The 115,343-nt window shown below is 43.8% G+C and carries 88 protein-coding genes and 1 pseudogene (2 of these 89 only partly in view); 39 read left to right on the forward strand and 50 right to left on the reverse strand.

The genetic code is table 11. The annotated features are described in order from the left end of the window. Window positions 1-149, reverse strand: partial view of a hypothetical protein gene (locus OCU50_RS07895; RefSeq protein WP_060467876.1) — the start only. It extends 190 nt beyond the left edge of the window; the window shows 149 of its 339 coding nt (coding positions 1-149); it begins with the start codon at window positions 147-149; its stop codon lies off the left edge, out of view. A gap of 316 nt (window positions 150-465) precedes the next feature. Between OCU50_RS07895 and OCU50_RS07900 the strand changes: the two genes are divergently transcribed. Further along, a complete protein-coding gene (locus OCU50_RS07900; RefSeq protein ID WP_017057489.1) occupies window positions 466-1,974 on the forward strand; it encodes a DUF3360 domain-containing protein in 1,509 nt (502 codons plus the stop codon). Window positions 1,975-2,079: 105 nt separating this feature from the next. Here OCU50_RS07900 and OCU50_RS07905 read toward each other — a convergent pair whose 3' ends face one another. Together OCU50_RS07905 and OCU50_RS07910 are read right to left on the reverse strand one after the other, a co-directional pair. Next, window positions 2,080-2,928 (reverse strand): hypothetical protein, encoded by an 849-nt coding sequence (locus OCU50_RS07905; protein ID WP_060467877.1) that lies wholly within the window; start codon window positions 2,926-2,928, stop codon window positions 2,080-2,082. 375 nt (window positions 2,929-3,303) lie between these two features. Further along, window positions 3,304-4,176 carry an alpha/beta fold hydrolase gene (locus tag OCU50_RS07910; protein ID WP_060467878.1) on the reverse strand — a complete coding sequence of 291 codons (873 nt, stop codon included), beginning with the start codon at window positions 4,174-4,176 and terminating at the stop codon, window positions 3,304-3,306. Window positions 4,177-4,445: 269 nt separating this feature from the next. Here OCU50_RS07910 and OCU50_RS07915 point away from each other — a divergent pair, with 269 nt between their 5' ends. Both OCU50_RS07915 and OCU50_RS07920 read left to right on the forward strand, forming a co-directional pair. Then, the gene (locus OCU50_RS07915; protein WP_060467879.1) at window positions 4,446-6,095 is read left to right on the forward strand and encodes an ATP-dependent nuclease; all 1,650 of its coding nucleotides are present in this window, start codon (window positions 4,446-4,448) and stop codon (window positions 6,093-6,095) included. Continuing rightward, on the forward strand, window positions 6,088-7,212 hold the full coding sequence (locus OCU50_RS07920; protein WP_060467880.1) for an AAA family ATPase: 1,125 nt from the start codon (window positions 6,088-6,090) through the stop codon (window positions 7,210-7,212). The genes OCU50_RS07915 and OCU50_RS07920 overlap by 8 nt, the downstream gene beginning before the upstream one ends. 434 nt (window positions 7,213-7,646) lie before the next feature. Here the strand turns inward: OCU50_RS07920 and OCU50_RS07925 are convergent, their stop codons facing one another. The 9 genes from OCU50_RS07925 to OCU50_RS07965 form a co-directional block, all read right to left on the reverse strand. Beyond that, window positions 7,647-8,378, reverse strand: coding sequence for a hypothetical protein (locus tag OCU50_RS07925; RefSeq protein ID WP_060467881.1), 732 nt, complete (start codon window positions 8,376-8,378; stop codon window positions 7,647-7,649). Between the two features lie 55 nt (window positions 8,379-8,433). Next, the gene (locus OCU50_RS07930) at window positions 8,434-9,120 is read right to left on the reverse strand and encodes a hypothetical protein (RefSeq protein WP_060467882.1); all 687 of its coding nucleotides are present in this window, start codon (window positions 9,118-9,120) and stop codon (window positions 8,434-8,436) included. Window positions 9,121-9,433: 313 nt separating this feature from the next. Beyond that, the gene (gene pheT, locus OCU50_RS07935; protein WP_060467883.1) at window positions 9,434-11,839 is read right to left on the reverse strand and encodes a phenylalanine--tRNA ligase subunit beta; all 2,406 of its coding nucleotides are present in this window, start codon (window positions 11,837-11,839) and stop codon (window positions 9,434-9,436) included. 18 nt (window positions 11,840-11,857) lie between these two features. Then, window positions 11,858-12,841, reverse strand: coding sequence for a phenylalanine--tRNA ligase subunit alpha (pheS, locus tag OCU50_RS07940; RefSeq protein WP_004734764.1), 984 nt, complete (start codon window positions 12,839-12,841; stop codon window positions 11,858-11,860). 217 nt (window positions 12,842-13,058) lie between these two features. Continuing rightward, a complete protein-coding gene (locus OCU50_RS07945; protein WP_060467884.1) occupies window positions 13,059-14,168 on the reverse strand; it encodes a GGDEF domain-containing protein in 1,110 nt (369 codons plus the stop codon). Between the two features lie 235 nt (window positions 14,169-14,403). Continuing rightward, the gene (locus tag OCU50_RS07950; protein WP_060467885.1) at window positions 14,404-15,636 is read right to left on the reverse strand and encodes a hypothetical protein; all 1,233 of its coding nucleotides are present in this window, start codon (window positions 15,634-15,636) and stop codon (window positions 14,404-14,406) included. Between the two features lie 9 nt (window positions 15,637-15,645). Further along, window positions 15,646-16,395 (reverse strand): outer membrane lipoprotein-sorting protein, encoded by a 750-nt coding sequence (locus tag OCU50_RS07955; RefSeq protein WP_370736482.1) that lies wholly within the window; start codon window positions 16,393-16,395, stop codon window positions 15,646-15,648. A 101-nt stretch (window positions 16,396-16,496) separates the two neighbouring features. Beyond that, window positions 16,497-18,980, reverse strand: coding sequence for an efflux RND transporter permease subunit (locus tag OCU50_RS07960; protein ID WP_082710331.1), 2,484 nt, complete (start codon window positions 18,978-18,980; stop codon window positions 16,497-16,499). Between the two features lie 170 nt (window positions 18,981-19,150). Continuing rightward, window positions 19,151-19,936, reverse strand: a complete 786-nt coding sequence (locus tag OCU50_RS07965; protein ID WP_060467888.1) for a TetR/AcrR family transcriptional regulator — start codon at window positions 19,934-19,936, stop codon at window positions 19,151-19,153. 543 nt (window positions 19,937-20,479) lie between these two features. On the opposite strand from OCU50_RS07965, the gene OCU50_RS07970 reads away from it, so the two are divergent. Together OCU50_RS07970 and OCU50_RS07975 are read left to right on the forward strand one after the other, a co-directional pair. Beyond that, window positions 20,480-21,280, forward strand: coding sequence for a hypothetical protein (locus OCU50_RS07970; RefSeq protein WP_060467889.1), 801 nt, complete (start codon window positions 20,480-20,482; stop codon window positions 21,278-21,280). Then, a complete protein-coding gene (locus OCU50_RS07975; protein ID WP_060467890.1) occupies window positions 21,201-21,977 on the forward strand; it encodes a hypothetical protein in 777 nt (258 codons plus the stop codon). Before OCU50_RS07970 ends, OCU50_RS07975 begins: the two co-directional genes overlap by 80 nt. A 194-nt stretch (window positions 21,978-22,171) precedes the next feature. Here OCU50_RS07975 and OCU50_RS07980 read toward each other — a convergent pair whose 3' ends face one another. The 3 genes from OCU50_RS07980 to OCU50_RS07990 all read right to left on the reverse strand — a co-directional run bounded on the left by OCU50_RS07980 (window position 22,172) and on the right by OCU50_RS07990 (window position 28,365). Next, window positions 22,172-22,666, reverse strand: a complete 495-nt coding sequence (locus OCU50_RS07980; protein WP_017057506.1) for an outer membrane beta-barrel protein — start codon at window positions 22,664-22,666, stop codon at window positions 22,172-22,174. 143 nt (window positions 22,667-22,809) lie between these two features. After that, complete coding sequence (gene hrpA / locus OCU50_RS07985) at window positions 22,810-26,676, reverse strand: ATP-dependent RNA helicase HrpA (protein ID WP_390903981.1); 3,867 nt, start codon at window positions 26,674-26,676, stop codon at window positions 22,810-22,812. Window positions 26,677-27,048: 372 nt separating this feature from the next. Beyond that, on the reverse strand, window positions 27,049-28,365 hold the full coding sequence (locus tag OCU50_RS07990; protein WP_060467892.1) for a MipA/OmpV family protein: 1,317 nt from the start codon (window positions 28,363-28,365) through the stop codon (window positions 27,049-27,051). Window positions 28,366-28,500: 135 nt separating this feature from the next. On the opposite strand from OCU50_RS07990, the gene OCU50_RS07995 reads away from it, so the two are divergent. From OCU50_RS07995 to OCU50_RS08005, 3 genes and pseudogenes are all read left to right on the forward strand, one after another. After that, window positions 28,501-28,989 carry a VC1380 family protein gene (locus tag OCU50_RS07995; protein ID WP_060467893.1) on the forward strand — a complete coding sequence of 163 codons (489 nt, stop codon included), beginning with the start codon at window positions 28,501-28,503 and terminating at the stop codon, window positions 28,987-28,989. A 146-nt stretch (window positions 28,990-29,135) separates the two neighbouring features. Continuing rightward, window positions 29,136-30,986: pseudogene (locus tag OCU50_RS08000) on the forward strand (metallophosphoesterase family protein); the annotation flags it as partial. 133 nt (window positions 30,987-31,119) lie between these two features. Next, the gene (locus tag OCU50_RS08005; protein ID WP_060467895.1) at window positions 31,120-31,569 is read left to right on the forward strand and encodes a tellurite resistance TerB family protein; all 450 of its coding nucleotides are present in this window, start codon (window positions 31,120-31,122) and stop codon (window positions 31,567-31,569) included. A gap of 114 nt (window positions 31,570-31,683) precedes the next feature. Here OCU50_RS08005 and OCU50_RS08010 read toward each other — a convergent pair whose 3' ends face one another. Both OCU50_RS08010 and OCU50_RS08015 read right to left on the reverse strand, forming a co-directional pair. Continuing rightward, window positions 31,684-32,214 (reverse strand): 3'-5' exonuclease, encoded by a 531-nt coding sequence (locus OCU50_RS08010; RefSeq protein WP_060467896.1) that lies wholly within the window; start codon window positions 32,212-32,214, stop codon window positions 31,684-31,686. Between the two features lie 87 nt (window positions 32,215-32,301). After that, window positions 32,302-33,840: a sensor domain-containing diguanylate cyclase gene (locus OCU50_RS08015; protein WP_060467897.1), complete on the reverse strand. Its 1,539-nt coding sequence runs from the start codon at window positions 33,838-33,840 to the stop codon at window positions 32,302-32,304. A gap of 347 nt (window positions 33,841-34,187) precedes the next feature. Here OCU50_RS08015 and OCU50_RS08020 point away from each other — a divergent pair, with 347 nt between their 5' ends. The 3 genes from OCU50_RS08020 (at window position 34,188) to OCU50_RS08030 (ending at window position 39,787) form a co-directional block, all read left to right on the forward strand. Next, window positions 34,188-34,820 carry a DUF2760 domain-containing protein gene (locus OCU50_RS08020; protein WP_060467898.1) on the forward strand — a complete coding sequence of 211 codons (633 nt, stop codon included), beginning with the start codon at window positions 34,188-34,190 and terminating at the stop codon, window positions 34,818-34,820. After that, on the forward strand, window positions 34,820-36,796 hold the full coding sequence (locus tag OCU50_RS08025; protein WP_060467899.1) for an Hsp70 family protein: 1,977 nt from the start codon (window positions 34,820-34,822) through the stop codon (window positions 36,794-36,796). The genes OCU50_RS08020 and OCU50_RS08025 overlap by 1 nt, the downstream gene beginning before the upstream one ends. Before the next feature lie 138 nt (window positions 36,797-36,934). Next, a complete protein-coding gene (locus OCU50_RS08030) occupies window positions 36,935-39,787 on the forward strand; it encodes an Hsp70 family protein (protein ID WP_060467900.1) in 2,853 nt (950 codons plus the stop codon). A gap of 195 nt (window positions 39,788-39,982) precedes the next feature. Here the strand turns inward: OCU50_RS08030 and OCU50_RS08035 are convergent, their stop codons facing one another. From OCU50_RS08035 to OCU50_RS08070, 8 genes are all read right to left on the reverse strand, one after another. Further along, complete coding sequence (locus tag OCU50_RS08035; RefSeq protein WP_060467901.1) at window positions 39,983-40,198, reverse strand: hypothetical protein; 216 nt, start codon at window positions 40,196-40,198, stop codon at window positions 39,983-39,985. Between the two features lie 255 nt (window positions 40,199-40,453). Then, complete coding sequence (locus tag OCU50_RS08040) at window positions 40,454-40,927, reverse strand: DUF2947 domain-containing protein (protein WP_060467902.1); 474 nt, start codon at window positions 40,925-40,927, stop codon at window positions 40,454-40,456. A 171-nt stretch (window positions 40,928-41,098) separates the two neighbouring features. Then, window positions 41,099-41,686, reverse strand: coding sequence for a ribosomal protein S5-alanine N-acetyltransferase (gene rimJ, locus OCU50_RS08045; RefSeq protein WP_060467903.1), 588 nt, complete (start codon window positions 41,684-41,686; stop codon window positions 41,099-41,101). Window positions 41,687-41,791: 105 nt separating this feature from the next. Then, window positions 41,792-43,336, reverse strand: coding sequence for a transcriptional regulator TyrR (gene tyrR, locus OCU50_RS08050; protein WP_060467904.1), 1,545 nt, complete (start codon window positions 43,334-43,336; stop codon window positions 41,792-41,794). A 144-nt stretch (window positions 43,337-43,480) separates the two neighbouring features. Further along, the gene (locus OCU50_RS08055) at window positions 43,481-44,533 is read right to left on the reverse strand and encodes a YcjF family protein (RefSeq protein WP_060467905.1); all 1,053 of its coding nucleotides are present in this window, start codon (window positions 44,531-44,533) and stop codon (window positions 43,481-43,483) included. 14 nt (window positions 44,534-44,547) lie between these two features. After that, window positions 44,548-45,921 (reverse strand): YcjX family GTP-binding protein, encoded by a 1,374-nt coding sequence (locus OCU50_RS08060; RefSeq protein ID WP_060467906.1) that lies wholly within the window; start codon window positions 45,919-45,921, stop codon window positions 44,548-44,550. Window positions 45,922-46,134: 213 nt separating this feature from the next. Next, a complete protein-coding gene (locus tag OCU50_RS08065; RefSeq protein ID WP_010441392.1) occupies window positions 46,135-46,320 on the reverse strand; it encodes a hypothetical protein in 186 nt (61 codons plus the stop codon). 164 nt (window positions 46,321-46,484) lie between these two features. Next, on the reverse strand, window positions 46,485-48,002 hold the full coding sequence (locus OCU50_RS08070) for a fumarate hydratase (RefSeq protein ID WP_060467907.1): 1,518 nt from the start codon (window positions 48,000-48,002) through the stop codon (window positions 46,485-46,487). A gap of 253 nt (window positions 48,003-48,255) precedes the next feature. Between OCU50_RS08070 and pabB the strand changes: the two genes are divergently transcribed. Next, entirely contained in the window at window positions 48,256-49,629 is a 1,374-nt protein-coding gene (gene pabB / locus OCU50_RS08075; protein WP_060467908.1) for an aminodeoxychorismate synthase component I, read from the forward strand. Window positions 49,630-49,815: 186 nt separating this feature from the next. Here pabB and OCU50_RS08080 read toward each other — a convergent pair whose 3' ends face one another. Then, complete coding sequence (locus OCU50_RS08080; RefSeq protein WP_060467909.1) at window positions 49,816-51,534, reverse strand: ATP-binding protein; 1,719 nt, start codon at window positions 51,532-51,534, stop codon at window positions 49,816-49,818. Window position 51,535: 1 nt separating this feature from the next. Next, window positions 51,536-52,078, reverse strand: a complete 543-nt coding sequence (locus OCU50_RS08085; protein WP_060467910.1) for a heme NO-binding domain-containing protein — start codon at window positions 52,076-52,078, stop codon at window positions 51,536-51,538. A 315-nt stretch (window positions 52,079-52,393) separates the two neighbouring features. On the opposite strand from OCU50_RS08085, the gene OCU50_RS08090 reads away from it, so the two are divergent. From OCU50_RS08090 to OCU50_RS08100, 3 genes are all read left to right on the forward strand, one after another. Beyond that, entirely contained in the window at window positions 52,394-52,984 is a 591-nt protein-coding gene (locus OCU50_RS08090; protein ID WP_060467911.1) for a CoA pyrophosphatase, read from the forward strand. A gap of 318 nt (window positions 52,985-53,302) precedes the next feature. Continuing rightward, entirely contained in the window at window positions 53,303-54,556 is a 1,254-nt protein-coding gene (locus OCU50_RS08095; RefSeq protein WP_017057530.1) for an aromatic amino acid transport family protein, read from the forward strand. Window positions 54,557-54,675: 119 nt separating this feature from the next. After that, complete coding sequence (locus tag OCU50_RS08100; RefSeq protein ID WP_060467912.1) at window positions 54,676-56,037, forward strand: L-serine ammonia-lyase; 1,362 nt, start codon at window positions 54,676-54,678, stop codon at window positions 56,035-56,037. 396 nt (window positions 56,038-56,433) lie between these two features. Here OCU50_RS08100 and OCU50_RS08105 read toward each other — a convergent pair whose 3' ends face one another. The 4 genes from OCU50_RS08105 to OCU50_RS08120 form a co-directional block, all read right to left on the reverse strand. Continuing rightward, the gene (locus tag OCU50_RS08105) at window positions 56,434-57,576 is read right to left on the reverse strand and encodes an amino acid permease (protein ID WP_099049812.1); all 1,143 of its coding nucleotides are present in this window, start codon (window positions 57,574-57,576) and stop codon (window positions 56,434-56,436) included. An 81-nt stretch (window positions 57,577-57,657) separates the two neighbouring features. Then, window positions 57,658-57,855, reverse strand: coding sequence for a hypothetical protein (locus OCU50_RS08110; protein ID WP_157769196.1), 198 nt, complete (start codon window positions 57,853-57,855; stop codon window positions 57,658-57,660). 260 nt (window positions 57,856-58,115) lie between these two features. Beyond that, window positions 58,116-58,946, reverse strand: a complete 831-nt coding sequence (gene fdhD, locus OCU50_RS08115) for a formate dehydrogenase accessory sulfurtransferase FdhD (RefSeq protein WP_060467914.1) — start codon at window positions 58,944-58,946, stop codon at window positions 58,116-58,118. 71 nt (window positions 58,947-59,017) lie between these two features. Then, window positions 59,018-59,902 (reverse strand): LysR family global transcriptional regulator AcsS, encoded by an 885-nt coding sequence (locus OCU50_RS08120; protein ID WP_060467915.1) that lies wholly within the window; start codon window positions 59,900-59,902, stop codon window positions 59,018-59,020. Window positions 59,903-60,501: 599 nt separating this feature from the next. Between OCU50_RS08120 and OCU50_RS08125 the strand changes: the two genes are divergently transcribed. Next, window positions 60,502-62,826, forward strand: a complete 2,325-nt coding sequence (locus OCU50_RS08125; protein WP_060467916.1) for an FdhF/YdeP family oxidoreductase — start codon at window positions 60,502-60,504, stop codon at window positions 62,824-62,826. 72 nt (window positions 62,827-62,898) lie between these two features. Here OCU50_RS08125 and queD read toward each other — a convergent pair whose 3' ends face one another. Continuing rightward, window positions 62,899-63,264, reverse strand: a complete 366-nt coding sequence (queD, locus tag OCU50_RS08130; RefSeq protein WP_060467917.1) for a 6-carboxytetrahydropterin synthase QueD — start codon at window positions 63,262-63,264, stop codon at window positions 62,899-62,901. Window positions 63,265-63,590: 326 nt separating this feature from the next. Between queD and OCU50_RS08135 the strand changes: the two genes are divergently transcribed. Both OCU50_RS08135 and asnS read left to right on the forward strand, forming a co-directional pair. Further along, window positions 63,591-65,225, forward strand: a complete 1,635-nt coding sequence (locus OCU50_RS08135; protein ID WP_060467976.1) for a methyl-accepting chemotaxis protein — start codon at window positions 63,591-63,593, stop codon at window positions 65,223-65,225. Window positions 65,226-65,671: 446 nt separating this feature from the next. Next, the gene (asnS, locus tag OCU50_RS08140; protein WP_060467918.1) at window positions 65,672-67,072 is read left to right on the forward strand and encodes an asparagine--tRNA ligase; all 1,401 of its coding nucleotides are present in this window, start codon (window positions 65,672-65,674) and stop codon (window positions 67,070-67,072) included. 134 nt (window positions 67,073-67,206) lie between these two features. Here the strand turns inward: asnS and OCU50_RS08145 are convergent, their stop codons facing one another. Then, complete coding sequence (locus OCU50_RS08145) at window positions 67,207-67,413, reverse strand: hypothetical protein (RefSeq protein WP_060467919.1); 207 nt, start codon at window positions 67,411-67,413, stop codon at window positions 67,207-67,209. Window positions 67,414-67,524: 111 nt separating this feature from the next. Continuing rightward, the gene (locus OCU50_RS08150) at window positions 67,525-68,925 is read right to left on the reverse strand and encodes an aminotransferase-like domain-containing protein (protein WP_060467920.1); all 1,401 of its coding nucleotides are present in this window, start codon (window positions 68,923-68,925) and stop codon (window positions 67,525-67,527) included. Between the two features lie 218 nt (window positions 68,926-69,143). Between OCU50_RS08150 and OCU50_RS08155 the strand changes: the two genes are divergently transcribed. Then, window positions 69,144-69,443 (forward strand): hypothetical protein, encoded by a 300-nt coding sequence (locus OCU50_RS08155; protein WP_060467921.1) that lies wholly within the window; start codon window positions 69,144-69,146, stop codon window positions 69,441-69,443. Window positions 69,444-69,644: 201 nt separating this feature from the next. Beyond that, entirely contained in the window at window positions 69,645-70,835 is a 1,191-nt protein-coding gene (locus OCU50_RS08160; RefSeq protein ID WP_060467922.1) for an amino acid aminotransferase, read from the forward strand. Between the two features lie 145 nt (window positions 70,836-70,980). Here OCU50_RS08160 and OCU50_RS08165 read toward each other — a convergent pair whose 3' ends face one another. Next, complete coding sequence (locus OCU50_RS08165) at window positions 70,981-71,625, reverse strand: outer membrane beta-barrel protein (RefSeq protein ID WP_060467923.1); 645 nt, start codon at window positions 71,623-71,625, stop codon at window positions 70,981-70,983. A gap of 150 nt (window positions 71,626-71,775) precedes the next feature. On the opposite strand from OCU50_RS08165, the gene OCU50_RS08170 reads away from it, so the two are divergent. Both OCU50_RS08170 and OCU50_RS08175 read left to right on the forward strand, forming a co-directional pair. Further along, window positions 71,776-73,665: a DUF294 nucleotidyltransferase-like domain-containing protein gene (locus tag OCU50_RS08170; protein WP_060467924.1), complete on the forward strand. Its 1,890-nt coding sequence runs from the start codon at window positions 71,776-71,778 to the stop codon at window positions 73,663-73,665. Between the two features lie 5 nt (window positions 73,666-73,670). Continuing rightward, window positions 73,671-74,387, forward strand: a complete 717-nt coding sequence (locus OCU50_RS08175; RefSeq protein ID WP_060467925.1) for a 3'-5' exonuclease — start codon at window positions 73,671-73,673, stop codon at window positions 74,385-74,387. A gap of 263 nt (window positions 74,388-74,650) precedes the next feature. Here the strand turns inward: OCU50_RS08175 and serC are convergent, their stop codons facing one another. Continuing rightward, window positions 74,651-75,745: a 3-phosphoserine/phosphohydroxythreonine transaminase gene (gene serC, locus OCU50_RS08180; RefSeq protein WP_060467927.1), complete on the reverse strand. Its 1,095-nt coding sequence runs from the start codon at window positions 75,743-75,745 to the stop codon at window positions 74,651-74,653. Window positions 75,746-75,906: 161 nt separating this feature from the next. After that, on the reverse strand, window positions 75,907-77,169 hold the full coding sequence (locus OCU50_RS08185) for a DUF945 family protein (RefSeq protein ID WP_060467928.1): 1,263 nt from the start codon (window positions 77,167-77,169) through the stop codon (window positions 75,907-75,909). Between the two features lie 183 nt (window positions 77,170-77,352). On the opposite strand from OCU50_RS08185, the gene OCU50_RS08190 reads away from it, so the two are divergent. From OCU50_RS08190 to OCU50_RS08200, 3 genes are all read left to right on the forward strand, one after another. After that, on the forward strand, window positions 77,353-79,296 hold the full coding sequence (locus OCU50_RS08190) for an ATP-binding protein (protein ID WP_060467929.1): 1,944 nt from the start codon (window positions 77,353-77,355) through the stop codon (window positions 79,294-79,296). Then, a complete protein-coding gene (locus OCU50_RS08195; RefSeq protein WP_060467930.1) occupies window positions 79,289-79,786 on the forward strand; it encodes a response regulator in 498 nt (165 codons plus the stop codon). Before OCU50_RS08190 ends, OCU50_RS08195 begins: the two co-directional genes overlap by 8 nt. Before the next feature lie 229 nt (window positions 79,787-80,015). Further along, window positions 80,016-80,558 carry a hypothetical protein gene (locus OCU50_RS08200; protein ID WP_060467931.1) on the forward strand — a complete coding sequence of 181 codons (543 nt, stop codon included), beginning with the start codon at window positions 80,016-80,018 and terminating at the stop codon, window positions 80,556-80,558. A gap of 131 nt (window positions 80,559-80,689) precedes the next feature. Here OCU50_RS08200 and OCU50_RS08205 read toward each other — a convergent pair whose 3' ends face one another. Continuing rightward, window positions 80,690-81,271, reverse strand: a complete 582-nt coding sequence (locus OCU50_RS08205) for a TfoX/Sxy family DNA transformation protein (protein ID WP_060467932.1) — start codon at window positions 81,269-81,271, stop codon at window positions 80,690-80,692. Between the two features lie 355 nt (window positions 81,272-81,626). On the opposite strand from OCU50_RS08205, the gene OCU50_RS08210 reads away from it, so the two are divergent. The 7 genes from OCU50_RS08210 (at window position 81,627) to OCU50_RS08240 (ending at window position 89,782) form a co-directional block, all read left to right on the forward strand. Then, the gene (locus tag OCU50_RS08210; RefSeq protein WP_060467977.1) at window positions 81,627-82,547 is read left to right on the forward strand and encodes an HDOD domain-containing protein; all 921 of its coding nucleotides are present in this window, start codon (window positions 81,627-81,629) and stop codon (window positions 82,545-82,547) included. 54 nt (window positions 82,548-82,601) lie between these two features. Continuing rightward, entirely contained in the window at window positions 82,602-83,507 is a 906-nt protein-coding gene (locus tag OCU50_RS08215; protein ID WP_060467933.1) for a LysO family transporter, read from the forward strand. Between the two features lie 174 nt (window positions 83,508-83,681). After that, window positions 83,682-84,209, forward strand: a complete 528-nt coding sequence (locus OCU50_RS08220; RefSeq protein ID WP_060467934.1) for a hypothetical protein — start codon at window positions 83,682-83,684, stop codon at window positions 84,207-84,209. Window positions 84,210-84,327: 118 nt separating this feature from the next. Beyond that, window positions 84,328-85,971 carry a pyridoxal-dependent aspartate 1-decarboxylase PanP gene (gene panP, locus OCU50_RS08225; protein ID WP_060467935.1) on the forward strand — a complete coding sequence of 548 codons (1,644 nt, stop codon included), beginning with the start codon at window positions 84,328-84,330 and terminating at the stop codon, window positions 85,969-85,971. Between the two features lie 359 nt (window positions 85,972-86,330). After that, window positions 86,331-87,185, forward strand: coding sequence for a MurR/RpiR family transcriptional regulator (locus tag OCU50_RS08230; RefSeq protein WP_017057557.1), 855 nt, complete (start codon window positions 86,331-86,333; stop codon window positions 87,183-87,185). Window positions 87,186-87,634: 449 nt separating this feature from the next. Further along, entirely contained in the window at window positions 87,635-87,898 is a 264-nt protein-coding gene (locus OCU50_RS08235) for a GrxA family glutaredoxin (RefSeq protein ID WP_009847069.1), read from the forward strand. A 201-nt stretch (window positions 87,899-88,099) separates the two neighbouring features. Then, window positions 88,100-89,782 carry an aspartate:alanine antiporter gene (locus tag OCU50_RS08240; protein WP_017057558.1) on the forward strand — a complete coding sequence of 561 codons (1,683 nt, stop codon included), beginning with the start codon at window positions 88,100-88,102 and terminating at the stop codon, window positions 89,780-89,782. Window positions 89,783-89,995: 213 nt separating this feature from the next. On the opposite strand, the gene fabV is transcribed toward OCU50_RS08240, so the two are convergent. From fabV to OCU50_RS08260, 4 genes are all read right to left on the reverse strand, one after another. Continuing rightward, window positions 89,996-91,198, reverse strand: a complete 1,203-nt coding sequence (fabV, locus tag OCU50_RS08245) for an enoyl-ACP reductase FabV (protein ID WP_017057559.1) — start codon at window positions 91,196-91,198, stop codon at window positions 89,996-89,998. Between the two features lie 209 nt (window positions 91,199-91,407). Next, window positions 91,408-93,690 (reverse strand): acyl-CoA dehydrogenase, encoded by a 2,283-nt coding sequence (locus OCU50_RS08250; RefSeq protein ID WP_060467936.1) that lies wholly within the window; start codon window positions 93,688-93,690, stop codon window positions 91,408-91,410. 55 nt (window positions 93,691-93,745) lie between these two features. Beyond that, a complete protein-coding gene (gene psrA, locus OCU50_RS08255) occupies window positions 93,746-94,375 on the reverse strand; it encodes a TetR family transcriptional repressor PsrA (RefSeq protein ID WP_060467937.1) in 630 nt (209 codons plus the stop codon). Window positions 94,376-94,812: 437 nt separating this feature from the next. After that, entirely contained in the window at window positions 94,813-97,635 is a 2,823-nt protein-coding gene (locus tag OCU50_RS08260; protein WP_060467938.1) for a VCBS domain-containing protein, read from the reverse strand. Window positions 97,636-97,936: 301 nt separating this feature from the next. On the opposite strand from OCU50_RS08260, the gene OCU50_RS08265 reads away from it, so the two are divergent. Both OCU50_RS08265 and OCU50_RS08270 read left to right on the forward strand, forming a co-directional pair. Further along, the gene (locus OCU50_RS08265; protein WP_060467939.1) at window positions 97,937-99,244 is read left to right on the forward strand and encodes a TolC family outer membrane protein; all 1,308 of its coding nucleotides are present in this window, start codon (window positions 97,937-97,939) and stop codon (window positions 99,242-99,244) included. Beyond that, entirely contained in the window at window positions 99,244-99,855 is a 612-nt protein-coding gene (locus OCU50_RS08270; protein ID WP_060467940.1) for an OmpA family protein, read from the forward strand. Before OCU50_RS08265 ends, OCU50_RS08270 begins: the two co-directional genes overlap by 1 nt. Before the next feature lie 205 nt (window positions 99,856-100,060). Here OCU50_RS08270 and nhaA read toward each other — a convergent pair whose 3' ends face one another. The 5 genes from nhaA to OCU50_RS08295 form a co-directional block, all read right to left on the reverse strand. Continuing rightward, window positions 100,061-101,224, reverse strand: a complete 1,164-nt coding sequence (gene nhaA / locus OCU50_RS08275; protein WP_060467941.1) for a Na+/H+ antiporter NhaA — start codon at window positions 101,222-101,224, stop codon at window positions 100,061-100,063. A gap of 274 nt (window positions 101,225-101,498) precedes the next feature. Then, a complete protein-coding gene (locus OCU50_RS08280; protein ID WP_060467942.1) occupies window positions 101,499-102,647 on the reverse strand; it encodes a lipocalin-like domain-containing protein in 1,149 nt (382 codons plus the stop codon). Further along, the gene (locus OCU50_RS08285) at window positions 102,637-105,090 is read right to left on the reverse strand and encodes an ABC transporter permease (RefSeq protein ID WP_060467943.1); all 2,454 of its coding nucleotides are present in this window, start codon (window positions 105,088-105,090) and stop codon (window positions 102,637-102,639) included. Before OCU50_RS08285 ends, OCU50_RS08280 begins: the two co-directional genes overlap by 11 nt. Continuing rightward, the gene (locus OCU50_RS08290; RefSeq protein WP_017057568.1) at window positions 105,071-105,742 is read right to left on the reverse strand and encodes an ABC transporter ATP-binding protein; all 672 of its coding nucleotides are present in this window, start codon (window positions 105,740-105,742) and stop codon (window positions 105,071-105,073) included. The genes OCU50_RS08285 and OCU50_RS08290 overlap by 20 nt, the downstream gene beginning before the upstream one ends. 122 nt (window positions 105,743-105,864) lie before the next feature. Beyond that, window positions 105,865-107,238, reverse strand: coding sequence for an MATE family efflux transporter (locus tag OCU50_RS08295; RefSeq protein WP_060467944.1), 1,374 nt, complete (start codon window positions 107,236-107,238; stop codon window positions 105,865-105,867). A 96-nt stretch (window positions 107,239-107,334) separates the two neighbouring features. On the opposite strand from OCU50_RS08295, the gene OCU50_RS08300 reads away from it, so the two are divergent. Next, window positions 107,335-108,765 (forward strand): DUF2867 domain-containing protein, encoded by a 1,431-nt coding sequence (locus OCU50_RS08300; RefSeq protein ID WP_060467945.1) that lies wholly within the window; start codon window positions 107,335-107,337, stop codon window positions 108,763-108,765. A gap of 168 nt (window positions 108,766-108,933) precedes the next feature. Here the strand turns inward: OCU50_RS08300 and OCU50_RS08305 are convergent, their stop codons facing one another. From OCU50_RS08305 to rsuA, 3 genes are all read right to left on the reverse strand, one after another. After that, window positions 108,934-109,593 (reverse strand): DUF2913 family protein, encoded by a 660-nt coding sequence (locus OCU50_RS08305; RefSeq protein WP_060467946.1) that lies wholly within the window; start codon window positions 109,591-109,593, stop codon window positions 108,934-108,936. Beyond that, window positions 109,593-110,810 carry a Bcr/CflA family multidrug efflux MFS transporter gene (locus tag OCU50_RS08310; protein WP_060467947.1) on the reverse strand — a complete coding sequence of 406 codons (1,218 nt, stop codon included), beginning with the start codon at window positions 110,808-110,810 and terminating at the stop codon, window positions 109,593-109,595. Before OCU50_RS08310 ends, OCU50_RS08305 begins: the two co-directional genes overlap by 1 nt. A gap of 163 nt (window positions 110,811-110,973) precedes the next feature. Next, window positions 110,974-111,669 carry a 16S rRNA pseudouridine(516) synthase RsuA gene (gene rsuA, locus OCU50_RS08315; RefSeq protein ID WP_060467948.1) on the reverse strand — a complete coding sequence of 232 codons (696 nt, stop codon included), beginning with the start codon at window positions 111,667-111,669 and terminating at the stop codon, window positions 110,974-110,976. Between the two features lie 97 nt (window positions 111,670-111,766). Here rsuA and radD point away from each other — a divergent pair, with 97 nt between their 5' ends. The 4 genes from radD to OCU50_RS08335 all read left to right on the forward strand — a co-directional run. Beyond that, window positions 111,767-113,509, forward strand: coding sequence for a DNA repair helicase RadD (gene radD / locus OCU50_RS08320; protein WP_060467949.1), 1,743 nt, complete (start codon window positions 111,767-111,769; stop codon window positions 113,507-113,509). A gap of 104 nt (window positions 113,510-113,613) precedes the next feature. Then, window positions 113,614-114,018 (forward strand): PepSY domain-containing protein, encoded by a 405-nt coding sequence (locus OCU50_RS08325; RefSeq protein ID WP_060467950.1) that lies wholly within the window; start codon window positions 113,614-113,616, stop codon window positions 114,016-114,018. 64 nt (window positions 114,019-114,082) lie between these two features. After that, window positions 114,083-114,742: a response regulator transcription factor gene (locus tag OCU50_RS08330; RefSeq protein ID WP_017057576.1), complete on the forward strand. Its 660-nt coding sequence runs from the start codon at window positions 114,083-114,085 to the stop codon at window positions 114,740-114,742. A gap of 71 nt (window positions 114,743-114,813) precedes the next feature. After that, window positions 114,814-115,343, forward strand: partial view of an ATP-binding protein gene (locus OCU50_RS08335; RefSeq protein ID WP_060467951.1) — the start only. Its footprint extends 820 nt past the window's final position; the window shows 530 of its 1,350 coding nt (coding positions 1-530); the start codon lies at window positions 114,814-114,816; its stop codon lies beyond the right edge, outside the window.

A 115,343-nucleotide genomic window follows, 5' to 3' on the forward strand; every position in this document is an offset into this window, starting at 1 on the left:
CTGCGCTTGGCTTGATCAATCAGGCTCAATTCACTGGTGGTAGAAAAGTAAGATGGAATTGGACCTGCATCTTCGATAAACATCGGTTTTAGTTCTTCAAAAGCTGTAATCACCAGCCAGTCGATGCCGTTAACATGATGGATAAACATTGTTTATAAATACCTAGTTTCTCGATAATTCAGATGCGGAGATTCTATCATTATCAATCACAGAACGTGGGAGAAATTAAGGAGCGACAAATAATCAGACACACGCTGTCTACAAAGCCTAATACTTGTCGACTTACTCTACGACTAATGTCTAACTGTCTGAGACTGTTTGTTTTTTTTGGTTTGATATAAGGTACTAACAACTAAATGTTAATGAATTTTTAATTATAAGTTGACGCATTGTTTGCGCTTCTGCGTGAGCCAATAACGTTTGTTGGAATAATACATCTTAGATGTGTGAGCGAAAGGAATCAGAATGAGCAGTACTTTAGAGTCCGTAAATATACGACCAGATAAGCCTCAAACCAATGAGGACGAACTCACTTATGAACAACAACACAAACCAAGATCGGAATTTGAATCCCGCGAACAATATTTAGAGCATGAGTTACAAATCATGGCGCCTAAACGCTGGCGTCCCAATTTGCCGTTTAAAGATTATCGATTTGAGATAGAAGACACCATCCCAGCTATGGCCGCTACCATTGGTAAAGTGGTTATGGTGGGAGCGATAGCAGCCACCTTTGCCGGGGCGCTCGGGCTAAATGAAGGCTTTATTTTAGAAAACGTTCGTTATGAACTACTCATCGCCTCTGTTTTCATCATTCTATTCTCTGGCTTTTTATTGCCGACTGCTAACCTCGCCGGTACACACGGTCCACTCATCCCTTTAATTCCAATTGTCGTTGCAGCAGGCGGACACCCTATGGCGTTTGGATTGCTGATTGGCGCTTTTGGCCTCATTCTAGCCATCAGTAAAGGTGGCAGTATGTTGGCTAACCTTACCAGTAAAGGCGTGTGTGGCGGCTTATTGCTCTACCTCGGTTTTGTTGGAACCGCCTCTCAAGTGAAAAAGCTGTTCGCTTGGGCTGAGGGAATCGGTATGAGCCATATCGCGTTTGTCGTGATCTTTTGCACCATCATTTTGTACGCTTTATTAGAACACTTCCGCAAACGTTGGTTAGCCGTCCCTCTTAGTTGCTTACTGGGTGGTACGATTGCGTTTGCCATGGGTGCGCCATTTGCTTTCCACACTGAGCCAGGCTTACCTAACATGAACCCTATGTATTGGTGGGGAGAAGATACAGGTTGGATGCTAGGCCTACCGACGATTGAACACTTCATGGTGGTATTGCCGTTTGCGATTTTAGCCGTCGCGATGTGGTCGCCAGATTTCTTAGGGCATCAAGTATTTCAAAAAATCAGCTATCCAGAACGTACCGAAAAAGTACACATGAACATTGACGATACCATGACCACGGCTTCGATTCGTCAAACGTTCGGTTCCCTGCTTGGCGGTACTAACTTTACGTCTTCATGGGGTACTTACATCGTACCGGCGGCGATTGCGAAACGCCCTATACCTGCTGGCGCTTTGCTGACGGCTCTGTTCTGTATCATCGCCGCAGTTTGGGGCTACCCAATGGATCTAGCGATATGGCAACCCGTACTTTGTGTTGCGCTCATTGTTGGGGTATTTGTGCCATTGCTAGAAGCTGGAATGGAAATGACGCGTGAAGGAAAAACCACGCAATCGGCAGCGATTGTTGTATTTTCTTCAGCGCTCGTTAACCCCGCGTTTGGCTGGTCTCTCACCATGCTGTTAGATAACTTAGGCCTGATAGGTTGTAAAGAACGTAGCGGTAAACTGAGTAAAATGAGCCGTTGGGTGTTGCCTGGCATTATGTTTATTGTGCTAAGTGGTGTGATGGCGTTGGTTGGTCTTCTACCAGGAGTACCAGCGATTATCCCAAGTTTCCGTTAACTTCTAAATAAGAGTTATTGAATATTTGGCCCTTGCTGTTATTAAGTTTTGGTCGGAATACAAAAGGCCTCGTAATCGCGAGGCCTTAGTTTAATAAAGATATATCTATTGCTGAATAACTGCGCACTTGGTTTCATCTAAACCAAGCCCTTTTGCAGTTAACTTACATTGCTCTTTAATGTCTGTTATCTGGTTCTCCCACTGCTGATCAAAAGATGGAAGTGAATTACTGTTGATAGTTGCGAAATACTGATCGCGCATTAATAAAAAGTTTGACCTAATAGTCTGTTGATCAGCATAAACCTTAACAGCCTTAGTGAGCAGCGTTGCGATATCTTTCGGGTCGTATGATATTGACTGTCGACCATCCTTATCAGCCCCACCGAGGGTAATTTGATACAAGATGTCATAATAATCACGCTGAATACGATGCACTTGTTTCTGATATCTATCGTAACTGGCTTCTTTTACGGCCTTGTTTAGCTTATCAATATTATCTTCCGTAAATTCATTAAGTATTTCAAAGGTATTGTTTTTTATTATTTCCGATTTGTCCTTCTGCGATTGCACAATAATTGAGTATGAAAGCTCATTGAGACGCAATGCCCTGCTCAATGCTAATTGTTTTGCTTGCGGTGAAATAACAAAGTTGATGATATCGTCCGCATTAGGCTTGGTGTTGGCGTACACTTCTTTAATATCAGTGACCTGTTTCACTTGAAAGTCGGACATAAGTGTTGAGTTAGTTAGTACGTCTCCTTGTACAAATTTAGGTAAAGGCCTTGGAGCACACCCGATAACGGTATCTAGGGCTCTCGCGCCTAACGTAAGTTCGTTGCTAAAAACTTCAGTAAGTTGGTCGTTGTAAGGTTGGCACCAAGATTTGTCTGCAACTTCGTTTGTAGACACACACCCAGCGAGTAATAAAACGATTAGTGTTAGATACTTATACATAAGAAATCTCTTTATCTGACGTTGAATTTAAAGCCTCCCCACATGATGAAAGGTGCTGTTAAAGTTATTTTTATCAGTAAATAGGTCATTACAGGTTAGATTAACCATTAACAGATAAATGTGATACCTGTTGTATATTTAGCAGTGAAGATATAAATATTTCGTATGTTCGATACCTAGTTTGTATGTGACGTACATACCCCTCGAATGGAGTGACCCGATCTCTTGAGGTATAAGAATGAGGGGGGAGGTTAGGAGGGGATTTTCAGTCGATTCTCACGTGTATCTACCACTTTGTTTTGCTCGCTCTACAGAACACAAAAGGCCTCGCAAACGCGAGGCCTTAGTTTTATCTAATCGAAGCTTTCGACCGCCCTACTTCACTGACTGAACCGCTTTCAGCAACGTTGTGTTGAACTGCTGTGGTTGCTCTAGCATTGGGAAGTGGCCTGAGCCTTCAATGTAGTAAATGCTGTAATCCTTAATGTGTTTCTTGTTCGCTTCTGAATCCGTTGGCCATAGGCGAGCGTTAACCAATATTACTGGCACATTCACGTTCTCATACACGCGGTGTGCTTCGCCTGTCACGTATTGGCCTAGATAATGACGGAATTGGTTTATCGCGATAGCTGGCGGTGCTGATGCCATGTCTTGCGTTACCCAGTAAAGTAAATCTGCGTCTACGTCTTTTGGTAGCGAGTCTTTCACGAACATAGTAATGCCAGCTTGGAAGTCTGCTTCAAAGGATTTGGTCATTGCATCTAATTCGCTTTGTGAAACCGCTAGTGCGACGTTTTGCGATGTATCGACACCAATAATGCCCTTCACTCTTTTCGGCATCAGTTTAGCGGCTTCGGCAATCACACCACCTGCCATTGAATGGCCGACTAAGATAACGGATTCAAGTTGCTCTTTCTCGATTACTGCTTTGATGTCTTCGGCGAACGCGACCATGCTGTACTCTTCGCGGTTGAACGATGAGTTACCGTGCCCCGCTAAGTCCATGGTGATCACTTGGTACTGCTTTGAAAACTCGCTCACTTGGTTTTGCCACAGCCTGCTGTCAAGGCTCCAGCCGTGAATGAAGATCAGCGCCGTATCCCCACTTCCACTTTTGCCATACGCAATTTGCTCACCATCGTGAGATATCGCGATACCATACTTAACCATTGAATCATGAGCCATGGCATTAAGACTACCAAGTGCCATGAATGCCAAGAGTGTGATATTTATAATTAAACGTTTCATAGTGTCTCTCTACTTACTTTGGAGGGCGCACAGAACGTGCCACTCTCAATCAATATAGTCACTATAAAGTATGAAGTTGTAGACGGGTCAAGTGTAGTTGAGATAGAGAACTCTTCTGTACACATTGCTTTTTTATTCTAATTCCCACCCAATGAAATTCTTGAACTAAACTCTGTAACTAACCCTAAATGCATGCTTTGCATCATCTTTTTTCAATTCTCATTAATGTATAGTTACTTTATAAGCATGTAATTTAGTATGGGAATATTGTGTACATAGAAAAATTAGCTATTAAGAACTTTAAGAAAATCGAATCAGGTACATACGAGTTTAATGAGAAAGTGAACATACTCGTTGGAGATAACAATTCAGGAAAAACCACAATTCTGGAAGCTTTAGAGCTTGTTTCAAGTTCTAACTACAGAGGCAAGTCGATAAGTTCCTCGCTATCACCACAGTTGTTCAATAATAAGTCGGTTAAAACATACCTTGATGGGAACTTATCCAAAGGCACGCTGCCTGAAATTCTAATCGAAGCATACTTATCTAACTGCCCTGAATACAGAGGTAAGAACAATTCACAAAACAAAGAATATGAGGGCTTATTTATAAAAATCTGCTTCGATGAAGATTTAACCAGCACATATGAAGAGTTTTGCAAAAATGCTAAAGTCGACAGCATCCCAACAGAATTCTATAAAGTCGAATGGTTTAGTTTTGCTTGGGAGCCAATTAAATTTCTGAGCAGAAAAGTAAAAGGGCTATTTATTGACCCCACGAGGCTTCATCCCACTTATGGTAAGTCCCAATATTTATCCAACATCATTAACTCATCCCTAACCAAAGAGCAGCAAGCTTTACTTCATCTCAACTATCGACAATTGAAAAACTCCTTTGAGGAGCAGCAGCAAATTCAAGAGCTCAACAATGACCTAGACTCTGAAAACCAAGTCACAGAGCAAAACCTCTCGATAATTGCTGACACTAACTCAGGTAACGTCGAAGCTGGACTCCAGCTAGCGGTAGACGAAGTATCGTTTAACCATATAGGTAAAGGGGAGCAAAATAAGATACAAGTTAAGCTAGCTCTCTTAAACAAAGGCGGCAATGACAACTTTGTTACTATAGAGGAACCAGAGAACCACCTATCTCATACAAACCTAAGTAGGTTGGTAAAATTCATTTCAGACAATACCAATAACCAAATATTTATTACCACCCACAGCTCTTATGTTCTTAATAAGCTCAGCCTTAACCATTTATGCTTAATTTCTGATGACTATCTAAGGCTAAAGGAAATTGATTCTGGCACAGCCAAAACCCTACAAAGATTACCGGGATATGACACATTGAGAATTGTTCTCTCTCAAAAAGTTATTCTAGTTGAAGGGCCTTCTGATGAGTTGATTCTGAAAAAGATATATTTACAAGGGAACAAAAGGTTACCTGAAGAAGATGGCATTGATATCATCGTTGTGAGAGGAATAGGATTCAAACACTACCTTCAAATAGCCAAACTCATCGGAACAAAGGTAAATGTGGTAAAAGATAATGATGGTTCCTATCAAACCAACATTGTTGATTATGCCGAAAACTTCAAGTTCAAAAACATTGATTTCTTCTCTGAACCAAACGACGAACTAAGGTCGCTAGAGCCTTCATTAATAGCTGCTAATGCAAAAGATGAAAAAACTTTAGATGGATTCGCTACAATAGCCTTATCCAAAATTGCTTACAACGAGTACAAAGAGATTAAAAGGCTGGACGAGAAGATTAAATACTTCAAGGCTGTTTACGTAGGTGAAAAAGGAGACAAAAACTACGGTTCTAAAAAAGTAGATTCTGCTATACGAATATTCGATAACCCAGACGTCATTAAGTATCCGAACTACCTATTGGAGGCATTGAAGTTTGACTAAGAAACTCTTTATTGCGTGCGCGGGGGCAGGCAAGACAACTCGAATAGTCAAGGAATCAATAGAACTGACTAGTGAAGGTAAGAAGGTTTTGATTATTACTTACACACGTAGTAACCAAAATGAACTTTACAAGAAATTTGATGAACTTGGCGGGCAGCGGAGGGACTTGTTCATAGTCAAGGGGTGGTACTCTTTCATATTAGAAGATGTGGTAAGACCATATCAGAGATGTATTTTCACCACTCGCATTGATGGCATCAACCTCAATAGCAGTACCCCCCACAAGAAAGGGCGTATGAATATCCCTGGCAGGAAAGAAAAGTTAGGAGAAAAATACAACGAAAAGCACTTCCTCACTAACCAAAATCGTGCCCATACAGAGTTTCTCTCAAAGTTAGGATGCAGGGTTATAAAAGAAGACAACATCGCCATTTCTGATCGAATTAACTCGATATATAGCCGTGTTTATCTCGATGAAACTCAAGACTTTGCTGGCTGGGATTTTGACTTAATCAAACTAATTGCAAAATCTAAAGAGCTTGAGATTCACGCCGTTGGAGATTTTAGACAAACTATATACCACACTTCCTCAAAGCCCAAAGCGCCTTCCAATAGCCAACAAAAACTTGATGCTTATAAGAAAATAGGATTTGTTCCTAGCGTCCTCAATGATTGTTGGCGCTCGACACAGGCAATATGTGAATTTGCAGATACGGTTCACGAGGGAGAGGGGTATTCCAAAACAGTATCTAAAGTAGAAGATCCCGTCATAGACGTACATTCCGGTATACATTTCGTTTCAAAAAACGATGTCTCGAAGTATGTTAAACAACACACCCCCCTAATACTTAGGCATTCTGCTAACTCTGGCAAAGAGTTAGATGTATATGAAAATTTGATGACCTTTGGTGACTCCAAGGGGCAAACTGTTGACCATGTTCTAATTCAACCAACAGACCGCTTTACAAAATTTCTAAAGGGACAGAAAGGCGCTTTTACCGATAAGCAGACTAGTCAAAATAAACTGTATGTTGCAGTTACTAGAGCCCGATACAGCGTCGCTTTCATAGTAAACGACAAGCATTTTGAAGATGTTCTCTGGCAACCACTTATCTGAGGGTATCTATATACACTAACTCAAATAATAGCGAAATATCTGCGATAACAACTGTCGGTATACCTTGGGGTTTTATCTCTCATCTAGGAAACCTGCTTGCGAACAGTAGGCTTCCTGCTTTTATGTTTCAGACGCCCAGTTGATAGCTGATATGCACCATTAAGACTAGTACATATGACAAAGTAACTTTCCAATACCTAGAATAACTCATTTTTATCAATTTCGAGTTGATACCCTACTCCCTAGCAAAAAAAAGGCCTCGCAATGCGAGGCCTTTGATTTTCTATCTATCAGAAGAGATTTGTCGTGAAGTGCTGCGCCGAATTTCTCTGAGATTGAAGCTGCGATAGCACATACTGAACCAGCGATATCTGCACCTTCAAATGTATACCCTAGTGCTCGATGAACAGTACCATCGAGATATCAAGCAATTACTACACGTATGTTGATAATTCATTGATCAAGTTGAACCGTGGTATTTTCCCCCCACTGACGTGGGCTGCTAACTGAGCATTGTTTGCTTCCATACACTTGGCGTATTGAGGTTCGCGAAGCTTTTCAACATCAACAAAGGTTTTTGTCACAACACGACCGACAAACGTGCATTTCACATCACTAGTCGATGCTGTAAACCACATTCCCAACAACTTTCCATTACTAATATATGGCAGCGCAGTATCAATTGAATTCAGTCCGGGAGTCCGCCATTTCTCGTGAATATTGATAATTGTTTGAGGTTCCCCAGTCAAAACATACTTAGTTTGTTCATGGATTGCTTTTGCAACAGCTTCTCTTGGACTCTTGGTTTTCAATCTTTGAATCAGACGTTGAATTGAATGTCTTGAAAATCTCATATCACTATCATAGATCGAGTATTTTCCATTAACTCTTGCTAAATATGCACCAGCAAACATTTCCTTTCTTTGGTCATACATTACAAACATAGCTAAACACTCTCTATCACCAATATAGAAGCCCGAAACATTTCCATTTTTAAAAACAGCTTTGGTTTTTTTCTGTAAGTTTTTCAAACCACCATGGCTAACGATATTAATACTACCTAAATTTTCAACACACTCTCGAGCCAACCTCTTCATTGCACCTCTAGCAAGAGACTCATCAATTGTAAGAGGATCAAGCTCTAACTTACCTATAACCTGTACCATTTTGATTCCTTTTCATACTCTAGAACACTAGCTAAGCTAAAGTGAATGATTCTGGCTAAGCCAAGTGCGACCAAACACTAGAACCTGGACTGATTCCGCTAGTCTTATTCTTAGGAAAGGCTCGACTGAGTGCTGTGGTAGCTGTTGTGTTATACACACTCACAGAGCGAACCCAGTCTGATACATAAGTTTCAAAGTTTGCATGGATTAAACGGTGGTCGGATAAGCAATATCCCGTTGAGCGATAAAAATGTCCGAGAGCAATAAGTAAGGCTCCCTTGATTTGAAAATCTTCCTTGTCATCTTTCAATGCATTCCAGCCTAGTTCTTTTATATACTCGGTATCCAAAGCCCAGTTTAAAATTGACCATTTTGCATTTATATTGATGCCGTCATGATTAAGCCCAGAATCAAAAGCATCTAACAAAGTAGATAAAACAATAGGCTTTAAATCTTGGTTTGGGTGATATAGTTCAATAGTTGAACGGCTATGCTCAATTCCTGCAATGCCCGCATCACTTTCAATAAAGCTAATTAAAAATTGTCGGGCAAACTCTTTAGGGCTAACGGAAAGTTTGGATTGATTAGCATAGGAGTTTTGTAAAGCGTAATAGGAAGCAAAACCTGCTTTCTTCGAGGTCACTTCAAGAGCTTCAGAGTGAGATATACCTAACTCTTTCTTGAGGTGCTTTGCAGATTTTTTAACGTTGGAAATGAATGAGGATGTTATAAGTTTTGACATTGTCTTATTTCTCCATGCGAAAGCTGCGTCAATTCACCCCTAATTTCACTTTTCCGCAAATGGTAATAAGATCAAAGTTATATTGTTTACTTTTGCATGGTTCTCGAAAGAATTCGCCTAGTTGGGGTGGGCAAGCTTCCACAAAGCTTGAGCAAAAAATATCTCAGCCAGAATTCTGAGTCAACAAACTTTAATGTAATTTATCTAATGTACTTTAAACAAATTGTTATTTAGTGCGCTACGTCACTAGTTCTCAAAAAACAAAAAGGCCTCGCAATGCGAGGCCTTTGGTTTTTCTATCTATCAGAATAGATTAGTCGCGAAGTGCTGCGCCGAATTTCTCTGAGATTGAAGCTACGATAGCATCTACTGAACCAGCGATGTCTGCATCTTCAAGTGTGCGCTCTACAGACTGTAGGCTAAGTGCGATAGCTAGGCTCTTCTTACCTTCTTCAACGCCCTTACCTACGTATACGTCGAACAGTTTAGCGCCTGTTAGGAATTCGCCACCAGCTGCGATACACGCTTCTACGATGTCGCCAGAAGCGACTGCTTCATCAACAACAACGGCGATATCACGACGGTTTGCAGGGAACTTAGATACGGCTACTGCTTCTGGAAGCACGCGAGTGTTGATAGCTGCCCATTCGATTTCGAATACGATAGTGCGGCCGTTAAGACCAAACTTACGCTCTAGTTCTGGGTGAACAGTACCAATGATACCCACTTCTTTGCCGTTAGCCATAATCACTGCTGACTGGCCTGGGTGAAGTGCTGGGTTGCGCTCTTTTGCTTCAGAAGAAAGGGCTTTGAAGCTGTATGCGATTTCGTTTGCAGAAAGCTCAAGAACGGCTTCTAGGTCACCTTTAAGATCGAAGAAATCTACAGTGTTCGTTGCAATGTCCCAGTGCTCTTCGCCACGAGTACCAGAGATAACGCCCGCAAGCATCATTTCTTGGCGCATGCCGTTTTCAGCCGTTGCTTCAGGGATGAAACGTAGGCCTGATTCGAATAGACGAACGCGAGACTGTTGACGCTTCTGGTTGTGAACAACTGTGTTTAGTAGACCTTGGATTAGGCCAAGACGCATTGCTGACATGTCCGCAGAGATTGGGAATGGTAGGATTAGCGGCTCAACACCAGGTACAACAAGCTTTTGCTGTTCTGGTTCTACGAAGCTGTATGTGATTGCTTCGTGGTAGCCACGGTCTACAAGAAGGTCACGAACGCGCTTAAGCGGTTGGTCAGCTTCTTTGTGGTCATTCATTTTAAGTGCCGCTTTAGGCGCTTGGTTTGGAATGTTATCGTAACCGTAGATACGACCTACTTCTTCAATTAGGTCTTGCTCGATTGCGATATCGAAACGCCAAGATGGAGACGTTGCCGTCCAACCAGCATCAGTGCTTTCAACGTCACAACCTAGGCGAGTAAGAATTTCCACTACGTCTGTAGATGGGATTTCGTGACCTAATAGGCTGTCTAGCTTAGCGCGACGTAGAGTAACTACGTTTGCTTTAGGAAGATCAGCTTCAGATTCGCTGCCATTTACTGGTGCAACTTCACCACCGCAGATTTCAACTAGAAGCTGTGTTGCGCGCTCCATAGCGGCTAGCTGTAGAGTTGAATCAACACCACGTTCGAAACGTAGAGAAGAATCTGTGTGAAGGCCGTAAGCACGCGCGCGACCACGGATGTGATCCGGTGCGAAGAATGCCGCTTCTAGAAGTACGTCTGTTGTTTCAGTAGTCACACCTGAATCTTGACCGCCAAAGATACCAGCGATTGCTAGTGCTTTGTTGTGGTCAGCGATAACAAGTGTGTTGCTGTTTAGTTCAGCTTCGTTGCCATCTAGAAGTGTTAGCTTTTCGCCCTGCTCTGCTAGACGAACCACGATACCGCCTTCGATCTTAGCGAGATCAAATGCGTGCATTGGTTGGCCTTGCTCTAGCATCACGTAGTTTGTGATGTCTACAACTGGGTCGATTGAACGGATACCACAACGGCGCAGTTTTTCTTGCATCCAGATTGGCGATTCCGCTTTCACGTTTACGTTCTTAACCACACGGCCCAGGTAACGTGGACAAGCATCAGTTGCTTTGATTTCAACAGACACTGTGTCTTCAATGCTTGTTGCCACAGCTTCAACTGTTGGCTCTGTAACGTCTGCGCGGTTTAGTACGCCAACTTCACGAGCAAGGCCACGGATGCTGAAGCAGTCTGCGCGGTTTGCTGTTAGGTCTACGTCGATAGTTACGTCGTTAAGCTCAAGAAGCTCACGTACGTCCATACCTAGCGTTGTGCCTTCTGGCAGCTCAAGGATGCCGTCAGACTCTACGTCGATACCTAGCTCAGAGAAAGAACAAAGCATGCCGTGCGATGGAACGCCACGTAGTTTTGCTTTCTTGATTTTGAAGTCACCAGGAAGTACTGCGCCAACGGTTGCTACTGCGACAGTTAGGCCAAGACGACAGTTAGATGCACCACATACGATATCTAGCAGCTCTTCTGCGCCGATATCAATTTTTGTAACTTGTAGTTTGTCTGCGTCTGGGTGCTGACCGCACTCAACCACTTTACCTACTTTAACGCCGGTGAATTCACCAGCAACAGGTTCTACATCGTCAACTTCCAAACCAGCCATAGTGATTTGGTGAGCTAGCTCTTCGCTGTTAATTGCAGGTTTAACCCACTCGCGTAGCCAAGATTCACTGAATTTCATAGTTTTGACTGCCCCGGATTACTTGAATTGTTTAAGGAAACGAAGGTCGTTCTCGAAGAACGCACGAAGGTCATTTACGCCGTAACGAAGCATCGTTAGACGCTCTACACCCATACCGAATGCAAAACCAGAGTATTTCTCAGGGTCGATGCCAACAGAGCGAAGTACGTTAGGGTGAACCATGCCACAGCCTAGAACTTCTAGCCATTTGCCATCTTTACGTTTCACGTCAACTTCAGCTGAAGGCTCTGTGAACGGGAAGAATGAAGGACGGAAACGCACTTCAACTTCTTCTTCAAAGAAGTTACAAAGGAAATCGTTAAGAATGCCTTTAAGTTGTGCGAAGTTTACGTTCTCATCAACTAACATACCTTCCACTTGGTGGAACATTGGCGTGTGAGTTTGATCGTAGTCGTTACGGTAAACACGACCCGGAGCAATGAAGCGGAATGGCGGTTTGCCGTTTTCCATCGTACGGATTTGAACACCAGACGTGTGCGTACGTAGCATTAGATCAGGGTTGAAGAAGAAAGTATCGTGATCAGTACGAGCTGGGTGATCGTCTGCGATGTTTAGTGCATCAAAGTTGTGGAATGCATCTTCGATCTCAGGGCCAGACTCAGTGCTAAAGCCAAGCTCACCAAAGAACTGTTCGATACGCTCAACTGTGCGAGTAACTGGGTGAAGACCACCGTTCTCAATGCGACGACCTGGTAGGCTCACATCGATAGTTTCTTCAGCTAGTTTCGCTTCAAGCTCTGCACGTTGAAGTGCGTCTTTGCGAGCTGCGATCGCTTGTTGAACAGCACCTTTCGCTTTGTTGATCTCTTGACCAGCAGTGCGACGCTCTTCAGGTGGAAGTTTACCTAGGCTTTGTAGTTGAAGAGTGAGTTCACCCTTCTTACCTAAATACTGAACTCGCACTTCATCAAGTGCGACTAACGAATCTGCTGTATCAATAGCAGTCGTTGCATTAGCAATGATCTCTTCTAGATGTTGCATCATTTCCTCATCTACCAGTTGGTAGTGTCCGTATCGGATGATTAGTTTTTTAGATAGCTACACATAGTAATCAAACACGCAACTAATGCCAAATTGAATCGCTAAAAGAACAAGTTATTGACTAAAAACACGGCAAATTTAACAGGACATTAATGAGGAGTAGGAAGAAGTAGAACAATTACAGGTGCCACTTCTTAATTTGGAAATGACCTGAAGGCTAGATCTGAATCGAACAAACGCTGTTCTTCCCCGCATCTTTCGCTAGATAAACGGACTCGTCAGCCGCTTTAATCAATTCATTCATGGTTTCGAATTCTTGGGTCATTTCAGCCACACCGACACTGATGCTGCCAATCCAAGCTTGGTTACCGGTTTCAACCTCTAATTCAGACACTTTCTGTCGCGTCGTTTCTGCGATGTGCATGCCCCCATTAAGATCGGTATCCGGGCAAATCACTAAGAACTCATCGCCTCCTAATCGACACACAATATCATCGTTGCGAAACCTATTTTTCAGTTCGTTCGCGAGGGTTTGTAACACCAGATCACCAGCATCATGCCCACAAGTGTCATTAATGCGCTTGAAGTGATCGGCATCGATCATAATGCAGACTAAAGGTATGCCAAATTCTTTCGATTCTTGCCAATGCAAAGCTAACTGTTTAAAAGCACAACGACGGTTCGGTAATTTAGTGAGTGAATCGGTTAAAGAGAGTTCTTCGAGTTTCTTGTTCGCTCGTTTCAATTCTGCGGTACGTTCTTCGACTTTGTCTTCGAGTACCTGATTGAAGCGTAACAACTGTTTGTTTCGTTCAGAAACTTGTTCGAACAAGCCTTTAAGCGCGGCCAGTAAAGGGATGGTTGAAGAGTCTTGCTGCTTTTCTTGTGCCTCAAAGGCTTGAAGGGGTGTTGCCCCCTCTTCTATCGCGGCCACTTGTCGCGCCATGTTTTGGTCGATGCCAAGGATGTGATAAGCAAGCCAATGGATGAGGAAGTCCAGTAGCTGACGTGCTGATGCCTGATCTTCTTCCAATATGAAGGCTTGCATACTGTAGATATCTCGCATAAAAACACGATGCACTTTGATGTGTTCTTCGATGTGTAAGTCATAAACTCCGCACCCTCTCATCAAAGATTCTTCTTCTTTAAAGTGAAACTCAGCATAACTTGTGAGATCAAGTAAAGCGATGCGAATGTCTTCGACTGAGATCGTATTCTCAGACAGCAGGTTTCCGTAGTGGTTGATAAAACCAACAAGGTATTGATGTTGTTCGTCTACGACACCAATACCTGTTTCAAAGTTTTTATCCCAATTAAATGAATTCATAAATTCCTTAGGGCCGATACCACCAGCACAATTTGCATGCATATTCGGAGGCTATAGATGCTCGAAAATACAACCATTTTACCTATAGAGCTATTCGATTATTTGATCCATTTTATAAAAAGACGACTTTGAACATTCTAAATATAATTCATCTTAAATTTGAGACGCTCCCCTTAACAAGAGCGCCCCACGAATCCAACATTAACTGATTTGAAACGCTAACTTTTTGTAAATACTAAAAATAGTATTCCAACGCCACCTCAACAAAGTCATCCTTGCGAGCAAAGAACAATAAGTCTTCAGCGGTTTCGTTTTCAAACAACCAAGCGTTCAGTCGCCACTTGAGGTTGTTATTGATGCGGCTCGACGCTTCGAGTTTTGCACTGTAGACATCGCTGTTATCTAAGTCTTGAGTGATGCCTGTTAATACCTCGGTTCCGTCTACATCGTTTAAGGCGAAACGCGCACCAAGGAACACATCGTTTTGGCCGATGGTTTGGGCGTTATTGCCTCGGCTGTCATACAAGTATTCAGCAATGAAGCCGATGTCCCAATACGACTCTAGCGCCCCAACCCACGTGTATTCAAAGCCTGTCGCCACGCCAGTGTGGTTGTCGTAGCTGTCGCGATAAATGCTTTCTAGCTTCCACAACCAATCGCCAATAATGCCCTGTACATCAAGCCCGAAATGCTGCATTTGTGCGTAATAGGGCTTAAGCTTATTGCCTTCCACACGGTAATAAGGGTCGCGATTTGTGCCGCCTAAGTAGCTTAAACCGACATCCCAATCGCCGTACATTTGGCTATAACGCAATGCCACATCAACATGCTTTTCTTCTCTTGAAGATTCGTAAAGCGCATCGTCCGATACTGGCACAGTGGGCCTTAAGCGCCCGTCTTCCCCTGCGAAGGTACGTTCACGAAAATACGGAAGCAACATGGCGTCTATGGTTCCCCAGACTTTTATCGAGGTGAAGTGCACCATCGGCTGACCTAGTTTGGATTCACCATCGACCGATTCAATGGCATCGGTTTGGTTTACCACATCGACCAAGTGCGCCGATTCGGTTACGCCCCAGAACACTTTACTAACGCCCGCTCTCAGTTCGTAGTCATCCCAATACGTTAGGTACAGGGCTTCACGAATGTCACCATGGGTTCGCTCGTCGTCTTCACTGTCTAGGCGATAAAACGGAGTAAAGGTAAAGCTGCCATTACCCTCTTCTTGCTCCCAATAAAACTCTGGTTGTAACACCAGTGAGCTTTGCCCTTTATCTTGCCCTTGTAAACCGTCGCTAAAGAACTGCCTGTGTTCAAGGTTAACCTGCCCTGCAAGCTGTGGGGTGACCTGTTCTACGAACTCAGAGCTAAACCCATCTGCCACACATGGCAACGACACCTGCATAAGCCCCATGGTCACCACCAAGGTTAAAGATAACTGCGTTCCTGTTGACACAATCCTTTTCATATTTTTGCCTTACTTTGCACGTTTGAGTGTGTTTTTTTGGAAATCTTTGTCCTTAAGACCGGTCTGGAACGCTAAATCTGTCGTGGTTAATACCGTACTTTTACCTGTTTGGTGGTTTTGCATCGACATGGTGTGTGCGCGCCAGTATTGGTTTAGGTATTGTTGGTAGTCTTCGAACGACAGGGTTTTCAGCAATGCGCCTTTACGGTCGTAAAACTCAACCTGAACGGGGCGGTAATATTGTTGATCGAGCCATACTTTCTGCTTGGTGTAGCCTGAATTTTTGTCGGTCGGCACTTGCTCTAAAACAAAGGTATCGACACCTTCAATTTTGGCGTCTTCAATATAGTTGAAGGTGTACTTTTCTAGCTCAAACGAGCTTAAGTCTTCATAAGCAAATTCACTGCCCATGAACGGGCCAGACTTGTTACGTGAAGAGATGCGTTTTACACGTTTCAAGGCAGGCAGATACAACCATTGGTCATCAGATTTAGTGATGTGTGAATGGTTTAAGAAAGCCGTGCCTTTTACGTCACGTGGCTCATCAAAAATGGTCAGCCCTTTGTCGCCATCGTCATCAACCTCTAACGACTTCAATCGCATTAGGCGCGTACTGCTTTCGCCCTGTTTGTTGCGAAGTAGCATTTCCATTGTCGCGACAGAATCCCCCCACCCCATATCGACAGCTTTACGTTGTTCGGCAATTTCTAGGCCTTTCGCTGGGTCTGCTAACGCAGAGAAAGCTGCAAACGCGCTCATTGTTATCAATGACGTTATTAATGTTTTCTTTGTTATAAAGTGTTTAATGCTTTTCATAAATTTCTCCTTGAGTCAGCCCACCGCAGCAGGCTGACGATTCCTTATTTGGTCGACGTAGACAGTTCGCCAACTGGTTTAGACGGGCTAGATTGATCGGCTTTAGATAGCTTTGATTCGTGCTGAGGTTTATCGGAATCGTGGGTTTGTTTGTCGAAGATCATCAGCAAGCTTGGTAGCAAAATGAAGTCGACCACTAGCGCAATGAAAATCACAATTGCGCTGAGTAAGCCCATGTCGGAGTTGAGTCTGAAGCTCGACATCGCCAGTACAGAGAAACCAGCGACAAGCACAACAGTGGTGATCCACAATGCACGGCCAACGGTGTGGAAGGCATAACGAACCGCTTCCTCCGCTGATTTCCCTTCCAATCGTGCACGTTGGTATTTACTTAAGAAGTGCACTGCATCATCAACCACGATACCCAAAGTAAGGGTGACTACGACCGACAATCCAAGGTTGATTTCACCAGAGATAAGCGCCCACAAACCAAAGCCAATAATTGCAGGGGCAATGTTTGGCACTAGGCTGATCATGCCTAAGCGAACCGAGCGCAATGCAAATATCATCAAGCCGGAGATAAGCACTAAGGTGATTGGCAGAGTCGAAAGCATGCTCGCCATGTTGGTTTCGCCGATATGAGCAAACATCAATGATGGGCTCGACGCGACCACTTCATATTGCGGCGCGTTGGCTGCAAACCATGAGTAGATGCGTTCTTCGAGTTCAACCAGTTCCACGCTGCCTAGGTTATCGACCGTGAGCACCATTTTGATCGATGACTTATCGACGTTGATCTGGTTGTTCAAGTCCAAGCCATAAGGAAGAGACATCTCATAAAGCAGTAAGTATTGCGCAGCTAGCTCGCGGTTAAGTGGCAATTGGTAATAGCTCTCGTCATCGCCGTGCATGTTCTTGTTCAAACGCATGTAAACATCGGAAAGCGTAGCCACATGGTCGGTTTCAGGTTGTACACGCAACCAGTCGGTAAAGTCACCAATCGCTTGCAAAAACACAGGATCAGCTATCGCTTGAGACTCGTTGGTTTTCACTGCAATACTGATGGTCGTCATGCCGCTTACAGTCTGTTCCATGAAGTCGGCCGCTTGTCTAAACTCACTAGAGGTATCGAAATACTTCACCGATTCATCATTCACTTTGTTCAAAGGAATTAACGCCGCAGCGCCGACAATCACAAGCGTTGAAACAGGCAGTAGCGCTTTACGGTGAGTCACCACAAAATCACCGAGCTTATCCATAAAGGTCACTTTGCTTTGTGCCGCTTCATTCGTTGGTAAAGTCTTAACTGGTAGCAGTTTTAACAGCGCAGGTAGCATAGTCACGGATAGTAAACACGCTATCATCACACCCAATGCCGATAAGTTACCAAAGTCACGCAACACCGGGGAATCCGACATGTTCATCATCAAGAAGCCTATCGCAGTAGTGACAGACGTTATCAAAATCGGCATCGCATTCAGCTTGATGCTGTATTGAATGGCTTGTGTTTTCTCCATCCCGCGTTGCATGGCTTGTCTCATGGTCACAATCACGTGAACACAGTCGGCAACGGCAAGGGTTAATACTAACGTTGGAACATTGACCGTTGCCGTGCTAAGGAACATCCCTGCCCAGCCAGATAGCCCCATGGTCGCCACAATCGACGAGATAATCACAAGTAAGGTTGCAACCACACTAAAAAATGAGCGCAGCATAAAGGTCAGGAACACCAACACCACCAACAGCATTAATGGCACGAGCGTTGCGCTGTCTTCCTGAGCCGACATCATAAAGGCGTCATTCATTGCAATGATGCCCGCTTTGTGGAACTCGACATTTGGATAATCGGCTTGGTACTTGGCAAGCATGGTGTTGATAGCCGCGATCACTTCTTGCACTTCTGCGGTTTCATCCACTTCAGGTAATTGCACGGTGACGTTAACAATAGTCACGTCACCAGACGCTGATACCAACGCATTCTTGAGCAGCGGCTCGTTCAGGGCAATCTGTTTAACTTTGGCGATTCGCTCTGGTGTATGCTCGTACCCTTCATACAACAGATCTTCCACCAAGAGGTCGTCTTCAATGGCTTCAGTGTGCTGATAATTGGCAAGTGAATCGACACGGCTTGAGTACGGGGTCTGCCACGCATCGACCGTAAGGTTTTGAATTAAGGTGAGGGTTTCCGGGGTGAAGACATTACCATTTTCAGGCGCGACAACAATCGCGAGGTTGTCAGTTTTCGCAAAGGTGGTTTGGATTTCTTCGAACGCCATCAACTGTTTGTTGGTGCCTTCGAAGAAGATGTTGTAGTCCCCTCTGAAGTAGAGGTTCTTTGCCCCTAATGCAGAGAGCATAATGATTGAAAGAACCACCAGCAGAACGATAAACGAACGCTTGGTAGGCATTGAGTACCAACGGTTATTTAGATTCACGTTATCTAAGTTACTGCTATCTGACCGGCTACGGCTTAGATTAGGGATTTCTAAAGCGGGCTTCTGGCTGTCATGTTCCATCACAGTCTCCATTTGTGACGATTCGTCATATTTGTGTCATAAAAAATCAGCCAAAGCTGACACAGACACAATTCTTAGTCATACGTTCAAGAAAACCAAAACTACACTTGGTCAAATTTACGTTATGACGAATCGTCAAAAATGGTTATTAATAAACCCACATGAGTGGGCTTAATGGAAGCTTATCGACTTACTGATTCTAAGTAAGCAATTTCTTCACTGAACAATTCCTGCTCTACACGACGCCAAGTTTTTCGGTAATCCCAATCGCTAGAAAGAGGTTGCCAGTTTAGGCCATCTAGAAGCATATTTGCGTTATGTAATACTGAATACGGGTCTTGTAACCGCTTGATACAACGACTGTTTGATGCGTTCTGTGACAAGGCATTTGAACCGAATGCGATTGACCAGTTTGCAAACACGATGGCATCTGAACCCACACCAGAAGAGAACTTTAGGTCACCCGCTTCTACTGCTTGGTTAACCATAGAGTCGGCTTGTTCAATCACCAGCTCTTCCAGTTCGTTCATCTCGGTAACGCGTGCACTAGACGCTTTCTCTAGTACCCACGGGCTTTTCGCCATGATCGCACAAGTTGATAGTACCGGTTCCATGCGAGCATAGATTCGGTAAGCAACGTGTAATGCGACGATCTTTTCGCGTGTGTTGCCTTCAAACTCTCCAGAACGAGAAAACATCAATGCCTCGGCCTTTAAGGAGTGAATACACAAGGCTAAAACCACGTCTTCTTTGCTGCAAAAGTGATTGTATATCGTACCTTTAGAATAACAGCTCGCGGCCGTTAGCTTATCCATTGTGAGGTTTCCGAACCCTTGTTCTCGAACCAGGTCTTTTGCTAACAACATCAATTCTACTTCTCGATCTGCGATAGACTGCTGCTTTTTAGACAACACGCCTTTGCAACCAAAGATACCTTGTTTATCGCCTTTACAACTAAAGCCAAACATAATTTCTCAGTCCATATATGAGCTTAGCCGTTATCTAAGCTTCGCCAGTATTTAAAACGCTCCTATCCAATATATTAACACGAATGATAAATTCATGTAGTTAACCATTTTATGACGCTTCGTCATTTCTGACTTATCGTCATAATAGCGCAAATATCGACCATATCAAGATATTTTGTAAATTAGATACAATTAATGAATAGATGGACAAATAGATAAGAAAACAATCAATAGTCAGTATAGAGGGAAGATAGGCACGTTCATGAGAGGATAAGACGAAAATTAGAAGCGCATTCTAAAATTCTAGTGGACCACGTTACTTTAAGCCTTGGTGCAGAATCAGCCCCAAAAATACGACCGTAAACCTCATCTTTAGCCATCTTTTTACCTAGAATGAATTAGGGTAGGCTTACTTTTTGGGGCAGACCTCTCCTTATGGTTAATATTTGGCTTACTAATGCCGTTTTCTGTTAAGTTGCTATAAATTCAGTTAGGGGTGACTTACAATGGTGGCAACGATTTACCTTTATTGAGAACACTATCTTGAGCGCCAAATATTCTTATTTAGCTTGGCAAGTGAATACTTCTAGCCCAGCAGAAAAGCTTGTTTTATTGATGCTTGCAGACGGTGCTGATGAGTGCGGCTACACCAATGTGTGCTTACAATCAGCAGGTCAGCTTTGTGCTCTCTCTACCTTTGGTTTGGCCGACTGTCTTAAATGCTTGGTCGACCAAGGCTTTCTCGATAAAATAAAAGTAGATTATCGAGACAAAAAAGAGATTCACGTTTTCAAAATGCTCATTGAGCAAGTACAAGAGCAAGCTCAGGTTGATGTTGAAGCGCAACCGCCCAATAGCATACCAGTGTATTCTACTGCACCAGCACCAGCACCAGCACCAGCACCAGCACCAGCACCAGCACCTAAGTTTCAACCTGCGCCGGCGCCAATGCAAAATATGCAGCAAGCCCCTCGCCCACAAGGCCGAGGCTCAATGAACAGCAATACTGTTTCAACTCATGATCTCAACGAAGAAGAGATACCATCATGGGCAGAACGTGCGTTTAAGTTCTCCGGCTTGTCCGGTGACCATAGTTTAGTATGGAAGAAATTTGTCCTCTGGTATAAAGCCAAAGCCAATGAATTAATGCCATTATCTCGGATTGAATCCAAGCTGCAGTACTGGCTAGTTAACGAGAAGCAAAATGAAAGACAGAACCAGAAAACCTCTCAATATTCAGGAAATGCAGGACAAGCTCAAGGAAATGGGTATCGACAAAAGCTTAGCCCATCTGAACGCTTCAGGCAGCAGCTCATCCAAAAAGGCAAAAAGCCAACCTTCTGAGCCAGAACCAAAAGTTCAACGTGAAGCTCCAGTAGCACCTGAAGTAATTGAAAATCAAAGTACCGAAGTGAAAGTAGCGGCGGGACAAGCTGCAGACTCAGGTGCGTCTCAACAAGTGCCTGTTGTTGATCAAGATCCTGCAGAATTGGAGTTAACAGATTGGTGTATCCACGTGTTCGGCTCTTTTTTGAGCGTATATGAAACACAATGGGAATATCAATACGGCAGTGAGCCGAGCGGTAAGTTTATTGAATTTGCTAACTCTGTCGATTCAGACGGCCTAAACCGTGTGCTAATGCACTGCCATGAACGTATTCAACTTGGCAACAGCTGGCCGCCACAAATGGGTGAGCTTTGGATCCTAAAAGACTCTTTGACTGAAGAGGAATTATTGGATAGCCGTATTCGAGTGTTATCGCGCGGTGGTGTGAACAAGATTGAGAAGTGGTTAATCCAAAACAAGCTGTACGATTTAAAACGCACAGCTGAAAACAAGCTCGATGGCCTGTTCAAAAAATACTACTTAGAAGCGAAACGTTTAGATGAAAAAGGTATGCTTGACACCGAGTTACCAGATTACCTTCTTACCGCTAACTCCGTAAAGAACCTGAACGATTTAAAACGCGAAGAGTACGAAAGCAAACACGGTAAAGCAATTAACCCAAGAATTCAGAAGATTCTGAACAGTAAAAAGTAACCGCCCTTCCGTTATCGATTTAGAGTGCCGTTCATTGTAAGAAAATACAGTCTATCGTAAAAAAGTGCAGTAGCTATTACACGGTTAACAGATACAAAAATGCCAGCTATCAAGCTGGCATTTTTTATGAATTCTTACGAACTCTTTAACAAATATCCGTGACCAACGGTAAGTCCGTCACTGACTGCCAGTAATTACAGCAGGTGGATAGTTGCGTTTAGAGAGAAAACGCCTGAGTCGTCATCTTTCATTTTGAAGTTTTGGTAGCTAGCGCCTACAGATAGTGGGCCAAAAATAAAGTACTCAGCGCCTACACCGTACATGATATCTACATCGTCTTGTTTAAAGCCGTCAGCTTTCAGCTCGTATGAATGAAGACCACCTTTCGCGTATACGTGAAGAGGACCGAAATCGATACTTGGTTTGATCGCTAGGTATGCCGTGCTTGCATCTAGGTTACTACGAACCGTGTTGCCATATTTTACGCTATCGAAAGAACCTAGATCCCAGTAACCCGCTTCAACACCGATTAATGGCAGAATACCAGTACCCACGTGGATACCCATCGCAGTTTCTTCTTCATTGCCTAATGAGTTTTGACCACCCATTACACCACCATATACCCATGAATCAGCCATTGCTGTTGAAGATGCACCTAGCAGTGCTAGTGCCAATAACGTTTTTTTCATATTCGACCTTTTCGTCCTAATGGCCGACCTTAAGTGGTAATAAATTGCCACCAAGTCGCCCTGTATGTATTAACTATTCAATTAGTAATGCAATAAAGCAAGATTTATACCCAAACCTTGCCATTGCGTCTAGCTTTATTCTTTTAGCAAGCATCAATCGCGTTTTTAACACGCTTATCTGACACCGGGTAAGGCGTACCAAGCTGCTGAGCGAAGAAGCTTACACGAAGCTCTTCTATCATCCAACGCACCTCTTTCACGTTTTCTGGAACCGCGATCCCCTTTGGAATCTTATTCAGCAGCTCTTTGTAATCGTTCATTACTGACTCAACTTTGATCATGTGTAAGCGATCTTTGTTCGGGTCAATAGGCAGCTTCTCCATGCGGCGTTCTATCGCCTTCATATAGCGTAGAATATCTGGCAAGCGTTTCCATCCACATTCTGTGGCAAACCCCTTAAAAATCAAATCTTCTACTTGAGCTTTTATGTCAGAGAGAGCGAATGCCATTGAAAGATCAACGCGTCCTTTCAGCTTCTTGCTGATGCTGAATGCCGTAGTTAAAATGGTTTCAACCTGCTGAGCAATCTCAACAACGGTGTCACCCAGCTCTGCACGCACGTGTTCTTTCAGAGCTTCAAACTGTTCTGGTTCCCAAACCAAACCGCCCTTCTCTTCAATCAACTTATCAATACCACAAGCGATACAGTCGTCGATCAAATCAAGCACCTGTCCGTATGGGTTGAAGTACAAGCCAAGTTTCGATTTATTCGGCAGGTTCGAGTGCAAGTATTTAATCGGAGATGGCACGTTCAACAAGATCAAACGACGCTGACCCGATTTCATTGCCGAGATCTGCTCTTGCTCGGTTTCGAACAGTTTGATCTCTACGCTGTCTTTGGTGTCCACCAGCGCAGGGAAGGCTTTCACATCGTAGCCACCGCGCTTCTGTTGGTAGACTTTTGGCAATTCGCCAAAGCTCCAAGTGTGCAGGTTCTGCTGTTCGATGTCATCGTCTGCCACTTTAGAAAGCGTTTCTTGAACCTTGTCTTTCAGGCTCTCTTTCAACTCATGCAGATCTTTCTGTTCTTTCAGCTTACGCTTGCGATGATCCACAGCACGGAATGTTACCTTTAAGTGCTCTGGTATCTGGTCTAACTTCCAGTCTTCACGCATTACTTCAACACCTGTCATGCGGCGCAGCTCTTTCTCAAGAGAGTCCAACAGTGGCGCTTCAAGTGGTGTAACACGAGCTAAGAACGCATCGGCGTAGTTTGGCGCAGGCACGAAGTTACGGCGTAGCGTTTTAGGTAGCGACTTAATCAGGCTAATCACTAGCTCTTGACGTAAGCCTGGGATCTGCCAATCAAAACCGTTCTGGTCGATTTGGTTCAAGATAGGCAGCGGAATGTGTACCGTTACACCATCGTTGTCGTCGCCCGGCTCAAACTGATAGCTTAGCTTCAACTTGATACCATTTTGGTGCCAGAAGTTTGGGTAATCCAAATCGGTAACATGGCTTGCGTCACCTCGGAACAGCATCGACTTTTCGAAGTTGAGCAGGTCAGGCGTTTTCTGGCTAGTCTTCTTCCACCATGTATCAAAGTGGCGCCCTGAAACCGCCTCTTCACCTACACGTTGGTCATAGAAATCGAACAACTCATCATCATCGATCAAGATGTCACGACGACGTGATTTATGCTCTAGCTCTTCGACTTCTTGTAGAAGCTTACGGTTCTGCTTGAAGAAGGCGTGTTTGGTTTCCCACTCACCTTCTACTAATGCGCTACGCACAAACAACTCACGGCTGACGGTGGCATCAATCGCTCCGTAGTTCACCAAACGTTTCGGAATGATTGGGATTCCGTAAAGCATCACTTTCTCGTGAGCCATTACTGCCGCTTGCTTCTTCGACCAGTGTGGTTCGCTGTAGCTGCGCTTGATCAGATGTTTCGCCAAAGGTTCAATCCATTCCGGTTGAATTTTGGCGATAACACGACCCCAAAGTTTTGAGGTTTCCACTAGCTCAGCAGACATGATCCATTTAGGTTGTTTCTTAAATAGGCCAGACGCAGGGAAGATATGGAAGCGCGCATTACGAGCACCTTGATATTCATTCTTCTCTTGGTCTTTCATACCGATGTGCGAAAGCAAACCTGATAGCAGCGACATGTGAATACCATCGTAGCTGCCCGGTTCGTCGTTCAACTTGGTATCTAGTTCACGCATTGCTTGGTGAATTTGGAAATACACATCTTGCCATTCACGAATACGTAAATAGTTCAGATAATCTTGTTTACACTGTTTGCGGAACTGGTTGCTCGACAGCGCTTTTTGTTGCTGCTTAATGTAATCCCATAGGTTCACAAACGTGATGAAGTCAGACTCTTTATCGAAGAAGCGCTTGTGCTTGTCATCAGACGATTGTTGCTTATCTGATGGACGCTCACGCGGATCTTGAATCGACAATGCAGACGCAATAACCATCACTTCGTGCAGGCAACGGTTGCTTGGCGCTTCAATCACCATACGTGCTAAACGTGGATCGATAGGTAGCTTCGCTAGCTTACGACCAATCGCCGTTAGCTTCTTCTTATCGTCGCCTTGATTCTTGTTTTTGTTCGCGGCGGGATCGGCTGTCGCGATCGCACCCAGCTCTTCAAGCAGCCTTACACCATCTTGAATGTTGCGCTTATCTGGCGCTTCAACAAATGGGAAGGCTTGAATGTCGCCTAAACCTAAGGCTGTCATCTGAAGGATAACGGATGCTAGGTTAGTACGAAGAATCTCTGGATCAGTAAACTCTGGGCGTGACTCGAAATCTTCCTCAGAGTACAAACGAATACAGATACCTTCCGCAACACGACCACAACGACCTTTACGCTGGTTTGCACTTGCTTGAGACACAGGTTCAATCGGTAGGCGTTGTACCTTAGTACGATAACTGTATCGGCTGATACGTGCCGTACCTGGGTCGATCACGTATTTGATGCCAGGAACGGTTAACGAGGTTTCAGCCACGTTAGTCGCCAGAACGATACGTCGACCAGTGTGGGACTGGAAGATACGGTTCTGTTCACCCGCCGACAAGCGCGCATACAACGGAACAACCTCCGTATCACGCAGGTTACGCTTATTTAGCGCATCTGCGGTATCACGAATTTCTCGCTCACCGTTCATGAAGATCAAGATATCGCCAGAACCTTCATCACACAGCTCATCAACCGCTTCAAAAATGCCTTCGATTTGATCGCGGTCTGAATCACTTTCATCCCCCCCTAATGGGCGGTAACGCGTATCAACTGGGTAGGTACGGCCAGACACTTCAATGATAGGCGCATTGTTGAAGTGCTTAGAGAAACGCTCTGGGTCGATGGTTGCCGACGTGATGATCACTTTGAGATCAGGACGCTTTGGCAGCAACTCTTTCAGGTAACCCATGATGAAGTCGATGTTCAGGCTACGTTCGTGCGCTTCATCGATGATGATGGTGTCGTACTGATTTAAGAAACGGTCGTGTTGAATCTCCGCCAGTAGAATACCGTCGGTCATCAATTTGATTTGGGTGTTATCAGAAATCTGGTCGTTGAATCGAACCTTATAACCAACAAACTCACCCAGTTGTGTTTCCATCTCTTCAGCAATACGGTTAGCAACCGAACGCGCCGCAAGACGACGAGGTTGAGTATGACCAATTAGGCCAAAGCGGCCACGGCCAAGCTCAGAACAGATTTTTGGTAACTGAGTGGTTTTACCCGAGCCTGTTTCACCCGCCACGATAACCACTTGGTTTTCAGCAATGGCTTTCGCGATGTCTTCGCGCTTTTGGCTGACGGGGAGAATCTCTGGGTATTCAATCGTTGGTTTTTGTGCAGCACGATGGGTTGCCGTCATCATCGACTTGGCAATATCTAATGCGATTTCATCGAAAACAGCATGCTTAGATTGTTCATTCTTAATGCGGCTTGCACCAGAGATGCGCTTACTTAAACGGAAGCGGTCGCGCATCATGCACTCATTTAAGGCCTTACGAAGAGAGGCTGGGCTATTTTGAGATGCGCTAGCTTTAGGTGCTTGCTGCTTTGGTTTTTGGTTTTGTTTTGGGTTTTGCTTAGCTTGATTTGCAGAGGAATCAGGTGTCGCGTTTGAATTCGCGGCATGGCTCTGATTCGCAGTATGGTTGTTTTTGTCTGCTTTTTCCGGAGACGAAGTCACAGCGTGTCCTATTCTTTCTCTTATATAAACTCGCGCGATTGTACCACAAGTATTCAATAAAAAAGCCTGAGGGCTATGTGAAAACTGCGCTAACGTTTAAAAACTCAGCGATTCCACAGCAGCTGTCAGGCTTCTTATCTCAGGTCCAATCAACACCTAAATCAATCGTTAAAACTCATATTGGAAATAAACGGTGTTGTAGTTACTGCCACCTTTGATTCGACCAAACTGAGAGGCGTTTTCAAAGATCGCCGAGCGATGGTGTAATGAATAACCGAACCATAAGTTGTTCAAATCGTTGTTACCAATTAAATCACCCACATTCACATCGAATGAGAAGTCTAGGTAGTTCAACAAGTGACTTGCGGTGTAACCTTTGCGATCCATCTCAGAGCCTTCGATGTAGGTAATCGAATCGATGTACGACATACCTTCTGCGACACCAAATCGCCACAGTGTCGGCCAGTCAAACGTGTAGTAGGCTTTGATCGCAATGATGTATTCCGTACTCCTAGATTGAACATCTGAACTCCAGTGGTGCGCAATACCCGGCGTTAGGTAGATGTCCAACGGGAAACCAAACACTTCGTCAGTTAAAGGGTGACCATAGAAGAAGGATATAAGCTGATTGTTGTATTCATCTTTCTCACCGTTGAAAGTGATGATTTCACCAATGTTCGATGGCGTTGCCCAGCCGTGAGCAACACGCAGATAAGGTGCGTTACTTAGCTTAGGTTTTGGAGCCTTTTCTTTGTCGTTGAAGAAACCAAAGCCAAGGTAGAGTTCACCTTGATAACGGTCTTCCACAATTGAAGAATCGTAAGCATTATCGTCCAATCGAGTCACGCTGGTCGAACCCAATAGATAAAGGTTTGAAAATACATGATAACGCGCTTCTACGCCGACATTTAGGTCAACACCTGCACCAATGGCTTCATTAGATGCTGAGTAGTATTCGCTATTGAAGTCGGCACTTTTATAACGCAGCGTCGCGCTTGGAGAGAATTCCCAATCGCCCGTCTCATACTTGGCTTTCACACGCAGATTACCGTGGAAGTTATACTCACTGTCACTCATAATTTCCGTCTCGACAGCCCATTGCTCATCAAGTTGGTAAGTGAGTTGAGTACCAAAATCGGCGGTATCGCCCTCAATGGCGTTTTGCTCTGAAGCTGGGATATCAATAAAACGCATACGAGAAATAGCGCTAAATGACCACTTTTCATCTTCGGTTTGGTACAGGTATGCCCCCATTTCAGTTCCGTCAATAAACACGTAATCGTTCTTGAAGAATAACATCGGGACAAATGAGTTAACCGACTGATCGCCCCCAGAAGTGTCGTAAGGAATGCTCGCGGTTCGGAACATTGCAGCAATGCCCCATTCTTGCTCTTCCGCAGCCCACGCCACGCTGTTACCTAAAAAAGCGTTACTTAATAAAACCGCCCCATACGAGATGAGCTTCGGTGAAAATTTGTGCTTCATTCTTGTGTAATTACTCTTTGTAATAAATATTGTGTTACTGAATAGACATTTCTTAGTCATTCCGGCTAACTAATTTTAGGTTTGAACAGCATTGACCGTTACAATGAAGGATATTCTCGGTCAAATGAAAGTATTGTGAAAGTTTCAGAATTACAAAACATTATAAACCACTTACCCAGTGATTCCGACCCAGATATCGTTATGGGTGAGGAGTGGTTACCAGAGCGATTGGTCAACACAAAGTTAGACGGTGAATTGCTGTTTCTGGAATTCGATAATGCCCCCGAAGAAAACCAAGGGGACGACGAAGGCCGTGGTTTTGTTGAGCACGAAATTTCGATGATTCGAGAGAAGCTTGAGCAAGTCTTAGACGCCCCTTCCGATACCCAGACTAAAGCCGATGCCCTATTGGCGATATTTCTCATGGGCCATGAACTTTCTAGCTCAGAAGTTATCGAAGTCCTTGAGATGGCAGAGTCTGAGGTAGCAGAGCAAGAGGTAATAGAATCTGAAATTTCAGAATTGGAAATATCGACTCTCGAAGCTAACGAACCTGAAACACCAGAACTCGGCACCTCTGCGCTTGAAACAAAAAAACTCAACGACACACCTCCAACGATTTAGGAACCGTTTTGAAACGCTCGACGACATCATCTCTTCCATTTTTACTTGCTGGCCCGATTTTAAGAAAAACGACGGCAACTGAAGTCGTACTCTGGATAGTGACTAGCTCACCGCTTACTGGCACAACCAAACTATTCAATGCAGGACAAGAGGCGCCTTTTTATACGTCGCAACTCGATGAACAAGAATCGATTCAAGTGGGTGCACATGCTTGGGTAACCTTGATTCATTTACAAGGTGAGTTTCCAACCAACGTTCCGTTGGAATACCAAATAAAGACTGAGCAAGGTTCGTTAACCGACCTGGCACCTCATTTGGTTTACACAGACAGACGAACCAACAATGACAGCCCTCGGATCGAATTTAAGATATCGACAGCGGCTGACTACATCTTGCATGGCTCTTGTCGCAACCCCCATCACCCAAGTAAAGATAGTCTCGTTGCGGCTGACAACAAAGTCGCACAACAAACGGTGCTTGAGCGACCAGATATATTGATGATGAGCGGAGATCAGATCTATGCCGATCACGTCGCAGGCCCAACGCTTGATGCCATACAACAGGTGATTCAATTACTTGGACTTGCTAGTGAGAATTTGCCAACCGATTCGCAAGCTAGCGATATAAAAAGTAGCGAAATGTTGTTTATGAGTGAATATCACTTGTACCGACGCCATCACCTTTTACCACACCACAAAAGTTCCTATTCTCTACTCGATAAGATATTTCCAAGTCGCGGAGTTCCAATCTTCAGTTCGACTGATTGTGAAAACCACTTAGTCACCTTGTCTGAATTCATTGCTATGTACTTACTGGTTTGGTCCCCAACGCTATGGGAATACATCAACCGTGAGCGATTAATAGAAAACGATTTCACACAAGGCGGCAATAAATTAACGCCTGCAGAGCAACAAAAGTGGCGTGATGAAAGTATCATCATTGACGACTTCATAGCTGGCCTGCCGCAAGTGCAGCGCCTGTTCGCTCATATACCAACATACATGATCTTCGATGACCACGATGTCACCGATGATTGGAACCTTACTGTTGGCTGGGAACACGCGGTGGATCAAAACCAATTCGCCACGCAAGTAATTGGTAACGGCCTTGCTGCTTATTGGATGTGTCAAGGATGGGGCAATAAACCTGAAAGCTTCAATCAGGAGTTTATAGAACAAGCTAGGGAGCTCTTTCAGCATCAAACTCATAATAAAATTGATGCTAGCGCCACCGCCCCCTTGATTTACAACATAGATCCAGAGAAACACCAAGCGTTTATCGAGATACTCAGTCGCTTTGAAGAGTGGCACTACACGATAGATTCTTCCCCAAAGGTTATCGTTCTGGATACTCGAACACGCCGTTGGCGCTCTGAATCTAGAATGAATAAACCTTCCGGTTTAATGGACTGGGAAGCGTTAATTGAATTCCAACATCAGTTACTTAATCAAGAGAAAGTCGTCATCGTTTCTGCTGCACCTATGTTTGGGGTTAAGTTCATTGAAACGCTGCAAAAGATGATGACCACGCTAGGCAAGCCACTGGTAATTGATGCTGAAAACTGGATGGCTCACCCTGGTAGCGCCAACACGCTGATCAGTATTTTTACGCATACTAAAACACCAACCAACTTTGTCGTTCTTTCTGGCGATGTGCACTACTCCTTTGCTTACGACATTAAGCTTAGGTATCGCCGAAACAGTCCGAACATTTACCAAATCACGTGCAGCGGGATCAAAAATCATTTTCCTGATCCACTGCTTAAATTCTGTGATGCTTGGGACCGGTTGTTATACAGCCCGCGTTCGATTCTTAACTATTTCACCAAGCGTAAACGCTTAAAAATTGAGAAACGAAGTCCAGATAATCAGACCTTTTATCGCCTTTCAAACCGCAGCGCTATTGGTGAGTTAAAGTTAGACAGTGACGGTAAACCACAGTCAATCACGACATTAGGCAGTGATGGTAAAATCACACGCTTCCCTGAACCGGATTAAACAAGTGTTCCTTATCCCTCGCTTATCCGTAATGTCAGCTTTGAGTAAAGACGCTTGCGATCACGCTCTGTCAACCCAATAGTTATATCTATCAGCGTTGCAAACTCGATATAAACATTCACTGGAGCTCGTTATGTTTAATTCTCTTACATCAATCTTCAAACAATTAATAGAAGGCCAAGACCTAAGCAAAAACCAAGTCGCATCACCCAATCTCGCCATCGCGAGTTTATTATGTGAAGTTGCGGGTGCCGACCACCAGATCGATGAATCGGAAAGAGTGGCTAAGCTTCAGCTAATTCAGCGCTTGCTGGGCTTAGATGAGGAGCAAGCAAAGGCGTTACTGGAACAAGCCGAGCCAAAAGTAGAACAATCGGTATCGCTGTATGATTACACATCTCAACTACGAGAATTGTCTCAGCAAGTAAGAATCGACTTAATAAAAGCGATGTGGGAAGTAGCGCATGCAGATGGTGAAATAGACCCAATTGAAGACTCTGTGATCCGTAAAACAGCAGAGCTACTCTACGTTGACCACAGTGATTTCATTAAAACGAAATTAAATGTAATTGGTAAAATTTAGCAAAAATGCTTTTCTATTAGCCTAAGCATTTCTATTAGCCTAAGCATCCGTCATCTGTCGCACTAAAAAGCACTGATTTGAAAGTAAGAAACAATGGTCTAATAGTCACAACAATTAAAGCATGGTCAGCGTTAGCTTCGCCAAGTTGTACGCGTCAACGTAACCGGAATGTTGGCGCCCTTCCCATTCAATGTTCTTAGCTTCTTGAGCGGCCCTGTGGCCAATGCGTTTGTCTTTCAATCTATTTTGAACACGATAAAGCGTTGCGATGTTTAAGAACTCGCTGAAAGGAGGTTCAATGCCTTTCTCTTTACACTCCTTGTGTAAGATGAGGTCATCGCGTCCCCACGCTGCGTAAATCTTGTTTGGACCACCAAAGTTCTTGATCATCGACTTGATGACAGACTCTAGCGGGCGGCCTTGCTTTTCAATTTTACGAGGTGTAATGCCCGTCAACTCGGCACAGAACAGAGAGACTTCGTCTTTCTCTGGCTTAACGTAGTATTGTGCGCGCTTCACGATAGTGCCGGATGCTAGGTCAATCTCAGCAAGACCAACTTCAATGATCTCCCCTGTTGTACCTACCCCGTCTTCGCTCCAACAGCACATTTCCAAATCGAAACACACCACTCGATTGTGATTCATACGTCGCCTAATTCTCTCGTCAAAAATTTCGTGAAATTGTACATGAGCCCAATAAAGAACTCGACCCCAGTTGCATCAAGTGCTCATTTAGCCTGCAATTGTGACTCGATTTCGGCCATTTGACTTACTGTGGTAGAGCATGCTGTCCGCTTTTTGCATGATCTCTTCAGAGTCCTCACCGCTACGAATGGCAGCACCAATACTTAAAGTACAACTCAGTTGTCGACCTTGATGTTCACAATGAGAGTGACTCACTGTGTTTCGAATGCATTCTAAGTAACGATTCAAAGCTTCATGGTTCGAGATGCTAGAGATAATACAGAACTCATCACCGCCTAAACGGAACAGACCATCTCCTTGTTTCAGATTGACAGAAATCAGCTTGATAACATGAATAAGTAAAGCGTCGCCAGCCGGGTGGCCGAATTGGTCATTAATACCTTTAAACTTATCGACATCAAACCCAATCAAACTAAAGGGCTGGTTTCGCTCAATGGCTTTGTCGAGCATTTTATTGAAAGCACGGCGGTTATAAATTTCGGTCAGGCTATCATGATTGGCTAAGAAACGAAGCTCTTCCGTTCTTTCATCAATCATTCGGTATAAACGCTCCTTCTCACGAATTTGTAAATTGACAATATAAGCAAGAAGCAGTGAGATGGTTGTACCAACAAAAGCAATACCCGCCAATACAAGATAACCATTAAAAGAGATGCATGAATCTATCTTGTAATCGACCGTCCATTGCCGGTTAGTCAAGGTAATTGTTTTTGTAATATGGTGTCCAGACACACCTTCGTAGCCGTCAGATTCAAATAAAATAGGAGCATCTTCTGATTCGAAGCCGTTATCGGTAACACGTACATAGACGTCTATATCTCCGATGGTTGATGCCAAAAGGTTATCAAAGTAGGCCGTCGTACGAACGATACCAATCACAACCCCCAATAAGTTGTCACTGTGATCCTCGAACACTGGATGGAAAACCAGCATCCCCCTTTTCGGCGTATCACTATCTAAACCGTCTTGCAGTAGGCGGACTTTGTCTGAAATATTAGCCTCACGCGTCTCTCTGATGTTATCAAGGATCAACTTAAAGCGTTCACGAGAAGAATAAAAACCCAATAGATCATTGTTTACTTGATCATTGGGGTAGATATCGGTCGCAATAAATGCGGGTTCACCACTCAAAACATAACCGTATGTTTTTGGGCCATGTTTAGGAATAGTAAACATTTTGTAGGATGGGTACTTCGCTACCATTTGTGCGGTATGTTCGGCGATATCTTCTACCGCCACTTTTTGCATCCATTGCAACCCAATCAAGCTTTTCGACCCATTAATCGTTTGCTTAGCAAAACGGTCAAATTTATCCCAGCCCTCTGGCTCAGAGGAATAGAAAAAATTAGCACCTGAACCTATATAAGCCACATCATTATCGATAAATGCTTTCAAGCTCAATGTTTGTTGCTTAGCAAAGCTATCCAAGTTCGTATTTAATGAATTATGTTGATTGATCGCGACTAGAACAAAACACAAGACCATTATCAAAAATGAAATCGAAAAGGCGACTAACGGCAGAGTTCGTTTTTTCAACCCCGTCATAGAGTCGATTGTATGGGGCATACAGTTTCCATTCATATTGATTGATTTGAAAGTATACACTGCCAGAATACTACTCTCTAATTATCTTGGCTTTAACAATGGGACAAAACTAACACTATTTACAAAGTGTGGACATTTACGACGAATAAACCAACAATTCTCGATTAAATTTCAAGCTAACTCGCTAAAAAGCCAATTTATTGAAAACATTTAATAAAGCCCTTAAGCCTTGAACATGCTAGTATCCACCCATATTTATAGCTTGAAAGAATCTATTTTTCCTTTGTATAAATGAGTTTTCTTTCCAACCTGTATATTCTACAAAACCAGCGAATATACCGTTAAATCAATCTTAAAGAGAAATCACTATGATCGTTGATTTGAACCTAATCCCACAGACGTTTGATATGCTTCACGCAGGCTTAACTGCATCAAGCGTTTTACTACTGTTAATTGCCGTTTCTCGTAAAACCAAAGTGGTTGAGAAAGTCATAGAAAAACCAGTAGAGAAGATCGTTGAAGTTGAAAAGCCAGTTGAAAAAATTGTCGAAGTAGAGAAAGTTGTTGAAGTTGAAAAAGTGATCGAAAAAGTCGTTGAAGTGGAATCTAAGCTGGCGACAGCGCCAACAGATTCAGCAATGCAACTTCTGTCTATCATGCAACAAGAAGCGCGCTTAATCGACTTCCTACAAGAAGACCTAACTTCGTTCTCTGATGAAGAAGTTGGCGCAGCGGCTCGTGTTATTCACACTGGCGGCCAAAAAGTATTAGCAGACTACGTAACGCTTTCTCACATCCGCAGTGAAGATGAAGAGACTCGCATCACGGTAGCTGAAGGTTTCAACCCGCAAGAGATCCGCCTAACAGGCAATGTAACGGGTAATGCACCATTCAACGGCACGCTAGTTCACAAAGGTTGGAAAGCAACTGATATGAACCTACCTAAGCTTGCTGAGAATTACGATGCATCTGTGATTGCACCGGCTGAGGTGGAGCTATAATGGAACACCAAACTCATTCAGCTCAAGAGCATTCACAAGAGCTATCTTCTCAAGAGCAACATCAAGCACCTAAGTTCAGTGTTGGTATCGATTTAGGTACTACACACTGCGTTTTGTCTTACATCGACACTACCAATGAAGACGCTCGCGTAGAGGTGATGCCAATCCCTCAACTGACGGCTCCAGGTACAGTAGAAACTCGCAGCCAACTTGGCTCGTTCCTATACCAGCCGCACGAACATGAAATGAATGCGGGTTCTCGCGTTCTTCCTTGGTCTTCTGAGCCTAAAGCCCTAGTAGGTGCTATTGCGCGTAACCTTGGTTCAAAAACCCCTATCCGTTTAGTAGCAAGTGCTAAATCTTGGCTATGCCACGGTGGTGTAAACCGTCGTGATGCATTCCTTCCTGCAGGTAGCCCTGATGAAGTGGAAAAGGTATCTCCGCTTAAGACTACTGAACTGTACCTTGAGCACCTTAAAGATGCTTGGAACCACGCAAACCCAGAACACAAACTGGCAGACCAAGATGTCACAATCACGGTTCCAGCTTCGTTTGATCCTGCTGCACGCGACCTAACAGCTGAAGCGGCACGTAATGTGGGTTTCACTCATCTAACGCTTTTAGAAGAGCCTCAAGCAGCACTTTACAGCTGGATCGATAACAGCGATGACAAGTGGCGTGACGAAGTCGACGTTGGCGACATCGTACTTGTTGTTGATATCGGTGGTGGTACTACCGACCTTTCGTTAGTTGAAGTCACTCAAGACGACGGCAACCTAAGCCTGAACCGTATTGCAGTAGGTGAACACATCCTACTTGGCGGCGACAACATGGACTTAGCGCTTGCTTACCGCTTGAAGATGAAACTGGCTCAAGACGGCAAAGAACTGGCACCTTGGCAAGTTCAAGCGATGACTCACGCGTGTCGCGATGCTAAAGAAGCGCTACTTAACGATGCTGAACTGCAATCTGTGCCAATCGTGGTACCAAGCCGTGGTTCTAAACTGCTGGGTGCGACACTGAAAACAGAACTGACTCAGCAAGAAGTACAACAAACCTTGGTTGATGGCTTCTTCCCACAAGTCGCTGTAACGGAGCATCCGGTACAGAAAACACGTGGTGCACTGACTCAAATGGGTCTGCCTTACGCTCAAGATGCGGGCATCACTCGTCACATTGCTGCATTCCTGTCTAAGCAAGCGAACGCGCTTTCTGGAAATACCGAAACCGCTCAGCAAGATTTCAACCCGTTTGCAAACATGCCCGGTATGCCAGGTACAGAAGCGCCAGGTGCAGAAGTACCTGCAGCAGAGTTCATTAAGCCAACAGCAATCCTGTTCAACGGTGGTGTTCTAAAATCTAACCTACTTGCTGATCGTCTTTCAGATACCATCAACGAGTGGTTGATCAATGCTGATGCTGAATTTGCTAAACAGCTTTCAGGTTTAGACCTAGACCTAGCGGTTGCAAGTGGCGCTTCTTACTACGGCGCAGTTCGTCGTGGTCAAGGCGTTCGTATCCGCGGTGGTATCGCATCTTCTTACTACGTAGGAATCGAGAGCGCGATGCCCGCAATCCCAGGTATGGCTCCTCCTATGGAAGCACTGTGTGTTGCACCATTCGGTATGGAAGAAGGTTCAAGCGTTCAAGTGCCTAGCCAAGAGTTCGGTCTAGTGATTGGTCAGCCTGTTCACTTCCAATTCTTCGGTTCAACGACACGCCGTGAAGATGAAGCGGGCACGCATCTTGATCACTGGGCACCAGAAGAGCTAGACGAGCTTCCGGAAATCCAAGTGACACTGCCTGTATCTGAAGGCCGTCGCGAAGGTGAAGTGGTTCCGGTTACTTTGGCTTCTCGCGTTACTGAGCTAGGTACCTTATACCTAGAAGCGATTGCCACTGACAATGGTCAGAAATGGCACGTTGAGTTCGACGTTCGTGAAGATTCGAACAACGACTCAAACGAACAAGCATAATGAACTAACGGCACCTTAACGGGTGCCGTTACTTTATCAATGCGATTCCCTAACCCTGTATGAAAAGCATTTAAAAGACAATAATAAGACCAAGACTATCAACACACTGGTCATCACTCTGGAAGAATAAGGTTTTGTATGGCATCTCCTCGTTTTTTAGTCGGCATTGACTTAGGCACAACCAACACTGTGGTTGCCTACTGTGAAATCAACGACGACCTACAACATGCTCCCGTTTCTCTTTTCGATATCGATCAACTCATCGGCCCCGGTGAAGTGGTTCGTAAGCCCCTACTTCCATCCTTTCGTTACCACCCAGCACAAGGTCAAATCTCCCCTTCTGACCTGACGATGCCGTGGGAACCAAGCCCAGTAAAAGGCGATATCAAGAACGTTATCGTCGGTGAATGGGCACGTGAACTAGGCGCTAAAGTAGAAGGCCGCCAAGTATCGAGTGCCAAGAGTTGGTTATCTCACCAAGCGGTGGATCGCAGCTCAGACATTCTCCCTTGGGCTGGCGCAGCTGATGTCGATAAAGTATCGCCGGTTGTCGCGAGTGCGAGCTATCTGAATCACATTCGCCAAGCATGGAACTACCGTAACCCAAGCAACAAACTTGAAGACCAAGATGTTGTTGTAACGGTTCCTGCATCATTCGATGAGACAGCACGTAAGCTGACACTTGAAGCCGCAGAACTTGCTGGCTTAGGTAAGATTTTATTACTCGAAGAGCCTCAAGCGGTTTGTTATGACTGGTATGCACGCCACCAGCAAACAGCTGCGGAAGTGCTTCAACAGATCCCGTTAATCTTAGTGTGTGATGTCGGCGGTGGTACTACCGACTTGAGCTTAATTGAAGCGCAGTTCAATGCGGATAACGATACGGACAAGCAAGGTCATAGCGAGCTAGCACTCGACCGTATCGGCGTTGGCGAACACTTGATGCTGGGGGGTGATAACCTAGATTTAGCCCTCGCTCACCTAGCCGAACAACGCTTCAATCAAAACAAGAAGCTGAATGCCTCTAGCCTAACCAAACTGATTCAACAAACTCGCGCTGCAAAAGAGCGCTTGCTTTCTGCTAATGCGCCAGACGATGTGAAGATTACCATGCTTGGTAGCGGCTCGAAGCTATTAGGTGGCACTAAGAGTATTGGCTTAACCAAGCAAGAAGTTCATCAAATCGCTTTGGAAGGCTTCTTCCCACTTTCTGAATTTACTGAAACACCAGACAAGCGTCGCAGCGCTGTGGTTGAATTCGGCCTGCCTTACGTTGCCGATCCAGCAGTCAGTAAACACGTTGCAGAATTCCTAGCAACGCACCAACAAGTGTCGAAAACAGCACTAGAGAACTCTGATTCTATCGAGTTTGACGATACTAAACCTGCTATTCCTATCGGTGTGCTACTTAATGGGGGTGTGTTCAATAGTGAACTTGTGACAGAACGTATTACTCAGCTTCTAGGTAACTGGAAAGGTTCTCCAATCACAGTATTAGATAACCCTCACCCTGATTGGTCTGTGGCTCTAGGGGCTGTTGCTTTTGGTAAAGCTCGCCGTGGTGCGCAGCTGAAAATCGGTGGCGGTGCCGCTCGTTCTTACTTCTTGCATCTACAAGAAAAGAACAAGATGGGTAAAGCACTTTGTCTGCTTGCCAAAGGGACTGAAGAAGGCCAAGAAATCCGTTTGAACAGCCGTCGTTTCTCATTGACGCTTGGCGAGCCGGTTCGTTTTAATCTACTGACTTCAACACACGATCAAATCGCACACGACACTGCAATCCAAAACGGTGTGATGGTGGATGTGGATGCCGATCTGTTCTCCCCTCTTCCACCTTACATTTCTACCTTGGAAGGTTCGGGGACTGTGGAGCTTCAAGCCAACCAAAAAGAGCGCGTTGAAGTATTGCTCGCTTGTCAGTTGACCGAAGTAGGCACACTTAAAATAGAATGTGTGAGCACTGAAGATGACTCTAAACGTTGGTTGCTTGAGTTCGAAGTAAGAAACAAGCAAGGTGATGAGTCTGAAACCTCTAAACTACATCCAAGATTGGATGAATGTAAGGAGATAATCTCTCGTCTATATAGTGGCAACAAGAAGAGTGCTGAATCGAAAGAGATCAAGACGCTATCGAAAGACCTTGAGAAACGACTCGGTAAACGTGATGAATGGGACTTCACGACTCTTCGTCATTTGTTCGATAGCTTCTCATTAGGTCGCAAGCGTCGCCGTCGCTCAGAGGCACACGAGAAGAACTGGCTGCGTTTAGCGGGTTACTCGCTGCGTCCTGGCTTTGGCGACCCAACGGACTCATGGCGTATCGAGCAAATTTGGGGCCTATACCAACAAAACATCCAGTTTAAGAACCATCAAGGTTGGACTGACTGGTGGGTATTCTGGCGTCGTGTTGCAGGCGGTTTAAACCAAGAGCAGCAAGAGACTATCTTGGCCGACATTGCTAAGTACCTTCACCCGGGCGCAATGAAGAACCCTAAAACGGCTAAAGATGCACAAGACAATGGCTATGAGGCCATGGTTCGTTTAGCGGCGTCACTTGAGCAACTTGAAGTGGAAGACAAAGTACTGCTGGCGAGTTGGTTCTTGAGCAAAGCGATTAACCAGAATCAGTTTGAGCAAGCGCACTGGTGGGCACTGGGTCGATTAGCATCAAGAACGCCTTTGTATGGCAGTCAGCACAGCGTGACTCCTAGAGAACAAGCCGAGCAATGGTTACCGAAACTACTTGAACAGAACTGGCATAAAGAACAAATGATAGCCTTCGCAGCTGTGATGATTTGTCGTAAGACGGGTGACCGTCAGTTTGATATCTCTGATGACTATCGCAACCAAGTGATTGAGAAGCTGAAACAAAGTAAGGTGCCTGAATCTTGGCTGATGCTAGTGAGTGAAGTGACTGAACTTTCTGAGAGCGAGTCTAAGCGTGTGTTTGGTGATGCATTGCCAAGCGGATTAAGCCTGATCAATAGCTAATTTTAAAAACGACTAGCTTTCGTTACTAATGAAAAAAAGAAAAGCCACTTTCGATTCGTTGAAAGTGGCTTTTTTATTGGTGGCTTAAGGCCTGTTTGCAAGTGTCTGCTTGACTCGTGTTTCGCTGGCCAATGTCTAATTGATTAGAGGCTTGCTGTTCAAAGGCCTTATTAGCCGTGTTGCTGTTCATCATTGTTAGTGTTTGGTTCCTGTTGGGTTGATAGGAAAATCCGTGTTTTCATAAATATCGGACAGTTTTTTCGGTTTCTTACCCTTGGCTCCTTTGGTTGATTGACTATGAGTTTCGCTTAAAAGCCATTGCTCATGCATTTTTGCTGAATCCAAAAACTCTGGATCCTCCATTGCTTCCTTGCGAAGTTTATTTACACGTTCGAGAGTATCCCAAATCATAATACTTCACCTCCACTAAGGCAGTACTATAAAGATAGCCCAAAACCATAAAACTTCAAGTAAGCCAATGGGATAGCGATCTCAATTTCGTAAATCTCTGTATTTAAACGAGTGGAAATTCGATTCAATTTTCAGCTTCAAACAGTGGGTGTTTCGCAACGATCTTTAAAGATCCACAAACACAAAAAAAGCGAGCTCGATGCTCGCTTTCTATCTGTCGTTTGTACAACGTGACTTAATTAAATCATGTTTTAATTAAGCTCGGTTACCGATTTTCACGGTACCGTTTGTTGAGAACCAAAGCGCTTCTGAACGACGGCGGCCAAGTAGAATCGGACCATCATCGTAGAACAAAAAGTTCTTCCAATGCTTCTTAAAAATCGCCCACTTGGTCTCTAGTACATTATATTTTTCGTAACAAAAATAAACAGTTACGTCATCTTGCCAATCAATGAAGTTTAGGATCTCTTCTGGCATTTCTGGTTCATCTGCTTCCCAATGTGCCATCCAGCTGATCTCTTCATTCCAGTTCGATGCTTTGCTCGGCCAATCTTGCGAGCTTAGTCGCTCGGCATCAGGGCTTTGAGGGCTTACGTTCTCTTTCCAGAACTGAGATGCTCTTGCCTGTGTCATTGGCCTAATCTTTTCCAAGTCCTCAGCGGGTAGTGGCATCGACTGGTGAGTAAAAATCCATTTTCTTTGGTATTCGTCCAAAGTTGTGTATGACATCAAAATTCCTCAAATTTCTTCTCAGGCTTATGGATTACCATGCCTATATGTTCTTTCTGATGCAGCGGCGATTAGAGATCGCTTGATATTCGCTGCCTTTAAATTCGTTGTTCGCTTGTTTACTTAAATACGCTTACTGCTAAATACAACTGTAGCTAACTACAACTGCGTTTAAGCATTGCGTCTGTCTTCCCAGTTCGGGTTAACTAACGCGGTCAGTATATGGTCTTCCCATTTACCGTTAATCTGTAGGTAGTCTTTAGCAAAACCTTCGCGAACAAAACCAAGATGTTCCAACACACCAGCACTTCGCTCATTGTGAGGCATATAGCCCGCCATTAAACGGTGCATGTTCTGCACATCAAACATGTAGTCCTTCGCCATGCTCAAGCCTCTTCGCATGTAACCGTGGCCTTGTGCACTTTCAGCCAACGAGTAGCCCACATTACAGGCGTAAAACGGAAAGCGAGACAAATTACTGAACGAGATTGTCCCTAACATTTCGTTAGAGTCCGCATTAATCAATAAACAATAGTAGCCAAGCCCCATTTTATGAAGCTCGTTTAGTTTGATCAGTCGCTGCGCCCAACCTTCTCTTTCGAAGAACGCATCTTCTCGAGTCGGTTCCCAAGGCTTAAGGTGCTCTCGGTTTGTTTGAAAATACTCACTGATCATGCTCGCATCGTCAATTTGCGCTGTACGTAGAATAAGGTTTCCATCGTGCTTATAAACGCGTTCAGGTGTACTCAGATCTTCCATTCGCTTTCTTATTCCGTTATCTGGTCTTGTTCTAATGTCTTACTCAATACCGTTTGCTTGTTCAATACTGCCCACTTACTTAATAACATACCCAAGCAGGCTCAATCAGTTCTTTCTAATACCGTAGTCGCGCAGTTTGTTGGCAATTGAGGTGTGAGAAACATTCAAGCGCTTTGCTAACTTACGGCTTGATGGGAACGACTGATAAAGCTTCTCTAGAATCTGAGATTCATAGTCTTTCATGATCTCATCCAGAGAACCATCTAAGCTTAGATTCGCCATTCCTGCCGTCATGGTTTCTAACTGAGGCAAGTGGAATTGATCAACGGTTAAGGTATCTGAATCCAACTCTGTCAGTGCGCGTAAAACCATGTTGTCTAATTGACGAATGTTACCCGGCCATTGGTAGTTGCCTAACTGGTCAATCAATTCTTGAGTAAGCTTTGGCTTTAGCATGCCTAGTTGCTGCGCATATTTAGCCACGAACAGATCTAGCAATGATGCTACGTCGTTAGAACGTTCACGCAAAGCTGGAATTGACAGTGTCAGTACATTCAAGCGGTAGAACAAGTCTTCACGGAATGAACCAGAATCGGCAAGTTCAGAAAGGCGGTGGCGCGTTGACGCGATAATACGCACATCAGCGTGCATCTCTTCTTCTTCACCAACACGACGGAAAGAACCATCTTGTAGGAAACGCAGTAATTTGATTTGTAGATGCGGACTCATTTCGCCAATCTCATCTAAAAATACCGTACCGCCATTCGCTTGTTCGAAAATACCTTTATGACCTTGCTCATGGTTGAATGAACCCGGAGCATGACCAAACAATTCGGTTTCCGCTACGTCATCTGGCATGGATGCACAGCTTAGAATCAAAAATGGGAAAGAAGAGCGATTTGATCGGTTGTGACAAGCTTTAGCCAGCATCTCTTTACCCGTACCTGTATCGCCTTCAATTAACAGAGGCTGATCCAGCATCGCCAATTTCTTAGCTTGGCTTATCAAGGCTTTATGGCGATTAGACACACCAACAAAGTGTTCGAAACCTAGGTTGTTCTGTTCTGGGATGGCATCTGGCGTGTTCATCTCTTGATTACAAGAGCGAATCGTCATTACTGCACTGGCCAGTACTGCTTCGTTAACATCGCCACCAAGATAAATAGGCAGAACCTCAATCGAGAAATCTAAACCATCCAACACCACCACTTCACGATGACGAGTGACGTCACCTTCGATCCAACGAGCAAAATTGAAGCTAGGTACGAATGTCGAAAGCGGCTCACCGATCACTTCGTCTTCTTGCTTGCCGAATAGGTTCAATGCAGCGTGGTTCGCTATATCAACTGACCCTTTAAGGTCAATCGCAATCACGGGGTCTGGTAGATTAGCCAACAGAGCAATTAACTCTGTGTTATGCCTTTCGCTTGGCATAAATTGGATTTTTCGTACATCCTTCACACCAGAAATTCGGCGAATTTCAGCCATAAGTTCACTAAAAGCATCAAAATTGATATCAGGGCAATTTAGGTAAATAATGCCTTTAACATCAATTTCGATTCCTCTTAAATCAATGCTTTTTGAGGCCAAGATATCGAGCAACTCACGCGTTAAGCCGAGTCTGTCTTCACACAATACTTCAAGACGCACAAATAGTCCTATTATAGGTGTCAGGATAAGTTGACAGTAGTGTGGATTAAGGTCTGAGTTCAGTCAAGAAGAAGAGTAAACATATGTTTACTCTTCGCTCGCAAACCACTCAATGTCATACATTTTGTTTCAAAGTCGTATGCACTATTTCAGCGTGATTCGTTTTATTTCAGAAAGGACGGCTTTACGAAGGTCTGATAGTTTTACTTTGCGCTCGTTATGCCAAGGCATTGGGCGCAGCAACGTCATGGCTTTTAAGCCCAATCGAGCGGTTAGGATACCAACACCGAGGCCCTGTCCTGCTCTCGCGGATACTTTGCCAGCAAGATCCATCGAGACGAGATCCACACTTGCATCTATTGCCAGTTCACTTGCGCCCGCTGCCGCCATATTGATTAACACCAACTTGAACAACTTAATGCGAGACCAGTAACCAAGCTCAATGCCATACACATCGGCGAGCTTGTCTATCATGGTGAAATTACGCCACGCCACCAGCAACATGTCTGCCGCCGCTAATGGGCTCACCGCAACCAAGGCCGCCGATTCCGTCGAGAATTTGGTCACGATTTGAGTTGCCACCTTATCTTGTTGGCTCACCACTAGCGCATCGTACATATCCAACACTTCAGCATCACTGTGCGCAGGGTTAATGCTGTTTCGCCATTTATCATAAGCTGGAGACTCGGCAATAATGCCGCCCTGCTTGGCGATGTTTTCACAGAACGTTTTGCCCTTACCGACACTTTGGCTTTGCAGTAGCTCTTCACTCTGTTCTTGCACACTAAAATGGTCTTTCAGTGAGCGTAGTTTCCACAGCTCTTTGCCTATTGCGCCTAAGCCCAACGAAGCAATAACTGCTATGAAACCAGCCCAACCTAGGGCGAGCCAGTCAGCAGATTGAATCGCGGTGATGACAGAATCAATCGCTTGCCAGCCGACTAAGCCTGAGAAAGCGACCAATACACCCGTTCCAAACCACTTCTTCTTTTTGCTCGGTCGAATCACTTGTTCCAGTTGCTGCTCAGCGTCACCATCAAGGTCGGTTTCCACTTGTGGTGCGACAGGAACAAATTTCTCTTGCTCGGTAAATAACTGCTGGGCTCCGAGTTCTGAACTCGCTTCATTCTTATCATTGTCATCAAAAGAGGTCTTCAACGGTTCATTAAAGATCTGCTTTGTTTTTAATTCACTCATTTTGATTGCCTCAATTACTTCAACTTATCGCCAATGAGATACTCTAAAACCTTATCGACTCGTAAGTGCTGACAAGGCTCATCGGAATGTTGCTCCATTGGCCTAAAGCTCGTGAAATCAAATTGGTTGGTTTCCCAATACTGTTTGTTCGGAAGCTTACGTGGCACCTCACCCGGATACATGGTTTGAGGTACATCATCTAAGGTGACACCTTGCAGCGCTGGAACATTGTCTGACCCTGAAGAGATATAACCTGCACTGGTCGCTTGAATAGACGCGATGCTCATGCAGCTCATATCGATATGTTCAAACGCTGCCTGTTGCCACGCTGGGTGCACCATCTGTTGTAACAGTGACACCAAGTTCGGATGCTGATCTGGTGTTACGTGATCGGCTTTGGTGGCTGCAAACAAGATCTTGTCGATCTTAGGTGCAAACAAGCGTCTTAAGATATTGCTTCGACCGTACTTAAAGCTTTTCAATAGCTGCTCAAGTGCGCCACGCATATCCATGAAAGAGTCGTAACCTGCATTAAGTGGCTGCAAACAGTCCACCAACACGATTTGTCTATCGAACGTCGCAAAGTGATTCTTATAGAACGCTTTCACTACCTTCTGTTGATACTCTTCATAACGCGCTTTTAGCACAGCATAGTTACTTGTTTTTGAGAACTTACCTTCTGGTGCGATACACGGGAAGAATTGCAGTACAGGCGCGCCTTCAAGCTCGCCCGGTAATACGAATCGACCCGGTTGTACCCAGTGCAGTCCGTTACTTTTACAAGTATGAAGGTACTGAGTGTAACTATCGACAATCGCGACCAGTTTCTTTTCGTCTGCTTCGGCTAACAAGTCAACGTCACCACGCATTGCGTTCCACTGTTGCGAGTAGGTTTCTCTATCGCCTTTTAGCGCTGCAAATTGAGATTGGCTCCAAGTATCAAAGTCCATATCTAGCAAAGGCAAATCAAGTAGCCATTCCCCTGGATAATCAACAATGTCTAGGAAGAGCGTGCTGTTTTTACTCAGTAGCTTTTTCGCGCCCTTGGCTGGCTTAAATTTTATGGCTAAACGAATCTCACTGACATCACGCGTTGGCACTGGCCATTCTGGTGGCTGCGCATTCAAAGACTCCATCGCTTCATCGTACGAGAAACGGGGGATCATCATGTTGTGCTGAGGGATACGCTTTGCGCCAATAATTCTTCCATCTCTCGCTGATGAAAGAAGCGGTAAATTTTTGTGAGTAGAGGTATGAAGAAGCTGGTTAACCAACGAGGTAATAAAAGCTGTTTTACCCGCACGAGACAGACCCGTTACCGCTACTCTAATGTGAGAATCCGTTCCTCTGCTTATAAAGTCACTCATTTCTTGAGTTAGGTGTTTCATTTGAACGACTCCGTGATAAATAGGCTAGCTGATTATGATAATAGAGAGGCAAGCCTATGTTCTTTCCCTTTTGGGATAGTTTGTATGCTTTTGCTTTTGCTTTTGCTTTTGCTAATAGTGGTGAGTATGCAATACCCATTCTTAATGCTAGATGAATAAAAGCCCCTGACTACATACATAATCAGGGGCTTTAAATTTTTTGTTGATATCGGACTAATCGTCTTCTATCAGCTTGTAGATAACAAACAGGGTTATCTCAGAAATCAACCACAATACACATGTGATAGTTACGTATTTTTCGTTAAAGATGCTGATTCCGTGCAAGATCAAATCGTAACCAATGAAACTACCAATCACCACTGCCAAGATAATCTGTAGGATCTGAATAAAACGAGGCATTCCTCTCTCCTATGTTCTTATATCAAACGATGTGTTTATCACTATATCATTGATAATAAGACAAAAGTGCAGATAATGCTGCACTTTTGTCTTTAACTTTCTGTCAAAATTTGCAATTCAAACAGTGAAGCCAACATCAATTACGATTTTTTGGCTTCGTTTAATTAAACTTTTTCAGCTTCAGCAATTTTCACTTTCCACGTGTCAGGGCCGATCTGGTGTGCGTTCACGCCGTTAGAATCAACTGCTACCGTTACCGGCATGTCTTCAACTTCAAACTCGTAAATCGCTTCCATACCTAGATCTTCAAACGCAACTACGCGTGCTTTTTTAATTGCTTTCGCGACTAAATAAGCTGCACCGCCGACTGCCATCAAGTAAACCGCTTTGTGCTCTTTGATTGACTCAACCGTTGCAGGACCACGCTCGGCTTTACCGATCATGCCCATGATGCCTGTTTCGTTTAGCATCATGTCTGTGAACTTGTCCATACGTGTTGACGTTGTTGGACCCGCAGGACCTACCGCTTCATCGCCAACTGCATCAACAGGGCCAACGTAATAGATGAACTTGCCTTTGAAATCAACGCCAGCTGGAAGGCCTTCGCCGCTTTCTAGCATGCCTTGGATACGCTTATGCGCTGCATCACGACCGGTTAAAATCTTGCCTGATAGAAGAACCGTTTCGCCTGTCTTCCACTCTTGTACGTCTTCTTTGGTGACTTCATCAAGGTTAACACGACGTGTGTTTGCGCCCGCTTCCCAAGTGATGTCTGGCCACTCTTCTAGCTTAGGTGGCGTTAGCTCTGCAGGGCCGCTGCCGTCTAGTGTGAAGTGAACGTGACGCGTTGCTGCACAGTTCGGGATGAGACAAACTGGCTTAGATGCTGCGTGTGTTGGTGCTGTTTTGATTTTCACATCAACCACAGTTGTTAGGCCGCCAAGGCCTTGCGCACCAATACCCAGTTTGTTTACGCGGTTGAAGATGTCTAAACGAAGCTCTTCTTCAGCGTTCTCTGGACCTTTGTCGATAAGCTCTTGGATATCGATGTGTTCCATCAAGGATTCTTTCGCAAGTACCGCTGCTTTCTCAGCTGTACCGCCGATGCCTATGCCTAGCATACCCGGTGGACACCAGCCCGCCCCCATGGTTGGTAGCGTCTTCTCTACCCATTCTGCAATATCGTCAGAAGGGTTCAGCATAACCATCTTGGTTTTGTTCTCAGAACCGCCGCCTTTCGCCGCGATTTGAATTTCAACTTTGTTGCCCGGAACCATATTAATGTGAACAACCGCTGGTGTGTTGTCTTTGGTATTAATACGCTTACCTGCAGGGTCCATTAGGACAGATGCACGCAATGGGTTATCTGGGTTGTTGTAAGCTTGACGAACGCCTTCATCAACCATCTGTTGTACTGTTTGATCCGTTTCCCACCTAACATCCATACCGATGTTCACGAAACAAGTAACAATACCCGTATCCTGACAAATTGGACGATGACCTTCCGCAGACATACGCGAGTTGATAAGAATCTGAGCGATCGCATCTTTTGCTGCTTGGCTCTCTTCTTTCTCGTACGCTTTTTCTAGGGCTTGGACAAAGTCTAAAGGGTGATAATAAGAAATGTACTGAAGTGCGTCAGCGACACTGCTGATCACATCTTGCTTACGAATAACCGTCATTGCATGCCTCTTTATTGTTCTAGTTCCATGTGGGTTCACAGTTTGACTTTTATGCCGAATCGAATTAGTGGGTTTAGCTTTTTATTGTCTTGAGCTGTATTTAGTTGCTTTAGCAATCGCTTGCATAGCTGTAAACTAAACCACTTGGATTACTCCGTTCTAATCAAGAACCCATTTTATTTTCAATTTATGATACTCTTGCTTCCTCTCACACGCCATGCAGTGATCGAACTCTTTGTCACAAATTAAACAAATGAATAACAACGAATTTCGCTCTATCCAAATCAAGCCGCTTGAATATCAATCAACTTTAGCTAAACAGCTGTTTTCTCATATTGAAAGCCTGCCGTGGGCAATGCTATTACGCTCTGCCTCAGAAAGCCACGTTGATAGTCGATACGACATTTTAGTTGCTCACCCCATCGCCACCTTCGAGACTATCGGCGTCAAAACGACCGTTAATGTAAACGAAGAGCGTAAGGTGTCAGAGTCTGATCCTTTCGAACTACTCGACCAATATCAGCAACAGTTATTGCCTGCAACCAAAGACCACCCTGAATTACCATTCGTTGGCGGCGCTTTGGGCTACTTTAGCTATGATTTAGGGCGCAGAGTGGAAACGCTTCCATCTCTTGCAAAGCGTGATATTGAAGCACCCGACATGGCGGTGGGTCTCTATGAATGGGCAATCGTGGTTGATCATAAGCTTAAGACAGCGTGTGTGGTTGGACAGAATATCGAGGCGCACTGGAATTGGTTGTCTGAGCAGAAAGACAAATCTCAAACAGAGGAGTTTCGCCTAACAACGCCGTGGCAATCGAACATGAGCGAACAGGGCTACGCGGACAAATTCGATAGCGTTCAAGAGTACTTGCTGTCTGGCGACTGTTATCAAATTAATTTAGCTCAGCGCTTCAATGCCAAATACCAAGGCAGTGAATGGCTAGCTTACGACAAATTAGAGCAATACAACTCGGCACCCTTTTCCGGTTTCATCCGTTTGGCCGACAGTGCCATTATCAGTGTCTCACCTGAACGTTTCTTAGAACTTAAAGATAACGTGATTGAAACCAAGCCGATTAAAGGCACACGTCCTCGTTCTGATGACCATGTGATTGATGATGCGAACGCACAAGGCTTAGCAAATGCCGACAAAGATCAGGCCGAAAACCTGATGATTGTAGACCTACTTCGTAATGACATAGGCCGAGTAGCAAAACCGGGCACGGTTCATGTTCCTAAACTGTTCGATATTGAAAGCTTCCCAGCAGTGCACCACCTAGTAAGCACAATACGAGCTGATCTAGACTACCAGTACTCAGCGACGGATCTATTGAGAGCTTGTTTCCCCGGCGGTTCGATAACAGGCGCACCTAAAGTTCGCGCGATGCAGATCATTGAAGAGCTAGAGCCTCATCGACGTTCAGCGTATTGCGGCAGTATTGGCTACATCAGCCGAAACGGTAGAATGGATACCAGTATTACCATTCGCACCTTAGTCGCTGAGAACAATACCCTTTACGCTTGGGCTGGCGGTGGTGTGGTGTTTGATAGTGATTGTGCTTCTGAATACCAAGAGACACTCGACAAGTTGAGCCGGATCTTGCCCGTGCTCGAAGATAGCTAAGCATCAGGCCAATGTTCGACGACGTTTCCCCGTTGGCGTTCAACAAATAAAACAAACCCTAAGTTATCCGGTTATCGTCATGACCACTTAGGGTTTTTAGTTTCTTGGCTAAAGGTATGCTGACCACGGAGCTAACTAGCTCAACTTAAATCACAGTAGTTTAGCCTAAACAATAAATAACTTGGCCTAAACAACAGCAGCAGGTACGGCCCCCCACTTCTGAAGCATATCTTTGAGATCATCCGCAGTGTAGGGTTTACTGAGTATGTCATCCATACCACACTGAATACAGCGTTCACGCTCTTCTAGCGTTGTGCCCGCAGTCAGTGCCACAATCGACTTGTTATATCCTTTCTCTCTTAGGGTCTGTGTTGCTTCAAAGCCATCCATGACTGGCATTCTGCAGTCCATAAATAAAATGTCGTATTCATTGTTACATGCTAACTCAAGCCCTTCGACACCATTGCTTGCGATCGCCGGCTCTATCTCATACTTACGAAGCATTTGTTGGATGATGATCTGGTTCATCTTAATATCATCAACCACCAGCACTTTTAATAACGAAAGCTCGACATGTGACTCGACATCTTTAGCCTCTCGTTCGCTATTAGACAATACTTCAATCACTTGCAGCGGAATTGCGATAGAAAAAGTCGTTCCTACGCCCACGGTACTCGAAACTTTAATATCACCATGCATCATCGCGACTAACTTGCGACAAATAGCTAAACCCAGCCCTGTACCTTCATAGTTTCGGCTACTTGAGTTATCAGCTTGTGTAAAAGGTTCGAAAAGTGTTTTATGAGCAGACTCTGCGATTCCAACCCCAGAATCTTGTACCGAAAAGAAAAACTGATTATGGCGCCATTCTATATCAACACTTACGTGACCTTCTTCAGTAAACTTGATGGCATTACCAATCAGATTCACAAACAATTGCGTAATACGCTCCAAATCCCCATTGAAGTGAGTAGGCATATTTGGGGCAACATTGACATTAAATTGCAGTTGTTTCTCAATAGCTCTATTTATAAAGATGCTGTCGATAGTGTTTCTCAAATCCTTCAACGCAAACTTCTTAGGAATAAGTTCCAACATGCCCGCATTGATTTTACTGTAATCGAGTAGGTCATTAATGATGGTTCTTAGAAACTCACCAGATTGGCTCAGATTGTTCACTAATTCACGCTGTGAACTTGTTAATTCGGTATCACTAATCAGTTCTGCGCTACCCAACAAACCGTTTAATGGAGTCCTTAACTCGTGGTTAATCATGGCAACAAAATCGCGTGTCGCCCTTTCAGATTCTTCCGCTCGTTGGCGTGATTTAATATTGCGGTTAATGGCAAGCTGATGAGCCAACGCACTGCATATAAGGTCGGCCACTAACGATAATTGACTCTCAATAAACTCATAGTCTTGTACAGACAAATGAACTTTAACGATCAGTGCACCAACAATCACCTGCTCGACTTCAAGGGGCACCGTCAGTATATTGCCTTTCCATTGAGGCATCTGTATATCATGGGTTAGCTCGCCAACGGTTTTGTCGCCATAGTCGTACGTTTGAAGTTCTGGGATTAGCTTAGGTGGCAGTATTAAACGGCTGGCTTCGATGAGGTAACTGTTCGTCACATTAGTCGTTAGTTCAGACAACATAACATCATCCAGATCATTACGAAGAAAGGCACGTCCAAAATCAATCAACAGGTTATCGACTTGTTCTTGAAACTCAATACGACGCAAATTCGCTTTAGAGCGCTTCTCTAACTGGCGCAAAGCAAGTTCAAGCTGCTGGTTGGTCTCAAATAGTTCAAGACTTTTTTGCTCCAATAGTCTTTCAGCTTCTTTTCTTGCCGCGATCTGTCGCTTAAGTTTCTTTTCTAGCGCGGATGCCAAACTCATATTATTTTTCTACTTTAAGATTAAACCTAACCACACTTTGCTCATCATTTTGAGGTGTCATCCCTATTACAATGGATTCTCCATGGTAATCAGCACAACCTTCAATGAGTCCTAAACATACATGCGACATACACCTCGCACTCTTATAATCGAATATTAGCTGTGCTTCTGTCATCGTTATAAAACTAAATTCCGGTGGTTCAGCATCTGGATAGAGTTTCTTCACTTCTACATGAATATAATGCTCTACGTGTTGGATAAATTGGAAAGTGGTATTGCTGTGCTTAAGGCTGGCTTTATTAGGTATAGAAGCTAACAGGTTCTTAAAGACAGACTGACCAAACACACGCTGTAAACTGGCAGCATCTATATTGGTTTTTTTACTTAGGTTAATGATGAGCTTCACAAGATCTTTATGGTCGTAACTACCTACAGATGTGTAGATCCCCTCATCTTCTGACATCTCTAAAACGTCTTCCAACAACTCTAATCCAAATTTATCTTCAACAAGCTCTAAAAATTCGGTGAATATGATTCCTTTCATCGCATGCCTTTTTTTATTTCTTTTTAGAATGGGCTACTAAATTATTGTTATCAAATTCTTAAACAAAAAATATACGTTTCATTACCCAATTATATGACATGGATAACGCTTACCAATTTAAATGCACATATTGAATGTGGGGGGAATGGTTATTTTTCAGTTGAATTTTGCACTTTGACTATTAACGAATTATCCAAAAGAACAGAGTTATCTTGTTAAAACTTTGGTGAACAAGGCCAATTTTAGTCAAAGTTGGTAATCTACTCGGTGTTATGCCTATACTTAAAATCATAATTATCAATATATTGGGTTGATATGAATAGAAAGAACTTCCTTCAGCACTTCCAACTGAATACAGCTGTCGGTTACCACCCTGAGTCTATTGAGCGTGTTGCTCACATCAGTCGGGAACAACTTCGCAAAGCGGCAGTTGTGGTCGGTTTAGTTGATCGCGAAGACGGTTTACATGTCATTTTTACTAAAAGAGCCGCTCATTTAAAGCATCACCCAGGACAAGTGAGCTTCCCTGGCGGAAAACACGAACTTTCCGACCCTTCAATGCAGTTTACAGCACTGAGAGAACTTCATGAGGAAGTAGGAATTCGATCGGATCAAGTTAAAATTGTTGGTCAATTACCAGCATTAAGTACCATTAGTAAATTTTATGTTACGCCAATTGTTGTATTAGTCGATCCCAACTACAAAGCGGTTATCGATGCGAACGAAGTCGCCTCTATTTTTGAGGTACCTGCCACCTATATTTTGGACCAAGCCAAGCTTCATAGTCATACCGTTAATTTAAGAAAAATCAAACACCGTGTTTTTGCCATGCCCTTCCAAGAGCACCTAATTTGGGGCGTTACAGCTCAAATCATTCAGTCACTGCAACAGCACGTAATGCAATAGATCACACTGAAACCACACCTTGTTTAATCTTTGTTAACAAACTCGAGCCTTTCTATGGAACAGATTTATTAATGCAATTTTACGCAAACGTTTATCTGATATAAATCCGTACAAACCACCCCTTCAAATTAGAAAAACTAATAACAGGCATGAGCATAAATCACCTGTGGCACGCTATTTTCGTGATCAAAAATCCGTTTTTCGCATATCATGTGACACGCCGTTTCATTACATGATTTAGATCTACTTTTTGCCAAAGAAAATTCTGCAAAATTAGCCCCGACTTATTTCCTGTTCCCAAAAAATGAGTAATTTAACATGAACACAACAACTTCTTCGGTAAGTGCCGTTAAAGATTCAAGCAAGTTTAACTATAAAGATTTTACCTGGTGTTTATCACTATTTGGTACAGCAGTTGGTGCTGGTGTACTGTTCCTTCCAATCAAAGCTGGTGCGGGTGGTTTTTGGCCACTAGTTATCCTAGCTCTAATCGCGGCACCAATGACTTGGTTCGCACACAAATCTCTAGCTCGTTTCGTACTGTCAGCTAAAAACCCTGAAGCCGATATTACAGACACAGTTGAAGAACACTTCGGTAAGACTGGCGCAAACATTATCACTTTCGCTTACTTCTTCGCTATCTACCCGATCGTTCTTATCTACGGTGTTGGTATCACAAACACTGTTGATTCTTTTTTAGTAAACCAAATCGGCATGGAATCTATTCCTCGTCCTCTTCTTTCTGGTGCACTTATCCTTGCTATGACAGCAGGTGTTGTATTCGGTAAAGAGCTGATGCTAAAGGCAACTTCAGCAATGGTTTATCCGCTAGTATTCATCCTACTAGCTCTTTCTTTTTACCTAGTTCCTGAATGGAACACTTCTATGATGGACGTTGAACCTGAGTGGTCAACAATGCCTTCTATCATCTGGCTTGCCATTCCAATCATCGTGTTCTCTTTCAACCACAGTCCAATCATTTCACAGTTCTCTAAAGAGCAACGTCGTGTATACGGTGAAAACGCAGTTAAGAAAACTGACGCTATCACCGGCGGCGCAGCAATGATGCTGATGGGCTTTGTAATGTTCTTTGTATTCTCTGTCGTGCTTTCTCTATCTCCAGAGCAACTAGCAACAGCACAAGCACAGAACATCTCTGTACTTTCTTACCTAGCTAACATTCACGAGTCTCCACTTATCTCTTACATGGGTCCTCTAGTAGCGTTCGCAGCGATTACTTCAAGCTACTTCGGTCACTTCTTAGGTGCTCACGAAGGTCTTGTTGGTCTAATCAAGTCTCGCTCTGACTCTTCAGTAAGCAAGATTGAAAAAGTATCTTTAGCGTTCATCGTTGTTACAACTTGGATTGTTGCGGTCGTTAACCCAAGTATCCTAGGTATGATTGAAACAATGGGTGCTCCAATGATTGCAGCTATCCTGTTCCTAATGCCAGTATTCGCGATGCAAAAAGTACCAGCAATGGCTAAGTACAAAACTTCAGCACCTGTACAAATGTTTACAGCTTTATGTGGTCTAGCGGCTATTAGTTCTGTAATCTACGGCGCTCTTTAATCTTAAGCATTTTTTATAAGATGGTATTCATCTTATGTCTCGAGATTAAACACAAATATAATGATAATAAATGAGCCTCCCTACTCCACTTGGGAGGCTCTCTTTTTGAGGTAATCGCTATGATTAGTGTATTTGATATCTTTAAAATCGGTGTTGGTCCATCGAGCTCACATACAGTTGGACCAATGAAAGCGGGTAAAGAGTTTATTGATGACCTACGTTCAATGGGAAAGTTGCGCGACATCACTAAAATCACCGTGGACGTATATGGATCACTATCACTGACAGGGAAAGGTCACCACACAGATATCGCTATCATCATGGGTCTTGCTGGCAATACTCCTGAGAAAGTAGATATTGATTCCATCGCAGGTTTTATGGCTCGCGTAGAAGAAACTGAACGTCTACCTGTTGGTATGCACTGTCATACTGTTTCGTTCCCTAAAGATGGCGGAATGAATTTTCATACTTCGAACCTTTCATTGCATGAAAATGGCATGAGCATTCATGCTTGGGTTGATGACGAAGTAGCATACTCAAAAACATACTACTCAATTGGTGGCGGTTTCATCGTTGACGAAGAGAACTTCGGCAAAGAAGAAGCAAACCCAATCAAAGCACCTTACGAATTCACAACAGCTGAAGAGCTGGTTAATCAGTGTAAAGAAAGTGGCCTTTCTATTAGTACACTGGTTATGAAAAACCAAGCGGCTTTCCACTCAGACGAGGAGTCTCGCATTTACTTCTCGAACATCTGGAAAACGATGCGTGAATGTATGGATCGCGGTATGAATACTGAAGGTATCCTGCCAGGTCCATTGCGCGTACCTCGTCGTGCTGCAGCACTTCGCCAACAGCTAATTACTTCAGAAAAAACAACTAACGATCCAATGACGGTTGTTGACTGGGTAAATATGTTTGCGATTGCTGTAAACGAAGAAAACGCAGCTGGCGGTCGTGTAGTAACGGCACCAACAAACGGCGCATGTGGCATCATCCCAGCGGTATTGGCTTACTACGATAAGTTCATCCAAACAGTGACAGAAAAAGACTACATCCGTTACTTCGCAGCTTCTGGCGCGATCGGGGGTCTATACAAGCGTAACGCTTCTATCTCTGGTGCTGAAGTTGGCTGTCAGGGTGAAGTTGGTGTGGCATGTTCTATGGCTGCTGCAGGCCTTGCTGAACTTATGGGCGGTAGCCCAGAGCAAGTATGTATGGCTGCAGAAATCGGCATGGAGCACAACCTAGGTCTAACGTGTGACCCAGTTGCTGGCCAAGTGCAAGTACCATGTATCGAGCGTAACGGTATTGCTGCAGTAAAAGCAATTAACTCAACTCGTATGGCACTTCGTCGCTCTTCTGCTCCTACTGTTTCTCTCGATAAAGTGATCGAAACAATGCTAGAAACAGGTAAAGACATGAACGCTAAATACCGTGAGACTTCTCAAGGTGGTTTGGCAGTTAAGGTGGTTTGTTAATAGCCTTTAGCCAACCCGCTCTTTATTAAGCAGATAATAAAAAGGAACGCCGACGCGTTCCTTTTTTTGTATCTGAAGCTTTTGTAGCTGAAATTTGGTAACTAGGGCGTGTTGATCTTTCGAGCTAATTTTTGCAGCGAGTTGCTGGGTATTTATACAAGGCAGAGGCGTCGATGTGTAGCTAGCCTACATGAGAAGCCGATAACGTAGTAGAAATGACCAGCAAACGCTGCCCGAAGGGTTCGGCTAAAAGCGTTTTACTCTTTGTTGAGGGGAATTTGCTTAGAGTGACTAGGCTACTTCCCCCTCGCCGCGATTAAAACGCTTTTATCTCGAACAAAATTTAACCACGAAAGGTCAACACGCCCTAATTATTCAACCGACCAAATTGTTTTGCTAAATCACTTGTGAGATAAGCAAGAAGCAACCAAATAGCAATGAGAAAAGCATCATTGGTCGGCCACCTTCTGCGCTGTATCTGTCTTCCGCTACTTTCATAAAGCGTTGCTTGTGAACCATCATCAACGGAACAAACACGGCTAAGAACACTAAGATGATGCCGGCGTAATTCAGTACTTGTAAGAATTTGTCAGCAGCAAGCAGAGAACCCACCAAAGGTAAGATGAAGCTGATGCCATAAGTCACTGCCGTATTTTGATTAAACATGTCTTTGTTTTGGTTGAACAATGCCATCGCTACACCAAAGAAAGAGGTCAACAACGCCAAGCCAGTGAAGGTAGACAGAACGTTACCCACCCAAGGAGATTGAGCCTCAAACGCCGCCATCAAGTCAGAGACATTCTTAAAGCTTCTGAATTGCTCTTCATTCAAATTACCCACAACAGCGAATAACCAGCATAGGTAGCACACTAGTGGAATAAGGGAACCTGCAATCACCATATTTCTTAACTGTGTGTCTGTCGCTTCGTGGTTGTAAGAAACCAAGGTTGGAATCACTACCATAAAACCAAAACTGGTAAACAGAATTGCACTGGTTTTGATTAGATCAAGATGGTCATGGCTTGTCACTTGCGACAAGTTAGACACCGTCATTCCCGGAGCCAAAAACACCATGGTTGTCACCAAGCTGCCTAGCATCACGAAAAACAACAAACGATTAAGCTTATCGACCACTCCTGTACCACTTGCCACAATCGCACCAGCGATCACTGTGAAGCCGATCTGACCATTCGTTGCTGTTATTTCTAAGCCAAAGTTAGACAGTACCTTACTTAATAGATCACCAGCGCCTAGGATGTAGGCCATTAATAGGCAAATCAGTAACGCGTAAAGCAAACCATTGGTGATCAGCTGGCCCTGCTTGCCCAGAATTTTTCGTGCAATTGAGTTTAATCCTAGACCGCCGCCAGCTTTGATGGTCGCTTCTAGAAGTAGTAACGCTGCATAGGTGGTACCGAAGCAAATCAGTACCATCAGCAATGTACCGTACAGCAATCCAAATTGAGCTAATACCATTGGGATCGCAAGCATACCAGCACCGAGAGCGGTACCAGCGATAATTAGGGAGCTACCCATCATTTTAATATTCATTATTTTTAACTTATTTGTTTAGTTTTTATAGGTGTGAGTCTTCGTACATCAACCGGATGACAAAGGAGGTCAAATAGAAATAAAGTTATAAAACGAATAACAATAGGAGCGATAAGCAGTAAAGAAGCGTGCAGAAACGTTGTCGAACAGGGCGTTCAAAGGAGAGCTTGTCTTAAAAGAGGTAAAACGAGATGCATAAATTTGCGTTAACTGATGTGGCGAACCTTCCGTCGGTTCGATAATCGGTGATGTAATCTTAAATTTCATGTATGTGTCCAGTAAATCACATTCCATAGCACTTGAAGCAGCGTATCCGTTGCTGCCCTTCCTCTAGCATTAGAGGCCTTTTTATCTTATAGAATGAGCCTCGAAACACAACGCTATAACCACACTTTTTGCTATTAAATTGAACAAAACAGCCATTTGAACAAAATTCAACCACCAAGCTGCGTAAAACAATAATCATTTATAATAAAAACCAAAGAGAGACCCAATGGTCTCTCTTTTGATCCGAACGAAACATTACATCAAGGCGCTGGGCTGTATAAACGAGGTGGACTGCTGTTTGGTAAGTGAATCAAATTTAAACGGTTACGCCTTGCCCATTCGACCGTCAATGAAGTCGGAGCCGACAAACAAACCAAGGTTGCAATTTCAGCACGTACCGCTTTATGGATAAGCTCTAAACTGCAACGACTCGTCATAATCGCGAACCCCGACTTAGGGTTGGTACCGTTCACGGCCATTGCCCCTATTAGTTTATCCAGTGCGTTATGGCGACCGATATCTTCACGGCAAAGGACAATTTCACCTTTCGAATTCGCAAACAACGAGGCATGTAAGGCGCCGGATATTTTCGCTGCTTTTTGATGTTCGGCAATTCGACTTCTCAATCCCTGAAAAACCAGTGGACTGGGTGGTAACGATGATGGCAATGGCACTAAATCCGGAAGTGCTTGTTCAAGCGCTTCAACACCGCACAAGCCACAGCCTGTGGTTCCAGCCAAGTTACGCCGCTGAGTTTTCATTTCCCAAAAAGCACGATTGCTAATTTCTACTTGTGCGAAATGAGATTCACCATTGCGACCAATCTCTATATCGCGAATTTCATTGAAGCTTTTCACAATACCGGAACTTAAACTAAAACCGCGCACAAAATCTTCCATGTGTCCGGGCGTGACCATCATAACCGCTTGATTTATCCCATTATAACTGATCGCCAATGCAGATTCGTTTGCCAAAGGAGCATCCACTACCATACTATCGCCCGTAAGCTCTCGATAGCTCATAACATCAGGCTGTGGAGGCGCTTGATTGAAAACAGGCTGCTCACTGTAAGATTGAGTTAAACATCTCATAAAATCACCCGGGAAGACGGTCAGCTGAACGATATCGACTCAGACTAAAAACGTTACTTATTAAATAAATATCACTGATTAAACAAGTGTTTTGCTTCAGAAAAACACTGGTCAGTGACTGCCGAATAAGGCTCTTGTTTGCGCTTAAGTAAACCTAAAGGTGAATGCACCACGGCTTTTTCTATCGGTACGATACGCAGTTGTTCGTTAAGCTCTTCCAATCCCGAGTTAAGTGGCATAACAGCACAGCAAAGACCGCTGGTGACGGCTTGGATCAGGTGAAAGGTAGAATTACTTTCAATCACAGTCTGCGGAACTAAGCCTTTACTACCAAAGCTCAAATCAATCGAATGACGATAGTGCATACCTTTAGACAAAAGCCCTAAAGGAATGTTATTGAGTGATTCCCACAAGACTTCCGACTCTGCAAAATCAAAGAACCGACTGTCATACAAAATACCTAAATCCGTTGAATTCATTTCTATAACGTCAAAGTACGCCGTATTGATCTGGTCGACGTAACACATGCCTAAATCAAGTTGATTACGATTGAGCTGGTCTATGATCTGCTCAGACGTCATCGATAAAATCTGAAAACGGAGTTCAGGGAACTTTGCGGATAAAGGCTTAATCAGCTGCATAGGGTTTTGACTGGCTAGGGGCACCATGCCAATCCTTAGCGAACCGACCAGTTGACCACGGCAGTTAGCCGCTTCGGCTTGTAAACCGTCATGAGCCGCTAAGACAGTCTTTGCCCAAGCCAATATACGTTCACCCGCTTCGGTAAACCCTTCAAAACGTTGACTTCTTGAAATCAATTCGAGGTCTAACTCTTCTTCTAAACGCCTTATCCTCATCGACAACGTAGGCTGAGTAATATGACAAAGTGTCGCAGCCTGACCAAAGTGTTTCGTTTGATCTAAAGCGATTAAATACTTAAGTTGTTTTATATCCATGAATGATCAGTAAAACCTTGAAATGAAGCGTCTTCTTCGCGTTCGTCGTACATTAACGGTTCTCTGTGATTGAAAATACCTATCACGGGAAATGGCTCAATCTGTAAAGCAACGGCTAAAATAACAACGGTGTTTTTGATTTAAATCAAAGTATGCCTAATTTAAATACAGGTCAAATCTAAATTATCTATAGCGTGATAGACAGCAACTATCATGAAAATCTCAGCTATACCAAGGCTGATCGACGAATCTCTCATAAAATAGAACTCACATTGCACTGGGTAATAAGTTCTATTTATCACTATCACAAGTCTATTTATCACTGTGACAAAAGCGATACTTTCCATATTTACTCGCCATGATAGATTCTATTTATCACTCAGTCGGCAATATCAATTGGACGCATCGCCTCTTAACAGCATAACCTTTGATTGAGATCATGGCGAACAATTCGCCAATCCATTTCTAAATATTCAAAGCAGTAAACAGGTATCAATACTAAATCATAAAAACCGTTTTACTCCCGCCTTATTTTTATAATGCGCCTGTTTTACTGGTTCCTTTGTTTATTGCCTTTTCTGTGCGTGAGGAGTGCTGTCGTGAACCAAAAAGAACAGATAAAAAAATATGAAGGGCCCGCGGGCGGTTGGGGCGCGTTAAAAGCCGTCACTAAGAGTTGGTGGGGCAGCGAAAACGCCATCAAAAACATTCGAACAATGCTTAAAACGAATCAAAACGGTGGTTTTGATTGTCCAGGGTGCGCATGGGGTGAATCCCCACACGGCAGTAAAGTGAACTTCTGTGAGAACGGTGCAAAAGCCGTGAACTGGGAAGCCACAAATCGATTTGTGGATCCTGACTTTTTCGCTGAACACAGCGTAACGTCCTTGTCATCACAAACAGATTACTGGCTGGAATACCAAGGCCGAATAACCCATCCGATGAAGTACGACGCAGCATCCGACCACTATATTCCTATCGCATGGGACGAAGCCTTTTCGCTCATAGCCAAGCATTTGAAGCAACTCGACTCACCACATCAAGCCGAATTTTACACCTCGGGTCGCGCCAGTAATGAAGCAGCATTTTTGTACCAACTCTTCGTTCGTGCGTTTGGAACAAATAACTTCCCAGACTGTTCAAACATGTGCCACGAAGCCAGTGCAATTGGCATGAAAGATACGGTCGGTGTCGGCAAAGGAACCGTGATTTTTGACGACTTTGAACAAGCAGACGCGATCTTTGTGCTCGGGCAAAACCCAGGCACTAACCACCCCCGCATGCTTGAGCCATTGCGTGAAGCGGTAAAACGCGGTGCGCAGGTGATCTGTTTCAACCCATTGAAAGAACGTGGGCTTGAACGTTTCCAAAACCCTCAAGTTCCGATTGAAATGCTAAGCAATGGTTCAAAACCAACCAATACTGCTTACTTAAGACCAGCACTGGGGGGTGATATGGCGGTCTTTCGTGGGATGGCTAAATATTTACTGCAATGGGAGCGTGATGCGCTCGCAACCGAAGGAAAGGCCATATTTGATCGTCAATTCATCAGCGAACACACCACAGGTATTGAAGAATACTTAGCAGAAGTTGATGCGACGACATGGGAACATATCGCTGAACAATCGGGGTTAGCTTTAAGCGAAATAGAAATGGTCGCTGACATGTATCGCCGTTCAGAAAAAGTGATCATGTGTTGGGCGATGGGGCTAACACAACATCGTCATTCGGTACAAACCATCAAAGAAATAGCCAATGTACAATTGTTGCGCGGCAACATCGGTAAGCCCGGCGCTGGGCTATCACCCGTGCGGGGGCATAGTAATGTCCAAGGCGATCGTACAATGGGTATCGATGAAAAACCCTCAAACCAATTGCTTGATAGCATTGAACGCCGCTTTAACTTCAATGTCCCACGAGATGCTGGCCACAACACCATACAAGCGATTAAAGCGATGGAGGAAAAACGATCGAAAGTCTTTATTGGTTTAGGCGGTAATTTTGCGCAAGCCACACCCGATACTCCTCGCACGCATCTAGCGATGCAAAATTGTGACCTAACCGTTCATATCTCAACTAAGCTCAATCGCTCTCACCTTGTTACCGGTCAAGATGCCCTGATTCTGCCATGTTTGGGACGTACGGAAATCGATACACAAGCTAATGGGCCACAAGGCATCACCGTTGAAGATACCTTCAGTATGGTTCACATTTCTTACGGGCAGCTCAAGCCTCGATCAGAGCATTTACGTTCTGAGCCAGCCATTATTGCGGGTATTGCCAATGCAACACTGGGTTGCCATCCAATAGATTGGAATTGGGTCATTGAAGATTATGGGCATATCCGCGACCTCATTGCAGATACGATTCCGGGCTTTACTGGCTTCAATAAGAAACTAGACAGTCCGGGAGGGTTTCATTTAGTCAATCCGGCTGCAAACCGTCAATGGAATACCCCCAGCAGCAAAGCGCAATTTGGCTCAAATGAACTGCCAAAACAGCTAATTAATGAAGCGGTGTTACAGGGTGCTAATAAACCCGACCTGATCTTGCAAACCATGCGTTCCCATGACCAATACAACACCACGTTATATGGATTGAATGATCGGTACCGCGGTGTCTTTGGTATGCGCGAAGTTTTGTTTATCAATGAAGCTGATATATTGAAGCTCGGTTTTGAACCGGGTGACAAGGTCGATATGGTGTCGCTTTGGGAAGATGGTGTGACGAGAAAAGTGAAAGGGTTTACCTTAGTGGCTTATGACGTTCCACAGGGGCAGGCGGCGGCTTACTATCCTGAAACCAACCCTTTGGTTCCTTTAGACAGCTATGGTGAACGAACCTTTACCCCTACCTCAAAATTTATAGCCATTAGATTAGAAAAATCAGTGTCTGACACCATTCCTCTTGAAACCGTCAGCTAACTTTCAATCAACAACTAACCTTCAACCGACAACTAAAAAAATCCACCTGTTTTAGCAGGTGGATTCTAATGTTTACGCTTCGCCAATATAAATACAACCTGCAGTACAGGTTTCTTTAATTTCAACTTTGCTCAAAAGCGGCAAGTTTGGTTTTAGCTCATTCCAGATCCACTTAGCCAACACTTCACTTGTAGGGTTCTCTAAACCCTCAATGTCGTTAAGGTAGTAATGATCTAAACGGTTGTAAATCGGTTTGAAGACCGCTTTAATTTCCGAGAAGTCAATTACCCAGCCTGTATGTGGATCAACTTCACCTTCTACGTACAAGCGAACAAGAAAAGAGTGGCCATGCAAACGACCGCATTTATGCCCTTCAGGCACATGAGGAAGATGGTGGGCAGCTTCAAACATAAACTCTTTGTATAACTCAGTTCTCATTGTGTTTCTCAGGCTAAAAAAATGACACGCAATTTTACGTAAAACCACTACACACTACAAGTTCTATCACCGTTGGACGCCCTATTCCAGTAAGGATTCCCCCAAAAGCTAATTATGCTTCTTCATAAAATCAATATGCACATCAACGGAAGCTCAACACTAAATTAAAACCTAATTTACATAATAGAAGCACCACAATCTCGCTACATCACAGAAACAAAACCACAACCGGAGTATGGTCACATAATTCACCCTACTCCATAGGTAGTAGAGACTCTAACAAGTAAAGTGTGCGCGTCATTATAATTAAAAAAAACAAACACCTTATGCGCTCAACGATCACCTTTAAAATCCTAGTGGCCCTCGCCATCGTGTTCACTTTTTTGCTAGTAATATCGACCTACTTTCAATATTCGCAGCAAAAGCAACTTGTTCATTCTGTATTAAGTGAACAGCTCCATGATAAGGCGAGCAACTATTTCGATAGCCTCAATATGATGATGCTGACTGGCACCATGGCACAGAAAGAGACGCTTCGTCAGAAAGCATTGGCACAAGAAGGCATTGAAGACGTTCGCGTATTACGGGCTGATACTGTGAGCCGGCTATACGGCCCTGGAAATGACAATCAAACACCCGTTGATGATATTGATAAACGCGCGCTAGCGGGTGAAACTGTCATCGAGTCATTTTCTGCAGATTGGGGAAAAGGCTTAGTTATCGCCCTACCTATGAAATCGAGCGAAAACTATCGTGGTACCAACTGTGTGGCCTGCCATATGGCACCGGAAGGTGAAGTGTTGGGGGCCATTCGTCTTGAATACAACCTAAATCACGTCAACTCCTTGATCAACACTCAAACGATGGCCGCAATCGGTATTATGGCAGTGATCTCTTTTGCGGGGTTTATTCTAACAATGGGATTGGTTCGTAAAATTATTGTTCGCCCACTGCAACACACTTCGCGCTTTATGACTCAAGTTAGCAACGACAAAAACTTATCAACTCGTCTACCAGAGCAAAGCAAAGATGAAATAGGTACTTTGGCGAACTCTATTAATTCATTTATGGGGACGGTGTCTGACAGCCTTAAACAGGTTCAGAATACTTCTCACAAACTGAATGCTTCCGCCAACCAACTAACTAGTGTCGCCCAAATTACAGAGCAAGCCGCCAGTGATCAGCAGAATGAAACCGCTGAAGTACAAAATAATGTGGAAGGGATACAAGCTCAACAAGTCAATGTAGAACAAGCTACTTTAACGGCATCAGACCTTATCAACCATACCGCTGACGTAGCATGCCAAAGTGCCAACCAAGCACACGACGCCAGTAATGAAATAAAGAACTTAGTGGCCAGCATTGAAGAAGTTAAACAGAAAATACTAATGCTCAATGAACAAACTGGAGAAGTGTCTTCGATATTGAGCGTAATTCGGGGCATTGCGGATCAAACAAATTTATTGGCACTTAACGCTGCAATTGAAGCTGCTCGTGCGGGTGAACAGGGACGTGGCTTTGCGGTGGTCGCTGACGAAGTCCGTCATCTAGCATCACGAACCGCTGAAGCGACAGGTAGTATTGAATCAATTATCTACCAATTCCAACAAGGCAGCGAGGAATCATTAACCTCTGCCGATCGCGTTTGCGCACAAGCACATCAAAGTTCAACAGATATTGATACGCTATCCAATGAAATGAACGGTGTTGTGGAAGAGATGAAACAGGTATTAACACACGCTCGAAACATTCAGCAGCAAACGCAATCCACCACACTGGCGACCAAGGATGTTCAACAAAAAGTCGAAGCTATTACTTCTCATGCCGATAATACTTCACAATCTGCGGCAGAAACCCGCGACATCAGCAATGACCTAGAAGAACTTTCTGATCATCTTGAATCACTGATTAATCAATTTACTCTATCTAACTCAAGCACCCATTATAAGAACAATTCATAGCACCGCTAAACTGCAATATCACCATCTAACCAAAAAGTGCTCAACCATGAGCACTTATGTCTTTACCCAATATTAGCAAGCAACCTCAGCGCACTGCCACTATCTCCGAAGAATCTACCAACCTAGTTTAATAATAAATCAGATCCTCTCCAACCCTTCAGCTTTACTTTAAATAGGCTCTGTTATTAGCTCGGCCACAATAACGCATTATGAGATCGAACAAAAAACAACCCTTCATGGTTTTTCTTGTCTGTAGACACAATATTTCTTTCACCGAACAAGAATAAAGGTTGAAGCTGTCCGTATGACAGGTAATATGTTCAATCGATTTAGAAAGTATATACAACTCAATGTTTCGGCCAATAATTGTTCATTATTTATATTAATTTGAGGCCATGCTAATAACATTGAGTTGAATTTGTCCCTCAATGGAGAATGAAATCAACATGACTTACGCGCCTGTAACAGACGTACTTGGCGGCAAGCTAGCGGTAGACAGTGAAGTAACTGTTCGTGGCTGGATCCGTTCACGTCGTGATTCCAAAGCTGGAATCTCTTTCCTTGCCATTTATGACGGCTCTTGTTTCGACCCGATTCAGGCCGTGGTTCCTAATAATCTGAATAATTACGAAGACGAAGTATTAAAGCTAACAACTGGCTGCTCTGTTGAAGTAACGGGTAAGATTGTTGAGTCTCCTGCGAAAGGTCAAGACTTCGAGCTAGCAGCAACTGACGTTAAAGTTGTAGGCTGGGTTGAAGACGCTGACACTTACCCAATGGCTAAGACACGTCACTCTATCGAATACCTTCGTGAAGTTGCTCACCTACGTCCACGTACTAACGTGATCGGCGCAGTAGCACGTGTACGTAACTGTCTATCTCAAGCGATTCACCGTTTCTACCACGAGCAAGGTTTCTTCTGGACGTCTGCTCCGCTTATCACTGCATCTGATGCAGAAGGCGCTGGTGAAATGTTCCGCGTATCTACGCTAGACATGGAAAACCTACCTCGAACTGACGAAGGCAAAGTTGACTTCAACGAAGATTTCTTCGGTAAAGAAACTTTCCTAACAGTATCTGGCCAACTTAATGCGGAAGCTTATGCTTGTGCACTAAGCAAGGTTTACACGTTCGGTCCTACGTTCCGTGCTGAAAACTCAAACACAAGCCGCCACCTAGCTGAGTTCTGGATGGTTGAGCCTGAAATTGCATTTGCTGATCTGGATGACGCAGCCAAACTTGCTGAAGATATGCTGAAGTACGTTTTCGCTGCTGTTCTTGAAGAGCGTCGTGATGACCTTGAATTCTTCGCATCTCGCATCGACAAAGAAGCAATCACTCGTCTAGAGCAATTCGTAGACGCTGATTTCGCACAAATTGACTACACTGACGCAATCCAAATCCTACTAGACTCTGGTAAGAAGTTTGAATTTGACGTTGAGTGGGGCATCGACATGTCTTCTGAGCATGAGCGTTACCTAGCTGAAGAGCACTTTAAAGCACCAGTTATCGTTAAGAACTACCCGAAAGACATCAAAGCTTTCTACATGCGCTTAAACGACGACGGCAAAACAGTTGCAGCAATGGACGTACTTGCACCAGGCATCGGTGAAATCATCGGTGGTGCACAACGTGAAGAGCGTCTAGACATTCTAGACGAGCGCATGGTTGGTATGGGTATCGACCCTGAGCACATGAGCTGGTACCGCGACCTACGTAAATACGGTACAGTGCCTCACGCTGGCTTCGGTCTTGGCTTTGAACGTCTAGTGTCTTACGTAACAGGTATGGGCAACGTTCGTGACGTTATCCCGTTCCCACGTACGCCACGCTCTGCAAACTTCTAATTCGAACCTTAATCGAAGTTAAAAGTTAGGAACAAATAAGAACCTCCGCTCTTGCGGAGGTTTTTTTATATTCAAAATAAGACGAGACGACGGATACTTCAGCGTATCACCAACAAGAATTACTTATTCGCAGGCTAATCGACATCTTGGTCGATAGCGTATTTTATCGCGAGACCGCAAATAGCCATCATAACAAATGGGATTGCGGCAGTGGTGTATTCTGTCCAAGCCATATCAGCGAATGCTTTTGCCAACAATACGTGGCCGAGAATAAGCAGAAGAGCACATACAATCGCAACGATAATCAGCTTAGCTTCGTTTCCCATAGTTATTTTCAACATAACGGTATCTCCAGTATTTAATCTACCGTTATTGAATCACAACTCTCTACTTTATAAGGCGTACAATTACACCACAAACAACCCGTACAGTTACAAGCGCTACCTCTTATATCAGTACGTCATCTGATGCGCGATCTTACCAAGTAGAATAAGTGCCTGTTCTTTCTCTTCGGTAAGCTCGTAAGAGAAATTCAACCGAATCGCGTTGTCTACCCTGCCTTCCTCACTAAACAAATCTCCCGATGCGACACTGATGCCTTGGGCAATCGCTAATTGATGGAATTGCTGGCTGTCAAAGTCAGGAGAGAAACGAACCCAGACAAAGTAACCACCAGCAGGTTCTTCAATCTTGATGGAATGTGGGAAGTACTGTTTGATCACGCTAATAAAGCGATCTTTTCTGAGCAACAGGTTTTTACGCAGTTTACGCAGGTGGTTATCGTAGCTTTCATGAGTGAGAAAATGTGCAACTCCAAGCTGCACAGGTGCGCTGCTCGACAAGGTAGAGAGAAGCTGAAGCTTTTGAATCGCGTCATTGAAACGTGAGTTCACGACCCAACCGACACGATAGCCGGGGCACAGGCTTTTCGAATACGACCCACAAAGCAAAACAGAATCGGTATTATCAAAGGCTTTTAGTGGCTTAGGTTTGTGCCCCTCATAATAAAGGTCTCCATACACGTCATCTTCAATAATGTAGGCTTCATGTAGTTCTGCAATTTTTACCACAAGGCGCTTCGCCTCTTCAGACAAGCTAGTTCCCGTTGGGTTTTGAAAGGTTGTCATCAGCCAACACGCTTTTACATCTTGGTTTTTTAAGGCACGTTCAAACTGTTCAATGTTCAGTCCGTTAATTGGACAAACATCCACTTCAATCGGGTTAAGCCCTAACCTCTCAACAGCCTGCAAAGCCCCGTAGAATGCAGGCGACTCAATCACCACGTTGTCGCCCGACTTAGTAACCGTTTGTAGGCTTAAATTTAGCGCTTCCATCGCGCCTGACGTAATCACAATATCTTGATGGTTAACCGTTATACCTTGCTGTAGATAACGCTGTGCGATTTGCCTTCTTAGGGACTCACTCCCAGGTGGCAGGTTGTTAATCACACTGGCGCCGGTCATCTTCCTGCCAGCACTGGCAAGGTTTCGAGTCAAAGTCGGTAATGGGAAAAGGTCAGGGTCTGGGAATGCGGAGCCAAAAGGAATGACACCCTCTGCAGAGCTAGATTTCAAAAAATCGAATAGGCGGTCGTTGATCGCTTTCTTTTCGCGCACGAATGGCAGTTTATAGTCAATGCCATCCACTCGTGGCGCGACAAAATAGCCAGACTGAGGCTTAGCAATGATCCACCCCTCACTTTCGAGCAATTGATAAGCTTGTAAGACAGTACTGTTGCTGACGTTATAATTACGGCAACTCACGCGTACAGAAGGAATTTTTTCCCCAGTTCGCCAAGTGTTATTAGCAATCTGAGTTCGAATATCCTTTGCAAGCTCTTCATAACGCGCCATCTAATTGTACTACCTAGAGAAATTTTGTGGGCCCAGATTTTATCACTAACGTTAACAACTATTGCTGCTATCCAAGTGATTACTCCTGATTTCTATAATTGTGTGAAATAGTTCACAGATAACTTTGTAAGCTTTGATAGTTTTGTACTCAAGGCGCGAGCTAAGGTCGCTCTTCGCCTCAATGATTTGATGTAACCCAAAAAACATGCGAGACAATAATGAAAAAAATAGAAGCAGACCAACTAAGTTACAAAGGAGAGTCAAACGGTGTTCATAGTTGGATAACGCCGAGTGGACAGCCATATTACTGGCACCCAGACTGGCTCCATATCGCTGAAGATGCGACAGGTTCACATCCAAAGCAGAAACTCGACGTCGAGCAAAACCAAGCACCAACTGAAAAACACGCGGTGTCGGCTATTCTTAAGCACTTAAACCAATGGGCTGCGGATAAGCTGGCGTCTCATCCTGATATTGAAACAGACTCAGTTGAAGCTGAAATCAATCTGAAAAAGTAATTTGTTTTAAAATCATTAATTTCTTACACCCTATAGGTAATCCGTAGGGTGTTTTGTTATCAAATACCCTCTTTAGTCAATAAATCTGATTGAAATGGATTTTTTTTGGTCTTTCTGTTCACTTCGTATTGTCATAAAAATTCCATACAGGTATAAATACCCATAGATACTATCCCCTCTCAATTGACATGGATGAAGATTATGTTTGAAAAAGTGTTAGCTGCTCCCGCCGATCCTATCCTCGGCCTTACTGAAGAGTTTAAAAAAGACTCTCGTGCAGAGAAAATCAACCTTGGTGTTGGCATCTACAAAAATGAAGATGGTCAAACACCTGTGCTTAAAACAGTAAAGAAAGCAGAAGCTGCACTTCTTGAAAGCGAAAAAACCAAATCTTACCTAACAATTGAAGGTACAGCTGAATACGGTCTAGCGGTTCAGAAACTTCTTTTCGGTTCAGATGCAGAGATCGTAACGTCTCAACGCGCTAAAACAGCACAAGCTCCAGGCGGTACAGGTGCACTTCGCGTAGCGGGTGAATTCATCAAGCGCCAACTGGGTGACGTGAAAATCTGGATCAGTAACCCAACTTGGGCTAACCACAACGGTGTTTTCGCTGCTGCAGGTATCGAGACAGCCCAATACAGCTACTACAACGCTGAAACCAAAGACAAAGACTTCGCAGGTATGGTTGCTGACCTGGAGAAAGCTTCAGAAGGCGATATCGTTCTTCTTCACGGCTGCTGTCACAACCCAACAGGTATCGACCCAACAACTGAAGAGTGGGAAGTACTGGCTAAGCTAGTTGCTGAGAAGAAACTGCTTCCTCTTTTCGATTTTGCTTACCAAGGTTTTGCAAGAGGCGTTGAAGAAGATGCGGCTGGCCTGCGTATTTTTGCTCAATACAACAAAGAGATCCTTGTTGCTAGCTCATTCTCTAAGAACTTCGGCTTGTACAACGAGCGTGTGGGTGCATTCACTCTAGTTGCTGAATCTGCAGACGTAGCAACGACAGCATTCTCTCAAGTTAAGAGCATCATCCGCTCTATCTACTCTAACCCACCAGCCCACGGCAGTGCTGTAGTGACTCACATCCTTGGCGATGCAGATCTACGTGCTGAATGGGAAGCAGAAGTAGCAGAAATGCGTGACCGTATCCAAGAAATGCGTGAGCTATTCGTAACAACACTGAAATCTGAAGGTGTTGATGCGGATTTCACATTCATCGAACGTCAAAACGGTATGTTCTCTTTCTCTGGCCTAAGCAAAGAGCAAGTAACTCGCCTAAAAGACGAATTCGCTATTTACATTGTTGGTTCTGGCCGTATCAGTGTTGCTGGTATGACTAAGTCAAACATGGCGCCTCTATGTAAAGGTATCGCTGCGGTTCTTTAATCGTAAAGCGAAACCTGTATTTGTAGACCTATAGATATGCAAAAAGCCAGCGACTAAGCTGGCTTTGTTATGCCTATCTTCTTATTTATGAGCGGTTAAGACACGTAATCTTTGCGTTACTAACACTTAGTCTCTGTGTTACTAGTTAGTACTCAAGGAAAAACTCTACACCTAGCTCATTCGTCCTCTCGCTTCCACCTTTACTCCCCTCACCATCTCGGTGCTGGTAAGAGCCGCCAATCGCAAACTTATTGGTCACGAGATAGCGCAAACCTAGGTGATAGATCTCTTCATCGAACAAATCACTGCGTTTTACTTGCACACTACCGTTTGCAATCCATCGTTTAGCAAAACCATAATTAAGCTCAGCTTTTACCCCTTGGATAAACTCGGTATCTGACTCTAATGTTTTATTACTGCCGTTAAGTTCACTTTCTCCCTTAGTAATACCAAGTAGATAAGAAGCCACAATATCGAGGTCTTTCTTAATGCTGTAACGATAGCCAACACCCGGCATTAAAGTATCAATTCGAGTGGTACTTTTATCAGGGTGGATGAAACGTGCATTATAGTCGGCCAACAACAACCAATCATCCGTCACCGCATAACTGGCACCCAATCCAAACGACGAAGCGTTGTTATTTCCACCAGCATCTTCATTTAAGCTCCCGGAATGCGCCGTGGCATAGATATGGTTATAATCAAGAATGTTCACACTATGAGTTTCTGCCCACAAACTTGGAGAAAACACAAAAACGGTAGATACCAAACTAAGCTTCCACTTCGACATTCCTATTACCCTTAAACTAAAACTCCATTAGTTGAAAGATTAGCCTATCCATAAGACTTCAAAAAGGTTTTACCTCACAGATTGATTTGTGACGGCAAATTATTATGAAATGTTGTACCATGAAATCATACAAACTAATGGATGATCATTATGGATGCTGAGTTATTAGAGATTCAAAACTTTCTGGCACAATACCCTCCTTTCACCGATCTCCCTGAAGAGATGTTGGCGAAAGTCACCAGTAGTGTGGAAATTTCTTATTATCGCCAAGACACACCTATCATTCACTTTGGTGACCAAATTCACGACCTTTACATCGTGCGAAGCGGTGAGGTTGAGGTGTATCGTCGTAAGGGCGAGCTCTATAATCGCCTTGATGAAGGTCACCTATTCGGCCAAATGGGTCTACTGACTAACAACAAAGTTCGCTTCCCTGTTAAAGCAATAGAAGACACTCTGCTCTACTGTGTCCCAGAGGCAATTTTTCAAGAACTTTATGACAACTATGACTCTTTTGCTGATTTTGTCGAAGTGGAAGACAATGCGCGATTACGCCAAGCAAACTCCAATAATAACGATGCCAACGATCTATCGACATCAAAGGTAAAAACGCTGCTCACCGGCGAAGCGCCAATGATAGAGAAAACGTGTACCATCCAACAAGCCGCCACCATGATGGCAGAAGACAACGTCTCTTCTTTACTGATCATCGATCCAGATATTGTTGAGGATGATGAGGACGATTCAACCCCTGTGATCGGTATTATCACCGACCGTGACTTGTGTACACGTGTACTTGCAGAGGGCCTAGAGCCATCAAATGAAGTTTCAAGTGTCATGACGCCGGAAGTTATCTCACTCGACCATAATGCTTACGTATACGAAGCCATGATGACCATGCTTCGCTATAACGTACACCACCTGCCCGTGCTAAAGGATAAGAAGCCGATAGGCATTATCGAAGCGACGGATATCGTACGGTATGAATCTCAAAATTCTCTGCTACTGGTAAGCAGTATCTTCCAGCAACAAAGTATCGAAGACCTTAAAGTGCTCTCGGAGCAGGTGAAAGATAGCTTTGTACGCTTGGTTAACGAAGATGCCAATGCTCACATGGTCGGCACCGCGATGTCAGTAATTGGCCGTAGCTTCAAACAACGTATTATTGAATTAGGGGAAGAGCAATTGGGTACGGCGCCCATTCCTTATTGCTTCCTAGCTCTCGGCTCTATGGGGCGTGATGAACAGCTGCTTGTGACCGACCAAGACAACGCCATCATTCTTGACGATACCTACGATGAGCAAAAGCACGGTAAGTACTTTGAAGAACTATCAACCTTCATTTGTGATGGTTTAGACCAATGTGGCTATGTTTACTGTACCGGAGACATCATGGCAACCAACCCAACTTGGCGTATGACGCGCAGAGAATGGGAAGAGTGCTTTGCGGACTGGATTGATGATCCAAATCCGAAAGCCTTGCTGAATGCTTCTATCTTCTTCGACTTAGATGGTGTCTATGGCCGTTTGAAATGGGCTGAACAGTTGAACAGTTTCATCGTAAGACGCGCACGCAAGAACAACCGCTTCCTAGCGTGTCTTGCTCGTAACGCACTCAACCGAACACCACCTCTGGGCTTCTTCAAAGATTTCGTTATGGAGAAAGATGGCCGCCATAACAACTCAATCAACCTTAAGCGTCGTGGTACTGCACCGTTGGCGGATCTGATTCGTGTTCACTCTTTGGCGGTGGCCTCTCGTTCGAAGAACTCATTTGAACGATTGGATGACATTATCGACGCAGGTATTTTGCCAAAAGGCAGAGCACAAGACCTGAAAGACGCTATGGAGTTCATCTCTTTGGTTCGTATTCGTCACCAAGCGCACGACGTTGATAACAACATTGAGCCTGATAACAACATTGAACCAGAGAATCTATCGGACTTCGAACGACGTAACCTAAAGGACGCATTCCAAATCTTAAGTAATGCGCAAAACTTCCTTAAGTTCCGTTACCAAGCTAGCAATAAGTTTAAGTAGGGCCTATGAACAAACTATTTAGATCACCTGCGGTCGATTGGCCTTTTAAATTTGCTCAAAAACTAGAGCGTTCAAAGGACAAGCGTTTAAAGAAGTTCTACAGTGAGCCACTTCCCGATCCAGACACTCCGCTGTCTGAGGTGACCTTTTTAGCTGTGGATTTTGAAACCACAGGCTTAAATTCGGCGAAGGATGGCATTATTACCATTGGACTAGTACCTTTTACGCTCAATCGTATTTATCTAAAACAAGCAAGGCATTGGACGCTAAGGCCTAAGCAAAAACTGGAAGAAGAATCTGTCGTTATTCACGGTATCACACACAATGACATCATCGATGCACCGGACTTAAACGAGGTGCTTGATGAGATTTTGGACGCAATGGCCGGACATATTCCTGTTGTTCACTACCGCCGTATTGAGCGTGAGTTCTTAGACAACGCGTTGAAAGTAAGGTTAGGGGAAGGTATTGAATTTCCAGTATTAGATACACTAGAAATCGAATCTCAAATTCAGAACAAATTGGTTGGTGGCTTCTGGCATAGACTAAAAGGTAAGAAACCCGCATCAATAAGGCTTGGACAAAGCCGACGTCGCTACCATTTACCAGATTACACCCCACACCACGCTTTGACTGACGCCATTGCAACAGCAGAACTACTCCAAGCACAGATTGCGCACCATTACAGCTCTGACATGCTTTTAAAAGATTTCTGGCTGTAGATGCTGGACATATTAATCGTAGTAAATAACGGGGCACCCTAGCTTGTTAAAACGCTCGATAACTGCGTTGAAATTTTGATTATAGAATAACTATTTATCGAAAAATCCGCTCTTGTTCTCAAGTCTTTTTCTTGCGCTATTTCGAAATGCTCACTGTAATTGGTATTAATTACCATAAGAAGTAGCAGAAGAACTACGATAAATATTTGAAACATATAAAAACGCCGCTTACGCGGCATTTTTATTCTTTTCACTTAAATAAATTAAGCATATTTATCTTCAAAATCTTTCATGAAGCTCACCAATACTTGGACACCTTCCAATGTCATTGCGTTGTATAGTGATGCTCTCATTCCGCCTACGGCTCTGTGCCCTTTTAGCGATTTCAAACCAGCAGCATCGGCCAGTTCTAAGAACTTACTGTCTAACTCAGGCTTAGCCAGTTGGAATGGTACATTCATTCTTGAACGGTTAGCCGGGTGAACGTCGTTCTTGTAGAAGTTAGACTCATCGATTGCATTGTAAAGCAGTGCTGCTTTCTCTTTGTTCACCAATTCAATAGCTTCAACGCCACCTTGATCTTTCAACCACTTGAAAACAAGGCCAGACAAATACCAAGCGTACGTCGGCGGTGTGTTGAACATAGAGCCTTTTTCAGCAAGCACTTTGTAGTTAAGAATACTTGGCAATACTTCGTTTGCGAGTTCAAGAAGATCATCACGCACGATAGCAATGCAGATCCCCGCAGGGCCAATGTTCTTTTGAGCACCCGCGTAGATAACACCATACTGTGACACATCAATCTTACGAGACAGGATGTTAGACGACATATCAGCAACGATAGGTTTATCGGTTTTCGGAAGCTCACTGATTTCAATACCATCGATGGTTTCATTTGGACAAAAATGCACGTATGCCGCTTCTGGGTCAATTTGCCAATCTTTAGCCGGAACAACAGCCGCTTTACCATCAATCGATGTCTTTGCATTAAATACATCAATTTCACAATACTTACTTGCTTCAGTCACAGCACTTTCAGCCCAATAACCCGCATCAATGTAAGTCGCCTTCGTCGCGCCTCCTAGAAGGTTTAGAGGCACAGCTGCGAACTGAGCACGAGCGCCCCCCTGACAGAAAAGCACTTTATAGTTGTCTGGAATATTCAGAAGATCACGTAGGTCTTGCTCCGACTCATCAGCAACTTGAATAAATTGCTTGCTGCGATGGCTGATTTCCATAACGGAAGTCCCTAAACCATTCCAATCAATAAAATCAGCCTGCGCCTGTTTCATTACCGGTTTAGGAAGTGCCGCTGGACCAGCACTAAAATTGAATACGTTATCTAATGTAAGTTCCATGGGGATGATTGCTCCTGCTAAATAATAACTAAGCAATTAATACCATGTTTTCTCCAACATAAAAACAACAAAAGAGGTCTTAAGACCTCTTTTGTTTCGTACATTATCAAATGTTTAACTTAACCCGCTAGATCACCCACCAGTAATAAGCTCAACTGTTTTTATTGAACAAAAACTGGCATAAGAAGTGCGATTAATGGGATTTCTTGTCCATTTTCAAACACTAGATTTCCATTTTCTAATTCAGCGCTGATTTCATAGCCACTATCGGTTTCCTTGATCATTTCCATCACAATCAATTCATCGATACCCTCACGGATGAAGGGGTACTCTTCAACCAGTTCATATGAGAAGCTCGAGTGAATATTTCCCGTCAATGCTGGCAGAATTGTCGAAGGGTTATTGCTAATGTTCTCTGTCCCTTCAGGTACGCTAACCAACCAGTTTGATTGAAAATCCCCCTTGCCTAGAGCTAATGACATATTATTCATTGAGAGGTCGAAACCTTTAGCAAACAATATATCGATAAATGGAATGATCTTCGAAACGTCTTCTTGAGTCAAAACAGGACTCGATTGGTAGATCTCAAAAATTTTCTCAAACGACTGACTATCCAGTTTCGACATTTCAAAATCGACGTTTAGGTTATTGACTTGCCCATCATTGGTTTCAAGATTCTCGACACCCAACTTCAAGTTACTGCGCAGTCGCTTAGTCTCTTCATCTAAATGAGATTCAAAGTCGTACTGTGAGTTTTCGATGGTCATGAACGGTTGCATGGTTGAATCTGAAACCAAAAATCGCTCTACAGCAAAGCTCTGTGAACCCAACCAGTAACCTTGCGCTTGTTGGCCAGAGCCAGTGCCCTTGAGATTTGACAGTGTCGCTTCTTCACCTGTTTCAAAATCAATTTGAACAGAAGGAACAGAAAGCGTGTAATCAACCTGACCTAACACGGTAGCATGGCCAGATAACGTAGACTTAGTGACGGATACAGACGTACCATTTTCACCAGAACCTTGGTGGTTGAACTGGTCTAATTCAAAATTAAAATCTGTATTGCCGTTGAGTTCAGTGCTAGTCGTCAGAGTTAGAGGCAAGGTTTCTAAGTTCTCAAACGTCGACAACGCATTCAGACTCACTAAACCGTGGCTAACCGAACTGTTGACCACGAACTCACTCGGCAGTCCATCAAGCGCTAGTTGCTGCTTCAGGTTATCATCGGTCACTGTTAGGCGAGTCTTAACATTAGAAGACAAGTATCCCCTATCGTATTCGACGATTTCAGCCTGAATACTTGAATTGTTAAGTTTTGCGACACCATCAGTAATAGCATTCTGCCCAATTTGCCCAACCGCCAACGGCCAACAAAGTGCCAATGAGATTGCTCCGCCAATTGCACCAATTTTTCTTAACTGTTTCATGAGTTCTCTTCTACGCTAGTCTGTTTTTTTTCAGTCTAACCCATCAGTAGCCAACAAGGAACATTGAGTTAAATCAGTCTATTGCTAGATACCTCAACTCCCTCAACAAATTAACGTCTAGCTCTCATCCTTATTCAATAGTTCTTGTTAAGCTAAAAGCATCACTACTACAAAGGTTGAGCTGTGAATCAATACGCTGTTATTTGTTTGGACAATAATCCCGTTAGCATTGAAAGAATACATTCGGAGTTAGCTCCGCTGTCTTCGGTATTCGACATTTATACTGCCGAGAACATAGAAGATGCGTATCATGCATTACAAGATATCGGTGACAATCACCAGACAGTTGCCCTAGTTATTACTCATCATCACTCTCATTTTAATGGCGTACAATTTCTTATTGAAATTGAGCAACTGCCTCACTGTAGTATCGCAAGAACAATATTAATCAGTGCTTCGTCAGAGATTCAATCAATTCTGACCGCGGTGAATGAAGGTCGGCTCAACCACTGCCTGACCAAACCAGTTCAAGATAAAGTTCTATTCAAATCAGCACAAAAAGAGCTGACTTCTTTTGTAATCCAATACGACTCCGAAAACCTCCTATCCTACAGCGACACGTTAGACCAACAGCGTTTATTGAGAGCTCACATCGAACAAAAAATTCATTCGTTCCAATCCGGATTTATCCACGATTATCACCAGATTTCAGACAATGCCCTAGCAGAGCGCGTCGTCAGTGCCTTGCAAGATATATTCTCTATCGAGGATAAAACCAAAGCTATTCGGGAGTACTCGCCGGAACATTTACTTACTGTAGAAGGTGAAGACAATTGCTTTTTATGGTTGATCATTGAAGGTCAAGCAGCGCTCTACAAAAAGGATGAGTTAGGACAACAACGAGAAGTAGTACGACACTCCAAAGGCAATATTGTCGGTGGTATGTCTTTTGTGACTGGTGAACCTTCGTTCTCTACAGCGATAACCCTAACCCAAACACGAGTGATTAAGCTTGATAAAGATAGCTTTGCTCAGGTTATGCACTCAAATAATACCCTACTGCCGCTATTTACCAATCTGCTGTTGCGTCACTTCAATCGACGCTTACAGAGAAGCATCACTAATAAGATCAAGCTACAGCAAACGTTGGAGTCACTGGAGTCAGCCCACCAGCAATTGATTGAAAAAGAGAAGATGGCGATGCTGGGACAACTTGTCGCAGGTGTTGCTCATGAGCTGAATAACCCGATTGCAGCGATCTTGCGAAGTATTGAAACTCTGTCGGAACATCTCGACCATATACTCGAAAATTCATCACTTCCAGAGTCAAATAGAGGTACTGATGTATTAACGTATTCAAAGCTAGCGAAGCCACTATCTACGGCGCAAGAAAGGCTGCTTGTAAAACACCTTACATCGACTATCAATGATCGCGCTTTGGCAAAAAAAGCCGTGAGGCTCAACCTAAGTCAAGATTTTACGTTTTTAGACACTCTGAAAGACGCCCCTATTGCAGGTAAAGAGCTACTTAATGACTTAGAGCACTACCACTATGTTGGGAATTCTATTCGCTCCATCCAAGTGTGTAGTAAACGTATTGCCGATATGGTGAAAAGCTTAAAAAGTTATGCCCGCGAAGATAATGAAATTCATCACTACGCGGATATTCATGAAGGGCTTGAAGATACGTTAGTGATTTTTGAAAACCGACTCAAGCATCACAAACTCGAAAAGCACTATGATACAGACTTACCACCTTTGTTATGCCAATCGCTTGCGCTGCAACAAGTGTGGACTAACCTAATCTCCAACGCGCTCGATGCTCTTTCTGGCACTGGTAAAATTACCATTACCACTTCTCGACAGGAAAAAGGCGATGATAGCTTTTTAGTGGTTAGAATATCGGATACCGGGCACGGTATCGCCAAAGAAGACATCAATACTATTTTCACCCCAAACTTCACCACCAAAAAAGAAGGCAACTTTGGTTTAGGGATTGGGTTGTCCATTTCACAACAAATCGTTTCGGCTCATCAAGGATTTATGTTGGTGGAGTCTGAGGTAGGAAGCCATACCACCATGCAAGTGTGGCTTCCGTTCAAACAAAAAGGAGCACCTCATGAATAAGTACCTAATTTTATGTGTCGATGATGAACCAGAAGTTCTCAATAGTGTCCTTCAAGATCTGGCTATGTTTGAAGAAAACTTTATCGTTGAAGGTGCTGAATCGGTAGATGAAGCCAAGCAAGTGATTGAAGAGATGGCTCAAGACGGCATTAAACTCGCCTTAATCTTGTGTGACCACATCATGCCAGAAAAAACCGGAATCGACTTTCTCATAGAACTCAACCACCAAGATTCAACTAAGGCTACACGAAAGCTTTTGCTCACAGGGCAAGCAGGCCTTGAAGATACGGTGACGGCTATCAATAATGCGGCACTTGATTTCTATATCTCTAAACCTTGGCAAGGTGATCAACTCAGAGACACCATTACTCAGCAACTAACCGATTTTGTAATCAAAAACGACGAACAACTGTTAAACTGGACTTCCATCTTAGATACAGAACGTATACTCACCTCAATGTCGGATAAACGCACAAGTTTTGGTGAATAGCATTTAGAATTTGATGGTTAGCTTTCAAATTAAAGAGAATAACGCCATAAATATGAGATCTCAGTTGCAGAGTATCACTAAAAGTGATTGTTTTTTATTCGAATAACAAATGATTGGCATTTTTATGGATTACTTTTCCGTGAGTTAGATTAAACTGTCTTGATGTTTATGGTTTGCCTGATTTTTCTCAAACCAAAGGAATTAACACTAATAAAGGTTTACGATCGTTATGCGCAAAATACTACTTACTACCGCTATGCTATTGGCTTCTAGTCAAGCGCTAGCTGTCGATGAACAACCACAAGTAATGAGCAACTTCAGCTACGATTACTTCGAAGCTCGTATCGGTGCTAGCCCAGTTACATTTGGTGGTGCGTTCAGTAAGTCAATCCATCCGAATGCTCACGCTGTAGCGCGTATCGATTCAGAATTTGAAGGCGATTACGACTCAGCTGTCGGTCTTGGTTTCCACGCACCAATCAACAACTGGGCAGATCTAACAGGTGAAATGCTAGCGCGCATCGTTCAGCCTGAAAACTCAAGCTCTACTGATATCGGTATGGAGATCAACGTTGGTGTTCGCCAATGGCTTGGTCCACAACTAGAGGTTGGTGGTAAAGGTGGTTACGTTTCTATCGATGACAACGATGATTGGACAGGTTCTGTTTACGCACGTTTCCACTCTACAGAACTATTCTCTATCGGTGCGGAAGCGCGTATCAACGACTTCTACGGTGATCAGCTAATGTTCACAACTCGTTTCAAGTTCTAAGACTTAACGAGACAGCTCCTATGAGTACTTACTTTTCTTATTAGGAAGGTTAAGACAGAAACAAAAAAACCGAGGACATTCCTCGGTTTTTATTTATTTACAGTAATCTTAAGCATATAAGGAGGGTTTCTTTAATGGCAACTCTTTAATAATTGCTGCTTGCGTGGCTCTTGCAACAGTTTCCAATGGATACCATCAATTGCACCCGCAAATTTCCAAAGTAGTTTTAAGTCAACATCATTTCCGTATGCTTTGCGAACCTTATTAAATACTTCAGGCGCCCCCAACTGCATAAACATTGAAACATCATCCACACCAGCCTTTTTCACCATACGTTCTAGTGTAAGTTGCATGTTAGGCAGATCTCTTAATCTGCGGCTCGCTGAAGATTTTTTGAAACTACGTTGCTGTATTGAATTATCGATTGAAGTACGAATAATGCTATCCAATTCAGGATGTTCACATGTAAACAGGTCAGTAATATCGTAATAATTTACCGTTGCTATTGTCTGTTTTTTTACATGGCGATATTTTTCACAATCAAGGTCCGTCAGTTTTTTATCTAATGAACTACCACCTCTAATGAATAAACAACCTCCTGTTAACAAAGCGAACATAGCGTCATTTTGAAAAAGGCCAATACCTCCAAACATAGAACGTTTTTGATGTTCGCCAAATTGATTCACGTAATTAATAAATGCTGTCTCTGTCATTTCTGTTGATCCTTAATCAAATAACCCCGATTAGGTTGATCACCAGACAAGCAGCTTTTTATGCGAAAAATTTAAATCTATCTATTATAGTTAGGTGAATATTATAGTTGCGTTTTCCACCTTTAAATAAATGATACTTTGAAAAGAAAAATAAGTCTGGACCTAGTTCACATCAATCCATTATGCATTCGCTTTAATCATGATTGACATCACAATAATTTATCAAGCTAAGCTTGAATCTTGACGTTCGGTGATACATCGGTTCAAGTTTCTGGAGTTTATATGATCCAATCAGTATTGCCTCGCAGCATCGCGGCTTGTAAAATGGTATGACATACATATGGTTACTTCTTATATGAATCATTTATCGTTTTTCTGGCTACCACAAAATAAGGCTCTTCTCTTAAAGGGTCTGGAATCAGAGTTTGCTCAACTTGTTGGACATTCTATCTCAGCGGGAAAAATAACACTTCCTCCTATCCCTAACGTTGTACTGAAGATTCAAAAGCTGTGTACCCTTGAATCAACGGGGATTAGCGAAGTTGCCGAGTGCTTACTTGAAGATCCAGGCCTCACTGCTATCGTGATTCGTGTTGCTAACTCAGTCGTCTTTAACCGACGCAACATTACTTGCGTCGATATCATGACGGCGGTATCGCGTCTTGGCATATTAAGAGTACGAGACATCGTTACTGCACAGGCTATTGAACAACTCAAGCATTCCGTGGATCTAAGTAAAGAGTGTAATCAGTTGTTGGTTCAGAGTGCTTCTGTATCCAAAGAGCTAGGCGCCACTATGGTACTGGTGACTAACGGATTCAAAGCGCTTTCGCCTGTTGAATATGGCTACCTTGAGCACGAGAAATCATTGCTTGTTGGGTTACTGGCCGACATCGGCTTGTTCTGCTTGGTTAATGAATACCACCTATATCTCGAAAACGGCAACTACCTAGACCATGATATTGCCCTACAGATCTTCCAAGGCCAATGCTCTGCAACCAGTAAACTGGTACTTAATCGTTGGGGTTTTGACAGTGATTTCATCGATGTGTGCAGTAATACAATCAATCAACAAGAAGCACGTGAAGTCTCTTACTTAGATATCGCGCGAATCGCAAGCCACTTGCTGATGTTCAGAAATAAGGATGAGAACATCGATGATCACGAGGTTGAACTGAACGTGACGGGTGCAGAAGTGCTTTATCAGTTAAGCAACTTGAGTAAACATGATTTTAATGCAAAGCTAAACGGCGTTATCAACACTAGCGGCTTCTAAGTGACTAGTAATTGCTAAATAAGTGCAAGATGAAGTAAATGCAATGGGGAAAGCATGTTTACAGGGATGATCTTTATATTTGCGCCACTTGTCGTGGGGTATCTGTTTTCTATTTCAAACGCTCAAACGCTAGAATTTATTAACCGCTCAACATCACGTTTGATCTACGTGATTCTGGCGTTAATGGGACTAAGCTTAGCCGCCCTTGATAACCTAGGCAGTAACCTGCAGACAATTCTTCTTTATACTGTCACTTTCTTTGTCTGCTTAAGTGTTTGTAACCTAATGGCACTGCCCGCTATTGATAAGTTGCTGCCACTCAAAACCGACAGTAGCAAGCAGAAGCTTCCCCTCTCTTCTATGGCGATGGAGTCGGCCAAGCTGATCTTGGTAGTGGGCTCAGGTCTTATTACAGGTTTAGTACTGCCTATCGGCCTTGACTGGGTAGATACAGCAAGTGAGTGGATTTTGTTTGTACTGCTGTTCTTTATTGGCATTCAGCTGCGCAATAGTGGACTAACACTTCGACAGATCTTACTCAATAAACACGGTATGGTCATCGCTGTTACAATCATCATAACCTCAATGTTAGGCGGTGTTATTGCGGCTTACCTATTGGATATTCCACTGTTCAAAGCTTTAGCGATGTCTTCTGGGTTTGGTTGGTACTCTCTGGCGGGTATCTTAATGGGTGACGCGTTTGGCCCGGTTTATGGCGGAGCGTCGTTCATGCTAGAGCTATTGAGAGAGTTGGTTGCGTTAGTGTTGATTCCAGTATTGATTCGCAGTTACCCATGCACCTCTATTGGCTATGCAGGCGCGACAGCAATGGACTTCACCTTACCTGTAATTCAAACAACAGGTGGCGTTCGATGCGTCCCTATCGCGATTGTCAGTGGCTTTATATTAAGCTTACTTGTCCCTGTTTTGATGTTGTTCTTTGTATCTCTTGCTAACTAGATCGCAGGAATAGCGTTTGTTTTAGATTAGAATGCGTCTCGAATACCGATGCCCAAGACACCATTACAGTTACCGAAATAAAAAGACACTAAGTGTCATTGTTCAACAAATAACGTTCACGGTACTCTGTAACGACAAAGTTATAAAAAGAATAAACTCACAAAAGGAACCACTATGAAACGCCTTTGCGTCGCATTACTGCTAGCTACAACTTCTACTTTATCTTTTGCAGCAGATTCAATGTCTGAGACAAATCAATGCCAAGCAAAAAAATATGATGCATACATCGATGCTTCTTTAGGTTGGTATGCTGATCTTGCTGCATTAACTTCTGAGCAATACCCAGAACTAACAGAAGTAAGTGAGTGGTTCCTAGAAGGTCGTAAGCACCACTTTGAGCTTAACCGTGCTGCGGTAAATTATTATCTCGTGAATGATTCAAGCAAAGTAGCAACCGCACAGCCTGTTGAAGGTTGGTTGCAACTCGAACAGCATGACATAAAGACGCTCTCAAAACGTGATGATGAGCTTGGCCAAATTGCGAAAACGACGTTCGACGACCGCCAATCAACGCCTCATGCTCAAAACTACGAGCTACGCTCAGCATTTGCAGAACTGCTTAGCCACCCTAAGCAAATCGACACAGCGCTTCAACGCTACAACCAGTCGATTGCTAAGCTTGAAGCGATTAAGTGTAAATAGCCCCTCACCCAATAGGCTCTTGTGAGAAGTTGGATTTCATAATTAAGACGGGACATTGTTCCCGTTTTCGTTTAGATTATTCCGCTCGCGTCAATATTAGAAAAATAACTCGCTTGCTATGGTTACGGAACAAAAAACAGCAGATGTTAGCTTCGACAGTCTTCTACGTATCTTCACGGTACCGGAAGGCCCAGATTCAACACTCACTCAAATTGAAGACAAACTTTCACGAAACCTGAATCAATTCTTACGTGAACATATTGTGGCTGAAGAAAAGCCGCTGCGTGAAATTGAGAAAGATTTTTCAAATGCTCATATCCCAGAGCAACCTGAGTTTGTTTCAGAACATACTGAGCATCTCCTAGATTCTCTCGTATCTCATTCGGTACATACGTCGTCGCCAAGTTTTATTGGCCACATGACGTCTGCGTTGCCGTACTTCCTGATGCCGCTTTCTAAAATCATGATTGCGTTAAATCAAAACCTAGTAAAAATAGAGACCTCCAAAGCTTTCACTCCCTTAGAGCGTCAAGTTCTGGGTATGCTACATCGCTTAATCTATCAAGATAACGACCAGTTTTATTCCCATTGGATGCACAGTGCAAACCACTCTTTAGGTGCGTTTTGCTCTGGTGGTACCATCGCGAACATTACGGCGCTTTGGGTTGCACGTAATAATGCTTTGAAAGCTCAAGGTTCGTTCAAAGGTGTCGAAAAAGAAGGCTTGTTCAAAGCCATGAAGCACTACGACTATGAAGGCCTAGCCATCTTAGTCTCCGAACGTGGTCACTACTCTCTGAAGAAAGCTGCAGATGTGCTTGGTATTGGCCAAGAAGGTTTGGTATCGGTTAAAACGGATAACGACAACCGTATTTGCACTGACGATTTGAGACTCAAGATCGAGCAACTTAAGCAGAACAAGATTAAACCCTTCGCCGTGATCGGTGTGGCAGGTACAACCGAAACAGGCAATATCGACCCACTCAAAGATATCGCTGAGGTGTGTGCTGAATCAGGTTGCCACTTCCACGTGGATGCGGCTTGGGGCGGTGCGACCTTGATGTCTAACAATCATCGCCACCTGCTTGATGGTATTGAACTGGCTGACTCAGTCACGATAGATGCTCATAAGCAACTTTATATCCCTATGGGTGCAGGCATGGTTTTGTTTAAGAAGCCAGATGCGATGACGGCGATTGAGCACCACGCTCAATATATCTTGCGTAAGGGTTCTAAAGACCTAGGTAGCCATACTCTAGAAGGCTCTCGATCCGGTATGGCGATGCTAGTATATGCTTCAATGCACATTATTAGTCGACCTGGTTATGAGCTACTTATCGATCAAAGCATCAACAAAGCACGCTACTTTGCCGACCTGATTAAAGAACAAAGCGATTTCGAGTTGGTATCAGAACCAGAGCTTTGCCTACTAACTTATCGCTACATACCTGAATCAGTAAAAGCTGCACTGCTAAAAGCGGAACCAGAACAACGCGTAGCACTGAATGAGTTGCTTAATGAACTCACCAAGTTTATTCAAAAGAAGCAACGTGAAACAGGCAAATCTTTTGTATCTCGAACTCGCTTAAACCCTGAAGTTTGGGCACATCAACCGATCATCGTTTTTCGCGTAGTGTTAGCGAACCCATTAACGGGCAAGGAGATTCTTTCTTCCGTGCTTGAAGAACAGCGTGAAATCTCTAAACTAGCGCCTAACTTAATGGGCAAAATCACCAAGCTCGCCATGCAAATAAACGCATAGTCATTCAATTTTAGTTGCATCAAATTGAAAATTTCTTTCTTTTTGATGTAACTAAGCTGTCAGTTCATACTCAAATTGCATTCTTTTTGCTCAAACTCTCTTCCAATTCTGTAGTTTTCTAAAATTTTGTTGAGGTTTGTCATATTCTTAAGCATTCGTGCCGTGTTTTTGTATTAGTAAATAGTATGTTGGGTTTATACTGACTCTACGGTGCTAGTTAGCTTGATATCTATTTGATGCAGCAGTATTTACAATACTAAATATAAGTCTGGTTTTGTCATTACTGATATTTGTTTCAGCCATACCCCCTGGTAAAAGATATTAACTGGCAAGTTGTTCTCTATACCCTTGTGAACACTATGAATACATTAGAAAAAATACAAAAAAACCTGGAAAATTTCAGCAAGTCTGAGCGTAAGGTAGCCGAAGTAATCATGGCTTCCCCTCAAACTGCAATTCATTCTAGCATTGCTACCTTAGCTAAAATGGCTGACGTGAGTGAGCCTACAGTTAACCGCTTCTGTCGTCGTTTAGACACAAAGGGGTTCCCTGACTTCAAACTTCACCTCGCTCAAAGCTTGGCGAACGGTACACCTTACGTGAACCGTAATGTTGAGGAAGATGATGGCCCAGATGCTTATACCCATAAGATTTTCGAATCGACGATGGCTTGTCTGGACGTAGCTAAAAACAGTCTAGATGCGATGCAAGTGAACCGTGCGGTTGACTTGTTAACTCAAGCAAAACGAATTTCGTTTTTTGGCTTGGGTGCCTCTTCTGCCGTCGCGAAAGATGCTCAAAACAAGTTTATTCGTTTCAATATCCCCATTACGTGTTTTGAAGATATCGTGATGCAACGAATGAGCTGCATTAACTGCAGTGACAACGACGTCATCGTACTTATCTCTCATACTGGCCGTACAAAGAGCCAAGTTGAGATCGCGAATCTAGCTCGTGAAAACGGTGCAACCGTTATTGCTATCACAGCAAAAGATTCTCCTTTAGACAAAGCAAGCTCGCTTTCGATTTGTCTGGATGTTCCAGAAGACACTGACGTTTATATGCCAATGGCAAGCCGTGTTGTCCAAATGACGGTTATTGATGTGTTAGCGACAGGCTTTACGCTTCGTCGTGGCTCTGGTTTCAGAGAGAACCTAAAACGCGTTAAAGAGTCACTGCGTGATTCACGTTACGAGAAATACTCTCAGTTCTAAACGGCTAAGACAGGAACTGAACACAAGTTGAACTAAATAACGGAGCCTAGTGCTCCGTTTTTATTGGTTTTAATAGCGCTTACACGAGATGAATCAACTTTATACAATTAGGTAGTCGAACTGTAACCCTTCACAGTCACAAGCGCTCTAATGTAAACCAGTAACCAATAGCACTTTGCAGCCATATTGATTAAACAGAGACAATGCTGATCCATCTCCAAAAATAACCTTTGATGATGGAGCATCATTCATGGAAAACAACCACCATCTTTTTTATGAACATTATTTGCTCTGATAGACAAAACCTATTGTATTAAGAGGCAATTCCATCTTTATTTCCCTAATGCATTAAGGCATAGTTGGATTCAAGAATTTTGAGTCATATTCATTTAAGAATAGTTGACGTATTTTAGGTTAACGAGCCTCATCCCGTATTTAGGAGAAATGAAATGTTTGTAGTTATTTTTGGTCGCCCTGCTTGCCCATTTTGTGTCCGCGCAAAAGAGCATGCTGAAACTCTTAAAGCTAAGCGTGATGACTTCAACTATCGTTATGTTGATATTCATGCTGAAGGCATCAGCAAAGCAGACCTAGAAAAAACAGTAGGTAAGCCAGTAGACACAGTGCCACAAATCTTCATCGATCAAGACCACATTGGTGGTTGCACAGAATTTGAAGCATACGCAAAAGAAAACCTAGGTCTTTTCGATTAAGACTCTGTTTAGTTATAACTAGTTTTCTAGCATATTTCTCAGCCCGCAATTGTTTGCGGGCTGTTTTATTTCTGACCCAAGCTAAGTAGAAGTAAATTTAAAGTAAAAAGGCAAAATACCGCTTATAATTTATTTATATTTAGATACAATTCACCTCTGTAACTTACCCCTGTGTTCCACGCCAATTATTGAGCGACCACTGTGAATATCGACGTTGTTTTTTTGCTAGAACAAAACCCTATCCTTCTCATCTTTGTTGTTTTGTCGATTGGCCTTGCCATTGGCAAAATTCGGTTTGGTAGCCTCCAACTTGGCAACTCTATAGGTGTGCTTATAACTTCCCTGATCATGGGGCACCTTGGTTTTTCCTTTAACGCAGACGCTCTCACCATAGGTTTTATGCTCTTTATCTATTGTGTAGGTATTGAAGCAGGACCAAACTTCTTCGGTATATTCTTCAGAGACGGTAAACATTATCTCATTCTAAGCCTCGTGGTGCTTTCTACCGCGATCGCCTTAACCTACTTCAGCAGCCACTACCTTGGTCTTGGGTTTGGTTTATCTGCAGGTATGATGGCGGGAGCCTTGACTGCAACACCAATCTTAGTAGGAGCTCAAGACGCTCTGAATTCCGGGCTTGCAGAAATACCAAGGAACATGGATTTAGGCCTGATCATTGAAAACCTTTCTGTCGGTTACGCAATGGCTTACTTGGTTGGCTTGATCAGTATGATTATGTTCGCCCGTTTAATTCCAAAGCTTCAGAAAGTAAACCTGCACGATTCAGCAGAGCAAATAGCTCAAGAGCGTGGCCTGGGTTCTTCAGGGCAACGTAAGGTTTACCTTCCAATTATTCGTGCTTACCGTGTGGGACCAGAACTTGTTTCGTGGACAGGCGGTAAGAACCTGCGTGAGCTGGGTATCTATCGTCAAACTGGCTGTTACATCGAGCGTATTCGCCGTAATGGTATTCTTGCCCACCCTGATGGTGATGCCATTCTGCAAGAAGGTGATGAAATTGCTTTGGTTGGTTTCCCAGACAGCCACGCGCGTCTTGACCCGAGCTTTCGTAACGGTAAAGAAGTTTTCGACCGTAACCTTCTTGATCTTCGTATCGTAGAAGAAGAGATCGTCGTTAAGAGTGACAGTATCGCGGGTAAACGACTGTCGGACCTCAATTTGTCTGAGTATGGCTGTTTCTTAAACCGAGTAGTGAGAGCTCAGATTGAGATGCCAATGGACTTAAACATAGTGCTTTCCAAGGGTGATGTATTACAAGTCAGTGGTGAGAAAAGTCGAGTCCATGGCTTAGCGGAGCAAATCGGCTTCATCTCAATCCATAGCCAAATGGCAGACTTGATGGCTTTCTGTAGCTTCTTCATTCTGGGTATTTTATTCGGCTTAATCACAATGACATTCGGTCAGGTTTCATTTGGGTTAGGTAATGCTGTAGGCCTCCTTCTATCCGGTATCATGCTTGGCTTTTTAAGAGCTAACCACCCTACTTTTGGTTACGTTCCTCAAGGGGCGTTAAACATGGTCAAAGATCTTGGCTTGATGTTCTTTATGGTTGGTATTGGCTTAAGTGCTGGTGGAAAGATGTTTGAGCACATAACTCAAGTAGGCCCTCAGGTGATCGGTATCGCACTCATAGTGAGTGTACTGCCAGTTTTCTTCGCTTACTTAGTTGGCGCTTACGTCTTGAAGATGAACCGTGCTCTGCTATTTGGAGCCATCATTGGTGCACGAACCTGCGCTCCGGCTATGGACATCGTAAATGGCCACGCTCGTTCAACCATTCCAGCACTAGGTTACGCAGGGACTTACGCGATAGCGAATATTTTGATGACCCTAGCAGGTACTTTCATCATCATCATTAGCTAGCGCCTACTGCTTTAAAAACAGCCCAGCTTAGATATTTCAAATGCACTAATTCATATTTGGATTAGTGCATTTTTTATGACTAGTTTCTCTCACTTGATCTTAGAGCTCTTCGCAACTCGAATTCCCCATCTGATCTTTACCTCTTTACTCAAACAACAGACAAAAAAATAGGCGCTCAATGAGCGCCTATTTCATTTGAATCGATTGTTGGAATTAGATGTCAGCTACATCAAATTCAACCGCTGGGTTGACGTCAGCTTCGTAATCAACACCTTCAACACCGAAACCAAATAGCTTCAAGAACTCTTCTTTGTACTCTACGTAGTCAGTCAGCTCTTTTAGGTTTTCAGTTGTGATTTGAGGCCATAGGTTACGACAATGCTCTTGAATGTCGTCACGAAGTTCTAGGTCATCTAAACGTAGACGGTTCACTTCATCCACTTCTGGCGCGCTGCCGTCTTCTTTGTATAGACGCTGGCTGAACATACGGAAGATCTGTTCCATACAACCTTCGTGAATACCTTCTTCACGCATCTTCTTGAACACCATAGCGATGTAAAGAGGCATAACAGGGATTGCAGAACTTGCTTGAGTCACAACAGACTTAAGAACAGCAACGTTAGCAGTACCGCCAGTTTGGCCTAGTTTTTCGTTTAGCGCTGACGCTGCACGATCTAGATCCATCTTAGCTTTACCTAGCGCGCCATCCCAGTAGATTGGCCACGTTAGTTCAGTACCGATGTAGCTGTAAGCAACAGTCTTACAACCGTCAGCTAGAACACCCGCTTCAGAAAGTGCGTTGATCCAAAGTTCCCAATCTTCACCGCCCATTACAGTAACAGTGTCTTTGATCTCTTCTTCAGTAGCAGGCTCAACGCTTGCTTCGATGATCGCATCTTTGTTTGTATCTACAGCTGTAGATGTGTACGTTTCGCCGATAGGCTTAAGAGCTGAACGAATTACTTCGCCAGTCTCTGGCATTTTACGCACTGGAGACGCCAGTGAGTACACAACCATATCGATCTGACCTAGATCTTCTTTGATCAGGTCAATTGTTTTCTGTTTTGCTTCGTTAGAGAAAGCATCGCCGTTAAGGCTTTTTGAATACAGGCCTTCTTCTTTAGCTAGCTTGTCGAACGCTGCTGAGTTGTAAAAACCAGCTGTGCCAGGTTTTTTCTCAGTACCGGCTTTCTCGAAGAAAACACCGATAGTTGAAGCGCCGCCACCAAATGCAGCCGCAATACGTGAAGACAAGCCGTAGCCACTTGAAGAGCCAACAACGAGTACACGTTTAGGTGCGTTTGCGATTGGGCCTTGAGCTTTTGTGTAAGCTATTTGTTCTTTTACATTAGCTTCACAACCGACTGGATGTGTTGTAGTACAGATGAATCCGCGAATTCGAGGTTTGATGATCATATTCAACTTCCTTAAAAAATCAGGTTAAGGATAAGAGTTTCGTGCGCAAATGGCATCTAATTTCTGTAAAAATGTGGTGAAAATGCAAGTGGTTGGATCACTCAGCTCATATTTGCTGACTAAGTCACCATTTGTTAACGCGTCTACTGAGACTTCTACGACAAAAACAAAAAAGGCACCTTATTAGGTGCCTTTTATCATTTCTTTATCTAAGCAACGCTATTTAGCTTAGGTTTTAACTCTTTTCGCGTCAAAGTTTCACTAAAGTCATGACTGAAGTGGTCAACTTGAATTGCTGTATAACGTAGTTTATCAGCAGCAACAATTTGGTCGACTTCTTCTTGAGTAAGTACACCTGCTGCAAGTGCTTGAGCCAGTTTGTCTGCCAGCAAGCCTTTACGAGCCACTTTGCCCTCTTTCACTGCTTTGAAGATCTTACGCTCTAGAGGCTTAATGCTGTACATCGCATTGAAAGCATTCTCCATAAGGCCAACACTATCATCCTCTTCCTTGCCGATGTAGCAAAGGTGAGTTAGACGTTCACGGTGTGCACCCGGAGTCATCAAGCTTTCAGCCAGTTGTACCGTTAGGTTATCATTTGGTTTTTCAAAGTGGTTGCCCACAGGGAAAACGAGACCTTTCAGCACTTTCCCAACCATCTTGTTCGGGAAGTTTCTGTACGCTTCTTGTAGAGATTTAGCCGCGTTGTGGAAACAGTGTTGAACCGCGTAATGTACGTAGTCTAGGTCAGCTTGTTGACGACCTTCGTCTTCATACTTCTTAAGCGCAGCAGACGCCATGTATAAGTAACTTAGACCATCACCCAAACGTGCAGAGATAAGCTCTTTACGTTTCAGTTCACCACCTAGTGTCAGCATTGCGAAATCCGCACTTACAGCAAGCGCACGGCTTAAACGAGTCAGATCTTGGTAGTAAGGCTTCGTTGGGCCACTCATGTCGGCTTTAATGAACTTAGAGCCCGTTAATGCCGCACCAAAAGCACCGAACGTGTTTTTAGTTGCGTGTGAGATGTGCTTGAACAACAATTTATCGAAATCCTTCGCACCTTGCTTCTCATCAGGGTTCGCTGCTGCTTCCATTTCGCTCAATACGTATGGGTGACAACGTGTCGCACCTTGGCCGAAGATCATCAGGTTACGAGTTAGGATGTTCGCACCTTCTACTGTGATAGCAACTGGAATACCTAGGTAAGGCGCAGCCAAGTAGTTCATTGGTCCATCTTGAATTGCACGACCTGAGTGAATATCCATTGAATCATTCAGAATCGTACGCGCCATCTCTGTCATGTGGTATTTAGCGATAGCCGTTACGATACCCGGCTTCTCTTTCATATCGAGTGAAGTAGTTGTCAGCGTACGAGTTGCTTCTAGTAGATACGTTAAACCACCAATACGGCCTAGGCTCTCAGCAACACCTTCGAACTTACCAATCGACATGCCGAACTGCTTACGAACATAAGCGTATGCGCCGGTCGTTTTCGCTGTTAGGTGGCCCATCGCCGTACCAAGTGCGGGTAATGAAATACCACGACCTGCAGACAAACATTCCACCAGCATACGCCAGCCTTTACCTGCGTAATCTGCGCCACCGATTAGCCATTCCATTGGGATGAATACATCGTGACCGCGTGTTGGACCATTCATAAACGCAAGGCCAAGTGGATCATGACGCTCGCCAATCACAACGCCTTCATGCTCTGCCGGGATTAGCGCACAAGTGATACCGATGTCTTCCTTGTCGCCAAGCAGCTTCTCTGGATCGTGCAGTTTGAAAGCCAGACCAAGTACCGTCGCCACTGGTGCTAGCGTAATGTATCGCTTATTCCAGCTAAGCTTGATGCCTAGTGTCTCTTTGCCTTCGTGCATTCCCATACATACCGTACCGACATCAGGGATACCACCCGCATCAGAACCTGCTTCAGGGCCGGTTAATGCGAAACATGGAATATCTGTACCGTCAGCAAGACGCGGTAGCCAGTAGTCTTTCTGATCTTGAGTACCATAGTGAGACAACAGCTCACCAGGACCAAGAGAGTTTGGAACCATGACCGAAACCGCAGTACTGATACTGCGAGTCGCAATCTTAGTTACGATAGTCGAGTTGGCGTGTGCTGAAAATTCACGACCGCCGTACTCTTTCGCAATAATTAACGAGAAGAAACGCTCTTTGCGTAAGAAGTTCCACACCTCCTCAGGAAGGTCTCGATCTTCTTTTACGATTTGGTGGTCATCGAGCATAGCAAGCAACGTTTCAAGTTCATTATCCATGAACGATTGCTCTTCTGCTGTCAGCTGAGGTTTTGGATATTGGTGCAGCTTAGTGAAATCTGGTTTACCAGAAAACAGCTCTCCGTCCCACCAAACACTACCCGCTTCCATCGCTTCTTTCTCGGTGCTAGATAATGGTGGTAGTACTTTTTTAAAGAGTTTAAAAGCTGGGTCACTTACCCATTTTTGTCTTAGAGAGCTCATAGTTCAGATCCTTTTGTTCACTATTTTGGTTGTGAATGTTTCGCTTTTTATTGTTTTATTCTTCTGCTGACATGCCAGCGGCCAAGTATGGAATAAGAATATCGACCACTGCTTTGGCATCTATTCGCTTACCGTAATCATTCTCTGCAATTTCAACGAGAGCCTGACTGGAAGCCATGGTGAAAACACAAGTCCCTAGGGTGAAGTGCAATCGCCAAAATAACTGTTCTTGAGTGAGGCTCGGGTTAGCTTTCATTACTGAGCTGGTAAACAGAGTCAGTACTTCACTGTAGCGAGTTGTAATGAACCAACGCAAGTGCCCTTGCACATCCGTATAGCCTCTGCCGATCAGTAACATAAATCGACTTGTGCCATTAGGCCTAACATCATTAAGGGCTCTTAGTGGTTGCCTTAAAGACTCAAACACATCATTCATAGAATACGTTTCGTCCAAGTTTAAGTTCACCAAAGCGTCTTGCAGTGCTGGCATAAATGCCTCTAAATAACGATTGAGAACTGCACGAACCAGAGTTTTCTTATCGCCAAAGTGGTAATTGACCGAAGCTAAATTGACATTGGCTTTACCTGTAATAGTGCGTAAAGAGGTGTCATTGAAACCGTGCTCAGCAAATAAGCCTTCAGCTACATCTAAGATTTTGTCTTTGGTTGTACTTCTTGGTGCCATTTCAATCACTCGTATTAAACAACTGTTTGAAATATACGCCCAGTACATTTATTTAACAAGCAAGCAACATCACATTTTCACAAATTGGTCGTACCAGTTGATAGGATTCAACACTAACCAATTGAATAAACGTGTGTTTACAAAAAAAGAAAAAATTAATGAATTTTCGTGGAACTGAAATCGAATTGGAAGGTCATAATTATATAGAAAACAGAGTATTTAGAAGTTTAACAGGCCGTCAAACTTGCTTCTCCCTGGTTTCTTAATTACTGCATTTTCCTTATTAACTCCTATACTTGTATCCGCCCAAACCACGTTGGTTTGGGCTTTTTTTGCCTATAATTCAGGCGATTTTTGTTCGGCTACTCCTGATCGCAAAAGGCCCCCGAAACCGAGGGCTTTCATTACGTCAAGCCATAGAACATTCCACGTGCCTATTAGGCTGCATCGTTTTTGATAAGTTCACTTAGCGCAGAAAGGCTATCAAAGTTGTTATCAACAACATAGTCGCTTAATTGATCCTTTACAGATTCTAAAACGATAGTTTGGTCGCCACTATCATGCTCAATGCTCATAACCAAGTTATCACCTTGTAGAGCGACATCTATTTCCGGAATCAGCTCATGAATAGAGTCATTGCCTGTAGCATCTAAAATATCACGAAGCTCAAGCAAGTCTTCACCGACACTGAACTCTTTGACCACATCGACGCTGTTGTCGAGAGCTGAGTCTAACCACTCGAAAACATTTTCTTCATCATTTCCAATCAAGATATCGTTACCCAAGTTAGCAGCAAAATCTGACGATTCAGGATCGCTAATCACTTGGTGAGGGGCCGCACCTTCGACATTGAGCGTTACAGTCTCAACGCTACTTACCTCACCTGTCGAATCAATGACTTGATAGTCAAAGCTATCTTTTGTGACTTCTAAATCACCACCAATGTATCTAAGCTCCCAGCTTCCTTTAGGATTTGAGAACTCGACTTTCTCTATTGTCTGATTAGGAGACGAGTGCGTGAACTCGTAGAACAAGCGATCAACACCAAGCTCCCCGGGTTCTTTCTCATACTCTACCGTTTCATAGCCCCCTTCAACAAAGTGGAAAGTGGCTCTCACAATGTTAGGATTGTCTTCCTCGAATACAGGGCCTAATCCATCCAGACCAAATCGAACTTGAGAAATCGGGTTTTCTGAAAAATCTAAGGTAAGAATCTCACCTTTATTAACACCACGACCATCACTATCTCCAATCCCATACCCTACATGGCTCTCTTCTGCGTTGTATTGTTTTAGCGGTTTGTCATCAGGGTTATGAATCTCAACAAAGATGGAGTTGCCATTAGTAAGTTCGACTTCTCGCCTCATGCCACCAGAACCTACCACTTCTCCTCCCCAGTTATAAAAACCATCTTCAGACACAGGAGTATCCGCGGTTGGTTCATCTTTTATACCCAGTAGGAAGTCAGCTCCTGCCCCCGCTACATAACTGATACCGGTATGATCAAATTGAGTGACACCGACATCGCTTTCCACCACCTCACGAGTGACACCATTACTACTTGTATAGAGAAGCGTTCCTGTTATAGGAAGATCTTTAACTATGATGTGTAGATCAATACCATTGTAATCATCCTCAACATCAGAAATTCGATCTTGATAAGCTATCGCTGAATTGAAGGTAATGTTCGTCTCGACACCACAATAATCAATAACATCTTCATTATTGTCATAACCACCTACCGACGTGTCTACAACTCCTCCATCCACTTTATCCTCACAGACCTGACCGCTTCCAGGTGTATCAATACTGAAGCTTGTCGCCTCAGGTGCATCATTAGTACCGTTGATAGTGATTTCTATAACGTGCTCAATACCATCAGTTGAAGTGACAGTGAACAGCTCTGTAATTGTTTCTCCTGTGTTGAGGAATTGAACTAAATCATTTTTAACGGAATACGTCCAATCACCACAGGCTGTAATGGTCAAAGTACCGAGCGCACTACCACTTGTAGAGCCAACAGGTTTAAATTCACCGGTTGGATTAAAAACAGGATTATCATTAGTGTCTGGGTCACTAATAGTCAGCGACCCCGTCGTTTCAAGAACGTTCAGCTCTTCATCCACCACACCCACGTCTTCAGTGACGCTGCCCATGTCACTGTTTCCTTCTCCTACAGTGATTTCGGATGGATCTTCAGCTCCGTTAATAGTGATCGTCACTTCGCTTGTCGTGCCGTCGTCAGCTGTCACCGTGTATACTTCAGTGACAAACTCATCATCGTCTAGGTGTTGCACGTCATCATTATTAACAGCATAGGTCCAGCTGCCGTCAGGTTCGATGGATAACGCACCGAATTGCGATACATTAGTCGAGCCCTCAAGCTTAAATTCACCATCAGGTAAAAAGGTAGGAGAGTCACTGTCTACATCGGTAATCGTAACCTGACCAGACGTCACCAGTTGGTTGGTAATTTCATCAACATTAATGTCCTCGGTAACACTGCCCAACCCACCAGTCGCAACAGCAGCATCATCGGTACCAATAATGGTAACAGTAATAATTTGTTCACCTCCATCAGAGGTTTGTACTGTGGTCGTATCTTGTATCTGTGCCCCATTTCCAAGCGCATTGAATGGACTGTCAGCAACGAATACCCAAGTACCGTCCTCGTTAACGGTAAAAGTACCGAACCCGCTGTCACCTGTAACCTCTTTTTCGGCGAAAGATACACCCGGTTGGTTAAGCGTTAGTGACCCACCAGTTTCTATAGGTTCATCTTGTTCAAACTCAATCGCATTGGTATCTCCCGATATTAGAGCCAACGCAATAATGTCAAACAACGCGAGACTTTGGGTCTCTGATAACCCTTGAGACTCAAAACCTTCTGTTTCAAAGTTAGTTTGAGCGAGAATCTCGGTACCAGTTCGTTCTATTCTTCCGCTGTTGGTTAAACTCGAACCTTGCTCACCGGCTGCGGTATCAAACTCATCTCCTAACTCAGTTGGGTCAAACCCCTCTCCAATCGCACGTTGAACCTGTGCAATTGCGTCATCAATATCTAAATCGTTCTGTTGTTCTTGAGCATCAAAAAATCGAGCTGAAACACTTGGCACACTTGTATCGTCAGTACCTAGGCTTATGACAACATCACTCGAAGCTGGTTGTTCACCCGGAGCCAATCGACGTAATTTTCCTTGTGCGTCAAGCACAACACTTACGTTGGCAAGGCCTAGAATATTTAGGTTGATATTTCCCATATCTAAATTCCTACTTCTACCCAGAACATACCAAACGCGGGTCCAACCCACTTTTCATTATGGCTGTCTCGTACTGTAAATTTAGTACCTCCACTATTGATAATCCACTCATTAGCAAAACAAAGTTCGCAAGTTTTAAATTAATCAATAACCATAGCGACTTACATTCAAAAATAAATCAGCAAACTTCGCATTTTTTTTCACATGTCCTAAGCTTCGTTTATACAGCCTGTCTCTCAACGAAGCAGAAAATACTGCTCCGAGAATGGTCAAAACATATAAAAGTAGAAGGAGAGCTACTTTGAAATTGTTTAAACTATCCATCATGTGTTGCTTAGTTGCTACAACACCGCTTGCCGCTCAAACTCTAGAACAGTCTGTTGCGATCACCTTGGCAACGAATCCAGAGATAAAAAGTATATTCAATGAGTATGTGAGCGTAAAAAAACAAAATGACGCCTCTGGTGGCGCTTATAAGCCTAGTATCGACTTAGATGCAGGTATCGGTTACGAAGGTATAAACCCAGCACCAAATAACGGACCTGATACGGATCTAACCAGAAAGGAAGCAACGATATCCCTCACTCAATTATTATGGGATGGTTCCGCGACTCTATACGACATTGATCGCACCGCCGCTGAAGCCGAATCGGTTCGCTTACAATTGCTCGCAGACGCCGAAGACAAAGCACTTGAGGTGACCCAAATCTATCTAGATGCAGTGAAAGCGACTGAGGTATTAGCCCTATCGGAAAGTAACCTAGCCATACACAAAAAAATCTATCAAGACATCAAAAAACGAGCTAATTCTGGTATAGGCTCAACGGCAGACGTTTCCCAAGTAGAAGCTAGGATCGCAAAAGCTCACGGTAATTTATTGGCTGCGCAAAATAATTTGATTGATACCCATACCCAATTTAGACGAATTGTGGGTCAAGAACCGCTAGGCTTAGTTTACCCGAGAGCTGATATCTCTATGCTCCCTTTGTCATTAACAGACGCCATCGTTGATGCTTTGGATAAGCACCCAGTCATCAAAGTCGCTTCTGCAGATGTTGATTCAGCATACTTCCAATACAAGCAGTCGAAGGGAGTGAATTACCCCACTTTCTCTATTGAAGCATCTCAATCATGGCGTGATGACGCTGGAGGGGATGAAGGTTCGAGCCAAGAAACACTGGCAATGTTAAGAATGCGATACAACCTCTATAATGGTGGTACTGACAGTGCGAACTCTGAATCGGCGGCTTACCAACTGAACAAAGCCAAAGATCTAAGAGACCGTGCTTATCGACAAGTAGAGGAAGGCCTTCGCCTATCTTGGAGTGCATTGGACCTGACGTTGCAACAAAAAAACTTCTTATCTGACCATGTAGATTCAGCTTCAGAAACCGTTATCGCTTATGAGAAACAGTACCGAATAGGTAAACGTACGCTCCTTGATCTGCTTAACACCGAGAACGAATTATTTGAAGCCCGTAAAGATTACTTAGATGCCCATTACTCTGAACAGTACGCTAAATATCGTGTAATGAACGCTACCGGTTCTCTATTGAATGCTCTACTGGTCGATATACCAGACGAGTGGACAACGGCCGTGGAGTATTAATGATGAAGATACCTTACTTATTACTTTCCGCATTAACATTAACGTTATGCGCATGCTCTAACCAAAATGAAGAGACCTACATAGAAACGCCGGAAGCAGAACAGATTTCCGACCTGCAAGACGATGATAACGATGGCGTAGTTAATGCTCGAGACACTTGCCCTGGCACACCTGAAACGTCACTCGTTGATAATGAAGGTTGTGGAGAGACAGTTCGCTCTCAAGATGTCAGACAGTTGAGAATCCTGTTTGCCAATGATTCGTTTGAAGTTAACCCGGTCTTCTCTGATCAAATCACGACCATGGCTGAATTCTTAGAAACCTATCAAAGTGCGTCTATTGAGATTCAAGGTTACGCCAGCAAAGTGGGGGCTAGTGAATACAACTTAGAGTTATCGAAAAAACGCGCTCACCAAGTTGAAGATGAATTGCTATCAAATGGTGTCGACCCGAGTCGAGTGAGAGTTGTTGGTTACGGTGAAGAGCGTTTAGAAAAAGACGGTGATGACCCTATGTCTCACGCACTAAATCGAAAAGTAACGGCGACGGTAGTGGGGCTAAGTGAACAAATCGTCGAGGAGTGGACAATATTTACCACGCTAGAAAAGTAGCGAGACACTCTAGCCTCTAAATATTGTGGACTTGATTTTAAGACCAACAGCACCAAGCCAAAAATGCCTGACACAACTAAATGCTAGAGAACCTAAAGAATAAGATAAAAAGCCGTGATAGGGTTACCCTACACGGCTTTTTTGTTTGTTGTCACATGAATCATCGTGAGACTCGGTTCTTGTTACTCGGTGAACCGATTACCGATTAAATTCCCACTTGCTGTTGGTTTGTTTTCGGTAGAGAAAAACGCAGTAAGATATAACCCAAAATCGCGGCAGTCGTTGACCCCATCAAGATACCGAGTCGAGCAAACGTATCAAACTCCGCGTTCGTTGGACCAAATGCCAGTGAAGAGATAAAGATTGACATTGTAAAACCAATACCGCACAACACAGATACTGCGAAGATATTCGTAAAGTTCACACCTTCAGGAAGCTTAGCGATACCAAGTTTCACCGCGCCCCAGCTAAATGCAAAGATGCCAAGAGGCTTACCAATCAATAGACCCATAGCGATACCTAGAGGCAACATACTTGTTAGGCTTGAGATTGAGATGCCTTCCAAAGAAATACCTGCATTTGCAAATGCAAAAATTGGCAATATCGCGAAAGCTACATATGGGTGCAATGCATGCTCTAAATGTTTCAGTGGAGAATGCTCCCCTTTGTTACCTTTCAGCGGGATCGCAAAACCAATGACTACACCTGCCAATGTTGCGTGAACCCCAGACTTCAGTACTGCGAACCAAAGAATTGCCCCAACAATTAAATACACACTCAGCTTAGTTACATGCTTGTTGTTTAACATGAACAGCACGCCAGTTGCGATAAAACCAATAGTTAGTGCAAGTGTTGATAGGTCGCTTGAATAAAACAGTGCAATAATGACAACAACACCCAAGTCATCAATTATTGCCAACGCAAGCAAGAATACCTTCAAGCTTACCGGCACACGGTTGCCTAGTAGAGCCATGATACCCAATGCGAATGCGATATCAGTTGCTGCTGGGATAGCCCAACCCTGTAATGCTTCTGGGTTACCAGAATTGAATAACACGTAGATAAGTGCAGGAGCTAGCATACCACCCACCGCTGCGATGGCTGGGAAGATTGCTGTTTCTTTAGACTTTAATGCGCCTTCTAAAAGTTCGCGCTTCACTTCTAAACCGATGAGAAGGAAAAACACAGCCATTAAGCCATCGTTAATCCAGTGAGACACAGACATACCAAGAACGTAACTGTGAAGTACACCTTGGTACATGTCGTTCAGTGGTGAGTTTGCTACAAACATTGCGATCGCCGCAGCGATGACTAGTATGATGCCGCCAGCAGATTCCATTTTAAAGAAGTCACGAATGACGTCGGTCATGATTTCGCCCTTATATTTATTATTTAAATAAACGAATAACAAAGAATAGCTATGAGTTTATATCCAAGCTTTAACGATAGATAATCACTTCTTCGGATGTTTAACTTCGGTTTTTCCTACAAATACTAAACAATACGTCGTATATTCCATAATGTTATTATTCCCCATTAAATAAGTATAGATGAGATAAACGAAGCTGTATTCACAATTTTTTACGCCGGACGGAAATCATTAACATAAAAAAAGGCTATCAAATGATAGCCTTAGGTGTTTTCTAGTAGCCGGTTAACTGCATAAAGCCTTTCGCTTCATGGCTGCCACTCGCCATTATTGGTCCTTCCCAATAAGGTATAACAAAAGGTAACCACATATCTCTGCGTTGGATACGTGTCGTAAGGTTGATATCGTACTGTGGCACGTTGATTATCCACTGTAATGGCATTCTTCTGCCATTCAATAACGTCGTGTTCTGCAGAGGCTTAATAGAAATATCAGAATCCGTTAATTGGTAGACTTTACCTGAACGTGTGGCTAATGTTCCAAATACATAAGGTAACTGTTGGTTATGGCGATAGCGGCTAATACTCAGTGCTGTACCATCATCAAGGTTGAAAACAAACCAGTCCCAGCCTTGCTGCCCGACGCCGAGCAAGCCACTGCCCCACTCTTTGTGTACCCATGCCGTACCTTTAACTTCCTTGGTAACACCATCTAGGTTCAACACACCATTCAATGATAAAAAGGGGGCACTAAAGTTGTAAGACGCAACAGGCAGTAAGTCGTGTTTTTTCTGATACCCATGCTCATCATTGAGCACATAGGGCCCTTTTGCCACGGTATCCAGTTCAAGACCAAATGTATCCGTTTTGACTTGAAGACGACCAGGGAATGGTGTGTTAACCAGTGAACGCCAGTTCCAGTTATCAATCCAGATTCTAAACGGACGATTGGTCATTCCAGCTTGGCCAATACCACCACGCGCCAAACGCTGCTCTTTCCAGACTTTAGATTCAGAAGAGATCACTACATTTGAAATATAGATCTGTGGGCTTTGCCATCCCGGAGTCTCGCGTTCATCTGTTGCTATACGAAAGAAACTCCATTGAACCGAGTACTTTTTACCATCTTCCCCTATCAACGATGCAAAGTAGTGCCACCATTCGTGTTGAAAATCTGGATGAAATGAGAAATCTCGCGGTAAAGAAACGTCTCTATCTGGCAGCACTGGCTCAAATACATTGAAGTGCTCACTAACCAGCACCGAATTGACTTCATTGACTCCCTTTTCACCGGCATCAACAAAATATGAGTAATAGGCCCAAATACCGACAAGAGCACCGAAAAAACTGACTAATAAAAGAGAAGAGACAACTCGATGTCTTAGTTTAGTGGTGTGATTCCGTTGAGACATATTAAAGCGCATCCCTAAGTGATTTCATCGGCGTGTTCCGAATCATTCTCATAACAGGTAAAGCTCCAGCAAGCATTAATGCTGTCATTGCCCACGCAAATGTCACCAAATAATCCCATGGAATCACTTGCAACTCGAGTGACCAACCAAAAGATTGCTTAATAACAATATCAACAATCAAACTTGCTAAAGCCAAACCAAGCGGAACGGCTATCAAAGAGGAAATGAGTCCAAATACAAACAATTGTAAACTACCAGTTAAAATCAGTTCTTTTGCAGATACACCTAAACACCGTTGCAAAGAAATGTGCCTTTGACGCGACACCTCCCCTGCGACAGTAGCAAAGAAGATCCCGAAAACCGCAATAACTAAAGTAATGTTACCTAATGTGTCGGCAATCGCGAACGTTCTATCAAACACTCGCATGGCTTGGCTGTGGATATTGTTATTGTCGAAAATACGTTCTGAGCCTAATCGAAATATACTCTCTAATCGGCTGCGTAAACCTACAGAATTCACATCATCTTCTAATATAACGCCAAGCCCTACATTGCCTCTGCCTGCAAATCCATACAACCAGTTTCGATGTGACATCATTACCTGATGATAAGGATTGCCATAATCGTAATACACACCAACAACCTGCCAACCGGAACCTAGGCTGTCATAAAGGTCAATGTAGTCCCCAGGACGAATGCCCAACTTTAAAGACATCGACTCGCTGATCAACACGCCTCTAGAATGGTGTAAATGGTACCAATAATTTGGTATACCTAACTTAATCGTCAGTGCTTCCAGTTCACCCTCAGAGGAGCCAGTACTCACCATTTGAATGCTACCGACAGGTGAAGCGAGATCTTTCTCCCAGCGCCACCACACAGACTCTACTTCAGGTTGTTCTGACAACCAACTACTCATACGAGCTGCTGCATTGTTGGTTGGGTAGATATATAGATCCGCCGCCAAACGTTGTGTTAACCATTTGTCGGTGGTGTCCCTAAAGCTTCCAACCATGGTCTCAACACCAATATTTGCCGTTAATGCCAACATAAAAGCCATGGTCGCAACACCACGATAGCTCATGCTTGAGGCAGCATCAGCGAAGAACCAACGAGCACGAACCCAACGTAAAGAATAAGAGAGGCTATTGAATAGCTTCCACATCAAGAAAGGTGTAAACAGAGCCACACTAATCAGCATCAGAGCGATAATAGCAAAACCCGACTCTTGGGTCTGGGGAGCTTGATACACAGCAACAGCCGCCACACAAAAACCACAACCAATCAAGGCCTGCCAAGTAAACTCAGTACCAGCAAAACGCATCAATGAAAGCCGAGAGGTCAAACGAATAGGTTGAGACTTAAGTAAACGAACCAACGGCCAAGCGCAAGCTAAGAATGCACCAAGCAATGCCATTAATAAGCTATAACCACTCCAACGCCAACTCCAGCTTAATGTTAAACCAACATTAGCATCATAAAGGTCGCCCAAACTTGAAGAAACAGCGGGTAACAATTGGTTAGCGAGCATCACGCCAAATATATTGCCGCATATCCAGCTCAGTAGAACCAAAAGCAACAACTCTAAACAAAGTGCTTTTGTTAACTGCCACCCTGAAACACCGGTTTGTCTTAAAATACCGACTAACGGTTGACGCTGAATAAAAGAGAGCGACATCGCTTGGTAGAAAATAAATAAACCGACCACAAAAGACAGCATACCCATCGCGGTCAGGTTCATGTGAAAAGCACTGGTCAGAGACTCAAGCTCCGCCTTCGAACTACGAGAAATAGTCAATCCATTTGGTAATATATCTTTGAGTCGTTCAAACTTCTCCGTTGGCATGTCTGAGCACGCAATCACCGAAAGCCCAGAACTGCGTTTGAGCATTCTAAGCAAAGAAATATCCGCTATGAGACGAGTACCGTTGATCAGGTTATTTTGGTCAACGACGATTGGCCCTAACTCAGAGCCATCTATGAGATGGATATAATTCCCATTCGTCCACCCCATATACTCAGCAAGATCATTACTAACAAGAATTGGGTATGGTGGCTTCATTAGGTTTAAAGTCGTGAGGTCTTTTAAGGCAGTACCAGGCTGAAGTTGGAGCATAGACACGGGGTCTAAACCAGTCAGCATAAAGTTCGCCCCGTTTTCATCAGTGATACGATGATAGTCAAAAGGAGAGCACTGCTGAAATCCATCACGGCGAAGCTGAATATAAAAACCTTGTGGAATTTTATTGGCGTTGTGTTTTGGTCGAATACGGTAAGGAAGAGGATTTGAAAACAGTCGCTCGCCATGGGTATAGCTTTGTTTGGCATGTTGGTTGATTGCTGTAACACCAACCAGTAGTGAGACGCCAAGGGTTAAACCAAGCCATACCAAGATAATCTGAAGAGGGTAACGTCGATAGTGACCAAGTAGCGCTTTAACTACGGGCCATAACATGCAATTGCCCTCCTTGCAGACGGATTCGACCATCCATGTGTAACGCCACTTTTTCACTGTGAGTGACAAGCAACAGTGTACATTCTAATTGACGAGTCAACGAAGTCAGTAAACGCATCACCGCTTCTGCATTTCTCTCATCCAAACTACCCGTTGGCTCGTCAGCCAATAAGATTTTGGGTTCCATATACAAAGCTCGAGCAATCGCTGCACGCTGTTGTTGACCACCAGACGCCTCTTCTGGGTAACGCCCGAGTAAAGGCATTAAATCGAGAGCGGATAGAATTTGTCGCCACAAACCTTTATCTTCAGGTAAGCCCTTTAGTTGTCGGCAAAATCGGATGTTATCAGCTATGTTAAGCGTTGGAAGTAAATTGAATTGCTGAAAGATGTGACCGATATTATTTCTGCGATATGCGGTACGATTGCGCTCAGTCGAATCATGCATATTGAAGTTAGGGAAAGCGATTTCACCAGAATCGGCAAGGTCTAAACCCGCAATAAGATTCAGTAACGTACTTTTACCAGAGCCGCTTTCGCCCATTAATGCCAACTGGTCACCTTGGTTTAACGTTAACTCTGCACCTTGCAAAACAGGGTGAAATTCCCCCCCATCGACATAGCCTTTACATAGGTCTGAAAGCTTTAACATTAAACCGCTCACATTAGTTAGAATTTGGAAGAAGAATCTACACTAATTCCCTGTTAGGAGGAAGTATTTTGAAAGATAGATCACACGCCAATAATAAAGTGATGTGATAGATGCGCTCTACTTCAATTTTCTATTAAATTTTTAATCCATTTCCTTGTTTTTACCCGATAGAGCGAACCGCCCCATTTAATCACCTCTTCAGTTAAGAACAGTAAATACACCCACTCAGGCGTGAACTTGAGATAAATAGCGGCGATCGCTGCCAATGGAATACCGATAACCCACTGAGCAATCAAGTCTTGATAGAGACAAAACTTAACATCCCCTCCTGCTCTCAGTACCCCTACAATGACCGTCATCGGAATTGAGCGAAGCACAATCCCTACGCTTAGAATCAGAATGAACTTTTCCGAAAGGGCTCTGGTTTCCTCAGTCAAAGCGCTAAACGAATTCAGTATTGGCGTTTGCATAAAGTAGAGAAAAATCGCAACAACAATACTGGTCAAGAAACACAAAATCGTTAAGCCCAAAGCTTGATAGTAAACTGCTTCATTGTGCTTAGCACCAAGTTGATTTCCAACCAAAACCGCAGCCGCATTCGACATGCCAATCAATAGGCTCAATGAGATAGACTCAACCGGCGTCATGACTGACAGTGCAGCCAAACCTTGAACGCCCGATTGTCCCATGATTGCGTGATAAGCAAAAAGGCCACCAGCCCAAGCTAAGAAATTAAACGTCGTCGGCAACGATAACTTCAGAAAACGAACCACTTTTTCAACGGTCGCTGCCGCTTTAATATCGCAGAATTTAAAGGCTAATAAATGCTTAGAGAAATAGAGGTAACCAAACAAGGTCGCCACTTCAATAGCCCCACTCATTACCGTCGCAATCGCTGCGCCTTTTATACCAAGAGCAGGAAAGCCCAAATGACCGAAGATCAGTACCCAGTTTAAGAACACATTAGAAAGGATGCCAATACCACTAAAGAAAGTACTGATACCCGGTTTATGCATCGCTCTTAAGCCAACAGCCATGCTGCTAACGCACGATACCGCCAACATGCTAAATGAGGTAATAACGATGTATTCCATACCCAAATTAATGACTTCTTGAGAGTCCGTGGTCACGCCCATGATTTGCGCAGGGAAAGAGACAAAGAAAACAATAGTCAGTAACGCAAACAACGTCGAGACCAACCACGTTAGTGCCGTGCTTTCCCTCACACCTTGTTTGTCGCCCGCTCCCCAATATTGTGCGGTCAACAATGCGCCACCCGTGGTCACACCCACCAACATAATGGTGGTCACAAACATGGCACGGCTTGCAACACCGACTGCGGCAATGTCAGCTTCTCCAAGCTGACCCAACATCAACACATCCACTAAGCCTCGGCTTGAAAACATAATGCTCTGTAAAGTGATAGGCAAAGCAATCGCAATAAGCCTACGAACAAAATCACCGCGAGTGTGATGAAGAATGGAAGAGAGCAACATAGAGATACCTAAACGGAACGTATTGATGAATAAAGATAAATATCGCGCTATTATATCAATGTTCGGTTTTTAACCACAGAGATAAATGGAGTAACAATGAAGAAAGTACTGGTTTTAGGCGCTTCTGGATATGTTGGTTCACAACTCCTCCCTCTCCTGCTTGAACAAGGCTACCAAGTCACTGCAGCAGCAAGGCATATTGACTATTTAAAGGCAAGAACCCAACCTCACGACAACTTATCACTCGAATACCTTGATCTCGCCGATCAAGCGGCGACGCAAGCATTAGTGCCTGATTTTGATCTTATCTTCTTCTTAGTTCATGGGATGGCAGAAGGCCATGATTTCATTGATTACGAACTCAGCTTAGCGCGTAACTTTATTTCAGCGCTTGGGCCGAAGAATCAACACGTTATCTATCTCAGCTCTCTTCAGCCTCAAACCGGTGACTCAGAACACCTTCAAGCCAGAAAAAAAACCGGACAGCTACTTCGAAAAGGCCCCGTTCCAGTAACCGAGCTCCAAGCTGGCGTCATCATTGGCCCCGGCTCTGCGGCATTTGAGATCATGCGAGATTTCGTTTACAACCTACCCATCATGATTGCGCCAAAATGGGTCGACTCCAAAGCCAACCCAATCGCCTTGCAAAACCTTAACCACTACTTGCTGAAACTCGCACAGGACACACCCAATGAAAGTCAAACGTTTGAGGTTGGCGGACCTGATATTGTCTCTTACCGAAATCAGTTTGCTCATATAGCCAAAACAGCCGATCGCCCACTGAGGCTTTGGGCAACATCATTACTAACGCCTCAAATCGCTTCCTATTGGTTAGGCGTGGTAACTTCTGTCCCTTCAAATATAGGCAGAGCACTTCTTGCAGGCTTAAAGCATGACTTTATTGCTAGTTCGACGACCATAAGAGAAATGTACCCTCAGAAGCTTATATCGTTCGAGAGTATGGTTGAGCAAGCCATTCACGCTGAAGGAAATTTCGTTAAAAGTAATGTCTGGGGCTTCGATAAAACCGCGTTCAAACGATGGCAGGCTGGGTATGGCTACTACCCCAAGAAAACTGGTGCAAGCATCACTTCAACCGCGTCACTGGAATCACTGTGGGATGTCGCACAGCAGATAGGCAGCCCCAAGCAAGGTTATTTCTTTGCTAACGCTTTATGGCGCACACGAGAATGGCTAGATGTTCTGTTTGGTGGCGGTATACCCGTTCGACAAATGCCTGAAGGCCCAAACTTAAAAGTCGGTGACAAAATAGACTCGTGGAAAGTCATTCGCTGTGAAGAAAACCAGTTCTTATCTCTACTTTTTGGTATGAAAGGCCCAGGGTTAGGGAGACTGGAAATTACGGTATCTGACCAAGATGACTGCCGCGAACTGAACATATCAGCTTGGTGGCATCCAAAAGGCTTTTTAGGATTGTTATATTGGTTCGCAATGATGCCAGCCCATCTGTTTATCTTTAAGGGCATGGTGAAGGCGATTGAGAAGCAGGCACAAGAGCAGGATTAGAAGCGGATACAGGATTAGAGTAACGGGATGAGAAGAGATTAAAAGCAGATTCGAGTGCCGAGATGCGAAAAGACTTAACAGCAAATTTGCGACACGCGCTATGAGAGGCACAAAAAGAGCGGATAATTCCGCTCTTCGTATCTCTCATCTCGTATCCCGAATCCGCGACTAGCCAATAAAGCTAATTGGAATCTCAGCCAATTGATTACCTTGGTTTGCAGGATAAACGATATATTCACCGTGGTACTTCACCGCAGACTTGTAGTCCGTCACTTTGTGAAGCATAAAACCCGCTTCCATCGCCGCTTGAATAAACTCAGCGTGGTTTCCGCGAACAAACCAGTTCATTGGCTTAACCATCAACTCGCCGTCGAAAGAGTCGTCACACTGTTTGCCACACAAGGCAAATGAGTGCTCACCATCGGTAAAGAATTGGATTTTTCCACCAGTGGTTAGCTCGTCTTCGCTTGATACGCTCCAACCCATCTCGTACATCTTGTCCATAAACGCTTCAACATCGCTGTCTTTTAGCGCTTTCGGTTCCTCGCCTTCAGGGAAAAACTGACCGTAGAAAGCAGAGATACGTTTGAAGGTAAAGGTTAAATCAGAGTTGTTACCCTTTGAGCGCCCCTGCTTTTGCCAGCGAACTAAGTCCGGCACAATCACGCGATCGTAAGATTGAGCCTTAATCGCTTTGGTTACCCAACGAACCAGGTAAAGGTTGTTTGCAATAGGTGCGTCAATCGCTTTACCTGACTTATGCAGAGCGTATAACTCACCTAGCGCATCATTCACTAACTTCTGAATTTCAATATAGTATTTTGACATTATGCCTTCTTTCCTAATGTCCAATATAGTAATGCTGACATTACTGCACACGCAGCCATTACCATAGCCATAGACCCAGCACTGTCACTTGGTAGCATCGCAACGATCGCTCCAACGACAGAACCAGTACCAAATCTTAATGTTCCCGCAAGCGATGAAGCCGTGCCTGCCATGTTTGGATAACCACTTAGCAATAGACCCATGGAGTTACTACCAATTGTAGAAATAGTGCCAATAAACAGCATCACAAACGGCACAATACCCCAAAGCCCGAGATCCAATGCCCAACCGGCCAGTAAACCCACGCCAGCCAGTAATTGAATGACTAGCGCTGTTCTCAGCATGGTATGAGAACCGACCTTTTTAACGATTCGACCATTGATTGTCGTCATTAGAATCATCGCAACAATATTCAGGCCAAACAGATAACCGAACAGGTCAGGACGTACGCCGTAGATATCAATGTAGACAAAAGAACCTGCGGTTAAGAATGCAAACATCCCAGAGAACGAGAACGCACCCGAGAAAATCAGGCCCATAGCGGTCGGGTTTTTACATAAACGAGCGTAATTGCGAATCGTCGTTTTAAAGCGCAGTGGCTGGCGATTTTCAACAGACAGTGTCTCAGGGATTTTGATCATTACCGCGAGGATCACAATCACCGCAAAAATAGCTAAGACCCAAAAGATTGAACGCCAGCCGAACCACAATGCCAAGTAACCGCCAATCATAGGTGCGATAAGTGGCGCAACCGTCATCACCAAGGTAACGAACGACATCGTTCTTGCGAAATCTTCACGGTCAAACATATCACGCACAACGGCTTGGATAATGACCGCCGCCGCCGCCCCTGCAAAACCTTGAGCAGTACGAACTAACGTTAACGCTTCAATGCCATGAGTAGTGGCACTCACAACAGACGCAATCGCAAAGAAGAAGACACCAATCAGTAGAACTGGCTTTCGACCATAACTGTCGGCTAACGGGCCATGTAACAACTGACCTAACGCAAAACCTGCGGTGTACGCTGTGAGTGTGATTTGTACTTCACCCGCTGTTACGCCGAGATCTTTGGCGATCGTTGGCATTGCGGGCAGGTACATATCGATGGCGAGTGGTGTCAGTGCACCAATCGCACCCAGAACCAAAAATAGCATCCAACCTAACTGAGGAGTTTGTGGTTGTGAATTTGGGGTCTGTTGGGTAGACGTTTGCATAACTCTCCGACTAAGTACGAGGTTTATGTGAGCAGGAACATTCGCACAACAATACACGAATATGGGCATAACAATAACAAATAGGAATAATGGCTGAAACTGTCCTAGTACCAGTCAACATCATCAGCCGACACTATCCATGGTCGGCCATACAACGAAAGGGTTACTTCCAGATAGAATCAACTTCTTCTTGCGTTAGGTAACGGTATTCACCTAATTCTAAAGATTCGTCCATCTCAATTTCGCCAATACGCTCACGGTGTAGTGCTTCTACCTTGTTACCAAGCGCCGCAAACATACGTTTTACTTGGTGGTATTTGCCTTCGTGAATCGTTAATAGAACTTCACGCTCTGCACGAACATCAAGATGTGCAGGAAGTGTTAGGCTATCTTCACTCTTAAGCTGAATACCTTCTTTGAACTTCTCAATGTAGTCAGCTTCAACAGGATCAACCAACCACACACGGTACGTTTTTTTGCATTTATGCTTTGGTGATGTAATACGGTGGGACCACTTCCCATCATCAGTAATCAACACAAGGCCAGTAGTATCAACATCTAGACGACCAGCAAAGTGTAGCTTGTCCATTTTGATTTCATCAAGCAATTCAAACGCGATACGATTTGCGCCATCTTCATGCGAACAGACAAAGCCTTCTGGCTTATACAGCATGATATAACGTGGACCGTGAACATGCAGTTCATTCCCTTGCCATTCTACCACGCACTCTTCAGTTACCTTAAGTGAGCCGCTTTTTTGAATGACATCATTCACTGTCACTGCTTTTGATTTTAATAAGTGTGTTGCTTCTCTTCGCGTGACGCCTAATGCATCGCACAGAAATTTATCTAAACGCATGAATACCTCAACTAATCTAAGTCAGGTATTATAGTCACCTTTGCTCAATTAGTTGAGCTATTTCACACTATTTGTTTTTCATTTTACAAGATGCGATATGTATACACTCCGCCCGTACCAAGCTGACTCCGTAAAATCAGTGATTCATTACTTCAGAAAACACCAAACTCCAGCGGTTTTGGTACTGCCAACCGGGGCAGGCAAAAGCCTTGTGATTGCTGAACTAGCAAGGCTTGCGAAGGGCCGCGTTCTGGTGCTGGCTCACGTTAAAGAACTGGTAGAGCAAAATCATGAAAAATATGAAGGTTATGGGTTAAAAGGCTCAATTTTTTCTGCTGGTTTAGGCCGCAAAGAGACCGACCAACAAGTGGTATTCGCGTCGGTTCAATCCGTGGTTCGTAACCTCGATTCATTCTCCAATCAATTTTCACTTTTAGTTATCGATGAATGCCACCGTGTGCCTGACGAAAAGAATAGTAGCTACCAGAAAGTAATCACTCACTTACGTGAAAATAATTCGGGAATTAAGGTCCTTGGATTAACAGCGACCCCTTATCGTCTTGGTATGGGATGGATTTATCAATATCACACCCGCGGACAAGTGCGCTCAGACGAGCCACGTTTCTTTCGAGACTGTATCTTTGAGCTGCCCATTCGTTACCTACTTGATGAAGGCTTCTTAACCCCTGCCCGCATGATAGATGCGCCAGTATTGAGTTACGACTTCTCGCAATTAAAGCCAGCAAGCACGGGCCGTTATAAAGAAGCCGAGTTAGACATGGTGATCGAGCAATCAAAACGCGCTACACCGCAGATTGTCGACCAGATCATTCACCTAGCCCAAGACAAGCTCGGCATCATGGTATTTGCCGCCACCGTTCGACACGCGCAAGAGATCCTCGGTTTATTGCCGGAAGGTGAAGCATCGATTGTCATTGGTGATACACCTACGTTAGAACGCGACCAAATCATCAATGACTTCAAAGAACGTAGAATCAAATTCTTGGTCAACGTGTCAGTTTTGACAACAGGTTTTGATGCACCGCATGTCGATTTAATAGCCATATTGCGCCCCACAGAGTCCATCAGCTTGTATCAACAAATTGTTGGCCGAGGCTTACGTTTATCTCCAGGCAAAAAAGAGTGTTTAGTGCTGGATTATGCAGGCAACAGTTACGACCTTTATCAACCTGAGGTAGGCGATCCAAAGCCGGATTCCGACAGTGAGATCATTACGATTCCCTGCCCTGCTTGTGGCTTCAACAACAATTTTTGGGGCAAACTAGACAGTAATGGCTTCTTACTCGAACATTTTGGTCGTAAATGCCAAGGCTACTTTACCGATGAAGACACAGACGAACGCGAACATTGCGGCTACCGTTTCCGTGCAAAATACTGCGGTGAATGTGGTGCCGATAACGACATTGCTGCGCGAATTTGTCATGAGTGCGATGCTACTCTGGTTGACCCAGACAAAAAGCTTAAAGAAGCACTCAACCTAAAAGATGCCTTGGTGTTTGAGTGTTTGGAAATGGATCTCAACGTGCTTAAAGATGACAAAGGAAAATCACAACTTAAAGTCACCTACCGCGGCGAAAACCAGGCACAAGTGCATGAGTTTTGGTCATTAACTACCAAGAAACAGAAGCAGAACTTTAAGGATCAGTTTGTTCGCCCCCACCTTGCCGACAGACACAGGCCATTTGAAGAGTCCTCACCTACAAAAGTGGTTGCTCACCAACATAGATTCCGCCCGCCTCAATTCGTGATTGCACGCAAAGTTGGGCGCTTTTGGAAAATGAGAGACAAGATATTCGAAGGTGAGCTTCAGCAGCGCTAATACCTCATTTTTTGAGAACCTAAAGCTCATAATTAATCAGGTTCACTTTCTGTTCAGAATTACTTTTTTATACTGAACGCTATCAACCTTCTCTAGGATTCGCTATGTTTAATAAAGCTATGATTTCTTTGTTTTCTTTAAGCTTAGGCTTACTGGTTTCTGTTGGCGTATGGGCTGATTCAGCTCATAACGGCCATGACCTTGTACAAGATGTCCATAAAGCAGGAACCCGTATCGAATTTGAAGAAGATCAAGATGAAGTCTATGACGCTGTACGAGCAGGCTATATTCGTCCTTTCTCAGAAATGTACGCAGCGGTCGAAAATGATCTGCACGGCAGAATTATTAAAGTAGAGCTAGAAGAAGACGATGACGTCTGGGTCTATGAGCTGAAAATCAATTTTCAAAACAACATCATCAAAGTTGAATACAATGCTGAAACATTAGAAATGCTGATGATAAAAGGTCGCAACTTTAAAGAAGCTATCAAAAACGACCATCACGAGTAAGCGCTGAAAAGTTAGCCAGCGACATCAGCAAGATTTAGCCTAAAAATAAGAAGAAGAACCAGTCATGAAAATTTTAGTCGTTGAAGACGAGCCGCGTTTGGGACAACAGATTATTGAAACACTCGAGGAAGCCGACTGGGTTCCAGAACTTTCTCGAGATGGTATCGATGCACTTTACCGAGCAACATCAGAAGCATGGGACGCGATCGTTCTTGATTTAGGTTTACCAAAGCTTGATGGGCTAACAATATTAAAAGGCATTCGAGATGAAAACATCAATACACCAGTTATTATCTTGAGCGCTCGTGACACCCTAACTCAGCGTGTAGAAGGATTAAACGCAGGGGCCGATGATTACATCACTAAACCTTTCGAAATGGTTGAACTAATCGCTCGGATTCGAACTCAACTACGTCGAGCATCTGGTAGTGCTTCGCCTATCCTTCAGATTGGTGACTTAAGCTTAGACACTCGCAGCTCTAAAGTGCTTTGGCAAGGGCAAGCTGTAAGCCTGACAGCATTAGAATATAAAGTTGTTGCTTACTTCATGCATAATCAGAACAAAGTCATATCTCGTACTGAGCTCATCGAACATATTTACAAGCAAGACTTCGACCGTGACTCAAACACTGTCGAAGTGTTTATTGGTCGTATTCGTAAAAAAATCGCACCGAAGATAATCAAAACGGTTCGTGGGCTTGGTTACCAATTAAATGCCGAATAACCCTCTCAATATAAGTGGACAGTCTATTCAGATCATCGTAATGCTGACGAGTATAAACTGGCTGGTAATGAATGAACTTAAAAAGAAAAACACTTAAAAACACCAGCCTAAAAAGCCGCTTGCTCCTTGCTGCGGCTTTTTGGCTAGGTGCTATGATATTAGCAGCAGGTATCGGTATACCAAAACTGGTTAACGACTACCTCGTCGATGACATGAAACAACAGCTTAGCTTAACCATGGATGAGCTAACAGCCAATATCGAAACCAATAATCATGGAGCACTGATAATGGCTGAGCGCCTTTCAGACCCCAGATTAAACCAACCTTACAGCGGTATCTATTGGCGCGCCTCAACCCAAGATCAAATCATTCGTTCTCGCTCGCTATGGGACAAAGACCTCACTATAAAACGGTCACCGATACATACGTCAGTCAAAGGGCCTAAAGAGGAGAAACTGATCTATATTGAGCAAGATATCTACCTCCCTGAACTAAGTGACCCTGTCACTATAACTATAGGTATGAATGACAACTCATTAGAATCGACACTCAATCAACTCACAGGGCAAGTGTGGCTTATATTACTGCTATTGTTCGTTGG

Source organism: Vibrio toranzoniae (genome assembly GCF_024347655.1).
In the GTDB taxonomy this organism is placed as follows: Bacteria; Pseudomonadota; Gammaproteobacteria; order Enterobacterales; family Vibrionaceae; genus Vibrio; species Vibrio toranzoniae.

Bases quoted from the DNA above. Each gene is read 5' to 3' on its own strand.
- OCU50_RS07900 (WP_017057489.1), top strand. From the start codon at position 466: ATGAGCAGTACTTTAGAGTCCGTAAATATACGACCAGATAAGCCTCAA.
- OCU50_RS07905 (WP_060467877.1), bottom strand. From the start codon at position 2,928: ATGTATAAGTATCTAACACTAATCGTTTTATTACTCGCTGGGTGTGTG.
- OCU50_RS07910 (WP_060467878.1), bottom strand. From the start codon at position 4,176: ATGAAACGTTTAATTATAAATATCACACTCTTGGCATTCATGGCACTT.
- OCU50_RS07925 (WP_060467881.1), bottom strand. From the start codon at position 8,378: ATGGTACAGGTTATAGGTAAGTTAGAGCTTGATCCTCTTACAATTGAT.
- OCU50_RS07930 (WP_060467882.1), bottom strand. From the start codon at position 9,120: ATGTCAAAACTTATAACATCCTCATTCATTTCCAACGTTAAAAAATCT.
- pheT (WP_060467883.1), bottom strand. From the start codon at position 11,839: ATGAAATTCAGTGAATCTTGGCTACGCGAGTGGGTTAAACCTGCAATT.
- pheS (WP_004734764.1), bottom strand. From the start codon at position 12,841: ATGCAACATCTAGAAGAGATCATTGCTAATGCAACGACTGCTATTGAT.
- OCU50_RS07945 (WP_060467884.1), bottom strand. From the start codon at position 14,168: ATGAATTCATTTAATTGGGATAAAAACTTTGAAACAGGTATTGGTGTC.
- OCU50_RS07950 (WP_060467885.1), bottom strand. From the start codon at position 15,636: ATGAAAAGGATTGTGTCAACAGGAACGCAGTTATCTTTAACCTTGGTG.
- OCU50_RS07955 (WP_370736482.1), bottom strand. From the start codon at position 16,395: ATGAGCGCGTTTGCAGCTTTCTCTGCGTTAGCAGACCCAGCGAAAGGC.
- OCU50_RS07960 (WP_082710331.1), bottom strand. From the start codon at position 18,980: ATGGAGACTGTGATGGAACATGACAGCCAGAAGCCCGCTTTAGAAATC.
- OCU50_RS07965 (WP_060467888.1), bottom strand. From the start codon at position 19,936: ATGTTTGGCTTTAGTTGTAAAGGCGATAAACAAGGTATCTTTGGTTGC.
- OCU50_RS07975 (WP_060467890.1), top strand. From the start codon at position 21,201: ATGGGTATCGACAAAAGCTTAGCCCATCTGAACGCTTCAGGCAGCAGC.
- OCU50_RS07980 (WP_017057506.1), bottom strand. From the start codon at position 22,666: ATGAAAAAAACGTTATTGGCACTAGCACTGCTAGGTGCATCTTCAACA.
- hrpA (WP_390903981.1), bottom strand. From the start codon at position 26,676: ATGATGCGCGACCGCTTCCGTTTAAGTAAGCGCATCTCTGGTGCAAGC.
- OCU50_RS07990 (WP_060467892.1), bottom strand. From the start codon at position 28,365: ATGAAGCACAAATTTTCACCGAAGCTCATCTCGTATGGGGCGGTTTTA.
- OCU50_RS08005 (WP_060467895.1), top strand. From the start codon at position 31,120: ATGTTTAATTCTCTTACATCAATCTTCAAACAATTAATAGAAGGCCAA.
- OCU50_RS08010 (WP_060467896.1), bottom strand. From the start codon at position 32,214: ATGAATCACAATCGAGTGGTGTGTTTCGATTTGGAAATGTGCTGTTGG.
- OCU50_RS08015 (WP_060467897.1), bottom strand. From the start codon at position 33,840: ATGCCCCATACAATCGACTCTATGACGGGGTTGAAAAAACGAACTCTG.
- OCU50_RS08020 (WP_060467898.1), top strand. From the start codon at position 34,188: ATGATCGTTGATTTGAACCTAATCCCACAGACGTTTGATATGCTTCAC.
- OCU50_RS08025 (WP_060467899.1), top strand. From the start codon at position 34,820: ATGGAACACCAAACTCATTCAGCTCAAGAGCATTCACAAGAGCTATCT.
- OCU50_RS08030 (WP_060467900.1), top strand. From the start codon at position 36,935: ATGGCATCTCCTCGTTTTTTAGTCGGCATTGACTTAGGCACAACCAAC.
- OCU50_RS08035 (WP_060467901.1), bottom strand. From the start codon at position 40,198: ATGATTTGGGATACTCTCGAACGTGTAAATAAACTTCGCAAGGAAGCA.
- OCU50_RS08040 (WP_060467902.1), bottom strand. From the start codon at position 40,927: ATGTCATACACAACTTTGGACGAATACCAAAGAAAATGGATTTTTACT.
- rimJ (WP_060467903.1), bottom strand. From the start codon at position 41,686: ATGGAAGATCTGAGTACACCTGAACGCGTTTATAAGCACGATGGAAAC.
- OCU50_RS08055 (WP_060467905.1), bottom strand. From the start codon at position 44,533: ATGAGTGAATTAAAAACAAAGCAGATCTTTAATGAACCGTTGAAGACC.
- OCU50_RS08060 (WP_060467906.1), bottom strand. From the start codon at position 45,921: ATGAAACACCTAACTCAAGAAATGAGTGACTTTATAAGCAGAGGAACG.
- OCU50_RS08065 (WP_010441392.1), bottom strand. From the start codon at position 46,320: ATGCCTCGTTTTATTCAGATCCTACAGATTATCTTGGCAGTGGTGATT.
- OCU50_RS08070 (WP_060467907.1), bottom strand. From the start codon at position 48,002: ATGACGGTTATTCGTAAGCAAGATGTGATCAGCAGTGTCGCTGACGCA.
- pabB (WP_060467908.1), top strand. From the start codon at position 48,256: ATGAATAACAACGAATTTCGCTCTATCCAAATCAAGCCGCTTGAATAT.
- OCU50_RS08080 (WP_060467909.1), bottom strand. From the start codon at position 51,534: ATGAGTTTGGCATCCGCGCTAGAAAAGAAACTTAAGCGACAGATCGCG.
- OCU50_RS08085 (WP_060467910.1), bottom strand. From the start codon at position 52,078: ATGAAAGGAATCATATTCACCGAATTTTTAGAGCTTGTTGAAGATAAA.
- OCU50_RS08090 (WP_060467911.1), top strand. From the start codon at position 52,394: ATGAATAGAAAGAACTTCCTTCAGCACTTCCAACTGAATACAGCTGTC.
- OCU50_RS08095 (WP_017057530.1), top strand. From the start codon at position 53,303: ATGAACACAACAACTTCTTCGGTAAGTGCCGTTAAAGATTCAAGCAAG.
- OCU50_RS08100 (WP_060467912.1), top strand. From the start codon at position 54,676: ATGATTAGTGTATTTGATATCTTTAAAATCGGTGTTGGTCCATCGAGC.
- OCU50_RS08105 (WP_099049812.1), bottom strand. From the start codon at position 57,576: ATGATGGGTAGCTCCCTAATTATCGCTGGTACCGCTCTCGGTGCTGGT.
- OCU50_RS08110 (WP_157769196.1), bottom strand. From the start codon at position 57,855: ATGAAATTTAAGATTACATCACCGATTATCGAACCGACGGAAGGTTCG.
- fdhD (WP_060467914.1), bottom strand. From the start codon at position 58,946: ATGAGATGTTTAACTCAATCTTACAGTGAGCAGCCTGTTTTCAATCAA.
- OCU50_RS08120 (WP_060467915.1), bottom strand. From the start codon at position 59,902: ATGGATATAAAACAACTTAAGTATTTAATCGCTTTAGATCAAACGAAA.
- queD (WP_060467917.1), bottom strand. From the start codon at position 63,264: ATGAGAACTGAGTTATACAAAGAGTTTATGTTTGAAGCTGCCCACCAT.
- OCU50_RS08135 (WP_060467976.1), top strand. From the start codon at position 63,591: ATGCGCTCAACGATCACCTTTAAAATCCTAGTGGCCCTCGCCATCGTG.
- asnS (WP_060467918.1), top strand. From the start codon at position 65,672: ATGACTTACGCGCCTGTAACAGACGTACTTGGCGGCAAGCTAGCGGTA.
- OCU50_RS08145 (WP_060467919.1), bottom strand. From the start codon at position 67,413: ATGTTGAAAATAACTATGGGAAACGAAGCTAAGCTGATTATCGTTGCG.
- OCU50_RS08150 (WP_060467920.1), bottom strand. From the start codon at position 68,925: ATGGCGCGTTATGAAGAGCTTGCAAAGGATATTCGAACTCAGATTGCT.
- OCU50_RS08155 (WP_060467921.1), top strand. From the start codon at position 69,144: ATGAAAAAAATAGAAGCAGACCAACTAAGTTACAAAGGAGAGTCAAAC.
- OCU50_RS08160 (WP_060467922.1), top strand. From the start codon at position 69,645: ATGTTTGAAAAAGTGTTAGCTGCTCCCGCCGATCCTATCCTCGGCCTT.
- OCU50_RS08165 (WP_060467923.1), bottom strand. From the start codon at position 71,625: ATGTCGAAGTGGAAGCTTAGTTTGGTATCTACCGTTTTTGTGTTTTCT.
- OCU50_RS08170 (WP_060467924.1), top strand. From the start codon at position 71,776: ATGGATGCTGAGTTATTAGAGATTCAAAACTTTCTGGCACAATACCCT.
- OCU50_RS08175 (WP_060467925.1), top strand. From the start codon at position 73,671: ATGAACAAACTATTTAGATCACCTGCGGTCGATTGGCCTTTTAAATTT.
- serC (WP_060467927.1), bottom strand. From the start codon at position 75,745: ATGGAACTTACATTAGATAACGTATTCAATTTTAGTGCTGGTCCAGCG.
- OCU50_RS08185 (WP_060467928.1), bottom strand. From the start codon at position 77,169: ATGAAACAGTTAAGAAAAATTGGTGCAATTGGCGGAGCAATCTCATTG.
- OCU50_RS08195 (WP_060467930.1), top strand. From the start codon at position 79,289: ATGAATAAGTACCTAATTTTATGTGTCGATGATGAACCAGAAGTTCTC.
- OCU50_RS08200 (WP_060467931.1), top strand. From the start codon at position 80,016: ATGCGCAAAATACTACTTACTACCGCTATGCTATTGGCTTCTAGTCAA.
- OCU50_RS08205 (WP_060467932.1), bottom strand. From the start codon at position 81,271: ATGACAGAGACAGCATTTATTAATTACGTGAATCAATTTGGCGAACAT.
- OCU50_RS08210 (WP_060467977.1), top strand. From the start codon at position 81,627: ATGAATCATTTATCGTTTTTCTGGCTACCACAAAATAAGGCTCTTCTC.
- OCU50_RS08215 (WP_060467933.1), top strand. From the start codon at position 82,602: ATGTTTACAGGGATGATCTTTATATTTGCGCCACTTGTCGTGGGGTAT.
- OCU50_RS08220 (WP_060467934.1), top strand. From the start codon at position 83,682: ATGAAACGCCTTTGCGTCGCATTACTGCTAGCTACAACTTCTACTTTA.
- panP (WP_060467935.1), top strand. From the start codon at position 84,328: ATGGTTACGGAACAAAAAACAGCAGATGTTAGCTTCGACAGTCTTCTA.
- OCU50_RS08230 (WP_017057557.1), top strand. From the start codon at position 86,331: ATGAATACATTAGAAAAAATACAAAAAAACCTGGAAAATTTCAGCAAG.
- OCU50_RS08235 (WP_009847069.1), top strand. From the start codon at position 87,635: ATGTTTGTAGTTATTTTTGGTCGCCCTGCTTGCCCATTTTGTGTCCGC.
- fabV (WP_017057559.1), bottom strand. From the start codon at position 91,198: ATGATCATCAAACCTCGAATTCGCGGATTCATCTGTACTACAACACAT.
- OCU50_RS08250 (WP_060467936.1), bottom strand. From the start codon at position 93,690: ATGAGCTCTCTAAGACAAAAATGGGTAAGTGACCCAGCTTTTAAACTC.
- psrA (WP_060467937.1), bottom strand. From the start codon at position 94,375: ATGGCACCAAGAAGTACAACCAAAGACAAAATCTTAGATGTAGCTGAA.
- OCU50_RS08260 (WP_060467938.1), bottom strand. From the start codon at position 97,635: ATGGGAAATATCAACCTAAATATTCTAGGCCTTGCCAACGTAAGTGTT.
- OCU50_RS08270 (WP_060467940.1), top strand. From the start codon at position 99,244: ATGATGAAGATACCTTACTTATTACTTTCCGCATTAACATTAACGTTA.
- nhaA (WP_060467941.1), bottom strand. From the start codon at position 101,224: ATGACCGACGTCATTCGTGACTTCTTTAAAATGGAATCTGCTGGCGGC.
- OCU50_RS08280 (WP_060467942.1), bottom strand. From the start codon at position 102,647: ATGCGCTTTAATATGTCTCAACGGAATCACACCACTAAACTAAGACAT.
- OCU50_RS08285 (WP_060467943.1), bottom strand. From the start codon at position 105,090: ATGTTATGGCCCGTAGTTAAAGCGCTACTTGGTCACTATCGACGTTAC.
- OCU50_RS08290 (WP_017057568.1), bottom strand. From the start codon at position 105,742: ATGTTAAAGCTTTCAGACCTATGTAAAGGCTATGTCGATGGGGGGGAA.
- OCU50_RS08295 (WP_060467944.1), bottom strand. From the start codon at position 107,238: ATGTTGCTCTCTTCCATTCTTCATCACACTCGCGGTGATTTTGTTCGT.
- OCU50_RS08300 (WP_060467945.1), top strand. From the start codon at position 107,335: ATGAAGAAAGTACTGGTTTTAGGCGCTTCTGGATATGTTGGTTCACAA.
- OCU50_RS08305 (WP_060467946.1), bottom strand. From the start codon at position 109,593: ATGTCAAAATACTATATTGAAATTCAGAAGTTAGTGAATGATGCGCTA.
- OCU50_RS08310 (WP_060467947.1), bottom strand. From the start codon at position 110,810: ATGCAAACGTCTACCCAACAGACCCCAAATTCACAACCACAAACTCCT.
- rsuA (WP_060467948.1), bottom strand. From the start codon at position 111,669: ATGCGTTTAGATAAATTTCTGTGCGATGCATTAGGCGTCACGCGAAGA.
- radD (WP_060467949.1), top strand. From the start codon at position 111,767: ATGTATACACTCCGCCCGTACCAAGCTGACTCCGTAAAATCAGTGATT.
- OCU50_RS08325 (WP_060467950.1), top strand. From the start codon at position 113,614: ATGTTTAATAAAGCTATGATTTCTTTGTTTTCTTTAAGCTTAGGCTTA.
- OCU50_RS08330 (WP_017057576.1), top strand. From the start codon at position 114,083: ATGAAAATTTTAGTCGTTGAAGACGAGCCGCGTTTGGGACAACAGATT.